General features: G+C 29.5%; 101 protein-coding genes and 1 tRNA gene (2 of these 102 only partly in view). 41 read left to right on the top strand and 61 right to left on the bottom strand.

Translation table 11 applies throughout. The features are described 5' to 3' along the window. Together ACZ5SO_RS14835 and ACZ5SO_RS14830 are read right to left on the bottom strand one after the other, a co-directional pair. Positions 1 to 2,333: the 5' portion of a hypothetical protein gene (locus ACZ5SO_RS14835; RefSeq protein ID WP_464625670.1), read on the bottom strand. 1,129 nt of this gene lie to the left of the window's left edge; only the first 2,333 of its 3,462 coding nucleotides appear in the window; its start codon is at positions 2,331 to 2,333; the stop codon falls past the left edge of the window. A 75-nt stretch (positions 2,334 to 2,408) separates the two neighbouring features. Further along, positions 2,409 to 3,566: an MFS transporter gene (locus ACZ5SO_RS14830; protein ID WP_464625668.1), complete on the bottom strand. Its 1,158-nt coding sequence runs from the start codon at positions 3,564 to 3,566 to the stop codon at positions 2,409 to 2,411. Between the two features lie 192 nt (positions 3,567 to 3,758). Here ACZ5SO_RS14830 and udk point away from each other — a divergent pair, with 192 nt between their 5' ends. After that, a complete protein-coding gene (gene udk, locus ACZ5SO_RS14825) occupies positions 3,759 to 4,385 on the top strand; it encodes a uridine kinase (RefSeq protein ID WP_464625666.1) in 627 nt (208 codons plus the stop codon). A 48-nt stretch (positions 4,386 to 4,433) separates the two neighbouring features. Here udk and ACZ5SO_RS14820 read toward each other — a convergent pair whose 3' ends face one another. The 3 genes from ACZ5SO_RS14820 to argH all read right to left on the bottom strand — a co-directional run bounded on the left by ACZ5SO_RS14820 (position 4,434) and on the right by argH (position 8,506). Beyond that, a complete protein-coding gene (locus ACZ5SO_RS14820) occupies positions 4,434 to 5,627 on the bottom strand; it encodes a pyridoxal phosphate-dependent aminotransferase (RefSeq protein ID WP_464625665.1) in 1,194 nt (397 codons plus the stop codon). Positions 5,628 to 5,783: 156 nt separating this feature from the next. Next, the gene (gene prs / locus ACZ5SO_RS14815) at positions 5,784 to 7,064 is read right to left on the bottom strand and encodes a ribose-phosphate diphosphokinase (RefSeq protein ID WP_464625663.1); all 1,281 of its coding nucleotides are present in this window, start codon (positions 7,062 to 7,064) and stop codon (positions 5,784 to 5,786) included. 71 nt (positions 7,065 to 7,135) lie between these two features. After that, on the bottom strand, positions 7,136 to 8,506 hold the full coding sequence (argH, locus tag ACZ5SO_RS14810) for an argininosuccinate lyase (RefSeq protein WP_464625661.1): 1,371 nt from the start codon (positions 8,504 to 8,506) through the stop codon (positions 7,136 to 7,138). An 83-nt stretch (positions 8,507 to 8,589) separates the two neighbouring features. Between argH and ACZ5SO_RS14805 the strand changes: the two genes are divergently transcribed. After that, complete coding sequence (locus ACZ5SO_RS14805; RefSeq protein WP_464625659.1) at positions 8,590 to 9,561, top strand: hypothetical protein; 972 nt, start codon at positions 8,590 to 8,592, stop codon at positions 9,559 to 9,561. On the opposite strand, the gene ACZ5SO_RS14800 is transcribed toward ACZ5SO_RS14805, so the two are convergent. Beyond that, on the bottom strand, positions 9,558 to 10,541 hold the full coding sequence (locus ACZ5SO_RS14800) for an FAD:protein FMN transferase (RefSeq protein ID WP_464625658.1): 984 nt from the start codon (positions 10,539 to 10,541) through the stop codon (positions 9,558 to 9,560). The genes ACZ5SO_RS14805 and ACZ5SO_RS14800 overlap by 4 nt on opposite strands. Positions 10,542 to 10,852: 311 nt before the next feature. Here ACZ5SO_RS14800 and ACZ5SO_RS14795 point away from each other — a divergent pair, with 311 nt between their 5' ends. Continuing rightward, entirely contained in the window at positions 10,853 to 12,208 is a 1,356-nt protein-coding gene (locus ACZ5SO_RS14795; protein ID WP_464625656.1) for a sensor domain-containing diguanylate cyclase, read from the top strand. Positions 12,209 to 12,267: 59 nt separating this feature from the next. Here the strand turns inward: ACZ5SO_RS14795 and ACZ5SO_RS14790 are convergent, their stop codons facing one another. After that, complete coding sequence (locus tag ACZ5SO_RS14790; protein WP_464625654.1) at positions 12,268 to 12,690, bottom strand: single-stranded DNA-binding protein; 423 nt, start codon at positions 12,688 to 12,690, stop codon at positions 12,268 to 12,270. A gap of 225 nt (positions 12,691 to 12,915) precedes the next feature. Between ACZ5SO_RS14790 and pyrH the strand changes: the two genes are divergently transcribed. Then, positions 12,916 to 13,608, top strand: coding sequence for a UMP kinase (gene pyrH, locus ACZ5SO_RS14785; RefSeq protein WP_464625652.1), 693 nt, complete (start codon positions 12,916 to 12,918; stop codon positions 13,606 to 13,608). A gap of 6 nt (positions 13,609 to 13,614) precedes the next feature. Here the strand turns inward: pyrH and ACZ5SO_RS14780 are convergent, their stop codons facing one another. Together ACZ5SO_RS14780 and ACZ5SO_RS14775 are read right to left on the bottom strand one after the other, a co-directional pair. Beyond that, complete coding sequence (locus ACZ5SO_RS14780; protein WP_464625650.1) at positions 13,615 to 14,106, bottom strand: GNAT family N-acetyltransferase; 492 nt, start codon at positions 14,104 to 14,106, stop codon at positions 13,615 to 13,617. Between the two features lies 1 nt (position 14,107). Next, positions 14,108 to 15,076 carry a radical SAM protein gene (locus tag ACZ5SO_RS14775; protein ID WP_464625648.1) on the bottom strand — a complete coding sequence of 323 codons (969 nt, stop codon included), beginning with the start codon at positions 15,074 to 15,076 and terminating at the stop codon, positions 14,108 to 14,110. 158 nt (positions 15,077 to 15,234) lie between these two features. Between ACZ5SO_RS14775 and ACZ5SO_RS14770 the strand changes: the two genes are divergently transcribed. Continuing rightward, positions 15,235 to 16,674 carry a patatin-like phospholipase family protein gene (locus ACZ5SO_RS14770; RefSeq protein WP_464625646.1) on the top strand — a complete coding sequence of 480 codons (1,440 nt, stop codon included), beginning with the start codon at positions 15,235 to 15,237 and terminating at the stop codon, positions 16,672 to 16,674. Next, positions 16,675 to 17,079 (top strand): hypothetical protein, encoded by a 405-nt coding sequence (locus ACZ5SO_RS14765; RefSeq protein ID WP_464625644.1) that lies wholly within the window; start codon positions 16,675 to 16,677, stop codon positions 17,077 to 17,079. It begins immediately after the preceding gene. Here ACZ5SO_RS14765 and ACZ5SO_RS14760 read toward each other — a convergent pair. Continuing rightward, positions 17,072 to 17,902 (bottom strand): pyridoxamine kinase, encoded by an 831-nt coding sequence (locus ACZ5SO_RS14760; RefSeq protein ID WP_464625642.1) that lies wholly within the window; start codon positions 17,900 to 17,902, stop codon positions 17,072 to 17,074. The two genes, ACZ5SO_RS14765 and ACZ5SO_RS14760, sit on opposite strands and share 8 nt — an antisense overlap. 181 nt (positions 17,903 to 18,083) lie before the next feature. On the opposite strand from ACZ5SO_RS14760, the gene ACZ5SO_RS14755 reads away from it, so the two are divergent. Then, a complete protein-coding gene (locus ACZ5SO_RS14755) occupies positions 18,084 to 19,961 on the top strand; it encodes a phosphoglucomutase (protein WP_464625640.1) in 1,878 nt (625 codons plus the stop codon). Positions 19,962 to 20,328: 367 nt separating this feature from the next. Here the strand turns inward: ACZ5SO_RS14755 and ACZ5SO_RS14750 are convergent, their stop codons facing one another. The 3 genes from ACZ5SO_RS14750 to ACZ5SO_RS14740 form a co-directional block, all read right to left on the bottom strand. Continuing rightward, entirely contained in the window at positions 20,329 to 21,630 is a 1,302-nt protein-coding gene (locus ACZ5SO_RS14750; protein WP_464625638.1) for a hexokinase family protein, read from the bottom strand. A gap of 105 nt (positions 21,631 to 21,735) precedes the next feature. Beyond that, a complete protein-coding gene (locus ACZ5SO_RS14745; protein WP_464625636.1) occupies positions 21,736 to 22,341 on the bottom strand; it encodes a hypothetical protein in 606 nt (201 codons plus the stop codon). Positions 22,342 to 22,352: 11 nt separating this feature from the next. Continuing rightward, positions 22,353 to 23,000 (bottom strand): hypothetical protein, encoded by a 648-nt coding sequence (locus ACZ5SO_RS14740; protein WP_464625634.1) that lies wholly within the window; start codon positions 22,998 to 23,000, stop codon positions 22,353 to 22,355. A gap of 60 nt (positions 23,001 to 23,060) precedes the next feature. On the opposite strand from ACZ5SO_RS14740, the gene sbcB reads away from it, so the two are divergent. The 7 genes from sbcB to ACZ5SO_RS14705 all read left to right on the top strand — a co-directional run bounded on the left by sbcB (position 23,061) and on the right by ACZ5SO_RS14705 (position 30,318). Further along, entirely contained in the window at positions 23,061 to 24,485 is a 1,425-nt protein-coding gene (gene sbcB, locus ACZ5SO_RS14735; RefSeq protein ID WP_464625632.1) for an exodeoxyribonuclease I, read from the top strand. A gap of 17 nt (positions 24,486 to 24,502) precedes the next feature. Beyond that, on the top strand, positions 24,503 to 25,078 hold the full coding sequence (locus ACZ5SO_RS14730; protein WP_464625631.1) for a helix-turn-helix domain-containing protein: 576 nt from the start codon (positions 24,503 to 24,505) through the stop codon (positions 25,076 to 25,078). A gap of 131 nt (positions 25,079 to 25,209) precedes the next feature. Continuing rightward, the gene (prfA, locus tag ACZ5SO_RS14725; protein ID WP_464625629.1) at positions 25,210 to 26,274 is read left to right on the top strand and encodes a peptide chain release factor 1; all 1,065 of its coding nucleotides are present in this window, start codon (positions 25,210 to 25,212) and stop codon (positions 26,272 to 26,274) included. A gap of 6 nt (positions 26,275 to 26,280) precedes the next feature. Then, entirely contained in the window at positions 26,281 to 27,129 is an 849-nt protein-coding gene (gene prmC / locus ACZ5SO_RS14720) for a peptide chain release factor N(5)-glutamine methyltransferase (protein WP_464625628.1), read from the top strand. Then, positions 27,119 to 29,134: a RelA/SpoT family protein gene (locus tag ACZ5SO_RS14715; RefSeq protein ID WP_464625626.1), complete on the top strand. Its 2,016-nt coding sequence runs from the start codon at positions 27,119 to 27,121 to the stop codon at positions 29,132 to 29,134. Before prmC ends, ACZ5SO_RS14715 begins: the two co-directional genes overlap by 11 nt. Positions 29,135 to 29,236: 102 nt before the next feature. Next, the gene (locus tag ACZ5SO_RS14710; RefSeq protein WP_464625625.1) at positions 29,237 to 29,710 is read left to right on the top strand and encodes a hypothetical protein; all 474 of its coding nucleotides are present in this window, start codon (positions 29,237 to 29,239) and stop codon (positions 29,708 to 29,710) included. Between the two features lie 194 nt (positions 29,711 to 29,904). Further along, positions 29,905 to 30,318 (top strand): hypothetical protein, encoded by a 414-nt coding sequence (locus tag ACZ5SO_RS14705; RefSeq protein WP_464625623.1) that lies wholly within the window; start codon positions 29,905 to 29,907, stop codon positions 30,316 to 30,318. 6 nt (positions 30,319 to 30,324) lie between these two features. Here ACZ5SO_RS14705 and ACZ5SO_RS14700 read toward each other — a convergent pair whose 3' ends face one another. Then, the gene (locus ACZ5SO_RS14700) at positions 30,325 to 31,959 is read right to left on the bottom strand and encodes a putative manganese-dependent inorganic diphosphatase (protein WP_464625622.1); all 1,635 of its coding nucleotides are present in this window, start codon (positions 31,957 to 31,959) and stop codon (positions 30,325 to 30,327) included. A gap of 248 nt (positions 31,960 to 32,207) precedes the next feature. Here ACZ5SO_RS14700 and ACZ5SO_RS14695 point away from each other — a divergent pair, with 248 nt between their 5' ends. After that, positions 32,208 to 32,648 (top strand): RpiB/LacA/LacB family sugar-phosphate isomerase, encoded by a 441-nt coding sequence (locus ACZ5SO_RS14695; protein ID WP_464625621.1) that lies wholly within the window; start codon positions 32,208 to 32,210, stop codon positions 32,646 to 32,648. Between the two features lie 198 nt (positions 32,649 to 32,846). Next, positions 32,847 to 34,130 carry an FMN-binding protein gene (locus ACZ5SO_RS14690; protein ID WP_464625619.1) on the top strand — a complete coding sequence of 428 codons (1,284 nt, stop codon included), beginning with the start codon at positions 32,847 to 32,849 and terminating at the stop codon, positions 34,128 to 34,130. Positions 34,131 to 34,156: 26 nt separating this feature from the next. Here ACZ5SO_RS14690 and cdd read toward each other — a convergent pair whose 3' ends face one another. The 3 genes from cdd to ACZ5SO_RS14675 form a co-directional block, all read right to left on the bottom strand. Continuing rightward, positions 34,157 to 35,308, bottom strand: coding sequence for a cytidine deaminase (gene cdd / locus ACZ5SO_RS14685; protein WP_464625618.1), 1,152 nt, complete (start codon positions 35,306 to 35,308; stop codon positions 34,157 to 34,159). A gap of 69 nt (positions 35,309 to 35,377) precedes the next feature. After that, positions 35,378 to 36,778, bottom strand: a complete 1,401-nt coding sequence (locus ACZ5SO_RS14680; protein ID WP_464625616.1) for a dihydroorotase — start codon at positions 36,776 to 36,778, stop codon at positions 35,378 to 35,380. Positions 36,779 to 36,916: 138 nt separating this feature from the next. Beyond that, a complete protein-coding gene (locus ACZ5SO_RS14675; protein ID WP_464625615.1) occupies positions 36,917 to 38,437 on the bottom strand; it encodes a glycine hydroxymethyltransferase in 1,521 nt (506 codons plus the stop codon). Positions 38,438 to 38,715: 278 nt separating this feature from the next. On the opposite strand from ACZ5SO_RS14675, the gene ACZ5SO_RS14670 reads away from it, so the two are divergent. Continuing rightward, positions 38,716 to 40,095 (top strand): sodium-dependent transporter, encoded by a 1,380-nt coding sequence (locus ACZ5SO_RS14670; RefSeq protein ID WP_464625613.1) that lies wholly within the window; start codon positions 38,716 to 38,718, stop codon positions 40,093 to 40,095. Positions 40,096 to 40,294: 199 nt separating this feature from the next. Here the strand turns inward: ACZ5SO_RS14670 and ACZ5SO_RS14665 are convergent, their stop codons facing one another. From ACZ5SO_RS14665 to ACZ5SO_RS14645, 5 genes are all read right to left on the bottom strand, one after another. Continuing rightward, entirely contained in the window at positions 40,295 to 40,648 is a 354-nt protein-coding gene (locus ACZ5SO_RS14665; RefSeq protein ID WP_464625611.1) for an ArsR/SmtB family transcription factor, read from the bottom strand. A 105-nt stretch (positions 40,649 to 40,753) separates the two neighbouring features. Continuing rightward, complete coding sequence (gene mnmA / locus ACZ5SO_RS14660; protein ID WP_464625610.1) at positions 40,754 to 41,818, bottom strand: tRNA 2-thiouridine(34) synthase MnmA; 1,065 nt, start codon at positions 41,816 to 41,818, stop codon at positions 40,754 to 40,756. A 20-nt stretch (positions 41,819 to 41,838) separates the two neighbouring features. Next, entirely contained in the window at positions 41,839 to 42,978 is a 1,140-nt protein-coding gene (locus tag ACZ5SO_RS14655) for a cysteine desulfurase family protein (protein ID WP_464625608.1), read from the bottom strand. Positions 42,979 to 42,989: 11 nt separating this feature from the next. Continuing rightward, positions 42,990 to 43,919, bottom strand: a complete 930-nt coding sequence (gene cysK, locus ACZ5SO_RS14650) for a cysteine synthase A (RefSeq protein WP_464625607.1) — start codon at positions 43,917 to 43,919, stop codon at positions 42,990 to 42,992. A gap of 81 nt (positions 43,920 to 44,000) precedes the next feature. After that, complete coding sequence (locus tag ACZ5SO_RS14645; protein WP_464625605.1) at positions 44,001 to 44,429, bottom strand: RrF2 family transcriptional regulator; 429 nt, start codon at positions 44,427 to 44,429, stop codon at positions 44,001 to 44,003. Positions 44,430 to 44,751: 322 nt separating this feature from the next. Between ACZ5SO_RS14645 and infA the strand changes: the two genes are divergently transcribed. After that, the gene (gene infA, locus ACZ5SO_RS14640; RefSeq protein WP_464625604.1) at positions 44,752 to 44,982 is read left to right on the top strand and encodes a translation initiation factor IF-1; all 231 of its coding nucleotides are present in this window, start codon (positions 44,752 to 44,754) and stop codon (positions 44,980 to 44,982) included. A gap of 72 nt (positions 44,983 to 45,054) precedes the next feature. Here infA and ACZ5SO_RS14635 read toward each other — a convergent pair whose 3' ends face one another. Together ACZ5SO_RS14635 and ACZ5SO_RS14630 are read right to left on the bottom strand one after the other, a co-directional pair. Continuing rightward, a complete protein-coding gene (locus ACZ5SO_RS14635; protein ID WP_464625603.1) occupies positions 45,055 to 46,281 on the bottom strand; it encodes a Smr/MutS family protein in 1,227 nt (408 codons plus the stop codon). Continuing rightward, positions 46,281 to 46,925 (bottom strand): CBS domain-containing protein, encoded by a 645-nt coding sequence (locus tag ACZ5SO_RS14630; protein ID WP_464625601.1) that lies wholly within the window; start codon positions 46,923 to 46,925, stop codon positions 46,281 to 46,283. Before ACZ5SO_RS14630 ends, ACZ5SO_RS14635 begins: the two co-directional genes overlap by 1 nt. Positions 46,926 to 47,111: 186 nt before the next feature. Here ACZ5SO_RS14630 and uxuA point away from each other — a divergent pair, with 186 nt between their 5' ends. Further along, entirely contained in the window at positions 47,112 to 48,179 is a 1,068-nt protein-coding gene (gene uxuA / locus ACZ5SO_RS14625; protein WP_464625600.1) for a mannonate dehydratase, read from the top strand. A 10-nt stretch (positions 48,180 to 48,189) separates the two neighbouring features. Then, the gene (locus tag ACZ5SO_RS14620) at positions 48,190 to 48,891 is read left to right on the top strand and encodes a GntR family transcriptional regulator (RefSeq protein ID WP_464625599.1); all 702 of its coding nucleotides are present in this window, start codon (positions 48,190 to 48,192) and stop codon (positions 48,889 to 48,891) included. A 175-nt stretch (positions 48,892 to 49,066) separates the two neighbouring features. Here ACZ5SO_RS14620 and ACZ5SO_RS14615 read toward each other — a convergent pair whose 3' ends face one another. Further along, entirely contained in the window at positions 49,067 to 50,674 is a 1,608-nt protein-coding gene (locus ACZ5SO_RS14615) for a mannitol dehydrogenase family protein (RefSeq protein ID WP_464625598.1), read from the bottom strand. A 244-nt stretch (positions 50,675 to 50,918) separates the two neighbouring features. Between ACZ5SO_RS14615 and ACZ5SO_RS14610 the strand changes: the two genes are divergently transcribed. The 5 genes from ACZ5SO_RS14610 (at position 50,919) to ACZ5SO_RS14590 (ending at position 58,398) form a co-directional block, all read left to right on the top strand. Next, a complete protein-coding gene (locus ACZ5SO_RS14610; protein ID WP_464625596.1) occupies positions 50,919 to 52,568 on the top strand; it encodes a glycoside hydrolase family 13 protein in 1,650 nt (549 codons plus the stop codon). A gap of 267 nt (positions 52,569 to 52,835) precedes the next feature. Then, positions 52,836 to 53,855, top strand: coding sequence for a LacI family DNA-binding transcriptional regulator (locus tag ACZ5SO_RS14605; RefSeq protein ID WP_464625595.1), 1,020 nt, complete (start codon positions 52,836 to 52,838; stop codon positions 53,853 to 53,855). 70 nt (positions 53,856 to 53,925) lie between these two features. Next, entirely contained in the window at positions 53,926 to 56,091 is a 2,166-nt protein-coding gene (locus tag ACZ5SO_RS14600) for a glycoside hydrolase family 65 protein (RefSeq protein ID WP_464625594.1), read from the top strand. Beyond that, positions 56,078 to 56,722, top strand: a complete 645-nt coding sequence (gene pgmB, locus ACZ5SO_RS14595) for a beta-phosphoglucomutase (protein ID WP_464625593.1) — start codon at positions 56,078 to 56,080, stop codon at positions 56,720 to 56,722. Before ACZ5SO_RS14600 ends, pgmB begins: the two co-directional genes overlap by 14 nt. Positions 56,723 to 57,066: 344 nt before the next feature. Then, entirely contained in the window at positions 57,067 to 58,398 is a 1,332-nt protein-coding gene (locus tag ACZ5SO_RS14590; RefSeq protein WP_464625592.1) for a uracil-xanthine permease family protein, read from the top strand. Between the two features lie 84 nt (positions 58,399 to 58,482). Here the strand turns inward: ACZ5SO_RS14590 and ACZ5SO_RS14585 are convergent, their stop codons facing one another. The 16 genes from ACZ5SO_RS14585 to ACZ5SO_RS14510 form a co-directional block, all read right to left on the bottom strand. Further along, entirely contained in the window at positions 58,483 to 59,280 is a 798-nt protein-coding gene (locus ACZ5SO_RS14585) for a gluconate 5-dehydrogenase (protein ID WP_464625591.1), read from the bottom strand. Between the two features lie 9 nt (positions 59,281 to 59,289). Beyond that, positions 59,290 to 60,132, bottom strand: a complete 843-nt coding sequence (gene kduI / locus ACZ5SO_RS14580; RefSeq protein ID WP_464625590.1) for a 5-dehydro-4-deoxy-D-glucuronate isomerase — start codon at positions 60,130 to 60,132, stop codon at positions 59,290 to 59,292. 18 nt (positions 60,133 to 60,150) lie between these two features. Then, positions 60,151 to 60,825, bottom strand: a complete 675-nt coding sequence (locus tag ACZ5SO_RS14575; RefSeq protein ID WP_464625589.1) for a GntR family transcriptional regulator — start codon at positions 60,823 to 60,825, stop codon at positions 60,151 to 60,153. Positions 60,826 to 60,961: 136 nt separating this feature from the next. After that, positions 60,962 to 62,314: an MATE family efflux transporter gene (locus ACZ5SO_RS14570; protein ID WP_464625587.1), complete on the bottom strand. Its 1,353-nt coding sequence runs from the start codon at positions 62,312 to 62,314 to the stop codon at positions 60,962 to 60,964. 40 nt (positions 62,315 to 62,354) lie between these two features. Beyond that, positions 62,355 to 63,377 carry a LacI family DNA-binding transcriptional regulator gene (locus tag ACZ5SO_RS14565; RefSeq protein ID WP_464625585.1) on the bottom strand — a complete coding sequence of 341 codons (1,023 nt, stop codon included), beginning with the start codon at positions 63,375 to 63,377 and terminating at the stop codon, positions 62,355 to 62,357. Between the two features lie 7 nt (positions 63,378 to 63,384). Beyond that, positions 63,385 to 64,905 carry a sulfatase-like hydrolase/transferase gene (locus tag ACZ5SO_RS14560; RefSeq protein WP_464625583.1) on the bottom strand — a complete coding sequence of 507 codons (1,521 nt, stop codon included), beginning with the start codon at positions 64,903 to 64,905 and terminating at the stop codon, positions 63,385 to 63,387. Positions 64,906 to 64,926: 21 nt separating this feature from the next. Then, positions 64,927 to 65,760: a carbohydrate ABC transporter permease gene (locus ACZ5SO_RS14555; RefSeq protein WP_464625581.1), complete on the bottom strand. Its 834-nt coding sequence runs from the start codon at positions 65,758 to 65,760 to the stop codon at positions 64,927 to 64,929. A 12-nt stretch (positions 65,761 to 65,772) separates the two neighbouring features. Beyond that, positions 65,773 to 66,678 carry a carbohydrate ABC transporter permease gene (locus ACZ5SO_RS14550; RefSeq protein ID WP_464625580.1) on the bottom strand — a complete coding sequence of 302 codons (906 nt, stop codon included), beginning with the start codon at positions 66,676 to 66,678 and terminating at the stop codon, positions 65,773 to 65,775. A gap of 53 nt (positions 66,679 to 66,731) precedes the next feature. Beyond that, on the bottom strand, positions 66,732 to 68,012 hold the full coding sequence (locus ACZ5SO_RS14545) for an ABC transporter substrate-binding protein (RefSeq protein ID WP_464625579.1): 1,281 nt from the start codon (positions 68,010 to 68,012) through the stop codon (positions 66,732 to 66,734). 191 nt (positions 68,013 to 68,203) lie between these two features. Beyond that, positions 68,204 to 69,667: a sulfatase-like hydrolase/transferase gene (locus ACZ5SO_RS14540; RefSeq protein ID WP_464625578.1), complete on the bottom strand. Its 1,464-nt coding sequence runs from the start codon at positions 69,665 to 69,667 to the stop codon at positions 68,204 to 68,206. Positions 69,668 to 69,669: 2 nt separating this feature from the next. Further along, positions 69,670 to 70,416: an ABC transporter ATP-binding protein gene (locus ACZ5SO_RS14535; protein ID WP_464625577.1), complete on the bottom strand. Its 747-nt coding sequence runs from the start codon at positions 70,414 to 70,416 to the stop codon at positions 69,670 to 69,672. Between the two features lie 3 nt (positions 70,417 to 70,419). After that, positions 70,420 to 71,175 (bottom strand): ABC transporter ATP-binding protein, encoded by a 756-nt coding sequence (locus ACZ5SO_RS14530; protein ID WP_464625576.1) that lies wholly within the window; start codon positions 71,173 to 71,175, stop codon positions 70,420 to 70,422. Position 71,176: 1 nt separating this feature from the next. Next, positions 71,177 to 71,965: an ABC transporter permease gene (locus tag ACZ5SO_RS14525; RefSeq protein WP_464625574.1), complete on the bottom strand. Its 789-nt coding sequence runs from the start codon at positions 71,963 to 71,965 to the stop codon at positions 71,177 to 71,179. Beyond that, positions 71,965 to 72,747, bottom strand: a complete 783-nt coding sequence (locus ACZ5SO_RS14520) for an ABC transporter permease (RefSeq protein ID WP_464625573.1) — start codon at positions 72,745 to 72,747, stop codon at positions 71,965 to 71,967. Before ACZ5SO_RS14520 ends, ACZ5SO_RS14525 begins: the two co-directional genes overlap by 1 nt. Before the next feature lie 90 nt (positions 72,748 to 72,837). Continuing rightward, positions 72,838 to 73,902 carry an ABC transporter substrate-binding protein gene (locus ACZ5SO_RS14515; RefSeq protein WP_464625572.1) on the bottom strand — a complete coding sequence of 355 codons (1,065 nt, stop codon included), beginning with the start codon at positions 73,900 to 73,902 and terminating at the stop codon, positions 72,838 to 72,840. Positions 73,903 to 73,954: 52 nt separating this feature from the next. Continuing rightward, complete coding sequence (locus ACZ5SO_RS14510; RefSeq protein ID WP_464625571.1) at positions 73,955 to 74,926, bottom strand: LacI family DNA-binding transcriptional regulator; 972 nt, start codon at positions 74,924 to 74,926, stop codon at positions 73,955 to 73,957. 214 nt (positions 74,927 to 75,140) lie between these two features. On the opposite strand from ACZ5SO_RS14510, the gene ACZ5SO_RS14505 reads away from it, so the two are divergent. After that, positions 75,141 to 75,443 carry a helix-turn-helix domain-containing protein gene (locus tag ACZ5SO_RS14505; RefSeq protein ID WP_464625569.1) on the top strand — a complete coding sequence of 101 codons (303 nt, stop codon included), beginning with the start codon at positions 75,141 to 75,143 and terminating at the stop codon, positions 75,441 to 75,443. Between the two features lie 183 nt (positions 75,444 to 75,626). Beyond that, entirely contained in the window at positions 75,627 to 77,480 is a 1,854-nt protein-coding gene (locus ACZ5SO_RS14500) for an IS1634 family transposase (protein ID WP_464625568.1), read from the top strand. Between the two features lie 227 nt (positions 77,481 to 77,707). On the opposite strand, the gene ACZ5SO_RS14495 is transcribed toward ACZ5SO_RS14500, so the two are convergent. Continuing rightward, the gene (locus ACZ5SO_RS14495) at positions 77,708 to 79,024 is read right to left on the bottom strand and encodes an ISL3 family transposase (protein WP_464624031.1); all 1,317 of its coding nucleotides are present in this window, start codon (positions 79,022 to 79,024) and stop codon (positions 77,708 to 77,710) included. 374 nt (positions 79,025 to 79,398) lie between these two features. Here ACZ5SO_RS14495 and ACZ5SO_RS14490 point away from each other — a divergent pair, with 374 nt between their 5' ends. After that, a complete protein-coding gene (locus tag ACZ5SO_RS14490; RefSeq protein WP_464625567.1) occupies positions 79,399 to 80,157 on the top strand; it encodes an IclR family transcriptional regulator in 759 nt (252 codons plus the stop codon). A 65-nt stretch (positions 80,158 to 80,222) separates the two neighbouring features. Here the strand turns inward: ACZ5SO_RS14490 and ACZ5SO_RS14485 are convergent, their stop codons facing one another. Next, on the bottom strand, positions 80,223 to 81,260 hold the full coding sequence (locus ACZ5SO_RS14485) for a PfkB family carbohydrate kinase (RefSeq protein WP_464625565.1): 1,038 nt from the start codon (positions 81,258 to 81,260) through the stop codon (positions 80,223 to 80,225). A 124-nt stretch (positions 81,261 to 81,384) separates the two neighbouring features. Here ACZ5SO_RS14485 and eda point away from each other — a divergent pair, with 124 nt between their 5' ends. Beyond that, a complete protein-coding gene (gene eda / locus ACZ5SO_RS14480; protein ID WP_464625563.1) occupies positions 81,385 to 82,341 on the top strand; it encodes a bifunctional 4-hydroxy-2-oxoglutarate aldolase/2-dehydro-3-deoxy-phosphogluconate aldolase in 957 nt (318 codons plus the stop codon). A gap of 153 nt (positions 82,342 to 82,494) precedes the next feature. On the opposite strand, the gene ACZ5SO_RS14475 is transcribed toward eda, so the two are convergent. The 7 genes from ACZ5SO_RS14475 to ACZ5SO_RS14445 all read right to left on the bottom strand — a co-directional run bounded on the left by ACZ5SO_RS14475 (position 82,495) and on the right by ACZ5SO_RS14445 (position 88,810). Further along, positions 82,495 to 83,226, bottom strand: coding sequence for an ABC transporter ATP-binding protein (locus ACZ5SO_RS14475; protein WP_464625562.1), 732 nt, complete (start codon positions 83,224 to 83,226; stop codon positions 82,495 to 82,497). Between the two features lies 1 nt (position 83,227). After that, the gene (locus tag ACZ5SO_RS14470) at positions 83,228 to 84,004 is read right to left on the bottom strand and encodes an ABC transporter ATP-binding protein (RefSeq protein WP_464625560.1); all 777 of its coding nucleotides are present in this window, start codon (positions 84,002 to 84,004) and stop codon (positions 83,228 to 83,230) included. Continuing rightward, a complete protein-coding gene (locus ACZ5SO_RS14465; RefSeq protein ID WP_464625558.1) occupies positions 84,004 to 84,924 on the bottom strand; it encodes a branched-chain amino acid ABC transporter permease in 921 nt (306 codons plus the stop codon). Before ACZ5SO_RS14465 ends, ACZ5SO_RS14470 begins: the two co-directional genes overlap by 1 nt. Then, positions 84,924 to 85,844, bottom strand: coding sequence for a branched-chain amino acid ABC transporter permease (locus ACZ5SO_RS14460; RefSeq protein WP_464625557.1), 921 nt, complete (start codon positions 85,842 to 85,844; stop codon positions 84,924 to 84,926). The genes ACZ5SO_RS14465 and ACZ5SO_RS14460 overlap by 1 nt, the downstream gene beginning before the upstream one ends. A gap of 97 nt (positions 85,845 to 85,941) precedes the next feature. Next, a complete protein-coding gene (locus ACZ5SO_RS14455; RefSeq protein ID WP_464625556.1) occupies positions 85,942 to 87,105 on the bottom strand; it encodes an ABC transporter substrate-binding protein in 1,164 nt (387 codons plus the stop codon). A gap of 326 nt (positions 87,106 to 87,431) precedes the next feature. Continuing rightward, a complete protein-coding gene (locus ACZ5SO_RS14450) occupies positions 87,432 to 88,202 on the bottom strand; it encodes an ABC transporter permease (RefSeq protein ID WP_464625554.1) in 771 nt (256 codons plus the stop codon). After that, positions 88,199 to 88,810 carry an ABC transporter ATP-binding protein gene (locus ACZ5SO_RS14445; protein ID WP_464625552.1) on the bottom strand — a complete coding sequence of 204 codons (612 nt, stop codon included), beginning with the start codon at positions 88,808 to 88,810 and terminating at the stop codon, positions 88,199 to 88,201. Before ACZ5SO_RS14445 ends, ACZ5SO_RS14450 begins: the two co-directional genes overlap by 4 nt. A gap of 107 nt (positions 88,811 to 88,917) precedes the next feature. Between ACZ5SO_RS14445 and ACZ5SO_RS14440 the strand changes: the two genes are divergently transcribed. Beyond that, entirely contained in the window at positions 88,918 to 89,226 is a 309-nt protein-coding gene (locus ACZ5SO_RS14440; RefSeq protein WP_464625551.1) for a PadR family transcriptional regulator, read from the top strand. A gap of 24 nt (positions 89,227 to 89,250) precedes the next feature. On the opposite strand, the gene ACZ5SO_RS14435 is transcribed toward ACZ5SO_RS14440, so the two are convergent. Then, positions 89,251 to 90,825, bottom strand: a complete 1,575-nt coding sequence (locus tag ACZ5SO_RS14435; protein ID WP_464625549.1) for a sulfatase-like hydrolase/transferase — start codon at positions 90,823 to 90,825, stop codon at positions 89,251 to 89,253. A 160-nt stretch (positions 90,826 to 90,985) separates the two neighbouring features. Beyond that, a complete protein-coding gene (locus ACZ5SO_RS14430; protein ID WP_464625547.1) occupies positions 90,986 to 91,663 on the bottom strand; it encodes a Crp/Fnr family transcriptional regulator in 678 nt (225 codons plus the stop codon). Positions 91,664 to 91,901: 238 nt separating this feature from the next. Between ACZ5SO_RS14430 and ACZ5SO_RS14425 the strand changes: the two genes are divergently transcribed. The 5 genes from ACZ5SO_RS14425 (at position 91,902) to ACZ5SO_RS14405 (ending at position 97,660) form a co-directional block, all read left to right on the top strand. Next, entirely contained in the window at positions 91,902 to 92,918 is a 1,017-nt protein-coding gene (locus ACZ5SO_RS14425; RefSeq protein WP_464625545.1) for a tripartite tricarboxylate transporter substrate-binding protein, read from the top strand. 17 nt (positions 92,919 to 92,935) lie between these two features. Beyond that, the gene (locus ACZ5SO_RS14420; RefSeq protein WP_464625544.1) at positions 92,936 to 93,370 is read left to right on the top strand and encodes a tripartite tricarboxylate transporter TctB family protein; all 435 of its coding nucleotides are present in this window, start codon (positions 92,936 to 92,938) and stop codon (positions 93,368 to 93,370) included. 22 nt (positions 93,371 to 93,392) lie between these two features. After that, positions 93,393 to 94,892 carry a tripartite tricarboxylate transporter permease gene (locus tag ACZ5SO_RS14415; RefSeq protein WP_464625542.1) on the top strand — a complete coding sequence of 500 codons (1,500 nt, stop codon included), beginning with the start codon at positions 93,393 to 93,395 and terminating at the stop codon, positions 94,890 to 94,892. Positions 94,893 to 95,170: 278 nt separating this feature from the next. Next, positions 95,171 to 96,658, top strand: a complete 1,488-nt coding sequence (locus ACZ5SO_RS14410; RefSeq protein ID WP_464625540.1) for a sulfatase-like hydrolase/transferase — start codon at positions 95,171 to 95,173, stop codon at positions 96,656 to 96,658. 171 nt (positions 96,659 to 96,829) lie between these two features. Beyond that, positions 96,830 to 97,660, top strand: coding sequence for a Cof-type HAD-IIB family hydrolase (locus tag ACZ5SO_RS14405; RefSeq protein ID WP_464625539.1), 831 nt, complete (start codon positions 96,830 to 96,832; stop codon positions 97,658 to 97,660). Between the two features lie 403 nt (positions 97,661 to 98,063). Here ACZ5SO_RS14405 and ACZ5SO_RS14400 read toward each other — a convergent pair whose 3' ends face one another. Beyond that, entirely contained in the window at positions 98,064 to 99,503 is a 1,440-nt protein-coding gene (locus tag ACZ5SO_RS14400; protein ID WP_464625538.1) for an NAD(P)H-dependent flavin oxidoreductase, read from the bottom strand. A 207-nt stretch (positions 99,504 to 99,710) separates the two neighbouring features. Then, the gene (locus ACZ5SO_RS14395; RefSeq protein ID WP_464625537.1) at positions 99,711 to 100,688 is read right to left on the bottom strand and encodes a hypothetical protein; all 978 of its coding nucleotides are present in this window, start codon (positions 100,686 to 100,688) and stop codon (positions 99,711 to 99,713) included. A gap of 1,410 nt (positions 100,689 to 102,098) precedes the next feature. Here ACZ5SO_RS14395 and ACZ5SO_RS14390 point away from each other — a divergent pair. The 6 genes from ACZ5SO_RS14390 (at position 102,099) to ACZ5SO_RS14365 (ending at position 108,597) form a co-directional block, all read left to right on the top strand. Beyond that, a tRNA-Arg gene (locus ACZ5SO_RS14390) sits at positions 102,099 to 102,172 on the top strand. A 188-nt stretch (positions 102,173 to 102,360) separates the two neighbouring features. After that, positions 102,361 to 103,128, top strand: coding sequence for a tryptophan-rich sensory protein (locus ACZ5SO_RS14385; protein WP_464625535.1), 768 nt, complete (start codon positions 102,361 to 102,363; stop codon positions 103,126 to 103,128). A gap of 57 nt (positions 103,129 to 103,185) precedes the next feature. After that, entirely contained in the window at positions 103,186 to 104,160 is a 975-nt protein-coding gene (locus ACZ5SO_RS14380) for a Rieske 2Fe-2S domain-containing protein (protein ID WP_464625534.1), read from the top strand. Between the two features lie 202 nt (positions 104,161 to 104,362). Beyond that, positions 104,363 to 106,549 (top strand): catalase/peroxidase HPI, encoded by a 2,187-nt coding sequence (gene katG, locus ACZ5SO_RS14375; protein ID WP_464625533.1) that lies wholly within the window; start codon positions 104,363 to 104,365, stop codon positions 106,547 to 106,549. Between the two features lie 85 nt (positions 106,550 to 106,634). Further along, positions 106,635 to 107,894, top strand: a complete 1,260-nt coding sequence (uvsE, locus tag ACZ5SO_RS14370) for a UV DNA damage repair endonuclease UvsE (protein WP_464625532.1) — start codon at positions 106,635 to 106,637, stop codon at positions 107,892 to 107,894. Between the two features lie 10 nt (positions 107,895 to 107,904). Then, positions 107,905 to 108,597, top strand: a complete 693-nt coding sequence (locus ACZ5SO_RS14365) for an alpha/beta hydrolase (RefSeq protein ID WP_464625531.1) — start codon at positions 107,905 to 107,907, stop codon at positions 108,595 to 108,597. 3 nt (positions 108,598 to 108,600) lie between these two features. Here the strand turns inward: ACZ5SO_RS14365 and ACZ5SO_RS14360 are convergent, their stop codons facing one another. From ACZ5SO_RS14360 to ACZ5SO_RS14330, 7 genes are all read right to left on the bottom strand, one after another. Continuing rightward, complete coding sequence (locus tag ACZ5SO_RS14360; RefSeq protein ID WP_464625529.1) at positions 108,601 to 109,230, bottom strand: D-sedoheptulose-7-phosphate isomerase; 630 nt, start codon at positions 109,228 to 109,230, stop codon at positions 108,601 to 108,603. Between the two features lies 1 nt (position 109,231). Then, entirely contained in the window at positions 109,232 to 110,134 is a 903-nt protein-coding gene (locus ACZ5SO_RS14355; RefSeq protein ID WP_464625527.1) for an ROK family protein, read from the bottom strand. A gap of 88 nt (positions 110,135 to 110,222) precedes the next feature. Continuing rightward, on the bottom strand, positions 110,223 to 111,128 hold the full coding sequence (locus ACZ5SO_RS14350) for a substrate-binding domain-containing protein (RefSeq protein WP_464625526.1): 906 nt from the start codon (positions 111,126 to 111,128) through the stop codon (positions 110,223 to 110,225). A 33-nt stretch (positions 111,129 to 111,161) separates the two neighbouring features. Beyond that, the gene (locus ACZ5SO_RS14345) at positions 111,162 to 112,169 is read right to left on the bottom strand and encodes an ABC transporter permease (RefSeq protein ID WP_464625525.1); all 1,008 of its coding nucleotides are present in this window, start codon (positions 112,167 to 112,169) and stop codon (positions 111,162 to 111,164) included. 15 nt (positions 112,170 to 112,184) lie between these two features. Continuing rightward, complete coding sequence (locus tag ACZ5SO_RS14340) at positions 112,185 to 113,693, bottom strand: sugar ABC transporter ATP-binding protein (RefSeq protein WP_464625524.1); 1,509 nt, start codon at positions 113,691 to 113,693, stop codon at positions 112,185 to 112,187. A gap of 100 nt (positions 113,694 to 113,793) precedes the next feature. Further along, positions 113,794 to 115,254 (bottom strand): ATP-binding cassette domain-containing protein, encoded by a 1,461-nt coding sequence (locus ACZ5SO_RS14335; protein WP_464625522.1) that lies wholly within the window; start codon positions 115,252 to 115,254, stop codon positions 113,794 to 113,796. Then, on the bottom strand, positions 115,254 to 115,343 hold the final stretch of the coding sequence (locus ACZ5SO_RS14330; RefSeq protein WP_464625521.1) for a sensor histidine kinase. It continues 948 nt past the right edge of the window; only the last 90 of its 1,038 coding nucleotides appear in the window; its start codon lies off the right edge, out of view; it ends in the stop codon at positions 115,254 to 115,256. The genes ACZ5SO_RS14335 and ACZ5SO_RS14330 overlap by 1 nt, the downstream gene beginning before the upstream one ends.

Genomic DNA, 115,343 nt, shown 5'->3' with positions numbered 1-115,343 from the left:
TCATCTTTTCCAAGAGGATCTTTACCCTTAGCTACATTATTTAGTAAATCAAAAAAGGAAAAGCTACTACTGCTTTCTGCTTTTTCTTGAGCTTTTTTCTCAGCTTCCTCTTCTTCTCTAGCAATTTCATCCATTAAATCATCTTCATCAAAGTCATCATCAATTTCTTTTGTTTCAAGGGTAGAATCTACATTAGTTAATTCAACAATATCATCTAAATTAACTTCATCTATTTCACTATTTTCTTTAACTTCACCTGAATATTTTTTATTTGAAAAAGTGTCTTCAAGAGAATCTGTTACTAGATTATAGTCATTAGGATCTTCATCTATATCAATTTTAGGATTTCTTTGACTAGTACTGTTTTCAATTTCAGCTTCCTCTTTAGCTATTTCATCCATTAAATCATCTTCATCAAAGTCATCATCAATTTCTTTTGTTTCAAGGGTGGAATCTACATTAGTTAATTCAACAATATCATCTGTATTCTCATCTTCTATGTCATTATTCTCTTCAATGTCACTTGAATATGTTTTATCTGAAAAAGTAGCTTCAAGAGAATCTTCTACATTTTCATAAGAGGTAATATCTTCATTTTGAACAAAGTTTTTATCCTCTTCTAAAAGTTCATCTTCATCAAAATCAAAGATGGATTCTTCTATGTTTTCAATTTCATCTTCCTCTTTAGCTATTTCATCCATTAGATCATCTTCATCAAAATCGAAATTATCGCTATGTATTTCAATATTAGAATCTTTAATCAAGTTAATCTCATCAGTTTCATCCATTAAATCATCTTCATCAAAGGTTTTTTCAATATTATTAAATTGTAATTCAAAATTTTTTGGAGTTTTTACCTCAGTTCTATCATTATGGTGTTCATCTTTTTCATTAATAGAATCTAGTTTGAAAATCAATTTCTTAAAATCTATAATTTTAGCAAAATCATTCATAAGAGTTACAACATATGATAATTTGACTTTATAAACATTATTAATTTCTTCTATACTCTCACTTCTATTATCTTCAACAACAACTATAATTGGATCGCTAATTTCATCAAAATATTTTGTACAATCTCTATTAGCTATAATAGCTTTATTTAAGGCTTCTATATCTTTAATTGGATTAACAGGAATCACATAACCATGAGCTGAAGGAACTTGCATATACACTTTTTGATTATCTTTCTCAAAAAAAGTTGTAAAGGTTGTATCTTTATACTTAAAATTTAAAGTATAAGCTAATTTACTAAATACCCCTGCAAAAATAGAGAAAGGTAACATAGCTCTTTTTCTCTTTTCATTTTCTTCCCAATAGTCTTTATATGATGGATTAGCTCTTAATATAACTTTTTTTATTGCATGATATGCTTTGTCACTAGCAAACATGCCATCAAAAATATAGGATTTATTATTTATTTTTACAAATAAGGAATCATCCACTCCTGCACTTTCTTTTAACCAACAATAATCTTCTACTTTAACACTACCTGCTTCTATGGAGAGAAGGTCTATATCTTTTTGAGATAGTTTTGTTAATTTCTTTGCATCAAATAAATCAAAGCCTTCACTTTTCCCTCTTATATTGTCAAACCAATCTTGCCAGTTTTCTTCTTTTAGTATTAATTTCAATAAATCTTTATTTTCGAGTGTATAACCCTTTTCTCTATATTCTTTAATCTTACTCTCTGTTTTATTAGAAAATAGCTCAACATCTTCATTTAATAGATCCATTGCTTTATATCCATTATATGTTAGGGCTTTAACGGCTTCTAATAAACCATCTAAATCTGTATCAAATGTATTTGATATCTCAGGAGCAAATGGTAATAATAAACATTTTAATTCAAGTATTTTATCATTTAAGTTCTCTAAGCTAGTTGGTAATGGTTTGATATAATTGTGGAATATAGACTGCATTTGAGTGCGATATGAAGGATCTAAAGCTTTTTGTAATACTAAATTATCTAAGTATTTTATAGTATGAATTTCTAATTGTGCATATAATTTCTTTAACTTGTTTCTATCAAAAGTTGAGATGTCTTGGTTAGATGAAAACTCATTAGGATTAGAAGCAACCCATTTAATAAGGAACCTCATTAATCCAAATACACTGCTTTGTAAATCTAATCGTGTTTTATTTTTTTTAATTATTTCATCTACATAAATTGCAATAACTTTTAGTGTAATTAATGGATCATAGTTTTCAATATTTTTTAAAATTGAATAAATATCTGATTCAATTAAGCGTGTTGCATCTTTTAAATTTTTTTCAATTTTATCTTTTGCTATATTAACTTTTTCTAAATCCCATCTACCATTATTGCTCATATTTATCTATACTCCTGCTTCAAACAAATTATAACATTTTTTTTATTCAATACAACTATCTAAAAGTAATTTACATTACATATTAAGAACTAGTTCTTCATTTAAAGTTTTATGAAATATAATACCTATTAGAACCGCAAATAAGCTAAGTAAACCGTATGTAATAAATAAAGTATTAAATCCATAATTAGAAACTATTACCCCGCCAACAGAAGATCCTATAACTGTGGGTAATCCTGTTGCTAAAGCATAATATAAACTAATTCCAACTCCCCTCTTATCGATCCTAACATGTTGGTTTATAAATTTTATTGAAGCAACATGAAAAGCCCCATAACATAAACAATGAAGGGATTGAGCAATTAAGAGGAATTTAACTCCTGGAAAAAAAGCATAAATGAATAATCTTACAAATACTGCAAATATTCCTAATAATAATAGATTTACAGATTTAATTTTATGATTTTGTAAAAGATAGCCACTATATATCATCACAAAAAATTCAGTAATTGCAGCAACTAAATTTAATGTAGTTAAATCTGTGTAGCCAACAACTTGAATTGAATAAAGAGATATAAAGGAAAAAATACCTGCCATTGAAATACGGCTTAATCCCATTATTATAAGACCAATAATTAAACCTTTATTATACCATTGGTTGTCTTCTTTTTTATTTGACTTTGGTAATGGTATTTCAATCTTTTCTTCTCTTGGAACGAAAAACATTAGAATGACAGATATAAAACTAATTACAAGTAACCAAAATCCTATACTCTTATTTGAATCTACAACAGGTTTTTTCATTAAAGATAGAAGTGCAGATATTACTACATATCCTAAAGTCCCAGCACTTCTTATTTTAGTATATTTGGAACTATCCCCTTGAATTGACATGTTTACTATTGAATCTAGTAAGGGAGCAATAGATCTGAAAAAGAATCCTGTTAATATTAATAAAAGAAAAACTATTAAAAGTGAATTTACAAAAGCTAAAGCATAAAAGAATAAACTACTAGCTATTAATGAAAAAATAGTCAGTGGTTTATACCATCCCTTTTTCGTTGCTAAATAACCAACTACCAAAGGCCCTAATATCCCGATACCTTCAAAACAAGCTTGAAAAATGCCTACAGCTTTAAATCCATAACCTAAATTACTAAGTACAACTTGAAGGTATGGATTTATTATTACAAAGGTTGAATTAACAAAGAAAAATGCAAGATAGTAAATCATAAATGCATTGTATGCATAAGTCAAAATTTTAACAACAATTATTATTTTATTTTTGTTAAATTATTTTATATTCTTTGCTCTCAGATTAATTTATTACTTCTTATCTAAATTATAATTCTTATCTTTATATTTACTTTTGAATCTGATAGAGTTATTCTTAATAAAACAACTTACCTTAATAAGGATTAATTAATGGACGTTAAAATTATAGGGATTACTGGAGGTTCTGGCTCTGGTAAATCTACAATTGTAAGAAAAATAAGTGAAGTTTGTTCAGATTTCGTTTTTATCCCTCAAGATAATTATTATAAAAGTGCGACTTTTATAAATAACGAAAATATTACAGCTTTTAATTTTGATCATCCGGATGCTTTCGATATGGATTTATTATATACTCATTTGGCAAAACTTAAAAAAGGTGAACCTATCGAAATGCCAGAATATGATTTTGTTCATCATCAAAGAAAAGAAGAGACTCTTACCGTTCAACCTAAAAGTTTAGTAATTATCGAAGGCTTAATGGTTCTATACGATAAAGCTATTCGTGATTTGTTAGACCTAAAACTTTATGTTGATACTCCAGACGATATTAGATTCATCAGAAGACTTAAAAGAGATATCGCAGAAAGAGGCAGAACAGCTGAAAGTGTTATAAACCAATACTTAGAAGTAGTTAGACCTGGTTTTTATAATTTCATAGCACCTACTATGAAATATGCTGATTTAATTATTCCTGAAGGTGGGCATAATGAAATTGCACTATCTGTTTTAATTCCTTTTATCCATTCTTTAACTACTGAAGATGATAAATTCTTTTAATTTAAAAAAGCTGTTACCTATTAAATAACAGCTTTTTTATTTATTAATTTAAAGATATTTTTCTTTATAAGCTTTTAAACCTTTATCTAAACAGATTAAAGCTCTCTCTAAATCATTAGTGTTTAAAACATATGCAATTCGAGCTTGCTTCTTACCAATTACTGGGGTTACGTAAAAATCCTCAGCAGGAGCTATCATAACTGTCTCGTTCTCATAACTAAATTCATCAAGCATAAAAATAGCAAATTTCTCAGCATCATCAACTGGAAGTTGAGCTACCAAATAAAAAGCACCTTTTGGTTTTGAGTAAACCACACCATCAATTTTAGCTAAACCATCACTTAAAAAATCTCTTCTCTTTTTATACTCTTCTTTTACATCTTTAAGATAGGTTGGTGAAGTTTTTAAAGCTGCTATTGCTGCAACTTGTTCTATATCTGGAGGACAAAGTCTAGCTTGTGATAATTTTAATATATTAGCTTTAAACTCTTCATTCTTTGTAACAACAGCTCCAATTCTTGAACCACACATACTAAATCTCTTAGAAAATGAATCAATACATACGATTCTATCTTCATAGCCTTTATATGATAAAACGCTAGAAAAATCATCTTCATAACAAAACTCTCTGTAAACCTCATCAACTATTAAAAATATATCATGTTTTTTACAAAGTTCTAAAATAGATATCATCTCTTCACTTGTGTAAATATGTCCAGTTGGATTATTAGGTGAACAAAGTAAAATTGCTCCAGTTTTTCTAGTTATTCTTTTCTCAAATTCCTCAATTGGAGGAAGAGAAAAAGCATCTTCTATCCTACTAGTAATCGGAACAAGATCAACCATTGCTGTTCTTGCAAAGCTTGTTACATTCGTGTAGTACGGTTCTGGGATAATTATTTCATCATATGGATCACATAAAGTCATAAAAGCAAATTGTAAAGCTTCAGATCCTCCGGTAGTGATTAGAACATCCTCTACATTTATATCAACCCCTATATTCTTATAATATTCAACTAGGCTCTCTCTAAGTTCATAAAGGCCTTCACTTGGTCCATATGGAATATTTGGCTTTGAATAATTTCTAACTGCATCTAAAGCTTCTTTAGGTGTTTTAATATCAGGTTGCCCTATATTTAGATGATGAACTTTTATCCCTTTTTTTGTGGCCGCAACAGCATATGGAGATAATCTTCTAATTGGTGAACATTGAAATCCGGATATTCTGTGGGACATTTGCATAAAGGGCTCCTTAATAATTCTTAGTTTTATATTAATTTATTTAGTTTTGGTGTATGAAATATATAATAAAATACTACAAAACTCAATAATTAAATTATTTTCATATCAAAAAAGACCCAAAGTTTTAATTTGGGTCTTTAAATAAAGTAAAATAAATTACTTGTCTTTTCTAACACCCTTTTCACTAAAGGCGCCAGAGGCTTGTTGTGAATCGATTAATTTCTGTATGAATTTTCTATTATCCAATAATGGGCTAATAGATCTACCGTGGTGTAAGCGGCTTATAGTTCGAGCAAATAATTCAGTTATATCGGCTTGTACGAACCAAGGTTTATCTAATAAATCATGTCCATGTGTAACAGAATTTGTTCCAATGATTCTATAGAAGACACCTTCTTTATAAGCTTTATCGAAATTCTCTATACCACCACCATTGAAAAAAGGAAGAGAGATCATACAAATTATTTGTTTTGCACCTTTCTTCATTAATTCTCTCATAGCAGTAATCATTGTTCCACCAGTAGCAATCATATCATCAGCCATGAGAACAGTCTTACCTTCAACATCACCTAATAAATTAATGTTTTTAATATTAGTGTGATTTGCATCTGTACTTACTATAGAATAATCTCTTTCTTTATATAAAACAGCTAACGGCCTATGGAGAGATTGGGCGTAGAACTTGTTTCTAGAAATAGCTCCTGTATCAGGGGATACAACTACGATATCAGGATCACTTAAATCGATTAATCTACTTAAAGCAATCAAAGTTTGGTAAGAACCATGTAAATTCTCAAGATGAGTTTTCATAAAACTATTTTCGATTTCTCTTGAGTGTATGTCTAATGTTATAATTCTTTCAACATCTAACATATCACAGATGTGAGAAAATAAACTTGCAGTTAAGGCTTCACGACTATTTTTTTTATGTTGTCTTGAATAAGGAAAAGTAGGTAGGACTAATGTAATAGATTCAGCACCAGCTAATTTTATAGCATGTATAGTTGTTAATAAAAACATTATGTGATCATTAACACTAAGTCTGATGGGTTCACTAGTACCATTTACCTTAATCAATTCCATATTAGAGACGTCATAAATAAAAAAGACTCTAAGACCTCTTACAGGATCGAGAATTTCAGCCTTCTCTTCTCCATTAGCAAATCTAGTATAGTTCGCTCTAATTGTGAAATCCGGACACTGAAATTGTGTTGGACACTTCCTTCTAGGAATTTTCTTACTATTCATGTCATCTATTAAGGTGACCATCTGTAAGATCTGTTCCTCACTCATATCATGTCGCTTAGCAAGTGCACCAGATAATTTATCATATCGCTCTTTGTATAATCTGCGCAAATGCTTTACGACCTTGCTTGTAAAATATTCACTACCCGGGCCAGCAATAACACCGAGTTTGTGGGGTTTAATGATGCTCATAACTTTAGAATACTATAATTAGTAAGTATTTTTCAATTCCAAATAAGAATAATTTGTCATATTATTTTTACTTATATATTTACTACTTCAATTTCCCTATCACAAAGAGCTTTATAAGCTTTTTTGTACTTATTTAATAATTTTTCATTTGTCTCAAGCAATAGTTTTACTTCATTAAAATTTTCTTGCAAACATAAATTATTAGTTGTTCCAATACTGCTTCTATTTTTTATAGTTTCATATGGATCATATTTTTTAACATCGTCTAAATTTAGGCCGACTGATTTATAGGTATCTCTGAAGTTTTCACCTCTTTTTACTCTCTCTAATACTTCATCAGTTGCATATAAATCACTTACACATGCCTTAACAAGAGCATCCTCATGAACTTCAACTTTATCTATCATTTTTCCAATAATAGCAACTAATGACCAAGTAGCCTTACTTCCAACTAATAAAGGTTCTTTTGTATCTTGGAAATCTCTATTATATCCTGAAGGTAATGATCTAATAATTGACTTTACTCTAAAGGAAGTACTACTTACTACAGCAGATCTACTTCTAGCTAGTTCTAGGCCATCAGGATTTTTTTTCTGTGGCATAATTGAACTTCCTGTACAAAGTTGTTTTGGAAGAGAAAAATAACCAAATTCAGGCAAAGTGAATAAAATTAAATCTTGAGCTAATTTACTGCAAGTTAGAGCTACATAATCGCACAAATCTAATAGCATAGCTTCAAATTTACCTCTACTATTATTTGCATATAAAACATTTTTCTGAACTTTTGCAAAACCCATTTGTTTAGCAGTAAACTCTCTATCTAAATCTAAAGGAACTCCATATGAAGCGGCAGAGCCTAGTGGAGATTGATCTAAAATTGAAATAAAATCATTAATTCTCTTTGCTTGGTCTAAAAATTCTTCTGCAAATGATGAGGCCCAAAGTCCTACTGAAGATGGCATGGCAATTTGCATATGAGTTCTTCCTGGCATAGGAATATCTTTATATTTTTCACTAAAGTTAAGTAAAGCCTTAGCTAATTTGGCACTTTCACTTGAAAGTTTAACACTAAATTCTCTCATCCAAAGCCTTAAAGCAGTTTGTACTTGATCATTTCTACTTCTGCCAGTATGTATTTTCTTACCAACTTCTCCATAAGTCTCTGTTAAATAACTCTCAATTGCAGTATGACAATCTTCATTTTCTTTTGTAATTTTAAAGTTGTCATTTTCTTTTAACTCTATAATTTCTCTCAAGCCTTTTTCTAAAGTCTTAAGTTCTTCATCATCTAATATGTTAATTTTATTTAAACCTCTAGCATGTGCTATTGAAGCGAGGGTATCACTAATTACTAAATCTTGATCTAATAAATAATCATTAGAAACGGTGAAATCTTCCATCAATGAATCTAAAGAGTATTCTTTTTGCCACAATTTTGCCATAATTAATCCTTTATTTTTTTTCTTTGAGTTTAAAGAGTTTTCTTTTTTGGGGCAATATATATTTTTTCTTAATATATAAATATATGAAAAAAAAATTAAAGTTTCTATTTCTTTTTACTATTTCATTATGGACTTGTATCTCTTGTGAATCAAGGCTAATCAATACTTTTAATCTAATTGGAGAAATTGATAGTACCCCTCCAAAACTTGAATATATTGAAAGCAATACCCCTTACTCTGTCGAAATAGTATTTGATGAAATTTTAAACGATAAATCTACAGTTGAATTAATCTTTAATAATGAACAGGTTTCAAATTATAGTGTTAGAAAAAATGTTATAACTTACTATCTTAAAGATCCTTTAACTCCTGGGGTAAAAAATACTATTGAAATTAAAGTTGAAGATTTAAATGGAAATTCTACTTTGGTTAATTCCTTTGTTTATACAAAAAACAATGAAATGGCTAATGTTTTAATAAGTGAAGTATCAACTAAAGGAACTAGTAAAAAATGCGACAAGGTCGAATTAGTAGTAACTAAAAGTGGTTCTTTAGCTGGAATAGTTATAGCTGATGGATTTAATGATAATTATTCAGATAGATGTATCTTGCCTGATGTTTATGCTTATGAAGGAGAATTTATCGTTATTTCTTTTCAAAATGTCGAAACAGATTGTTATATAAGTGAAAATAAAGCTGGCTTAAGTTCTAATAATGGATGTGTCCTTGTTTTAAATTCCCCATCTTATAATAGTGAGGTCATGGATTGTTTAATATATTCAAACCAAAAAAGCGAAAATAGTGAAGGTTTTGCTAATGAAAATACTTTAAAAACTGCAAAAAAATTAGCAAATCTCGGAATGTGGGAAAACACTTACCCACTTTCAAATGCCGCAGTTGACTCTTCATTTGAAACTTCAACTAGAACAATAAATAGAAGATTCAAAGATAATCTATATTTCATTGATACTAACACTAATGAAGATTTTTATATTACAGTCACAGGTGGTGATAGTTTTGGAAAAATGAATAATGAAGAAGAATATAATACTTAATTATCTATTAACTTAAATTCTATATTAAAACCATCAGATGTAACTATTGATCCATCTTCTAAAAGTAATAATGCATTATATCCTTCATAATTTTTCATAAACTCTATAGCTTGAGAGGAGCCTAAAAGAAAACAAGTTGTAGATAAACTATCACAAATTAGAGAACTCTCTCCAATTATTGTTGAACTTATAATATCACTTTCACAAGGATATAAAGTTTCTGGATCTAATATATGATGATATTTAACACCATCTTGATAAAAAAAACGCTCATAAGTCCCAGAGGTTACTATTGATGAATCTTTAACTTTAACTACACTATAAATATTATCTACATCATCTGGGTCTTGTAATCCTATACTCCAAGGTGTATTTTTATCCTTTTCTCCTATTACTAATACATTACCACCTAAATTGATAATTGCTTTATCTATGTTTTCACTCTCAAGATATGATTTAAGTTTATCAGCTGCATAACCTTTTCCTAATGCACCAAAATCCACTTCCATATCGTTTGGAATTTCTATACTTAAATCAGCTTCATTTAATTTTATTTGATTATAATCAATATTAACATTTGTCAATTCTTCTTCACTTGGAACTCTTGGATTATCTCCCCCTATATCCCATAAACTTATTACTTCCCCCATTGCAATATTAAACTTTCCATTACTTTGTTTTGCTAAAGATATAGCAAATTTAAATAAATCAAATACTTCTTGATTTACTTGAACATATTTATCTCTATTTAGAATACTGATATAACTATCACTTCTAGTTCTACTAAGCTCTTTTTCAACATCACTTAGGATTTGAAAACAATTATTGTAAATTTGTGAAGAGACATCACTCTCTAATTGAATCGAACAAACAGTACCTAACGCTATTTGTGTTTGAGTCTCTAAAGATTTTTCTTTACTACAACTTGTAAAAATTAATAAAGGAACTAAGAAATATAAAATTTTGATTTTTTTTAACACTGACATATACTTATCAAGGTAATAAATATTGCAAATCAAACTGTATTTTGACATTAGAAAAATAAAATATTTATTACTATTCATCTCCTATTATTATAAGCAATTTATAATTTAATATTAAAAATAATATAATAATTATCTCAAAAAAATAACAATTTTCCAAAAAAATATAATTAAAATACATAAAAAAATGAAAAAAATTTGATATTTTTCTTCAAAATGGGATGTTTTTAACCATTGTTATTGCTAAATGATATTTAAATGCATATATTGAATTATAGAGATATATATTATCTTATAAGGATTACCAGATGAGAATAACAAAAAAAGTATTCAAAGATTTAGCGATTTTTATGATAGGATTTGGATTGGTGATTGGAATAATATTCCCATTTTTTGTAATTGCAACAGGTGTTCCTAAAAATTATATCATGACTCCACTTTTCATTTTCCTTTGTATATTTGCAGGAATTATTGTTGGGACTATAAATATATTGCTAGCTAAAAATATTGTAGGAAAAAGATTAAATTTACTAGCTAGTAAAATGACATACGTAAAAGATAAACTACAAACTCAAATGTCCTCTGCTGAACTAGCTGAAAATTGTGAAAAAAATTGTATTATAAAAGTTGATTCAGAAGATGTGATAGGTCAAAGTGCCCAAGCTTTCAATGATTTAGTACATACACTATCTAGTTCTATGAAAAATGAGCAAGCTATTAAAGAATTTAATGAAATGCTTTCAAGTCAACTTGAGATTAAACAATTAGCTCAAAAAGCTTTAGATCAAATTAATAGCTTTATGGGATCTCAAGCTGGAGCTATTTTATATGAACAAGGTGGAGAACTTTTTATTGCTTCATCTATGAATATTAAAAATAGTGATAAGCTAGTTAATAATGATGCTATTTGGACAGCTATGAAATTAAAAACTGGCCAAAAATTTCAATTAAATAAAGAAATAAAAATTGATGCACCACTTGTTGATTTCTATCCAGTTGAAACAATTATTGAACCATTATTATATAAAAATTTACCAATAGGGGTTCTAATAATTTCATCATCCTCTAAATTTGATAAAGAAAAAGAATATGCTTTTGAAATGTTTTTACGAGGGCTTGCTCTTTCATTTAGAAATGCAATTACATATGAACAACTACAAAAACTTGCAGCAAATGATCCTCTGACAAGTTTATATAATAGAAGATTTGGTATGGTTAGATTGACAGAAGAGTTCTCAAGAGCTATAAGAAATAATCTTCCAATTGGCATAATCATGTTTGATATAGATCATTTTAAAGTAGTTAATGATACTTATGGACATACAGTTGGTGATAGAGTTTTAGTCAATGTTTCAAAAATATCTAGAATGGCAATACGTGAAGGAGATTTTCTTATCAGATATGGTGGAGAAGAATTCCTTGTTATATTGCCAGGGGCATCTAAAGAAGACACCCATTTTGTAGCCGAAAGAGTAAGGCACATGGTAGAAGATAGCTCTATTAAACATGGCGATCAACAAATTAAAATTACAATTAGTGCCGGATATTCTTCATATCCAGAAAACGATGTTCCAGATGAAAATAGATTAGTAACTATAGCTGATAAAGCTCTCTACACAGCTAAAGAATCTGGAAGAAATAAAGTTGTAGCTTTTAATGACTAAAAATCATTAAATATTACTAAATTACTAATGCATCAAGTTCTACCTTGATGCATTACTTTTTAAAAAGGCTCAACCATACTAATTCCAAGAGAAGTATTAATATCTCCAGAATTTAACTCATCTGCATTAATCGAGGCTTTTTTACCCTCACTTTTGAATTCTACACTATCTGCTTTAATATAAATTTTTGATTTTTTAACTTTATCTTTACTCTCCCATCTATTCTGCTTTAATCTACCTTTAACACGAATTTTACTACCTTTACTTAAATATTGATTACAAGCTTTAGCTGCCCCATTCCATACCTCGATATCAAAATAGCCAACTTCCTGAACATAGGAGTCATCTTTACCTTTATAAGAAGAATTGACCGCAATTGTTAAAGTACTTACGCAACTATTATTGTTAAAATCTCTAAATACAGGATCTTTAGTTAATCTACCTTCAATAATAATAAAATTTAAATCATCGAATACACTCATATTTCCATCCTTTATAACTAAACTTTAATATCTATTATTAGATTTTATTATTATTTGCTTTAAATTTTTATTTTATTTTGTATCTCGATTAACCTCAAATTAAATACTCATTTAAAAAAGAAGAAAAATATAAATCTTTTTTAACTTTACTCTTTTATTTTTTACTGTAGTTGTTTATAAAATGAGAGGATGTTAATATAAGAACAGATTAAGGAGATATATTAAATGAGTAATTTAGCTGTATTATCACTTGGAGGCTCAATAATTGCGCCAGATAAAGTAGATATTGATTTTTTAAGTAAATTTAACAAAGCCATTAGAGAATATTTAAATGAAGATAAAAACAACAAATTAATACTAGTTTGTGGTGGAGGTGCTCCAGCTAGAGTCTACCAAGATGCCTATAGACAAATAGCCTTAGACAAAGACAGTAATATACAAGATTGGATTGGAATTAAAGCAACTCACCTAAATGCTCAATTAGTATATTCAATATTTAATGATTTGTGCTCTGATGAAGTAATTACAGATCCAACTTCAGATATTAAATTCACAAACCAAGTTTTAGTTGCAGCAGGCTGGAAACCTGGATTTTCAACAGATACAGATGCTGTCTTCTTAGCTAAGAGATTTCATGGCAAGTTAATAGTTAATCTTTCAAATATTGCAAAAGTATATACAGCAGATCCCAAAATAGACAAAAATGCTAAGCCTTTAGATTCAATCACCTGGGATGATTTTAGAAAAATGGTTGGCAATGAATGGATTCCTGGTAAAAACTGTCCATTCGATCCAATTGCTAGCAAAGGCGCACAAGAAGATCAAATGAAAGTAATTTGTGCAGATGGTAGAAATATCGAAAATACCATGAATATTTTAAGAGGAAAAGAGTTTTACGGAACTACGATAGGTGAATAAATTTCACTATAGAATTAGTTCATATGAAAGTGCTAAAGTATGATCAGTGTAATTTTGATCCACTAATCCTACTCTTTTAAAACCACAACTTTCAATTAAAGATTGCATATTAAGATTCTTAACATGGGTGTCAATTCTAACATTTGCACCCTGTTTTATTGCTTCATCTATAGCTAGATTTAACAACTTTCTTCCAAGTCCAGACCTTTTAGATATGACGCGGTGAACAGAAAAATATTTGCCAGGTGTCCAAAAGTCATACTCCTCATAAAGAGGATCTTTCCCTTTTACTAAAGCCATCATGCCAACTATTTCATCCTGTTCTAAAACCACGATTAATTGATTATTATCAACATCTTCTTTAAGTATATCTGCAGTAGGATAGCCCATGCTCCATTGAGGATTATTTCTTTTCAACATTAATTGATTAGCAAAATATGCTAAGTCCAAACATTCATCAATATCAACATAAGTTGCTTTTCTAAAAATATAATCCATCTTAACTCCTGCTATTTTTTAAATCTATATAATATTCTAAAGGGTCACAAAAACTATCTGGGAAGGGTTTATCTAATTTAAAGTCAGGAATCCATTCAATATTATCTTCAATCTCTTGAACAAAGCCATTTTCAATATTTAAAAAATCTAAATAATCTAATAGAAGAGTATATTCTTTCTTCGTTATTTTATTAAATGTTTTATAATTTTTTGGATCTATAAATTGGACCATCAGAGATAAATAACAACTATCTTTTAAATATCTAGCATAATAATCAAGGACTTCTAAAGTAGCGTTAATTTGATTTGGAAAAACTAAATGTCTAACTAATAACCCTTTTGGAGTTGTTTTTTCATCAACCAATTCAAATTTAGGATGCCTAGATATTAAAAAATTAAAAACATTTTTAACTCTTAAAGCATATAAAGCTCTGCCACAAAAATCTGTTGCTACCTTTTCACTCAATGTCTTTAAATCAATTAAATATAAATCAATGAGGTCATCAATTAATTTCAAAGCCTCAACATCTTCATAACCACTAGAGTTATAAACAATGGGAAGAGTTAAACCGTTTTCTCTAGCTTTTTGTATGGCTAAAACAATTGAGGGTATAAAATGAGTTGGTGTAACTAAATTAATATTATTTGCACCCATTTTTTCAAGTTCTATCATCATAAAGCTTAATTCATCTATGCTGACAGGAATACCGACATTCCCATCTCTAGTAGTTTTTCCACCACTGATTTGATAATTTTGACAATATTGACAGTGTAGAGGACAGCCTGAGAAAAAAATCATACCAGATCCATTTTCTCCTGTAACAGGAGGCTCTTCTCCTCTGTGCAAACCACTAAAAGCAACGCGAACAACATCACTTTCATCGCAGATGCCTAATTGATTATTTGTTCTATCTACACCACAATGATTGGGACACAACTTACAATTTTTATAATTACTATAAATATTCATTATCAACCCTTTAATTAACCACATTAGAATTTATATAATAATTTTCAAAATTTTTATATATTTTAAGTATAAAATATTATTAATTATATTATAATACTGTCAATTTTATCTAATATGATTATTATATATAATATATATGTGAGATAAATGGAGATATAATGCTTTTACCTAGCAAAAAAAATAAAGAAAAAAAAGAACACATTGAAGAGAGATATATTTTATGTATAGATGGTGGAGGCATGAGAGGAATCATACCTGCAGTTGTTATTTCCAAACTAGCTACAGAATTAAAAGATATGAATGAAAACAAACCTTTTTATTCATTTTTTGATTTAATCTCAGGAACCTCAACTGGGGGCTTAATAGCACTTGGACTAACCACATCTCCAATGATATCAAACTTAATAAAAGAAGAGGGAGAAGATCAATTAATTACATATGAGACAAAGCCCTTATCATTTTTAGAAAGATTAAGAGGAAAAAAAGAAGAAGTTCCTAAAGATCCAAAAATAATTACAAGAGGAAGCGATTGCTCTTCTTTTATAGATTTTTACAGAATTGATGGGAAATCTATTTTTCACTCAGAAACAAGATTTTTAGGACAACTACTTAAAGATAAATATGATCCTAAATACATTGAAGGCTTTTTATCGAGAACATTTAAAGATGCTAAAATGAGCCAATGTTTAGTTCCCACAATGGTTGTCTCCTACGATACAGCACAAGGAATTCCCTTCAATTTTAAAAGTTGGGATGATAAAAATTTTACTGTAAAAGAAGCGGCTAGAGCTACAAGTGCAGCACCAACTTATTTTCCTCCAGCTATCATATACGATAAAAATGAAAACAAAAAAAGATATCTAATTGATGGTGGTATTTACGCAAATAATCCAGTTTTAGTAGCATATAGTGAAGCAAGAAAATTATATCCAAATTGTAAAAAATTCCATATATTATCACTTTCCACTGCAAGCAATGAATACTCTATGGAAGATATAGATATTAGTGGAGGATTAATGGGGTGGATTGACCCTTCAAAAGGTGCACCAATTCAAAAAATTGCATCGACAAGCCAAATGCAACTTGCTTCTTTAGTTGCAAACAATATAAGCGATGTTGATTATACTAGAATACATTACACACTAAAAGGTGATTCATTTAAATTAGATGATACATCAAGCTATGCAATAAATACATTAATAGATAGTGGAGAACAACTATATCGACAAGAAAAAGATAAATTAATAGCCTTCTTGAAAAAAATGAAAAATAGAGAAGATTTTTCTCAAGTCTTAGATATTAGTAAATTAGAGATAGAAGAGGAAATAAAGAAAACAGTTTCTCCTATAGAAATTGAGGAACAGAAAGAAAAAATAGAAGATATAATTTTAATTGAAGAAGAAAAAAAAGAAACTACACAAACTCCTAAAAGGAAATCTTTTTTCTCTAAAAAGAATGTCGAAGTTCCACCTCTAAAAATTAAAAGTGAAGAACTAACTTCTATTCTTGATGATAAAGAAGTAACAAAGACACCACAAAAAGAAAAATATCAAGAAGTATTAGATAAATACGGATTTAGTGATGAGGATTTAAAATAGATGCACCCTAAACAAATTGCCTTAGAAGACAAGTTACATAAGATGTGTATAGAAGTAGACAACCATTTAGAAGATAAATTTGGGACTATGTTTCCTCTTCATCCTAATAGGATGAAAAGAGGAAAAACCGCTAGTGCAAATTATGATGGACTTTTTTCTACTGGAGTCCAATTTTCAAGTGGTTATGGATCAAAACTGGGAAGAGGATATCTCCTTGATATTGATATAAGCACTCTTACTTGGGTAAAAAAAGAGGACAGACTCTTAATTGAAGAAGAGGCTATTTCTTTTCTAAAAACACTGCTTCCAATTTATTTTCCCGATCGAAAATTAGAAATCAAAAGAGATGGAAATTTAATTAAAATAGTTGGTGATTTTTCTCTTGGGAGTAAAGATATTAATTAAAAGTTTCTAAATATGGAATAATTGAAGTAATTGAGATGCCATGACGTCTACTATATCCTAAAGCCTTAGTATTAACTAATGCCTTTGAACAGAGAGTAGAGCAAATATCACAAGCCCTCTCAAATTGATAACCTTTAAGCAAAAGTCCAGTTAAAACACTAGCAAATAGGTCCCCAGTGCCAGGATAAGATTGTGATATTTTTTTATTATGTTGATAATGGATTGTATTATTAAAATAAGAGACTGTTGTTACAGTCGATGGGTCTTTTGTTAATAAACTTGTAATCACAATCTTTTTAGGCCCCATCTTCTCTAAACGACTAAGCATGCTCTCAACTTCAGTTTCATTATATGTTTCTTTAGGAACTTCACCTAATAATAAAGCAGCTTCAGTAGCATTTGGACAAATTACATCAGCTAGAGAAATCAAAGATTTCATCTCTTCTATTAATTTAGAGTCGATAGAAGTATAGGGATGAAGATTATCACCTAAAACAGGATCAATTATAATTAAAGGATTGTTCTTTTTTTGGGAAGCAATAACCCTTTCAACAATTTTTACTTGGTCATAACTTGCTAAAAACCCACTATATATACTATCGCAACCAATTGATTCTTTATCCCATACATCTAAAATTTTTTCTAATTCTTTTGTTAAATTTTTCATATAAAAACCCTCAAATCCATCAGATTGTGAGGATAATAAAGCTGTAGGCAAAGGTAATACTTCTACCCCTAAACATTCTAATGAAGGGATTACTACAGTTAAAGAACTTTTTGCATAACAGCAAAGGTCGTGAATAGCAATACAGTTTTTAATCATAAAATAAGATTATCAAAGAGTAGATTCAACTACAAGTAATTTTTTAAAAGTTTGCACAAAAAGACAATATTGTTTTCTATTTAGACATTTATATTGAGGTAGAAAGTATTTTAAGATATTTTTTTGTACTATAATATATTATAATAAATATAATATTTAAAAACCAACTTTAGGAGCTATTATGATTTTTAAAGATATAGTAAGTAATTTATTTATAGCTGATTCATCAGTTAATCCATTTGACGATGGTATAGTTGATAGTAAAACTCTCCAAAACAATTTATCATCTTTCATTCTATCTGCATCAGGATGGAGAAAGATTTTTGCTATTAGTAAAGATGAAGAAGATGACACTGAAGAAATTAGTTTAAATGACAAATATTTTGCTGCTTTAATTGCCCTATCTTTTGCTAAATATCTAAATTGTATAACAGATGAAGATATAAAAAACTGCAATATAGTAGATAATAAAAGAAACAAAAAAATAACAATTGCAATCGATGCTCGTCCTACAGGACCTCAAATTCTAGATATTATCAATAGAATTTTTTTAGCTTTAAATATAGATGTTGTTAATTTATATATAGCTGCTGCTCCTGAAATTATGGCTCTGTCAGCTGTAGATAAAACCATTGATGCTTTTTTATATATTTCAGCTTCACACAATCCTATTGGACATAATGGAATTAAATTTGGAAAAGAGGGAGGTGTTCTTAACAAAGAAGAATCTCAAACTCTATCAAGCTATTTCATAGATTTTGTGAAAGATGACAAAGCAATTGAATATGTAAAATATTTAATTGATAATTTAGATAAAAAGAAACTTGAAGACAATCTAAAAAAGATCGAAGAAAACAAAAAATATAGTTTAAATTCTTACAAACAATTTGCCCTATTAACTGCTAGTAAAAACACGAGTATTGAAGACTATTTAATAGATATCAAACAAAAAATTGCTAAAAAAAATATTGGAATTGTAGCAGAGTTAAACGGTAGTGCTAGAACTCTGACAATAGATAAAACCTTTTTTAATGAATTAGGTGTTAAATTCTATAGTGTAAATGATAAACCTAGGGAAGTTGTACATGCCATAGTTCCAGAAGGTGAAAACCTTGAGATGTGTAGAGAAATCCTAGAAAAGAAACATAAAGAAGATAGTGATTTTGTTTTAGGATACGTACCAGACAACGATGGAGATAGAGGTAACTTAGTATATATTAAAGAGAGCACTAAAAAAGCAGAAATCTTAAAAGCTCAAGAAGTCTTTGCACTAGTTGTAATGGCAGAATTAAGTGCCATCAGATGTACAAATCCAAATCAAAAAATGGCAATTAGCGTAAATGGACCAACATCAATGAGAATCGATGATATATGTAAAGCCTTAGATGTTGAAGTATTTAGAGCTGAAGTTGGTGAAGCTAATGTTGTTCAAAAAGCCCAAGAATTACGTGATAAAGGCTATATTGTTAGGATATTAGGTGAAGGCTCTAATGGTGGAAATATTACTTATCCAGCAAAAGTTAGAGATCCATTGAATACCTTATTAAGTATAATAAACATACTAAGTGATGAGAAAATCTTTGATTATTATAGAGAAAAGACTAATTATAAAGATAGCAAATTGACAATTGAAAATTTAATAAATAGCTTACCAGCATATATAACCACAGATGCTTTTTCACAAGAAGCTAAGTTACAAATATCAAGTGATCATGGTACTTTAAAAAATAATTATGAAAAGGAATTCTTATCCTTCTACAATGCAAACTATGAATTGCTCCAATCTAAATATTCAATTTATAGATATGAAGTAGTGCAAATGGAAGGAACAAAATGCTATTTCGGTCTAGGAGAAGAAAATAGAACTTATCCATATCGTGGTGGCTATAAAATTATTTTTAAAGATAAAGATAAAAATAATATAGCTTTCATATGGATGAGAGGGTCTGGAACAGAAGCAGTCTTTAGAATTTTAGTAGATACTAAATCAAATAACCCAAATTTATATTCATATCTTTTAGATTTACATACAACTCTTCTAAAAAAAGCAGATAAATAAGATTTTATGTACTTCCTCTTTATTTGGAGGAAGTATTTTTTTTAAGTATAATTATTTATTCCTAATTTAATATTCCCAAATCGGAATAATATTTTTAAAAGCTAAAAAACTACTATACATATGTACAATTATTAAATGTAAAGTACTTTCTAAACGAAACCAAGTGAAATAGACTACATTTGACAGTTAAATTTAGGTTTTTACTAAGTTTAAAAAAAATATAGGGGAAAAAGTGGAAAATAGCTAAAAAGAGGCTATTTAGCACAAAAATCTAAGCAAATCTGTACTTGTCTATAGAAACATAGAAAAAAAGACTTAATAAAATGAATTATTAAGCCTTTTTTATTAAAATATAAGAGAAATTAAATTAATTTACTGCGAGAGCAGCTATAGCAGCACCAATTACAGGTGAATTATCAATTCTAACAAAATCTACATAACGATTATGTTTTTCTTGTAAAAATTGTTGTAAATAATATTTAGTATATTTTTCTAAATATTCTGTTTTATAAAAAGTAGTTCCATCTGCATTAATACAAACAGGATGTAATGGATTTTTACCGTACTCAGTTTTTAAAACTGCTGAAGCTAAATTAGCTGCGGTCATTTTCCCAGCTCTTTTAATTATAGCTTCTAAGATATACCACAAATTAACAGCATCTCTATCATTATCTTGAACGCATCTCACTAGTTTATAATCTAAATTAAAAGGCATTTCTAGATAATGACTCATTTCTGTTGTATTCACATCTCCAACTTCTAAAAATTTTTCTTTAAAAGAAGAAGACAACACATTTTCTTCGATTGCTTTATGTAGAACTAAAGAACTCATTGGGCCTAAGTAGGCTCCACTTATTTTCTTTTCAAAATGATAAGTTTTAGGATCTTTTGTTTGTGATATAAATAAATCATCTATTTTACTATTAAGTTTATCGTAACTACCAGATTCGACATTAACAACCATATATTCTAAATTAGTATTTTCTAATTTTTTTATTTTTGAAGTATTTTCAAGATATGCAGTGTTTGTACCTGTTCCTAAAATAAAACCAACATACCCATCATAGTTTAAATTACCTTGGGCTCTACCAGCTAAAAGAGTTGTAACAGTGTCATTTACTACAGCGATTTTTTTATTGTTAACAGAATATCCTCTAGACTCTAATTCTTTTAATAGAGATTTACCAACCTTTTTGCCAACAACTTCTGGAGCCTTAATTTCTTTAGAGAAAACAATAGGAACGCCATCGTTATCTTCAGTTATTGTTGCAGCATAGCTAAAACAAAAGCCTATTCTATCACTTTTATCTATAATATGTTCAACTTGATCAGCAAAAACTGAGAAAAATTCTTTAGCACTAACCTCTTTATCAATTCCTGGCATAGATACTTTCTTAAAATCAGAAATTACAGGTTTCAAATCATCATCAAAAGTGACTAAGCAAGTCCTTAAATTAGTACCACCAGCATCTATTACAATTACACTTTGTCCAGGAACAATAGGAGCTCCTTCGCCAATGTAGGTTGGAATCATAGGTAAAGAACTATCATTGTCTTTTTCTAAACCTTTTTCCATTTCATTTAAAAAATCATCAACCATATTATCAAGAGAAATGGAATCTGCATTTAAACCCCATCTATCTAGAAAAGCTTTTACCTCTTTATTCAATTAAATGCCTCCGAGAAAATACTATATTTTAAACTATCATAAAAGATTATTTTATTTTATTCTACTAGATTTTATACTATTAAAATAATCTAATCAAAAATATAATTAAAAAGAATAAACATCATACTCATCGCCATTTACCGTAACTTGTAAAGGAACAATACCTAAGGTATTATTTGTTTCTTCTAAAATAAAAACACCCTTTATATTTATTTTCTCAGAAAAAAGTGACCCAGTAATGCTAATATCAGTTACAAGCCCCATTCTAGGATAAATACCTTGTACAAGATTCGATACGATTTGAGCAAGTGAATAATCATCTTTAAACGCAATAGCTATTGCACCAATTACATTAGCCTCACCCAATTGCCAATCATGGTCAAGGAGAACATCTCTAACATAAGGAGCAAGAGGCTCTTTTAAATGATCAATCATCGTATTGGAATCGATTTCAATTGCAGGAAAATAAGGAAGTAAAGAACTCATATCACAGTTATTAAAAACAATAGCATCAGATGAATCACTATTTTTAGGTGTTCTTAAAAGCAAGGAAGGATTTTCAGGTTGGATATTTGAAATAAAATAATCAGAAGCTACAAAAACAGCATCTTTAACACAATCGATGGCAAGTTCAATCTCTTGTTCGCTCAATGCTGCAAACAATGGAGAGATAGATACTAATAGCAAAATTAATTGCACCATCTTCTTCATATATTTAATCCTTAAATATCATTTTTCATAGTCAAAAGAAGTGGGGCTTTTTCAAAAAAAGATAAATCATAATTCTCATTGTTAATTATTAATCTTAAAGGAACTACTTCAGGAACTCCATATGAATCTGCACTAACAATCAAAGTTCCCTTAATATTTAAATCTTCACTAAAAAGAGAACCTTCAACATAAAAATTAAAACTAATACCGACCTTCGGGAATATCCCGGCACTTGCATTAGAAATAAGTTGCTGAAATGTTAACCCTTTAGGAAAAACAAAAGCCGCTGCTCCAGTTACTATAGCTTCACCTTTTTTCCAATTATTAATAGTTAATCTTTCTTTTACAAAAGGATCTATGGTAGGAATTAAAGAACTGAAAAAATTTGTATTTTCTAAATCAACACTGAAATAAGGTAAAAATTCATTTAAGTCTGCATCATTAATTAGTAAAGCATCAGGCAAAGAAGTCTCTGGGGAGGTTCTAATCGCAAAAGAATCAAAATTTCTACGGTTAAAAGATATAAAATTTGCTGCAGAAACATAGCTTAAATCAGTAATCGCTACAAAGGCATTAGAGACATCCTTTTCACTTGGAGTAGCAGCAAAAAAAGCTTGCATAAAAACTAATATAAATAAAATAGTCAAAATACGCTTCATTTACACCTCTCCACATTAAAGATACTTTTGCACTTAATAGAAATATGATAATATTATACCATGAATATAAAAAAAGAGAAACCATCAATCTTGTGGTATGATTTAGAAACTTTTGGATTAGATAGCCATTTTGATAGAATCGCACAATTTGCCGCCATCAGGACTGATTTAGAGCTAAACCAAATAGGAAAAGAAATATTATTATATTGTAAACTTTCTCAAGATTATTTACCCGATCCCTTATCTTGCTTAATTACTGGAATTACTCCATATACTGTCAATGAAAAAGGTATTAATGAGGCTGAATTCATTAAAAAAATTCGTGATGAGTTTACTGTTCCAAATACAGTAGTAACTGGATACAATTCAATTAATTTTGATGACGAATTTATTAGGAATGCATTATATAGAAACCTATATGACCCTTATGAAAGAGAGTATAAAAATGGCTGTTCAAGATGGGACATTATTAATCTTGTAAGGGCTGCTTATGATTTGAGGCCAGAGGGAATTGTTTGGCCACCTAATAAGGAAAATGGTAATCCTTCTTTTAAACTTACTGATATCACTAGTGCTAATAAAATTGAACAAATTGGAGCACACGATGCTTTAGTTGATGTTAAGGCTACTATAGAAGTTGCGAAACTTATAAAAAAACACCAACCTAAATTATATCAATGGAGTTTTGATCATAGAAAGAAACAATTAATGAAAAATTTATTGAAAGCTCCATTTGGCGAGCCTGTACTACACACTCATCCTAAATACACCTCTAAATATGGTTGTACATCTTTAGTTATGCCAATAACATTTGATATAGTTAATTCAAACAATGTAATTTGTTTTAATTTAAAAGAAGATGTTACCCCATTAATAGAAGCTGATGAAAACAATATTTTATTCACACAAGGTCTAATCAATATTGCCTATAACAAATGTCCTTTTGTAAGTCCTTTAGCAATACTTAATCCTTCTTTAGAAAAAAAATTAAACATAGATAAACAAGAAGTATTATTAAGAGCTAAAATACTTAAAAGCCATCCTGAGATAATAATGAAAATTAGAAAAGCCTTAAGTAATCAAGAAATAAAACAAATCGAAGATTCTGATTTTCAAATATATAGTGGATTCTTTTCAGATGAAGATAGAAAGCGTTTCAACATTATTCAAAATGCATCTGCTAAAGAAAAACTTCAATTAAGCAAAGCTTTACAATTTGATGATCCTAGAGCATCTGATTTAGTTTATAGATATGTCTTGAGAAACTATCTTGAATATCAAAGCGATAGAGAAAAAGAAGAGTGGAAATCATTTTGCTCACATAGAATAGTAAGTCCTCCAGGAAACATTATGGTAAACCTAGATTTTTACAATCGGAAGATAAAAGAAAAACTTAACCTAGAAGATACTAGTGAAAATGAAAAAAAGATATTACTAGAACTTCAAGAGTATGGACAAGAACTAACTAATGTATTATTTAATTAATCTAGAGGAAATAAAATATGGAAACACCCCCACCAATTGGAAAAAACATACAAAAATTCAGACAATCAAAACATTTAACTCTTAATATTTTAAGCGAAAGAAGTGGTGTGTCAAAAGCAATGTTAAGCCAAATAGAGAGCGATAAAGTAAATCCTACAATTGCTACAGTTTGGAAAATCGCTCGTGGACTGAATATTGATATACAAGATATTTTAGATGTTAATCCTCAACCTAAAAGAGATTTTATTAAAAACCCAACTTCCGGATCAGGCCACGTTATTGAAACAACTGAAAATGGAGTTACAATTAGAATTCTTTCCCCTTTAACAATGGTTGAAGACTTAGAAATGTATTTAATCAATTTTGAACCTCACACACAACTGCCAAGCGAACCTCATTTTGCAGGAACACAAGAATTTTTAACAGTAATAAAAGGAAGTGTAAGAGTAAAAGCTGGGAAAAATGAATGTATTCTAAAAAAAGGTGATTTTTTAATGTATCACTGTGATATAGAGCATACAATAAGTTGTGAAACTAATTCACCAGCAACAATTCACCTTGTGGTAAGATACACTCCAGATAAACACAGATAGCTATTTATTTATTTTCTCTTAAGTACTCACATACATAAAACATGTATGATAATCCTTCATGTATTCAAGACTATTCAAAACGAATAAAATCAATTATATTTAATAATAAATCCTATGGAGATAATAAATAAATGATAGAAAAACTACCATCTTACGAAAAACAATTAAAAGAAATAGACGATAAATTAAGTAGCCCAGAAACAATGAGCGATATGAACCTATATAAAAAGCTAATGGTTGATAGAGCACATATTGCCCCAATTGTTGAAGAAATGCAAAAATTAAAAGATTTATCACAACAAATTGAAGATGCAGAAGAGATGCTAAAAGAAGAAGATGATGCTGAAATGATAGCTATGGCTAAGGAAGAATTAGCTGAACTTAAGAAAGCAGCTCAAAAATCAGAAAAACAGTGTAAAATGCTCTTAATCCCACCAGATCCACTAGCTGGTAAAAATATAATTATGGAAATTAGAGCTGGGACAGGTGGTGATGAGGCTGCTCTATTCTGTGCTGACTTATTTAAAATGTATTCTCACTACGCAGAAAAAGTTGGTTGGAAAATCGAAATAATGAACACAAACGAAACAGGCTTAGGGGGCTATAAAGAAATAGTTTTTTCAATAAGTGGAAAAGACGTTTATGGCTCTCTTAGATGGGAAAGTGGTGTTCACCGTGTTCAAAGAGTTCCTACAACTGAAAGTGGGGGAAGAGTTCACACTTCAGCTGTTACTGTTGCTGTTTTACCAGAAGCAGAAGAAACTGATATAGAAATTAAGCAAGAAGATTTGAAAATTGATGTAATGAGAGCTGGTGGACCCGGGGGACAATGTGTTAATACAACAGATAGTGCAGTTAGATTGACTCACCTTCCAACAGGTTTAGTTGTAATTTGTCAAGATGAAAAATCACAACTTAAGAATAAGAATAAGGCATTAAGAGTTCTTCGTTCGAGACTATATGATTTAGAAGAAGAAAAGAAACAAAAAGAGCGTTCAGAAGCAAGAAAGAGTCAAGTTGGTAGTGGAGATAGATCTGAAAGAATTAGAACTTACAACTTCCCACAAAACAGACTAACTGATCACAGACTAAATCTTACTCTTTATAAACTAGAAATCATTTTAAGTGGAGATCTTGATGAAGTCATTGAAGCTCTTAAAATTGAAGCTGGCGAAAAAGCAATGCAGGAAGCATAATTATAGATGAAAAAGACTGTTCAAACTTTACTAACTGAAGCAATTAATAAATTAAGGAGTATCACTGATACTCCTTCTTTAGACGCATCATTGCTTTTTGAAGCAGCTACTAAACTTAATAAAGTAAAACAAATAACATATAACAATCTTGAAATTGATAAACAAGAACAAGAACTTTTCCACCAATTGCTTCAAAGACGTTTAAATTTTGAGCCAATTGCTTATATAATAGGGAAAAAAGAATTTTACGGTAGAGATTTTAAAGTAAATAAGAACACACTTATACCAAGGCCAGATACAGAAACAATTGTTGAAAGTGTAATTGATTATGTAAAAACCTTACAATTTAAACCTTCAATATTAGACTTGTGTACCGGTTCTGGTTGTATAGGTATTACATTAGCAATTGAACTAGATAGTGATAACATAACACTAAGTGATTTAAGTAAAGAGGCATTAGAGGTTGCAAAATTAAATGCAAGAACACTTTGTAATAAAACAATTGATATAATTGAGAGTAATCTTTTAATAAACTGTAAAAAATATGATATAATTGTAAGCAATCCACCATATTTAACAAAACAATGGTGTGAAGAAGTTAGTAAGGAAGTAAAAAAAGAACCTTTATTAGCACTAGAAGGTTATGGAGATGATGGTTTAGATATAATTAGAAAGATAATAAAACAGTCTAAAGATCATTTAACAGGTAACAATAGTGCAATCTTTTTTGAATGCGACAGTAGACAATGTAAGACTGTAAAAACACTCTTAGAAAAGAGCGGATTTAATAATATTGAAATAATAAAAGATTTAGCAAATCAAGACAGAATAGTTAAGGGGATATATGAGCAATAGAATAATTCAAAGATTCTTATTAAAAATTAAGAAGTATCCACAAGCCCAACAAGATAAAATAATTGATGCGGTTAACTTTTCTAAGGCAAAACATGAAGGTCAAAAAAGAAAAAGCGGCGAACCATATATAATCCATCCTCTAGCAGTAGCTGACATATTGGTCCAGCTTGATATGGATGGTGATACAATCTGTGCAGGGCTATTACATGATACTTTAGAAGATACAACAGCTAGCTATGATGAGTTGAAGACTCGATTTGGTGAAGCTGTTGCTGATTTAGTAGATGGTGTAACTAAAATTGAAGTATTAAAAACAGATAACAAATCAGTGCAAGAAGCTGAAACTATTAGAAAAATGTTCTTTGCTATGAGTAAAGATGCAAGAGTTATAATTATTAAACTTGCAGACAAACTACATAATATGAGGACAGTCCGCTTTTTAACACCAGAGAGAGCAAAGGAATTTGCAACAGAAACTTTAGATATATACGCACCACTTGCAGATAGATTAGGTATCTCATGGGTAAAAGAAGAATTAGAAGATTTATCTCTAGAAACTATAAATAAAGAGACATTTGATTATATTCAAGGTTATTTATTAAGTAAAAAAGGTGAACAAGCCGCTTATCTAAAAAGAATAGAAAAAATAATTTATCAAGCTTGTGCACAAGACGGTCTTGGAAATATTATTGTAACAAGTAGAGCAAAACACGCATATTCAGTATATCTTAAAATGAAAAAAAGAAAGAAAGATATAGAAGAAATATTTGACCTACTTGGTGTTAGAATCTTATGCGATACAATTACTGAATGTTACACACTTCTTGGTTTAGTTCATAGAATTTGGCCACCTATAGAAGGAAGATTTAAAGACTATATAGCTATGCCTAAAGCTAATAACTATCAAAGTCTACACACAACAGTTATGGCCCTTGATGGTAAATTACTTGAAATACAAATAAGAACTAAGGCTATACATCAAACAGCAGAATATGGAATTGCAGCCCACTGGAAGTATAAAGTAGATAGTGGATCTCAAGATAATGTTAATATGGATGATGCTCAATTTAATAAGATTTTAAATACCTTAGAAAAATGGTCTAATGAAATCGATCAAAATGAATCATTTATGGAAGATATTAAAGAGGAATTATTAAAAAACACAATTTGTGTTTTCACTCCTCAAGGTCATATAGTTGAACTTCCGAAAAATTCAACCGCACTTGATTTCGCATATAGAATCCACACTGAAGTCGGAAATCATACAGCTGGAGCTAAAGCTGATGGCTCAATTATCTCGTTAAATCAAGTTTTAAAACATACACAAGTTATAGAAATATTAACTAATCCAAACGCTCATCCTCACCTTTCTTGGTTGCGCTTAGCTCAAACTCAAAGTGCTAGAAAAAAAATAAGAACTTGGTTAAATAAAAATGATAATATTGTTATTGATAAAAATATAATAGCAACTCCAAAACCTATTCAAACAGAAAGCCCTACACAAAAAGAAAAAGAAACTGAAACTGGAGAAATCATAAGAAATGTAACTGATGAAAGTCGACTTACATTTAGAGTCGGAGATGAAACCAATCTAATGATTTCTTTGGCAAACTGTTGCAATCCTCAAAGAGGCGATGAAATAGTTGGTTACATTAGCCGGGGAAGAGGAATAATCGTCCATAAGAAAAATTGTCCAAATCTGAAAAACATGAAAGAAATTGAAGAGAGAAGTGTAGAAGTAGCGTGGGAAACAAATTCACCTAAACCAACTAGAAAATTTAGAGTAACTAGCAAGAGAACATATGATTTATTTAGTGAAATAGAAGGAGCTATTAGAAAATATCATGGTCATCTAATTGGAGGCAGACTCTATGATGATGATATGGACAATTCACGCTTAATTGGGACTTTCACAATTGAAGTTGATAAAGAAGCTGATTTCAAAAAAGTTGTAAAAGCTCTTAAAACATTGCCCTCAATTAACACTGTGAGCTCAGTACTTTAATTAGTATTGAGATTTCTAGATTATTTTAAATCTTGAAGTTTACAATTTCTTTGTTGTTAATACACCATTTTTACACTATGATGGAAATAAAGGGGGCTTTAAATGAAAAAGATTATATTTTTATTTATAGCTTTTTCCTGTGTATTAACTAATATTTATGCCTCATCAATTGATATAACCGTATTAGAAACTTTTTCACCAACTAATATATCTTATATACTTTTTGAAAACAACAATCTTAAACAACATACATCTTCTTCAAAAAGTAATACCTTAAATGAAAATGGAATTACTAATTCTTTTTCTATCAAAGCCTTTTGTAATTTAAATTCTGATAAATCTATCATCGTTAATATAATCCCTGGTTCTTTTAAAGCTATAGAAAACACACAAGGTATATCTAGAACAACTAAAATAACCCCTGAGGTGATATATACTCATAAAGAATGTATTTTAAAAGCAGGATTAAATGAAAATACTTCAGTTTTGGACTTTTATTTAAAATGGAACGGAGACAAAGAAATCCCAAGCGGAGAATATGAGAGTAATGTACTTATTCTATACTCCATAAAATAATAAAAAGAGAAAAATCATAAGCTTACGTTATAAAAAATAACATATAATTTGTCAATTTTTTCTCTTGAAATAAATATAAAATTAATTCAAACTCATAAAAAACAATTAATGTGTATTTATTTGTTTTATAATAAAATTTTTAGGAATTTATACTGTAATTTATTTAATTTCTGCTATAATAGAAAACCGTAAATATGAAAAACATAATAAAAGCTTTTATAATAACTGGAATAATTATAACTTCATTTGCAAGCTGTCAATCAGCAACAAATTTATCAACTTATTCGATTAATAAAAATATTAGTATTGATGCTAAAATCGCATCAATAGATGCTTATGGGAATATTACATTAAATATTTTAACTAAAGATTTATTAGAAGCAAATTTTAATTATGAAAACAAGCTACTTTTAAAATTTTCTAACGGATATTTAATTGAAAGTAGTCTAACTCCTTCTAACAATAATATAGACGAAGGAGAATGTTATATTAGAACAGTTAATACAGAAACTCCTGTAACAGTTGGAATTAAAGCTCAAAACCTTGCTGAAGTTGGGACCTTAAATATTGGAGACTTAGTTCAAATATATCAACTAAGCCCCAAATAAAAATTTCTATTCATCTAAAACACGAATAACTTCTGGAAGGAGTTGTTTTTTTCGTGATAATACACCAGGTAAAAAGAAAGTATAATCTGCTTTTTTCTCGTAAATAAACTTATATTCCACAGTATCTAGTCCAGTAGTTAATAGAACACTATTTTGTTTAACTACATTAGTTATTAAAAATAAAGCCCAATCTAAACCGTGTGACCTTTTTACTTCTTGAAGTGTTTTTAAATATATATCTTTATAATCATCAAGATCTTTCAAAGTAGTTACTTCACATTGTCCTATACCAAACTTGAGGCCACGTTCTTTATAAATTTTAAAATCACCTTCAATAACATCGCGAGGAATTTGTTTTGCAATAGAAATACCACTTGCAAACATTTCTTCACCAAATGCTTTAATATCAGATATTCCTGCAGCGTCACATAATAATTTAGCTATGCGGATATCCTCACTGGTAGTAGTAGGACTTTTTAAAATGACTGTGTCACTAACTAGTCCTGATAAAAGAATTTCAGCTATTTCTTTTGTAATTTTAACGCCGTATCTTTCATATAATTGAGCAACTAAAGTGCAAGTTGAACCTAATGGTGCACTATAAATGAATATAGGGGTAGCTGTTTTTGAAGCTCCAAATCTATGATGATCAATAATACCAATTATATCGGCTTCCTCAATACCTGGCATACCTTGTTCACTTTCATTATGATCAACCATAACAATTTTAGTTTTTGGCTTTTCAATAAAGCATCTTCTTGTAACAAAACCCTTAAACTTATCGTCTTCAAAAACTGGTAATCCTCTGAAATGACTATTAATTAAAGTATTCTTACCTTCAGCAAATAAAGTGGAAGGAGATAAAATAGGCGTATTAGTTTCTAATAAATCTTCTACTGGAGTACATAATCTTAATAATCTCAATGTTTCATTTGTATGACAATCACTTAAAAAAAGTGTTCCTTCATAATTTGAGAAATCGACTAATCGTTTAATTTTATCGCTCATTTTTGTTAAAATAATTAAAGGTACTTGTCTATAAATAGCCTCTAACAAAGGTTCTAATCGATCACCAACAACTAGCAAAGGTAATTTATCATCCTCAATTTTATCAAATATTTCTTTAAATTGAGAAAAACTCATAGCAGCAACCATTATTTGTAATCTTAGTGAATTTATTTTCCCTCTTTTCAAAAAAGTCCCTTTAAGGACTTGAGATAACTTATCAATATTGATGTTGTAAAAAGGTTTTTGAGAACTTGCATCTCTCAAAAAATATTTGTTAACATCATCAATACTTAATAGTCCCAAAAATTCCCCATTTTTAGTAACAGGGACTACTGAAATATCATTTTCACTAAAAATATTCATCAAATCATATACTGGTTCTTTACAATCTATAGTTATTTTAGGTTTTACATAGACACTTGATACCCTCGTTCTTACATCTTTAACAAAAGTAGGAGGGTTGATATTTAATCTTTTAAAAACTTGTTTTGTACTTTCATTTAAATTTCCACATCGAGTGGCAATATATTCTTTATCTTTATTTATTTCATTTTCTAATTTAGCATAAGCCCATGCACTACAAATGCTATCCATATCTGGATTTCTGTGCCCACAAACTAGTATCTGTTCCATGAAAACTCCTTTTTTTTTAATAATAACTCAACAACTATCAAATAACAAGAAAGATATTAAGTTAACCCTTTAATAAATAAAAATCAAATTAACATATTTTAATAAATAAAAATAGCTTAGATTTATTTCCCGACAATTATAAAATAATAATCTATAAAGTGGGATAAATTAAATAATTAAGACAATCCTAATATTGAAATATTCCCAAAATTGACAAGCTTTGATATATTGTTTCTAGGAGAAAGAAAATGAAAATTATATTAGCAAATGATCATGGTGCTGTCGAATTATCTAAAAAAATAAAAGACCATCTAGAAAAAGAAGGACATACCGTCAATCATTTAGGAGTTTATGAAGAAAAATCAGTTGATTATCCAGATATGGCTGCTTTAGGTTGCAAAGAATACCTTAAAGGTGGTTATGATTTCGGAATTTTATGTTGTGGAACTGGAATTGGAATTTCTATCAGTGCAAACAAAATTTCAGGAATACGTTGTGCATTACCTCAAAATATTTTTGCTGCTAAAATGGCAAAACAGCACAACAACGCTAACTTTATTGCCTTTGGTGGCAGAATTGATTACCCTGAAGATCCTCTATCAATGATAGATGCTTATATTAATGAAGACTTTGCAGGAGGCAGACACGAAAGAAGAGTCTCTAAAATGATGGGATTAGAAGAAAATTAAAAATTATTTGAACAATTCAAAATAATAATTTACCTTTTGTATAGTTAAATTAACATTATCATTAATTAATAATATTAAGGTAATATTCTCAATTAGTTTCTATACCTAGTATAGGAACTAATTTACTTCTATTATTTATGTATTTAATATATGAAAAATATTTTTAAATCGTAGATACTTAATTTTTATGGAGGGTAAATGAAATTTATTATTGCTTTAATCATTTGTACTACAATAAGTACTTTATTAAATACACAGATAAAAAGACACCCTCAAATAATTTATTTACTAGTCTTAATAATTACATCTCTTTTTTATTTACCTTTACTTTCTTTTCAAACAATTAAACCCGTAGCCTATATTTCTCAATATTTTACTAATGGTTATCTTTCATTAGCTTTTTTCACAATTGTAATGTTCATTGGAACCATTAATTCAAATCATAAACTTATAAAAAAATTACTCCTAATAAGAACTCAATTATCTATAATTGGAACAATTCTTCTTTTACCTCATTTAATTTTACTATTTAAAATTTGCTACCATGATTTAATAAAGATTCGCTTCTCTATCCCATTTATTTCTTCTTTACTATCGCTTTCTTTAGTAATTTTACTTTCTATTTTATTCATAACTTCTTTTACTAAAATTAAAAGAAAAATTAAGGATATCAGTTGGAAAAAAATCCAAAAACTCTCATATTTATTTTATCTTTTATTATATATTCATCTAGTTATAGTAAATATTCCTCGCCTGAAATTTGGATTTGAGGGCTCAGCTCTAAATATAATAATTTATTCTTTCATTTTTTATGTTTACTTAATTTTAAAATTAAAACAAAAAATTAAAAATTCTAAAACTTATTTCGCTTTAATTACTATGAGTATACCAATTACTCTTTTGATTTCACTCTTTTTACTTTCTCAAATTTATTTTTCTCCACCAATACAAAAACAAGAAGAAAGGCCTTTAGCTTTTATCCCACCACCCGATATTGAGAAAAATATACAAGAGAGCGATGATATTATTAAAGAAAATAATGAATCTTTATCAAAAAAAGAATTAATTAATATATTGAATGAAAAGAATCAAAACACAAGTGATAAATTTATAATTTTAGGAGAAAATCCACCTATAGCAGAGCTCCCTTCCATTCCAAGCACTATTGATGTTAAAGAAGAACTTATAGAGAAAAATCAAAATGAAAAATATAAAGATGGGATTTACACAACTAAAGCTATGGGCCATGATGGGGATATTATTATAAAAACAGTTTTATCCAATGATCAAATCACAAATATAATAATCAAATATACGCTAGATGATGATAGACATTTTGAACAAGCATTTTACACTATCAAAGAGGAAATTATATCCAAACAAACAAGTCAAGTAGACTCAATCGCTGGTGCTACAAAATCCTCTGAAGGAATAATTAATGCTGTTAAAAAAGCGTTAGAGCTAGCAAGTATAAAAAAATAGATGCTAGACATTCTAGCACCTTCTTTTTATTTAAAAACAAATGGTTTTGGCAATAAATCTTTAAATTTATATACTTGATGAACCCCTTTTCTCTTATCTTGAGCATACTCTTCATCCACTAAATGAATTTCAGTATTCTCATTACAAAATTCACTTAATACCTGTAAACAAAGAGCGCAAGGTGGAGCTGGAGGATTATCCTTTGTAACAACAACAACCATTTTAATTCCTGTTGGGCCTTCTTTAGAAAGTAGATTCATAATAGCACCTCTTTCTGCACATATTGTTGCTCCAAAGCTCGCATTTTCAACATTACACCCTTGATAAATATTATTACTTGATGCACTAACAACACTCGCTCCAACATTATAATGAGAATATGGAGTATATGCATTTTTTCTAGCTTTATATGCCATCTTAACAGCATTCTCTAATAATACTTGGTAAGAAAAGGGATAATCTCTTTCAAAGCATTTTACTGCCCCATATTGAACTCTATCATCTCTTGTGCATTCGTTTAAAAATGAAATAAAATCTTCTTTTGATTCAAACTTATCAATTTGAGTAAAATCATTAAAAACAAGCATTGCACCAGCTTCTTCTAACTCCTTACGAGGATGAGTAGTAGCTAAAGCTACAACATTACATTTTGCTTCACGAGCTGCTTTTATCCCAAGAAAACTATCTTCAAAAACTAAACAATTTTCAAAAGGAACTTTTAGATGTAATGCTGCATATTGATAAATATCGCCATTAGGTTTATTTCTAACGACATTATCACCAGTTACAACTAAATCAAAATAGTCTTCTCCCAGATTTAGTGCTTGTAAATTCTTTAATACTTTTCTTTTTTTTGCACTTGAAACAACAGCTATTTTAAAACCTGCTTTTTTTGCGTTTGCTAAAAAGTTTAAAGCCCCATTAATTACAGGAATTTCACTCTCATAATATTTTTCATAAATTTTATCATATGTTGATTGAAAGTCGACTTTTTTTCCAAATAAATTGGCAACTCCATCTACAAAAATCCGGTCACCACCCCCCATAAAAGGGATTAAGTCTTCTTCTTTTGGATTCATTCCTAATTCATTAAAGACTTCTATTGAAATTTTACTAATAACCTTCTCTGAATCAACTAAGACCCCATCAAAATCAAATAATATTGCTTTAATATCCATTTTTGCCTCTTTAGATAGTATTAGCCAAGGTCGTAAATAACCTTGGCTAAGTCTATATAGTTTTAAACTCTAATTCCAAAACGTTTTTTGTTGATGGACCTTTTTTTGTTTTACAAATAGTCCATCACCAGGTATACCTAAATAAACATTTTCACTCATAATCAAACGTCCTCTTAGATAAGTAGCCTTAACTTTACCAGTTACTTCAAAACCATCATAAGCAGAATATTTAGCTGCAGTGTGAACATTATCATTTGTAATTGTCCAAGATTCATCAGGATCAAATAATACTATATCAGCATCTGCACCAGGTCGTAAATTCCCTTTTTGTGGATATAATCCAAAAGATTTAGCTGGTCCTGTTGATAATAGATTTACAACTTGAGATAAGCCAAAAGCACCATGATTAAAAGCAAAAGTATTTAAAAGAACTAACAACTCTTCTGTTCCTGGAATTCCTGGGAAAATAGATCTACAGTCAGTACTTTCTAACTTTTGATCATATGTAAAAGTACAATGATCTGTTGCTACTACTTGAATTTCTCCATGAATTAAGGCTTCCTGTAATGCAAGATTATCTTCTTCATCTCTTAAAGGAGGAGTCATTACATATAAAGGCCCTTTTTCTCCTTCTAATTTACTTCTATTTAGGAATAAATAATGAGGAGTTGTTTCAACTAATACATCTAATCCTTTATCTCTATATTTTCTAATTACTTCCAATCCTTTTTTAGAAGATAAATGAACAACATATAAGCCCATTTGAAGCTCATGTGCAATTTTAGCCACAGTTTCTATGCCTTTTGCTTCAACTTCACTAGGCCTTAAGTCAGCATGATCTTTTGGAAGATATGTTCCTTTCCACTCATCACTGATTTTGGTTACTAAAGAATCATCCTCACAATGAACACAAACCATCATATCTAACTCTTTACAGTTTTGAAATAAAGTTTTCAGTTCATCAGGATTATCAATTAAATATCCAACATTTTTGTAAGTGGTAAATATTTTTATAGTACTAATTCCAGCTTTCTTTAACTCTTTTAGTTCTTTTTCAACTCCAGGTCTATATGCATAAACACCTTGATGCAAAGAATAATCTATAGCCATACCTTTTTTCATTTCATTTATTCTAGCCTTAGCACAAGCTTTTAAATTACCTTTTTTATCATCATCTGCAAAATCTACAACTGTTGTTACACCTCCAAAAGCTGCTAATTTACTGCCTTCAATAAATGAATCAGCAGTTACTGTTCCTCTACTAACCAAATGGTAATGTGTATGAGCATCTATAAGCCCTGGAAGAACACATAATCCATCTGCTTGAACAATTTCTGTTCCAGGAGGAAGACTATCTTCACTAATCTTATTCGCAATTCGAACAATCTTAGGTCCATCTACTAAAATATCTGCATGTCTAGTCCATTCAGTATCAACTAATAGACCACCTTGAATTAATAATGTACTCATAGCTATATAATACTACTGTTTTTATTCTTTTTAAAGCAAAAAACACCTTTATAAAATAAAATCTTTTTTCCCTGTTATTTATGAAAAATAAGGTTATTGCTTAAACAACAACCTTATTTTTATAACAATTTTTAACAATTATTTAGTTATTGGGAAATGTTTTTGTAAAAAATCTAAATCTAGACTTGGGTATAACACAAACTTATCTAACAAAGCTTTAACTCTATTTTTCATTTCAACTCTAACTTCTTCTTTACATATAGCTTTAGCCTTTGAAGGTTTACCCGCATTTTTACCTTTCTTTAAAATTGTTGGAGCTGAATTTTTTAATACAGTAGTTATAATATCTGCAATTTCTTCCATTTCAGCTTCCCCCATATTTAAACTAGTTACAGCTGGAGTTCCAATTCTAAGTCCACTTGTATACCAAGGTCCATTAGGATCAAATGGAAGCGCATTTCTATTTAAAGTAATACCTGCAGTTCTTAAAACATGTTCTGCTTGTTTACCGTTTAAATTAAAATTAGTGACATCTAAGAGCATTAAGTGGTTATCAGTACCTCCTGTAGCAACATTGACACCGCGATTAATAAAAGCCTTTGCTAAGGCAGCTGAATTTTTAACAATCTTTGCTGCATAATCTTTATATGAAGCATCTAAAGCTTCAGTAAAAGCAATAGCTTTTGCGGCCATTACATGAGGAAGAGGACCACCAATAACTAAAGGACAACCTTTATCAACGGCTTCAGCAAATTCTTCTTTACATAAAACCATACCACCTCTTGGACCTCTGAGTGTCTTATGTGTAGTCGTTGTTACAACATCAGCCCAAGGAATAGGATTATATTCATCAACAAAAACTTTACCAGCTACAAGGCCTGCAAAGTGAGCCATATCAACCATAAATACTGCCCCATTATCATGAGCAATTTCACTTAATTTTTTAAAATTAATTTTTCTTGGATAAGCACTATATCCTGCTAAGAAGATTAATGGTTTAATTTCTTTAACCATTTTTTCTAGTTCATCATAGTCTAATAAACCAGTTTCTTTATTTACAGTATAACTATAAGCATCAAACATTTGTGCAGAAACATTTTGTCGATAACCATGAGTCAAATGACCTCCACTATAATAGTCCATACCTAATAGACGTTGATTACCAACAGCTTTTCTAACTTTATTCCAGTCTTCTCTGCTTAATTGAGAGGGGTTAGTAATACCGATATCTTCTAGCAAAGGAACTTGTACCTTATGGTTCAAGATTGCCCAATAAGCACATAAGTTAGCATCTGCCCCACTGTGAGGTTGAACATAAGCGTGATCACAACCAAAAAGTTCACAGGCTTTCTCACAAGCTTCTGCTTCAATAGCATCAACATTATCACAACCTGCGTAAAATCTATGATAAGGAAATCCCTCACTATATTTATCAGTTAATAAATTCCCCATAGCCAATTGCACGGCTTCACTTGAAAAGTTCTCACTTGCAATCAATTTCAAATTAGATCTTTGATCTGCTAACTCATTTACAATATAAGCAGCAACAGATGGAGAAACTTCATTCACGGTTTCTAAGGATGCTACATAAGCAACCATCTTAGCATCCAAATTTTTACCCAAATTATCCTTTAGATATGCATCTAATATTTTGGCCATTTTGACCCCCCAATTTAAATTATACTCTTATTTTCTTTTCAATAGAAAAAAGTGTCAACATGTTCAAATAAAGAAAATATAATAATACTCTTAAAAGCTAATATTTTTTCAAAATCTTATATTGATTTCTTGTTAGTTGCATATTATTATAACTAGAATATTTTTTCTTTAATTGCATTATATCGCAGTATTTACCTATATTGCTTAAATTTATGGAAAATTTTTTAGGTATAAAGAAATTAAAAAAATTAAACTAATTAAATTGAGGAGTTTTAATTATGGAAAAAGAGAGAGAATCTCTGAAAAGTAGATTAGGGTTTATCCTACTATCTGCAGGTTGTGCTATTGGGCTTGGAAATGTCTGGAGATTCCCGGCTATCACTGGTAAATATGGCGGTGGTGCTTTTGTTCTTATATATTTATTATTTTTAATCATTTTAGGTGCCCCTATAATGGTTATGGAATTTGCAATTGGTAGAGCTAGTAAGAAAAATATTGGTGGAGCTCTAAAAGTTTTAGAGCCTAAGGGCACTAAATGGCATTACTATGGCCACATTGCTATAGCAGGCAATTATGTACTAATGATGTTCTATACAACTATAACAGGTTGGTTATTATCATATATGTTTAACAGTGCAAAAGGTTCCTTTGCAACTCTAAACACTGATCAAGTTGGAACTTTTTTCTCTAATATGCTATTAGACCCTATCTCTCAAATTCTATGGATGATTTTAGCTGTTTTAATCGCTTTATTTATTGTAGGTAGAGGTTTAGAAAATAGTGTTGAAAAAATTACAAAAATAATGATGACAGCCTTAATTGGATTAATGATTATTTTAGCTATACACTCAATTACTTTAGAAGGTGGTACATCTGGATTAAAATTCTATTTAGCTCCAAATTTTTCTAATTTAACTAAATACGGGATTGGAGATACAATCTTTGCTGCAATGGGACAGGCATTTTTTACTCTAAGTTTAGGAATTGGTTCTATGGCTGTCTTTGGTTCCTATATTGATAAAAAATATACATTAACTGGAGAAAGTTTAAGAGTAATTGGATTAGATACCTTTGTAGCTATCGTAAGCGGATTAATTATCTTCCCAGCTTGTTTTGCCTTTGGAATCGATCCTGGAGTTGGACCTGGCTTATTATTTGTAACGCTTCCAAACATTTTTAATCAAATGCCAGCTGGAAGATTATGGGGTACTTTATTCTTTGTATTCATGAGTTTTGCTGCACTATCTACTTTAATTGCTGTTTTTGAAAATATTATTTCTTACTGGATTGATGTTTGGAAAGTCGATAGAAAAAAAGCTTCACTTATTAACATAATTGCAGTTGTTATATTATCAATTCCTTGTATCCTTGGCTTTAATCTTTGGTCTGGTTTCCAACCCTTTGGAGAAGGAACAGGCATTTTAGATCTAGAAGACTTCTTTGTAAGTACAACACTTCTACCTCTAGGATCTATGATTTTCTTAATATTTTGTTGTAATAACCGTTACGGTTGGGGATTTAAAAACTTTGTAAAAGAAGCAGACCAAGGTAAAGGAATAAAATTCCCTAAATGGTCAAAAATTTATGTAAGTTATATATTACCAATTATTGTTTTAATAATTTTTATCCAAGGATACATTTCTACCTTCGGAAAATAAATTAAATCTTCAAATCTAAATAACCTCAATGGGAAGCCCCATAGAGGTTATTTTTTTATACATTATATTCAAATTGATTTATTAAATTTTTATCAAAAAGTAACAAAGTAGCATTCAACTAAAACTAATAAAATTATTTCAAATAGAGTAAGTAGAATTTAATCTCATTCTATTTTTTCTTTCACTTATAATTATTTTTTTAGGTTGTAAAATCTTTTGCAGTTTTACAACTAAATCCACTATTTTGCAGCTTCTTATATTTTAATTTATCATTTATGTAGATTTGATTATCTCTAAAATTATTTTTTAAATAATCTATTAAGGCTTCATTATTTTTTACAAAATCAGAATTTATCTTATAATAAGTCCATTGAGCATCTTTAAAAGATGTAACTATCTTCTCAGTTTTCAACTTACCTAAATGTCTCGAAACATTTGTTTGAGTTAAACCTAAAATCGATTCAATTTCACATACGCATAATTCAGTATCAAATAATAAATTAATAATTCTTAACCTATTCTCTTCTCCTAAAGCTTTAAATAAAGTATCCATTGTCTTATCCTATTTGTATATTACTATATCCCAATACAATCATATACAATCAGATAAAAAATATCTAGTTTTTACTTAGATATTTTTTTAATCAATATTCTTTATTTAAATTATTTGCCCACCGCCAACAACTACATCTCCATTATAAAAAACAGCAGCTTGACCTGGAGCAATAGCATCTTGTCCATGATCTAAAATAACATGAACGCTATTAGATGAAGTAGAAAATAAAGTAGCTTGTTGTTCTACTTGTCTATATCGTGTTTTAACTGTGATTCTCATCTTTTCAGGAGGAGTTTCTAAATAAGTATAAGTTACATTTTTTACATCAAACTCTTTTCTTATTAACTCATTCTTCTTACACAATACAATTCTATTATTTATTGCATCTACTTTATAAACATACAAAGGCTCACTATAGCTAACACCTAAGCCTCTTCTTTGCCCTATAGTATAATGAATTATTCCTTTATGCTCACCAAGTTTATTACCCTTTAAATCAACGAAATCACCTTTCGGATATATTTTATCTCTATATTCTTCTATGAATTGTGAATACTTTTTATTTGCAACAAAACATATATCTTGACTATCATGTTTTTTAGCATTGATAAAATTATTAGCTTCAGCTATTTTTCTAACTTCACTTTTATCTAAAGGCCCTAGAGGAAAACTTATATGTGATAATTGATCTTGGTTTAAATCATACAAAAAATAGCTTTGATCTTTTAATGGATCCTTACCTTTTTTTAAATAAAAAATCCCATCTATCTCTTCAATTATAGCATAATGACCAGTAACAACTTTATCAAAACCTAGAATTCTAGCTTTTTTATATAAATGTTCAAACTTCAAATATCTATTACAATCTATACAAGGATTAGGGGTTAAACCATTCTCATATGAATTAACAAATCTTTCAATTACTTCATCTTGAAATTTATCTTTAAAATTAAATACATGGTAATCGATACCTAATTTAACACATACACTTCTAGCATCTTCAATATCAGATAAAGCACAGCAACTTTTAGTGTTAACGGAGCAAGTAGAATCGTCTTCATACAATTTCATAGTTGCACCACTACAATGATAACCTTGTTCTTTCATTAACAAGGCGGCTACACTACTATCTACTCCACCACTCATTGCAATCATCATTTTATCCATTTTTACTTGCTCCCATATCTTTAGTTAAAGCTTCTCAATTGCTCTACAGCTTCTTTAATTTCTAAATACATTAATTGAATATCACTTTCACTATTATTTCTACTCAAAGAAATTCTAATTGAATTATTAGCTTGTTCTTTACTTAATTTCATAGCCAATAAAACTGGACTAGGTTCAATTGATCCAGAACTGCAAGCGGAACCTGTGGAAACACAAATTCCTTTATTATCCAAAAGTAAAAGCAATGTTTCAGCATCAACACCATCAAATCGAATGTTAATAATACTAGAAAGTCGTTTATCTTTACTTCCATTGAGATGAGAATTTTCTATTGTAAGTAAGTTTCTCTCTAACTTATCTCTAAGCGCTCTTATTTTTGACTCATTAGATATTAAATTAGTAGAAACAACCTTTAAAGCTGTTTCCATTCCCACAATACTTGCTATATTTTCTGTTCCACCTCGTTTACCCCTTTCCTGAGCACCGCCATAAATTACAGGTTTTAAGGGTATTTTTTTAGAACAATACAATACACCTATTCCTTTAGGACCATGAAATTTATGTGCTGAAAAAGAAATCATATCCAAATTACTTTTTTTTATATCAACAGTTAGATGAGGTATGGCTTGAACACAGTCACTGTGAAATATTATATTTTTTTCTCGACAAATACAGCCAATCTCATCAATTGGCTGTAAAGTCCCAATTTCGTTATTCGCATACATTATACTTACGAAAAAGGTTTCATCATTAATTAGGGTTTTTATATTATGAGGGTCAATAAGGCCTTCAGAATTAACATCAACAAAATCAATTCTAAAACCAACTTCACTCAAACTTTCTAGAACATTTCGAACGGAGGGATGTTCGATTGTACTAGAAATTATATGATGTTTATTATGAGCTTTACCCCAAGAAGCAGCACTAAGTATTGCTTGCGTAATACTTTCACTACCACCTGAAGTAAATGTTATCTCTGTCGGTAAACAATTGATTATACTAGCTATAGTTTCTCGAGCTTTAACTAAGGCTTCTTTAGCCTTTCTTCCAAAAAAATGTGGGCTAGAAGAATTTCCCCAGTTATCACTTAAATATACAAGCATCGAGTCTAATGCTGTTTTATCTATTTTTGTTGTTGCTGCGTTATCAGCGTAAATCATTGTTCTTAAAATTAATCTTCAAACAATGCAGTTGAAAGATATCTTTCACCTGTATCTGGTAATACGACAACAATATTTTTATCTTTATTTTCTTCTTTGCTAGCTAGTTCAATAGCAGCAGTAAGGGCAGCACCAGAAGAAATTCCTACCAAAACACCTTCGGCTTTGGCTAATGCACCTGAAGAAGCAAAAGCATCACTATCATCAACAACTATGACTGAGTCAATAGCTGAGGTGTCTAAGTTCGTAGGTATAAAGCCAGCGCCTATTCCTTGAATCTTATGAGGACCTTTTACTCCCTTACTTATCACAGGCGAACCTGTAGGTTCAACTGCAACTACTTGGATGTCATTATTTTTTTCCTTGAGGGCTTTTGCTGTGCCACTTAAAGTACCACCTGTACCAACGCCTGCAACAAAGAAATCTATTTTACCATCTGTATCATCCCATATTTCATTAGCTGTGTAGTTATAATGAGCTAAAGGATTATTTGGATTATCAAACTGTCTTGGAACAAAGCTATTTTCGATTTCTTTAGCTAACTCATCTGCTTTAGCCATTGCACCCTTCATTCCTAACTTTCCATCTGTTAATACAATTTCAGTACCATATGCTTTCATCAACTTCTGTCTTTCAACACTCATTGTTGAAGGCATAACCATTATTGCTCTATAACCATTGATTGCAGCCATCATTGATAAACTAATACCAATATTACCACTTGTTCCTTCAATAACTACGGAGCCTTCTTTTAAAAGACCTTCTTTTTTTGCTGCTTCAAACATCTCACGAGCAGCTCTGTCTTTAACAGAACCTGATGGATTGAAATATTCTAATTTCGCAATAATATTACCATGAAGGTTCATTTTTTCTTTTAATCTTCTTAACTCTAAAAGAGGTGTATTACCTACTAATTTATCTATTCCACTAGCAATTTTCATTATATCTCCTGTTGGAATTAATAATTCCTATCAATCTTATATGATATTTATACCATTTAATTCCTATTAAGTCAATAGGGATTAAACTTTTCCTTTATATTTACCAATCACTACATCATAAAGTGAAACGCCATCTAAATAATCATTAATCACTTTATCTAAGGATGCCCAAATAGGTTGCGTCAAGCAATCAGCAGATCGGCTACAATGGAAGTCATTTTTACAGCTTACACAATCTACTAATGTTAAACCTCCTTCGGTTAATCTTAAGATTTCCCCAACTGTATAATTTGCGGGGTCTCTAGTTAATCTATATCCACCATTAACACCTCTAAGGCTTTTCACAAAACCTGCTCTATTTAATATTCCAATAATTGCTTCTAAATATTTAAGGGATATCTCTTGTCTCTCGGAAATAGCTTTTAAAGAAATAAATTTATCTTCACTTGCATTTTGGGCTAAATCTACCATTACTCTTAAAGCATATCTACCTTTTGTCGAAATCATCATTTTATTATATCTCCAATTCTTATTTTTATTCTAATACCCTATAATACCATAGGTTTAATAGGATTTTAACCCTATACCCAAATATTAGTAAATACTTAGGGAATATGATAATAAATAAAGAATAAAAAAACTAAATTATGATTATAATCTAGTTAATTGCTTATTATATAAAATTTAATATTAACTCATTATCCCTTATAATATTGAAATTAATTAATAAAAAGTTTATATTTTATCTTGTAGGCAAAATTAAAGCTTATTTATTTATAAGCTTAATGATATATATTTACAAAAAACTGAAAAGTTTCTGAATATAACGAAAATGGAGGGCTATGTGGCCAAAGAAGAAGCAATTGAAGTAGAAGGACTTGTAAAAGAAGCTCTACCAAACACTATGTTCCGTGTAGAATTACAGAACAAACACGTTATCTTAGCACATCTATCTGGAAAGATGCGAAAACACTATATCAGGATTGTACCAGGTGATACAGTTAGAGTTGCTCTATCCCCATACGATTTAACAAAGGGTCGTATAATTTATAGAGAAAGATAACAAAAAAGGCACTACAAATTAGTGCCATTTTTTTTACTGTTTTTGACAAGAAGAATTTCTTATTGCTTTTTTTTAATAATAAATTTTCTTATCTGTTGTAGATTTAAAGATTACCCAAATAACGCCAGAGCCACCATCTACTGCCTTAGGATGGTAAGCTTCTCTAACTATATTTGAAAAACGAATCTCTTCCAATGCTATATCTCTTAATATTGCTTTCCCATTTTCACTATGAAGACCTTTACCTGTGATAATACTGACCTTTTTCAAACCTTTATTTCTAGAACTCACTAAAAATTCACTAACTTTTAATGCAGCAATATCGCTAGTTAATCCATGGAGATCTAATTCAGCTTCAGGTTTCATCGATCTTAAATAAGAAATTGAAATACCTTTGCATTCCTTTTTCTCTTTCTTTTCTTTTAGCTGTTTAGCTTTTTTTAAGGCCTCTTCTTCATTATGCTTAGTTTCCCAAATTCCATAAATATCACTAAAATCCCATTTATGTTTTTTAGATTTGGAAGGGGGTGCTACATCATTTCTATTATTGCTAAAACTATTAGAAGATTTTTTTATCTCATTATCTTCTTTTTTATGAGATAAAGGTTTTTCTTTTATTACTTCTTTTTTAGAAATATTAGTTAATCCTTTATTAGCACTCCAAGCAACATTTTTATCTTCCTTTTTCAGAGGAGGATTGCTTTCAGTTTTTTTACTAACATCATCTTTCTCAACTAAAACAGCATTATCTTTAACCACTAAATCATTAGAAATTTTATTGTTAGAAACATTAACTGATTTTATTTTTACAGTTTTTACGCTTGATTTATTTTCTAAAGGTCCTTTTTCAAATTGTTCTAACAATTGTCCAAAATCTTTAGTAGGCTTATATTTGCTAACTTTTCTATTTTCATTAACTTTAGCTTTTTTAGAATGTTTTGGCCTAATACCTTGGCTAATTTCCCATTCTTCAAATATCTTTGCAAAGTCTTCTTTTTCTTCTTCAGTTTTAACTATTGTTTTACCTTTTTTAGACTCTACAATTCCACCTTTTTCCCACTGCTCAAAAATTTCAGCAAAAGATACACCTTTATCCAGCTCTTCAACAATTTTCTCTTTCTGAGTATAGCTCTTAGGTTTAACATTTTTTGTTGTAGATTTTATTTTAGCAGTTACATTTTCTCTCTTAATATCTTTAAACGGATTATATGTGTCTCCATCCTCAGTCAAGACAGAAACGCGACTGTTTCCAGCCGCATTATGCCGATTGTGAGAACCTTTCTTTCTCTTCTTGGCCATTAGACCTCCTGTATATCTAGGATTTGGGAAACGAAAGGTTTTATTATTTCAATTACTTTAGTCATTGAAGCGCCTTGTACTTTCATAGTACAAATTGCATTTGTCGGATCGGTTCCCATAAATGTCCCAAATGTGATGATATCAATACCATTTTTTTCTAATGCTGTTGTAATATGAGCAATAGTTCCTGGTTGATCTTCAACAAGGTAAGAAACCCTAACTCCAAAATGCCTGGCACCAAACAATTCAAGCAATATTTTAAACATATCTGATTTTGTAATTATACCAATTAATTTACCTGCTTCTAAAACTGGAAGACAAGATAAATCTTGATCTACCATAAGTCTTGCAGCTTCTTCAACAGTAGTATTTTTTTCTATAGTTACAACATTTTTATTCATTAATTTTCCAACAGTTAAACGACTTAACAAATAAGCCATCTCATGTATTGAGAGCGAACTAGCTGGTGAAGGAGATGCATAAAGGATATCCTTTTCAGTAATTAGCCCAACTAATTTTTTATCTTTATCTAACACAGGTAGTCGATGAACTTTTTCCTGTTTCATTAATGCTGTAGCATCAGCTAAAGACATTTCTGGATTACATGTTATTGGGTGTCTTGTCATTCTGCGTTCAATTATCATTAGGTTTTCTCCTTGATAAATCTATTTTAACCTATAGTTTGAATTTTTTCTACAAAAAAGATTAAATTTTCTTTTCCAACTAACAAAAATTAAAGCTTCATGATACAAAATGAAATACTATGACTTTACAACTAATATATTAGTATGTTAGAATATATTTATATTATAGAGAGGAGCAATATAGTTATGGAAATGACTCTAAGATGGTACGGTTCAAAATTTGACACTGTAACCTTAAAACAAATCAAACAAATTCCTGGTGTAACAGGAGTAATCTCAATGTTATATGATGTTCCAGCTGGTGAAGTTTGGAGTTATGAAGCAATAGCTGAATTAAAAAAAGAAATTGAAGATGCAGGTTTAAATTTATCTGGTATTGAATCAGTAAACATCCACGATTCAATTAAAATAGGAAATTCAGATAGAGATAAATATATAGAAAATTATATTAAAACTTTAGAAAATCTTGGAAAACAAGATATCAAATTAGTTTGTTATAATTTCATGCCAGTTTTTGACTGGACTAGAACTGATTTAGCTAAAATGAGAGATGATGGTTCAACTGTTTTAGCTTATGATCAAAAAATAATCGATAATATTAACCCTCAAGAATTCTTTGACAACACAAATAATTCATCCCAAGGCTTTGCTATGCCTGGTTGGGAACCTGAAAGATTAGCTCATGTTCAAGAACTTTTTGAAGCATATAAAGATGTTGATGAAGAAAAACTTTTCAACAACCTTATTTACTTTTTAAAAGCTATCGAACCCACTTGCGAGAAATATGGTATAAAAATGGCAATCCATCCAGATGATCCAGCTTGGCCTGTTTTTGGCTTACCTAGAATTATTACTTCTAAAGAAAAAATCTTGAAAGTTATGAAAGCTATTGATAAACCATTTAATGGTCTAACTTTCTGTGCAGGATCTTTTGGCACAAACCCACAAAACGATTTACCTGGAATAATTAGAGCACTTCCAGGAAGAATTCACTTTGCACACGTTAGAAATCTACATCACTATGAACCTGGCGTGTTTGAAGAAGCTGCACATTTATCATCAGATGGCTCATTTGACCTTTATGAAATTGTAAAAGCATTATATGATATTAACTTCGAGGGCCCAATTAGACCAGACCATGGTAGAATGATTTGGGATGAAAAAGCTATGCCTGGTTACGGTTTATATGATAGAGCACTTGGTGCAACATATATAAATGGACTAATTGAAGCTATTAGAAAAAGCAATAAATAAGGACTTTTAAATGGTAAGAAATCTTCGTAGTACTGCAAGTGATGAAATATTTAATTTATTAAGAAAGGAAATTCTTTCATTAGAATTTCTCCCTGGCCAAGAATTGAAAATAAACACTCTATGTGACCAACTTCAAATTAGTAGGTCTCCAATAAGAGATGCATTGATGAAACTTTCAACAGATGGTCTTGTAGATATATTTCCACAACGTGGTACTCGAGTTTCTTTAATTGATTTGCACCTTGTAGAAGAAGAAAAATTTCTTCGAAGTAGTTTAGAAGAAAAAGCTTTAATTCAAGCCATTTCAGCAATAGATGATGAAACAATCAAAAAATATGAAAGAGCTGTACAAAATCAAGAACAATTAAAAAACAATATTGATTTATACGACTTTTTTAACTTAGATGTCTCATTTCATAAAATTACTTTTGATTTAATAAATAAAAATGAATGTTGGAATCTGATAAGTAATAGATGTGTTAACTATGACAGAGTTCGTTTTTTATCTTTCAAAAAAAATAAGGATGAAGAAACTCTTATTCAGCAACATTATAAAATTATTGAAGCTTTAAAAAGTAAAGATCTATTAAACGTAGAAGATGTTATAAAAACACATTTAAGTAAAATTGATTCAGAGCTTGAGTCCCTTTTTAAAGAATTCCCAGCATTTTTTAAATCTGAAACTAAGCAAAGAAAATTATCTTTAACTTAGCAATTAAATAGCCCGGTTTTTATTTACAAAAACTGAGCTATTTTTTTTAGCAATAAATTAATAATTCTTAATCAAATACAATATTAAAAAAAATAACTCGGATTAAAGTTAATTTTAAACCCGAGTTATTTTTATATAATTAATTGCATCTTTAGTTTTTAAAAGTTATTCATACCTAGCTTAAGTATTTAATTAAAGTACTTCTAATTGCTCCCTTACCTGCAACTAACTCGGCAAAATATGATAAAACTAGAGAACTAATTCCAACTTCATATAAATTAACACCAAAGATTTTATCATTTTCTAATAAAGGTTTTAACTTTTCATCAAAAGGTCCTTTATCTCCTAATTTTATATCAGCTACATAAGCAGTTACTACACTAAGTAAAGGATCGGGTGATGGCTCAAATTTTTCACCATTATCATCAATTCCCATTAAATATCTTAACCAACCTGCATAAACTAAAGGAATAAATTTTAATGATTTAACATCTAAATTATCACTATTTATATAAGCCTTAATAGTTTCACCAAATCTGATAGATAATTTTTGACTAGTATCACAAGCAATACGTTGAGGAGTATCAGGCATAAAAGGATTAGGGAATCTAACATTTAAAACTTCATCAATGAAAGCTTTAGGTTCAATTATCTCTGGATCAACAACAACCTTCATTCCTTCTTCATATCCAATAATTTCAACAAGTTTTTTCAATTGAGGATCTTTCATTTCTTCAGAAATTAACTTGTGAGATAATAAACAACCAAATACAGCTAAAGTTGTGTGAAGAGGGTTTAAACAAGTACAAACTTTCATCTTTTCAACTTTATTTACAGTATCGACAGATGTAAAGAATACTCCACTCTTCTCTAAAGCTATTCTCCCATTTGGGAAATCATCTTCAATAACAAGATATTGAGGTTTTTCAGCATTTACAAAAGGTGCAATCCAAGTATTTTTATCAGTTACAATAATATCTGTATCTTCAAAATTATCTTTTTTCAACATCTCAACAACAGATGCATCAGGTCTAGGAGTGATTTTATCAATCATTGATAGAGGAAAAGAAATTTTAGTATCTAAATATGTTAAAAAGTCTTTTTCTATAAAATTATTATCTACCCATTTTTGAGCAATGGTTTTAACTGCATTTTCTAATTTTTCACCATTATGGGAGCAATTATCCATACTAACTAAAGCCAAAGGCCATTGAATAGTTTTATACCTATGATAAACTAGGGCAGTAAGCTTTGATAAAAATAATTTAGACTTGTTTAATCCGTTTTCAAAATCTTCTAAAGCAACCTTGAAATAATTATCATTTGAATCAACTAAAGAATAACCTTTTTCAGTAATAGTAAAAGATGCCATTTGCAAAGATTTTGCAGCAAAAATATTTTGTAAAGCTTGCCAATCTTCACTATAGCTATAATCACATTTAAAAGAAGCAGCTATGCTATCTATTACTTTTTTATCAATTGTGCCATCAGAATTCAAAGTTACTAATAAATTTAAGTTATCATGAGGAGCATAGATTTTATCAATTATTTCAAAATCAAACCCTTCTGAAACTATTAATCCAGTGTCTTCTATATCATTCTCTAACAAATTTTGCATCAATGCTGCAGGAAATCCTCTAAATATATTCCCAGCCCCAAAATGAATCCATTTTGGATTCTCTAAGGTGTTTTTTACCATTTTATCCCTATCATAAGTAGATATTTGATAACCCTTATCAATCCATTGTTTTCTATTTTTCATTTCAGATAAATTTAATTTCATACTTCCTCCAAATTAAATCAATACAAATATTCTAACATTCTAATATATTAGTTGTAAAGCTAAAACCTAGAATAAACTTAAAATTTTTCTTAAATTATATGGTAAAAATAAAAAAACAAAATTAAATTATTAGATTTATGATTTAAATATTTTTTTATCTTTTGTTATTTGAAATTTATGTTAAAATACACTCTTAGAATATTAAGATAAAACATCTTCTACATAGACAAAGGAGAAAACATATATGAAAGATTGGGTTAAAGACGCCGTTGTTTATCAAATCTATCCTAAAAGTTTCCAAGATTCAAATGGTGATGGCATTGGAGATTTAAAAGGTATCATTAATCGATTAGATTATTTAGAATATTTAGGAATAAATGTTATCTGGCTATGCCCTATTTATAAATCAGGGGGAGTCGATGGCGGTTATGATATCGCTAATTACAAAGAAATCGAAGAACAATTTGGAACCCTTGATGACTTTGATGAGTTGTTAGATAAAGCCCACAAAAAGAAAATCAAAGTAATTATGGATTTAGTAGTAAACCATACATCAGATAAACATCCATATTTCATTGAATCTAGATCAAACAAAACAAATAGCAAAAAAGATTGGTACATTTGGAGAGATGCAAAAGATGATGGCTCAGCTCCATCTGAAATTGAAAGTGTATTCTCTGGAAGTGCTTGGGAGTTTGATGAAAACAGACAACAATATTACTTACATCTTTTTGCAAAAGGTCAACCAGATTTAAATTGGAAAAATGATGAAGTTAGAAAAGATATCTACTCAATGATTAGTTGGTGGATGGATAAAAATATAGATGGTTTTAGAATGGATGTAATATCTGTTATTTCCAAAGATGAAAAACTCCTTGAAAATGGCGGCTCTTTTGAAAATTTTGCTAATGGGCCTCAAATGAATACATATCTAAAAGAACTAAACAAAAAAGTTCTATCGAAATATAATGTAATGACTGTTGGAGAAGCCCCTGGGATTTCAATTGAAGAAGCCAAAAACATGGTTAATGAAGATGAAAATGAACTAGATATGATTTTCAACTTTGATCATATTGGCTTAGAAGAAAATGAATATGGCAAATGGAATACTCTACGTTTTAAAATGAAAGATTTTAGAGCAGTTCTTGCTAAATGGCAATATGGTCTTGAAGATAAAGGATGGAATAGTTTATTCATGGGAAACCATGATCAACCAAGAGCTGTATCTAGATTTGGTGACGATTCAACCCCTCTATTTTGGGAAAAAAGTGCTAAAATGCTTGCAACATCAATTTATCTATTGAAAGGAACTCCTTATATATTCCAAGGTGAAGAAATTGGTATGACCAACGTTTTTTTAAAGTCTATAGATGAATGCAAAGATATTGAATCTATTAATGCTTATGACGATTTTGTAAATAAAAAGAAAATTTATACTGCTAATCAAATGATGCAAGTTATAAGAGCTAAAGGAAGAGATAATGCTAGAACTCCATTTCAGTGGAATGATAAAGAAAATGCAGGATTTACAGATGGAACACCTTGGATAAAATTAAATCCAAATTATAAACAAATTAATGTCGAACAACAAAAAAAAGATAATAACTCTATTCTTCAATATTATAGAAAATTAATTAATTTGAGAAAAACTAATGAGATTTTTAGAGATGGTAAGTTTTCTCTTTTACTTGAAAATAATGATGATATATTCGCCTATTCTAGAATTCTAGATAACAAGAAAGCTATTATAGTTTGTAACTATAGTAATAAAGAAATATCACTCCCTGCTTCTCTGTTAGAAGAAATAAAATCCTTAAAAATTGAACTTTCAAATTATGATGATAATTTAGATAATACTTTAAAAGCCTATGAGTCTAGAGTATATCTTTTCTAAATTCTCCTAAATTATTATTTCTACTATCTTTCCCTTCTTAAAAAGAAGGGATTTTTTTTCTCCTTAACTGAAAACTTAACCTTGTATGAGCATAAGGTTGCACGAATAATTATTAAAAAACTTCTCTATTTTTATATTAACAATTTTACAATTAGAAATAATTTCATACTATATAAGAAAATCTTATATTACTTGACGAAAACCAAACTCATGATATAATGAATATATAATATTGAGCAAACGGTTGCACAAAAAAGAGGAAACAAAATGCCAATAACTATTAAAGATATTGCTCAAATAACAGGATACAATGTATCAACTGTATCGCGAGCTTTAAATGGCAATACTAGAATTTCTAAACAAACTAGAGATAAAATTAAAGCAGTAGCGGATGATTTGAATTTCGAGAAAAACAACAATGCAACATCTTTATCCACGTCTAAAACAGGGAATATAGCACTTATATATCAAAGTTCTCTAAATATTGATGGATCAAAAGCATATATAGATAATTTATTTTTAACAATTCGTCATGAATTAAATAAGCAAAATTTAGATCCTATAATTTGTGAAGCCTTTAATTTTAAAGATAACTCTAGCAATTCAATTAGGTTAATAAAACAAAGGAAAATAGATGGTTTATTGTATCTTCACAACTCTATAAGTCGCGATGAATTTATCTATGCAAAAAAAATGAACGTACCAATAGTAAATATTCATTTTAAACCCAATTTTTATGATGATAGTGATTATTTTATTACTGATAATAAATATGGAGGATACTTAGCTGGTGAGTATTTACACTCTAAAGGTTGTAAAAAAATACTAATAGTTGCTTGTGATTCAAACGTAGGAAATGAACATAAAAATAGATCAAAAGGATGCAAGGAGGCTTTAAGTAAACATGGAATTAATATACCAGAGACAAATATTCTAACAATCGATACAACCTTTGATAGTGGTTATCAACTAGCATTAGAAAACTATAATTTCATTAAGCAATTTGATGGAATTTTTGCTCAAGCCGACATAGTTGCAGCCGGCTTAATTGCCGGGTTAAAAACAAAAGACATCAATGTTCCAAAGGATATAAAAATAATTGGCTATGATGATTGTTCTTTTAGCACTTTATTCAAACCCTACATTACAACAATTCATCAACCTAAAGAAGAGATTACTAAAAAATCAATAACTAGATTAATTTCATTATTAAAAGATCCAAATAAACAAACTCCTATTATTCATGAAAAAATAAAACCATCTCTAGTTATTAGAGACTCAACATAAAAAAGAAAAGTTTCTATTTAGTATAAAAAACTAATATGACTGATAAATTAAATTATTAAAAGAGGCAAAAATGAACAAATTAACTATTGAAAGAAATACATTTCCATTGACAAATAAAGAAAAATTATTTTATGAGACTCTTTTTCATGTCGCAAACGGATATATTGGCACAAGAGGATCAATTGAAGAGATGCCAATCCATCCTGGCACTTATATCAATGGTGTTTATGAAATAATTAAAGTCGAACAAGCAGAACCTCTTTATGGTTTAACAAACAAAAAAGACACAATAGTTAATATTGCGAATATTCAAGGTTTAGAAATTTATCTTGATAGGGAAAAAATAAATTTTGAAAACTGTAAAGTTGTAAATTTTAAAGAGACATTAGACATGGAAGGTGGAAAACTTTATAGAGAAACAACTTATTTGACACCTGACGATATAGAAATAAATATAAAAACTGAAAGATTAGCTAGTTTTGTTAGAAAAAACTTATTTTATTTTTTTTACAAAATCTCATCTAATACAGATAAAACTTTAACAGTTAAAAGTTTTGTCACAAATAAAGTATCAAATTATGTAAAGGAAAACGATCCTAGGGCAAATCATAAATTATTATCACCTGTTATTCCTTTAGAAAGTGACAAAAAAACTTTAAAATCTAAAATTAAAGAAAGTAAAATAGAATTAAAAGTCGAAACAAGATTTTTATCTAACTCGAAGAAAGAGCTTACAAATGATTTAAATACTATCACTTGTGAATTTGAAGATAAAAAAGAAATAATATTCGAAAAATATGTTCAAATTTCAGATAGTTTAAGAAATTGTAAAACTGATGAATACAATTTTAACCTTTCAAAAGAAGCCTTAGAGGAAGAGCAAAAAGATTATCTAACTAAATTCTGGTCTATCTCTAGAATTAAAATTGGCAACGATCAAAAATTAGAAAAAGCTTTGAATTATAATTTATTTCAACTAGAACAATCTAAATCCCAAGATTTATATGGACACTTAGGAGCAAAAGGTTTAAGTGGAGAAGGATACGAAGGTCACTATTTTTGGGATACAGAAATGTACTGCCAACCTTTTTTCACATTAACAAATCCATTAGAGAGCAAACAACTGTTAATGTATCGATATAATACACTAAAAAAAGCCCAAGAAAATGCTAGAAGATTAGGTCATAAAAAAGGAGCTCTATTTCCTTGGAGAACCATCTCAGGAAGTGAGTGTTCTGCATTCTTCCCTGCAGGAACTGCTCAGTACCATATAAATAGTGCTATCGCTTATGCAATTATACTTTATTACCAATTTACAAATGATAAAGAATTTATGATGAACTATGGACTCGAATTGCTTCTTGAAATATGTAGATTATTTTATGATTTAGGCAATTTTAACAATGAGAGATACGAAATACATGAGGTTACAGGGCCCGATGAATATACTTGTTTAGTAAGCAATAATTATTACACCAATGTCTCAGTAAAATATGATTTTGAGAATTTAGTGAAAATTGCAAATGAACTAAATTATAAAATTGATGAAGAGGAAATTAAAAATTATAAACTAGCTAGTGAAAAAATGTATCTGCCTAAAGACAATAACTTAAAGATTTGTCTTCAAGATGATACCTTCATAAACAAACCAATATGGGATATTGAAAATACAAGTCAAGATGATTTTCCACTCTTACTTCATCACCATCCCTTAGAATTATATAGATATCAAATATGCAAACAACCAGATGTGGTCCTAGCTAACTATTTATATCCTCAATATGAAAATGGTACCTATATTAAAAATAGTTATTATTATTATAAAAAAATAACAACTCATGATTCATCACTGTCTTCAACTATTTTCTCAATAGCAGCTTCTAGATTAAATCTAAGTGAAGAAGCTTTAGAATTTTTTGGAGATTCAGCATATCTTGATTTAGATAATTTAAAGAAAAATACTGAAGATGGGATTCATACTGCTAACATGGGAGGTTGCTATCTAGCTATAATTTTTGGATTTGCTGGCTTAGAAATAAAAAACAATTTTCTATCAATCAACCCTAAAATTCCAAATAAATGGTCTTACTTATCTTTTTCAGTAATTTACCAAGGAACAAAATTAGCCTTCAACATAAACAAAGATAAAATTGTCGTAACTAGCACTAATGATATCGAAATTTATGTAAATTCAAAAAAATATGAAATAAGGGAGAATGAAGATGCAACAATCTAAAGCAATCATTTTTGATCTCGATGGCGTAATTTGTCACACTGATCAATTCCATTATCAAGCATGGAAAAGAATCAGTGAAGAAAGAAATATGCATTTTGACAAACAGTTAAACGAACAATTAAAAGGAGTATCTAGAGAAGAGAGCTACAGAATCATTTTAAAAGAAAATAATAAAATAGAATCTCAAGAAAGCATAGAAAAAGCTATCTATAAAAAAAATATTTATTATAGAGAATTATTAGATAAAATGAATGAATCTTATGTTTCAAAAGAGGTTTTAAATACTTTAAAATCTATAAAAGAAAAGGGATATTTAATAGCAATTGGATCATCGAGTAAAAACGCAAAATTCATTTTAGATAAAATAAATTTATTAAACTCTTTCGATGCAATTAGTGATGGAACTGACATAACACATTCAAAGCCACATCCTGAAGTATTTATAAAAGCTGCAAATAAGCTCAATGTTGATCCACAATTTTGCTATGTCGTTGAAGATGCTTACAGTGGTGTAGAAGCTGGTTTGGCTGCTAAAATGAAAGTTTTCGCTTATAACCAACACCAAACAATTTTTAATAACAAAGATGTAACAAAAATATATAAAATATCTGATATACTTAAATATATTTAATTAATATTTTACAATTAATGTAAATTTAACTAAATTTATATATGGGCTTATCTTTTCCTCCTATAAAATTTCTCGATTAATATGAAAGGACAAAAAATATAAGATAACTTTGTCCTTTCTTTTTATCTCTATTAATTATACTAATACTTTTTATACTATACATAAGTATAGATTAAAATACCATATTTTTGATTATATCGATAATATTTTACCAATTTATTATAAAAATATTTTTTTTCCTTGTCTGTTGCATGAAGTTGCAATAATATAAATTTTTGAAAGTTTGTTGCACTTTGTTGTAACAGGAGAAATTTATATATATATTAATTTAGGAGAAATTTTGAATGAAAAGCTCAAATTCTAACGCATCAATTGAGAATATCTATCAATTAGATGGTAAAGTACCACTTGGGAAAGCTATCCCTTTTGGACTTCAACATGTACTCGCAATGTTTGTAGCAAACATCGTCCCAATCATTATTGTAGCTAGTAGCGGTAAATTAGACCAAGCAACAACAACAGCTTTATTACAAAACTGTATGTTTATAGCAGGGATTGGAACATTAATCCAATTATTCCCAATTTGGAAAGTCGGATCTGGACTACCTGTAGTTATGGGAGTTAGCTTTACATTCGTAGCAATCTTAAGTTATATTGCAGCAACTTATGGATATCCAGTTGTAGTTGGAGCAATAATTATTGGTGGTTTATTAGAAGGATCTTTAGGTCTTTTAGCCAAGTATTGGAAGCGTTTTATTTCACCTGTTGTTTCAGCTTGTGTAGTTATTTCTATTGGATTTTCACTATTACCTGTTGGCGCTAGAAGTTTTGGTGGTGGTTATGTGGCTGACTTTGGTTCTGCTCAAAACATGCTTCTTGGAACTGTAACTTTAGTTTCACTATTATTATTCACAATCTTTGCAAAAGGCTATTTAAAACAATTAGCTATTTTATTTGGTTTAATTGTCGGTTATATTTTAGCTCTGTTTATGGGAAAAGTAGATTTTTCAGCATTCCAAAATATTGCTTTTATAGACATTCCAAAATTTTTACCAGTAAAACCAGAATTCAACCTTGGTGCTATAATTTCAGTTGCACTTGTATTCTTAGTATCGGCTACTGAAACAATTGGTGATACAACTGCATGTTGTGTTATGGGAGTTGGAAGAGAACCATCAGAGAAAGAAATCTCAGGTTCATTAGCATGTGATGGTTTTGCATCTTCTGTTTCAGGTCTATTTAGTTGTTTACCTATAACATCTTTCTCACAAAATGTTGGAATTATTGCTATGACTAAAGTTGTTAACAGATTCACAATAGCAACTGGGGGAATTGCTTTAATTTTAGCTGGTCTTTTCCCACCAATTGGAGCATTCTTTAACACCCTACCTGAATCTGTATTAGGTGGTTGTACTATCTTAATGTTTGGCCAAATTGTAATCTCTGGTATTAGAATGCTAGATAAAGCTGGTTTAAATCAAAGAAATAGTTTAATTGCTGCTTTTGCGATTGCTATTGGTTTAGGCTTCCCTTCATTTACAGAACTATTTACCATATTCCCAACATTAGTTGCAGAGCAATTATCTAATAACTGTGTAGCTATTGTATTTATTATTTCATTATTTCTTGATTTAGTTCTTCCTAAAAATATGGAAGTTGTTAAAGAAAAGAATTAATAATTCTCATTAGTGATAAATTAAAAATAGCTTATGAATATGTTTTTACTCATAAGCTATTTTATATTTAAACTTTAAAAAATTTTACTTAGGTTGTTTACCAATATAAGCTAATATTCCACCATCTACATATAGAATATGTCCATTCACAAAATCTGATGCTTCACTTGCTAAAAATACAGCAGGTCCCATTAAATCTTCTGGAGTACCCCATCTTGCAGCAGGTGTTTTAGAAATAATGAAAGAATCAAAAGGATGTCTTGAACCATCAGCTTGTTTTTCTCTTAAAGGAGCCGTTTGCGGTGTTGCTATATAACCGGGACCAATTCCATTACATTGAATGTTATATTCGCCAAATTCACTACAAATATTTCTAGTTAACATTTTTAGTCCACCTTTAGCAGCGGCATAAGCAGATACAGTTTCACGACCTAATTCACTCATCATTGAACAAATGTTAATAATCTTACCATGACCTCTTTCTTTCATTGAAGGTAAAACTGCTTTTGCTACAATGAATGGTCCAATCAAGTCAACATCAACAACTCTTTTAAAGTCTTCTACTTTCATATCTAACATACTTTCACGTTTAATAATTCCAGCATTATTAACTAAGATATCAATAGGACCTAAATCATTATTAATTTTTTTAACACAGTCTTTTACTGCAACTTCATCTGTTACATCACAGACATAGCCTTTTGCATCAATACCAAGCTCTTTATAAGCTTTTAATCCTTTATTAACTGATTCTTGATTAGAAGTATTAAATGCAATTTTTGCTCCTTGCATAGCATAAGCTTTAGCAATAGCAAATCCAATTCCATAAGAAGCACCTGTTACCCAGGCCACTTTACCTTCTAAAGAAAAATTAACACTCATTTGTTTCTCCTATCTCAAATCTTCTGTCTTAATCCAATCTTGATCACTATAAGTTCGATTTTCACCAGCCATAGACCAAATAAAGGTATAATTAGTAGTACCACAACCTGAATGTATAGACCAACTTGGATTGATAACAGCTTCATCGCTATGTACAAGAATATGACGAGTTTGATTAGGTTCACCCATAATATGGAATACAGTTTGATTTTCTGGAATATCAAAATAGAAATAAACTTCCATCCTTCTCTCATGAGTATGTGCTGGCATTGTATTCCAAACAGACCCTTCTTCTAAATGTGTTAATCCCATTGAAAGTTGACAAGTGTCTAAGACATCAGGATGAATATATTGGTTGATTGTTCTTTCATTACTTTCAGCTAATGAACCTAAATGAAGATGTTTTGCATCTTCTAAAGTAATTAATTTAGCCGGGAAAGCTCTATGAGCAGGTGTAGAATTCATATAGAATTTAGCTGGATTTTGACTAGCTTCACTTGATAATAATACTTCTTTTGTTCCCATAGGGAGATATAATGCATCAAAATGTTTTAATACATATTCTTTACCATCTACTTTTACAAAGCCATCTCCACCAATGTTAATAATACCTAGTTCTCTTCTTTCTAAGAAAAAATTCACTCCAAAATCACTCATTGCATCGATATTTTTATCTAAAGCAATTTCCTTAGTTGTAGGCATAGCACCTAATGTTACAATTCTATCAACATGAGAATATGTTGAAGTTACATCATTTTCTATAAAAATGTTTTTAATTAAGAACTCTTTTCTTAGTTGCTCAGTAGTCATAGTTTTAAAGGGTTCTTTTCCAGTTGAATAACGAATATCCATACCATCCTCCTATTTATCTTACTTGATAAAATAAGATGAATACTCTCTTTCCATCATTCTAGAGAGTCGTCTTATTCCACCATTTAAGTGCTTATTAATTAATTTAATAATTTCCTTCTTATTTTTTGCTTCTATTGCTTCCAACATTTGTCTATGCTCTAACAATATTTCTGAGCAAGAACTTTTACTCACAATATCTAATTTTTTAAAACGAGTGTAATCAATACTTAAGTCTTGTAATAAACGCCATAAATATTCTTTATCACATCTATCGAACCAAATCTTGTGAAATTTCGCATCATCACAATAGAATTTAGTGATTGAAAAATCTTCTAAATCTAAGCTTAATTCTTGTTTTTTTAAAGCATAAAAACAATTTGCTATTGAAAATTTATCATATATATCTATGTATTCTAAGAGAACCTTTTCCTCTATTGCAATTCTCATAAATATTAATTGCTTAACTATTTTATGATTAATTAATGGAGCTCTCGACCCTTTATATCTTATTGTTTCTAACAACCCAGCATCTGCTAAGCGATGAAAAGCTGTTCTCACTGGTGTTCTCGAAGCAGAAAATCTCTTACAAATATCTGCCTCTATAATTGATTCTCCTGGCTTTATTTTTAAGCTCAATATTTCTTCTTTTAATGTCTCAAAAATTAAAGTTGCACTATCGATAAATTCGCTCATAACACCTCTCACTCTGTATACATAATAAAAATTTGTATACAAATTCAATGATTGAATACTAATTGACAAACTAGTATTTGTCAACTTTTATTAATTAAAATTTTAAATTGAGAAAAGATAAAATTAGCAGTATTAATTAAATAACCTTTTTACTTAACCAAACATTTCCATTTAGTCTTAATAAATAACAAGAAGATCTACAAACCCAGTCTATTATCATTGCAAGCCAAATTCCAAGTAAGCCATAAGTAAGTATTTGTGTTAGGATATATGCTCCAGTAATTCTAAATACAATCAAACTTATTAAAGAACAAACTAAGGTATACTTTACATCTCCTGCTGAGCGTAAAATATTTGGAGTTGCAAAAGCAAAAGTCCACAAAAGAGCTGTCATGATTAAAACGATAAAACTTATAGACGAAGCTAAAGCTGTTGCTTCTGCTGATAGATTATATAATAAAATGACAGGGTTTCTAATTAAAATTAAAAGAAACGCTACTATTGAAATTGACCCTACAGAAAAACTTACTAACATTTTAGCATAATGTTTAGCTTGATCTTTTTCTCCGGCTCCTAAACATTGTCCAATAATTGTAGTTGACGCTAATGATATAGCAACACCTGGTAAATTTGCAAAAGTACAAAGATTTCCAACTACTACATTTGCAGCTATTGAAGCAACTCCTAAACTAGCAACCATGCTTTGAACAGCAATTTTTCCAAATTGAAACACACTGTTTTCTAAACCATTTGGAAGACTGATTGCGAATATCTTTTTCATCAAATACCAATTAAATTTAACTTTAAAGATTTTTGTAATCCTCAGTTTTGTCTTCAATTTAGTAAGGAAGAATATAATGAGAAGTCCAGAAACTATTCTAGAAACTAGAGTTGCAATCCCTGCACCTTTTACTCCCATATCTAAACCAAAAATTAATATAGCATTTAATAATACATTTAAGAAATTCATTAGTATTGAAACTTGTAGAGAAATTTTACTATTCCCAACTGACCTAAATAAAGCTGATCCTGAAGAAAATAGACATAAAAAAGGGATTGATACAAAAACATAATCAAAATATATTAAACTATTATCTAAAACTAATTGGTCTAAATGTCCAAATATTATAGAAATAACGCTTTTCTTAATCGGTAGAAAAATAGCAGCCATTAATAGTCCAAAAATAAAAGATATGTAAATTAATTGTTTAGCTGCACCTCTAGCATTTTTTAATTCACCTCGACCTAAATATTGACTTGTTACAACCGCTCCACCAGTAGCAAAAGCTGTTACTAAAAAGAAAAACAAACCATAAATTGTGTCGATTAGTGAAACCCCGCTAATAGCAGCTTCACCACAAGAGGCAACCATGATTGAATCAACTATTCCAACAAGGATAGAAAAAAATTGTTCACCTAAAAGGGGAAGTATTAATTTAAATAAATATTTGTTAGAAAACCTTAATTCCTTTTTTTCAAAATCTACCATGTATATAAAATATTAGCCTTTATTTTAAGTATTAACAAGACTAAAGACTATCACGTTTAATTAACTTAGTTTCAAGAGAAACGTTTAAATGAGGATTCTCAACTTTTTTAAACATTTGATCTAAGATTTCTATAATAGCTTTCCCAATAGCCTCTCTATCTATGTCTAAAGTTGTTACTTGCGGGGTAGTATATCTAGATATTCTTGCGTTATTTACACCAATTACTGAACAATCAATAGGAATTTTATAACCAATATTAATTAACTTATACATAGTATGTATAGCAACAGAATCTGTACGCCCAAATACTCCATCTATTTTAAAACCAGAGTCTAATATTTCATCAATAGCTTTAAATAAATCTATTTCATTATTACAAAAATTAATAATCTTGTAATTTACCCCTTCAATATAGTTATTAGATTGTAATTCATCTATAAACCCTTTATACCTAAAATCATCTTTTGGACTTTTATTAAACGAGAGACTTTTAAAACTATCTACAAAAAGAATATGTTTTCTCCCTTTATCAATAAGAGTTCTACAGCACAATCTTGATCCCTCATATAGTCCTGTATTTATTAATCCAAAATTTCCCTTTAATTTATCGTATTTCCTCATTTCTAAAATTACTATAGGAATATTTGTGTTGATAAGATCTTGAATATATTTCTGTTTAAAAGTACCAGAGGCTATTAAGATAGCATCAAAGTATCTTTGATATATCTGATTTACAAAGCTATCACTATTTCTACTTTCACAAAGGGATATAAAATAGTTATTATCAAAAGCCCAATTATCCATTTGCTTCATTATTCTACTAAAGTGTTCACTTTGTAAATCATCAACTATAAAAAGAATATGGTTACTTTGTTTACCTTTAAGAGCTCTAGCCATAGCATTTGGTCTATATCCAAGCTCATTTAAGGCTTTCAACACTCTCTTTCTTTTTTCTGAGTCAACATATCTATTATTATTAATAACATAAGAAACAATTGTTGGGGAAACATTAGCTCTTTGTGCCACATCTTTCCTTGTTACTCTCTTGATATTTGTACTCATTTAAAACCTACTTAACAACCTTTTTTATTTTATATCTAATATTCTCTGTAATCTCAAGTCCAGTATCATAATCTAGCTGTTTTATCTCACCTTTAGATGATGGTCTTTGCCTTGTATAGCCATCACAATCCCAACTTGGTTTTTCATCATTCCAATACCTACATTTCCATTGATAACCTCTATATGGATCTCTTGTATCATTCATCCAATCTAGAATTCTTTTATGTAAAAACGCTCTATCTTCACAATATTCTTGATTTTCAATTTCATTTAACATTTCATATGGATCTTTTTCAGTATCATATAATTCATCAGTATTGTCCAATAAATGAATAGCAAGTTTTCTATTATCGCTAATCGCAGCTCTCATAAATTGTATTCCACCGAATCCATCATGATCTATTTCATATCTATGGAATTCACAAAATACAGTATCTCTTAATATATTTTCCTCTGGATTCTCTATGATTGGTCTCATACTCTTCCCTTGTAATACCAAAGGACAATCTATATCATAATAATCAAGCAAAGTAGGAACTAAATCAATATGAGAAGTCACATGATTATATTCTACATTAGATGGAGACTTTAAATAAGCTCCGCCCTTTATTATTAAAGGAACATGTGAAATTTCTTCATAAACAGAAGCACCTTTTAAACTTAGAGAATGGGCACCTAAGGCTTCGCCATGATCACTTGTAAAAATTATCATTGCATTTGGAAGAAGTTCTTTTACTTTATTTAAAACCCTACCAATCTCATAATCTGCAAAACTATTACAACCTAAAAATAGTTGAGGTTTTAATTCTAGTGCATCTTTATCTTCATAAAGAGTATCACCAGCCCATAGTTTTTGGTATAGTGGTTTATTTTCTAAATTATCATAGTAATTAGGCGTTTTTGGGAAATTATAATCTTTATACATTGAAGCATATGGCTCTGGACAAAGATAAGGTTGATGCGGTTCATCATAACTAACACACAAAAACATATCATCAGCACGGTGTTTTTCTATGTAATCAATTGCACGATTACTAACTCTATGTGCAAAAGTAAACTCTTCATCAATACCGCCGTTTACTAAAGATGTTGATTCTTTACGGCTTAAAACTTTTTCTTCATCGCTTAATTCATTTATATAACACCTCATATCATACCAATAATCTTCATCATAACCCTCAGGGCATATTCCATTACCAAAATAATCACCACCATCTAAATGCCATTTGCCTATAAATGCTGATTTAATATTATTTGGTTGCAAATATTCACCTATGGTTTTAACTCCTTGTGTTAATGCTACAGTGTTAGTTATTCCTCCATTTGAATGAGGATATAAACCAGTAAAAATTGCACTTCTAGCAGGACCACAAACAGGTTGAGTTGTATAGTTTTTATTAAATTTTACACCTTCACGAGCAAGATTATCCAAATTAGGAGTTATCATATTTTTATTACCATAACAGCCAAGCATATCCCACCTTGTTGTGTCAGTCATAATAAAAACAACTTGCCTCTTTTCTTTCATATATTTCTCCAATTATATTTTTTATCCTTTTACAGCACCTGCAACTAAACCTTTAACCATATATTTTTGGAAAAAGAAAAATACCAAAACCATAGGTAAAGTTCCAATTACTGAGATACTATTAATTAAAGACCAATCATAAGATAATTCACCTAAATACCTTAGACTTATACCTACTGATAAAGTTCTTAAATTATCACTTTGAATTAAAGTTGCAGCATGTAAATAATCATCCCATGTCATTAAAAATGCATATATTCCAACGGCTAAAATTCCTGGAGCAACTAAAGGAGTTAATAATTTAAATAGGATTGTATTTCTAGAAGCTCCATCAACTGTTGCTGCCTCTTCTATCTCTTTAGGTATATTTACAAAAAAACTTGATAAGAGAAGGCAACAAAAAGGAACTTGAGCTGCTACGATAGCTAAGATTAGACCACTTCTTGTATTAATAATACCTAATTTAGACATCATAGAATAAAGAGAAATCATCCTAGATATTATAGGAAACATTTGTGAAGATAATAAAATTGCGACAAATATTTTAGACCACCGTGTTGTAAATCTTGCAATAGAATATCCCGCAAATATAGCTACTATACAAGTTAATATTGCACTTAAAAATGACACTAAAAAGTTATTAAAATAGTAAACAAAAAATTCATTATTTTTAGTAAATAAATTTATAAAAGCATCTAATACTACATTTTTAGGAAAAAATGACGGTGGATATAGATATGCTTCCATATTAGTTTTAAAGGAAGTTATTAACATCCAATAAATTGGGAATAATAAAAATAGCATTATTAACGATAATACAACTATTTTTATAGTTGTTGATATTTTGATTTTCATAATTCTTCCTTCCTAACTCATATCCTGAACTTTAAAACTCTTTTGATAAATTGAGATAATAACTATCATCATTAACATCCAAATAGTAGTTACAGCAGCGCCTGAACCCAAATTCATTGAAACAAAGGCTTCTCTATAACTTAAAATAGCAAAATTAGTGGTTGATCCATTCGGACCACCTCCTGTCATTGTCCAAAACAGTGGAAATTGTTTAAAATTCTCAATAATTGACATAGACATTGCTATTTTTATTACAGGAGCTAAATAAGGAAGAACTATTGATATAAATCTCCTAACTGCACCAGCCCCATCAATTGTAGCTGCTTCTAATGTAGAATTTGGGACATTTTGTAATCCTGCTAATAATAATAATGTGGTTAAGGGAATTTGTTTCCATAAAGCTGCAATTGCAATTCCACCAAGAGCTGTATTTGGATTATTTAAAATAGCTAAATCTGTAATTTGACCTCTACTAATTATAGAAATAAAATATTTTACAAAACCATATTGTGGTTGAAAAAGCCACATCCAAATTAAACCGGAAATTACTGTAGGAACTACCCAAGGTGTCATCATAACTGATCTAAAAAATCTAGCACCTTTGAAATCTTTGTTTAATACAATAGCTAAAGCCATTCCTATAATAAATTGAAATAGAATTACAACTAAAACAAACCAAAGGGTATGATAAGCTGCTTCTGGAATTTGGTTTGCTTCAAATAACTTAGTATAATTTCTAAAATTATTGAAAGTACCAGGTTGTCCACTTATTATATTTTTAACTCCATATTTTTGGAAACTCATAATAAGAGATTGTATAATTGGGACTATTATAAAAATTACAGTAAGGATAGTTGCTGGAATGGTTAAAACAAAAGAATAACTATTCTCTGATAACATTTGATTATGTTTTTTCATTGTCTCTCCAAAGATGGGCTCTAAGATTATTTCTTAAAGCCCAATTTCTGTTTCTATTCACTTAATTTAGATTGAACTCTATTCTTAAAGTCTTTAATAGCCATTGAAACATCTTCATTTCCAACTGTAACAGCTTGAGCTAAAGTACATAATTCTAAATTAATATCTTTTAATTGAGGAATAAAAGGTTGAGCTTTAACATTGCTAGCTGAATTAGCAGCACCCTTTAGTACAGGATTATTATTAATACTATCTAAGTTTGCCATACTTTTTAAAGCTGGATAAGCAGGTGTTAAATTAGCTAAATAATCAGAGAGAACATCTGATGAAATTACATATTGAACAAATTTACTTAATGCTTCTTTTCTTTGACCTCCATTATCTACTAAAATAAAACAATGAGATTGTAATAAAGATTGACCAGATCCATTACCACCTTTTAATGGAGCAGCACTTGCTGTAAAGTTTTCAGCCTCAGGATTAATTGTTCTAACACCATTAAAGCCCCAACTTTGATCATAATACATAGCTAATTGACCCAAAGCAAATAAGTTTCTTAAATCTTTTAATTTTGCATTTTGAGGGTTATAGCCTAAATCATCTAGAGTTTTTAACATGGTAATTGCTTCAGTAAAACCTTCGTTATCTACTGAAAGAGCGCCATTATCATCTAATACTGTTCCTCCAAAGTTAAAAATCATTGCATTTACGCTACTTCCTGAAACTGGTACTGATGCAGTTGTTTGGCCAAAAGCATAAACTTTATTACCATTTGAATCTTTTAGTGCTGATAATTTTTTTGCCATCATCAACATTTCATCATAAGTTTTAGGTGGAGTATTAGGATTTAATCCAGCTTCTTCAAATAAACTTTTATTGTAATATAATACATATGGGGAAATATAAAGAGGGACACCATAAGCTTTTCCATTTATTTCAAAAGCTTTTAAAACATCACTGTAAAAATCTTCTATAAAAGAATTTGGTAATATGTCTGTGATTGGAGCAGCTAATCCAGCATCTTCAAAACCAGGTATCCAATCAATTTCACCAAATATACAATCAACTTTGTCTCCGCCACCAGCCATGTTGATAACTTGATTCATGATTTCCCCATATGGAGCACTGACCCATTGGATATCAATATTTGGATTTGCACTTTCGAAATTTTTCTCAACATCATTCCAAAATTGCTCATATCCACTCTCAAGTACTGCATAGTTAGCAACTTTCAATACAACCTTATCAGAGTCACTACCTTCCTTTTGACCTGATGCAAACACTGTTAATGTAGAACTTAATACAATCAACAAAATACTTAATAATTTTTTCATTAATAAGCCTCCTTTATTTTTTATACATACGTGTGTACATATTTTTAAAAAAAATATACATACGTGTGTACATCGTTAATAGTTTAAACCAAAAATAAAATCTGTCAAGAAATATTTTAACTCAAGAACATAAATATACTCCCTACATATATAATACATGGGAGTATAAATCATACGAACCAAAAACTTTATTAAATATTATCTTCTAAAATTATCCCTGGCCCATAAGGAGCAAAGGCTACAGCTATATAAGGACAAATACAAGCATCATTAGTTTGTTTAGCAAATGTCCATAATTTTTTAAATAACTCCTTAATCACTGATTTTGGCGCGCTGTTTATAATATTATGCATTTCTAGCGGATCATTTTCTAAATCATATAGTTCATCATAATCAAAAGTATTAAATACTAATTTCCATTTTTTATTAAATACTGATCTTTGAATACCATAAACTTCATTACCATTTGTTTGAGTAAATAATTCAGTTCTCCAATCTTTAGGTGCCTTATTATTTTTTATTATAGGAACTAAACTTCTACCTGTAGTTTCTAGTTTATTTTGATTTCCTGTCAATTCTAAAATTGTAGGAGCAAAATCAGTTATAGATATTAAATCATTATTATCAACTCTCTTATTAATTTCAGCTCCACCTAATATAACACCAATACTATAAGCTTCTCTAAAACAAGGTAAGCCTTTTGCCCATAATCCATGAGATGCAACATAATCTCCATGATCTGTTAAGAACAATACATAAGTATCTTTTAATAAATCTTTATCTTCTAAAGTTTTTAAAATTTTACCAAAGAGATAATCTTCATAACTTACAAAAGCGTAATATCTTCTAATTGATTCTATGTGTTCTTCTTTGGTTAATTTAAAACAATCTTTAGTTCTTCTATATAGTGTTGGTTTATCTTTCATATCATCATCAAAATTATCTGGTAAAGTAATTTCAACATCTTTATAAAGATCTAAAAACTTCTTCGGTGGACAATAAGGATCATGAGGTCCTGTAGTTCCTATATACATAAAAAAAGGCTCATCACTGTTATATTTTTCTAAAACTTCACATGCTTTAGTTGTAGAAATATTATCCCCAAATGGATCATTATCTATTCCAAATTGATAATATTTAGGATATCCATGTCTAACTATTTCACCAAAATCTTTTGAGTTATCCAATTTAATATTATCCCTATTATTATAGACTTGATTCCAATCATTACAACGCGGTTTATTTTCTGGTTTAAATCTTCCATAGTTAGAAACATACTCATATAAAACATGATCAAATCCTCTATCGTTTGGTCCTTCATATGCACTAACATGCCATTTTCCTGCAAAATAAGTTTTATATCCATCTTCTTTTAATATTTCAGGAAATAATTTAACTCCATCAAATAATGTTCTTGAAAGAGCATTATCTACTTCAACATTGTTCCAAATGTTATGTTGAGATGGATATAATCCTGAAAAAAAACCTGCTCTAGAGGGACAACAATGGGGAGAAGTTGTATAACAATTATTAAACTTAATCGATTTCTCCATAAATTTATCCAAATTGGGAGTTTTGGCCTTAGAATTTGGTTTTAAAGTCTCACTATTCTGTTGGTCTGTCATAAAAACCAATACATTCTTTTTCTTAGCCATTTTTACCACCACCTTATTAATTCAGTAACTTCATTTCGTATCTTTACAAAATCTAAAGATGCTACATCTCTAGGACGCTCTAAATCACAATCTACAAACTGTTTAATTTTAGTCGGTTTATTTGTTAATACCATTATTCTTTCACCTAGATAAACGGCTTCTTCAACATTGTGAGTTATAAAAATTATTGTTGTTTTTGTTTTTTTCCAAAGTTTAATGAGCTCATCTTCTAATTTGAATCTTAAATCCAAATCTAATTGGCCATAAGGTTCATCCATAAGTAAAAGTTCTGGATATGTAGCAAAAGCTCTTGCAATAACAGTTCTTTGCAACATAGAGATCGATAATTGTTTCGGATAGTAGTCTCTATAATCTGTGAGTCCTACCAATTCCAACATTTCTTCTGTTCTCTCTTTTATTAAACTTTCTTTTTCTTTTTTTATCTCAAGACCACAACGAATATTTTGCTCAACAGTTAACCATTCAAAGGCAGAATTCTCTTGTAAAATATAACTTATATTATTTTTCTTACAGTTAATTGCTTTCCCATCAACTAAGATTTCTCCAGAAGTAGTTTCGTAAATTTTGGTTAAGCAATTTAAAAAAGTGGTTTTTCCACAACCCGTAGGCCCAACGATACATAAGAATTCGCCTTTCATTACATTAAAACTAATATCATCAAGAACTAATAAATCTCCAAAACTTTTGGATAAATGTCTAGCTTCAACTTTAACTTCTCTATTTTTCATTTACTACCTCTTTCTATTAACCATAGAGCTTATTTCTTTTCTAAGTCTTAAGAATTCACTATCAGTCCTATCTCTAGGATGAGTTAAATCTATTTTAACAACTTCTTTTACTGTAGATGGACAGTCAGACATAACTACAATTCTGTCAGCTAAATATAAGGCTTCTTCTATATTATTAGTAATAAAAACTACAGTTCTTTTTTCTGTATTACAGATTCTAATAACTTCATCTTGCATTAAATATCTGGTTTGTGCATCGAGAGCTCCAAAAGGCTCATCCATAAGCATAACATCTGGTTTTGTACAATAAGCCCGTGCTATTCCAACTCTTTGCTTCATACCACCTGAAAGTTTTACGGGATATGAATTTTCAAACCCTTTTAACCCAACTAATTCAAGATATTTCATAGCTTCTTTGTGATATTCTTCTTTGCTAAAACCTCTAATTTTCATGCTATATTCAACATTTTTTAATGCTGTTAACCAAGGGAATAATTGTATATTTTGAAAGACAACTGCTCTATCAGGGCCAGCTTTTTCGACTAGTTGATCTTTTATATAGACTTCACCAGAAGTTTGTTTTTCTAAGCCAGCTATAATATTTAAAAGTGTTGTTTTACCGCATTGCCCAGGACCAAATACAACAATGAATTCATTTTCTTCTACTTCAAAACTTACATCTGATAAAACTACATTATCTTTATTATTTTCATTAGAAAATGTCTTGTTAATATTATTAATTTTCAATATAGAACTCATTTTATTTCCCTCTAATATTCCAAGCACATAACTTAGATTCTAACCATCTCATAACCAAAGCTAAAAACAATCCAACAAGACCAATAACAATAATTCCTGCAAAAACTTGAGTCATATTCATAGATGTCTGTCCCATCAAAATAAGCCAACCAACGCCTTTACTACTTCTAACCATTTCAGCTGCAATTACCGTTGCCCAGGCTGCACCTAAGGCTACTTGTAAGCCATTAAAAATTTGGGGAACGGCACAAGGTAATACTATGTGAAAAAATAATTGATTTTCTTTTGTACCTAGCATTCTTGCAACATCAAGATATGAATGATCTACATCTTTAACACCATCAATTACATTAGTCATAATAATTAACATTGTAGAAATAAAAATTATAAAATATTTACTATTTTCGCCAATTCCAAACCATAAAATAGCAAGAGGAATCCAAGCAATTGAAGGAATTGAACGAAGTACAGAATACATAGGTTTAATTAAAGCAGAACCTAATTTTGACCAACCGCAAAAGAACCCTAAAATTATACCTACGATACTAGCTAAAATATACCCTGTCATTACTCTAGTCATTGACCAATATAAATGCCCAAATAGTGTAGTTTTTCCTACATTTGAGAAAACTGATATTCCAATAAATTTAATAACATCAATTGGATTTGGTAAAAGGTTCTTCATATGTTCAAGTTGAGATGCGAAATACCAAAGAACAAAAACTAAAAATATGCTTAAAAAACCCCAAAAGAATTTTCTAAGACTTTCATTTCTTATTTTTAAAACCATTAATTTCTTCCCTTTACAAATATATGTTCAACTTTTTCAAGAAGATATGTTAAAAATGCTCCAATTAAACCAATAGTTAACATTCCAACTATAACTAAATCTGCACGACCAAAATTCCTAGCAACTTGAATCATATATCCAAGCCCCGATTGTGCTGCTAATAATTCAGCTGCTATGATACCAAGCCAAGCCATTCCTAAAGAAACTTTTAAACCAGTAAATATATAAGGTAATGCAGAGGGTAATGCTACCCGTTTTAAAATTTCAAAGTGACTTGCTCCAAATATTTGGGCAACCCAGATTTTAACCTCATCTGTTTGTTTTATTCCTGAATAAACATTTACAACAGTACCAACAAACACATTTACAAAAATAATTGCAGCCTTTGCTTTTAAATCTATTCCAAGCCAAACTGTAATAACAGGTATCCAAGCTAAACCAGGTATACATCTTAAAAAATCAAAAACGGGTCTAACTAAATAATCTATTGGTCTATACCATGCCATAAATATTCCAGTTGGTAACCCTATAACTACTCCAACAATATAACCAGTAATTACAACAGTTAAAGATGAAACAATATGAACTAATAAAGTATTACCATCAGGAGATTTTGAAGTCAATTTTGAAATAAATGTTTCTAAGATTACATTAGGACCTGGAAGCATTCCATTTCGAAATACTTGAAATACTTCTGATAATAAATACCAAACAGTAATAACTACAACTATATTAATAAACGCTATCATTTTGTATTTATTGTCAGATAATCGATTTTTCATTTTCACTCCTACTTTTTACTATTGAATATTAAATAATCAACTAACTTTTATATAAAACCTAGAGGGTCTTCCCCCCCTAGGTCATGTTCTTTATTTTGCTAAAGCATCTCTAACAACATCTTTTTTGATATTGGTATTCATAGCTTCAATAACGCTCTTGTCCATGCTTCCATTATCTACATAAAATTGAATTAAGCCTTTCATCCATTTTCCAACATCTCCTTTTAAAGCAGTTGAAGAATCGGTATATTCATTAAAATCACATTCTTGTCGAACTCCAGCATCATCAAAATCAGTTCTACCACTGTTTGTATAGAATTTTTTTACCATTTCAAATTCATAGTCTTCATCTGCATTTAACTTATCACAAGCCTCATACCAAGCTTTCATGAAATTGACTGTTGTTTCGTAATGATTATTATAAAAATCTTCGCTCACAAGCATAGCATCTTGTTGTGATTTATCTTGTTGTGCTAAACCACCAACTCTAACATAACCTTGATCAACTAATTTCATTGCTGCAGAAGGGGAGCCTAAACAAGCTAAATCACCATTTCCAGCTACAAAAGCTGTATAGATTTGAGAAGTTTCCATATGAATGAAATTAACATCTTCCATTCCTAAACCAAACTTAGATAAATAATCTAAACCCATGTAATGAGAAATATTACCTACTGTTCCTAACATAGTTTTGCCTTCAATTGTACTTTTATCTCCAATTACATCGGGATAGTCTACTAAAGTATTTCCAGCTTTTACAATGTCACTGTCTGGTCTTGCTAAAATCCAAGCACCATCCATAGTTGTTTCGATATCTGCAATTAACATTGCATTATATCGAGGTATTGCAACCATACCTCCAGCCCCAATAGGTCCGATATCCCATTCTCCAGCACCTAGAGCTTCAGCCATTGGACCACCTGAAGGGAAATCAATAATCTCTAAATCAAAATTATACTTTTCACCTAAATTTTCATCTTGAATTACTTGAAGTGGAACACTCAAATAATATGCCATAGCCCCAACTCTAATTAAAGGTCTACCATTTTTTCCAACCGCATCTTCTTTTTCACTTTGTCCCTGTGCGAATAATGAAAAACTCATTAAACAAACAACCAAAAAAGTTACAATTAATCTCATTGGACTTTTTTTCATACTACCTCCATTTTAAATATTTACACGAGTAAATATTAATATAAAAAAATTTTTATTTATCTGACGACCTGCGTACAATTAACTTTGGTGTTATTTTTTTGTGATCTCTCTTTTCCCCATTAATTTTATCTAAAAGCATATTAACTGCAAAATCACCTATAGCATCACTGTCTATATCTACAGTAGTAATCTGAGGATTAGAATATTGCGAAATATTAGTATTATCAAATCCTACAACTTTCACTTCTTCTGGAACCTTTAAACCTCTGTCAATTACAGCTCTAATACAACCTAAGGCTACAGCATCATTTGTACAAACAAATGCTGACGGAAAATCTTCTTTCCTTTTATAAGTATTATATATTGTATCGTGAGCTTCTTTTGTTGCAGATATTTTTTCTATAATTGAAAAAGATCTGGTCTTCATTGCATTTATAAAAGCAGTAGCCTTTGCATCTAAATTATTAAGAGTAGAACTAGAAATATAATGAATTGAAGAACACCCATTTTCTGTCAAATGCGTTACAATTTCTTTCATAATTGTCGAAAAATCCACTTTAATCAAAGAAACTCTTTCATCTAAATCATTCCAATCTAAGTCTCTTAAAAGAACAACAGGAACCTTAGCTTTTGCTATTTTATTTATTTGTTTTACATCCATTTTATTATTTGATGCAAAAACACCACTTACCTGATAACTTAATATTTTATTTATATATTTTTCATCATTAACAACAGAGGAGAATAAAATAGTATAGCCCAATTTAGCAGCTGATTTAGTTGCTCTATAAACTAATTGTGAATAAAAAGGGTTTCTTATATCATTACACAAAAATAACAATTGTTTTGTATCTTTGATTTTTAAACTTCTTGCAATTTGGTTTGGCACATATTGTAATTCATCAATAGCCTTTTGTATTTTCTCCCCAGTTTTTTCACTAACATAACCATTCTTATTTACATAATAAGAAACAGTTGCGGGGGAAACACCAGCTAATTTTGCAACGTCTTTTCTTGAAGCCAAACCTAATTCTCTCCTTTTTTGTTAGGTAAATGCTAACATTGGTATTTACTCGTGTCAAGTTTTTTTTTAATTTTTTTATTTTTTGCTATAGCAAGTTATACATAATAGTTGGAATATAATTAACATATTATAAAAATTAATATTTTCAGTAAGGCTTTGTACATGATTGTTAAAATGATATATAATAAAATAAAACATAAATTGAGAGAGAAAAATGGAAAATAAGAATCAATTAAGTGCTGTAAATAGGACTATCTTAATTTTAGAAACACTATCTAATATTAACAAAATCAACCTTGAACAATTAGCTAAGAAAACAAAATTGCCTAAGCCAACCTTACTAAGATTTTTGAATTCTTTAATTTCATTAGGATATGTTTATAAAGATCAAAATGACTTATATGGTTTGACACTTAAAATGTTTAGCATTGGATCAAATAGTTTATCACATATCCGTTTAATTGATATTGCTGCACCTTTTGCAGATGAGCTTTGTAATCCGGAGTTTGACAGTTAGGAAATTAATAATTTACAAGTAACAAACAATATAAGTAACGTAAAATGGGAAGTTAACGAAAGAGCTTCTATTTTTTTATACTTTTTTACTTACATTTTATTGTGAACGTCGTGAACGTTGACAAGTTTTAAAGCATATAGTACAATGTAAAGTGTAATAAATTAATATTTGAGAGGCTTTTTTATGTATGTAAGTATTCTTCCTGAGAAAAAGACTGGTAAACATATAATGATTGTTAGAGAATCTTATAGAGAAAATGGTAAGGTTAAGCAAAGAATAATTAAAAAATTAGGTTATGCTGAAGATTATGCTCACTTATATGATGATCCAATTGCTCATTTTAAAGAAGAATATAGATTAAAGTCTCAACAACTAAAAGAAAAGAAGAAAAAAACATCGATAGAAATCTCTGTATTTGAAGAACTTGAAACCTTAGATAAGGAAGATATTGCTACTAATAGGAAAAGCTTAGGAGCTGCAGCACTATCTGTTATTTATCATCAATTAGAATTAGATAAATTTATTAATAATCGAAATAGAAGTAATAACTCTCAATACAACGCTAATGCAATACTTAAGCTTTTAGTCTATTCAAGAATCCTTTTCCCAGGATCTAAATTATCAGCTTACAATAATAAGGGTAAATTCTTTGAAAAAATGGATTTTTCATCTCAACATATATATAGATTTATGGATAATTTAGTATCTTGGAAAGATGATTTATTTGTTCATTTAAATAAGAAAATTATTGAAAAATATAATAGAGATACAACATTATTATTCTATGATGTAACAAATTATTACTTTGAAGTAAATGATAATGATGAATTTAGACGAAAAGGTGTCTCAAAAGAACATAGACCTAATCCAATAGTCCAAATGGGATTATTTATGGATGACCAAGGCATACCTCTAAATTACCAATTATTCCCAGGAAATACTAATGACTGTAAAACTTTAATACCTATGATGGGAGAGACTAGATTAAACCTTGATCTCAGAAATATCATCATTGTTGGTGATAAAGGTATGATGAGTGGTGAAAACATTAGTAGAATTAGAGCCCAAAGAAATGGATATGTAATTAGTGCTTCTATTAGAGGAGCTTCTAGTGATTTCCAAAAGTTTGTATTGGACCAAAAAGACTATAAATATGTTGAGATACCTGTTGCTCAACGATATGAAAGTAAAAACTCGATTCTTAGAGATAATGGAGAAACTCAAATATTAAAGCTAAAAGACATTCTAACTGATAGAGAAATTAATGTTCCTGATATAAGACATGAAACAACAACTAAAATAAGAATAAAAGAAAGACAAATCTTTTTTTATAGTGAAAAATATGCTAGGAAAGCAAAAAAAGATAGACAGTCAGCTTTAGAAAAAGCAAAGACTCTTGTAAGAAACAATCAAAAACTAAATAAGTCTTTTGGAAGCTACAAATATATTAAAGAATGTTATATCAAAGATGATGGTGAACTTGTTCCACCTAAAAATGTAGAACTATTATTTGATGAAGAAAAATTAAAGAAAGAAGAAGCTTTAGATGGATATTATGTAATATTTACAAATGTAGTTGGACTAGAAGAGGATGAAAAGCCATTTAAAGGTAAAAGCAAATTCACAAAAGAAGGTTTATTTAAATTAAATAAAAAAGTATCAGGCTATGATATTATAAAAATGTATAGAGGCCTTTGGGAGATAGAAGAAACCTTTAGGATAACAAAAAGCAATCTTGAAGTTAGACCAGTTTATCACTATAAAGAACCAAGAATTGATTGTCATTTCTTAATATGCTTTATTGCTCTAACTATTGTTAGAATATTAGAAAAAAATGTAGGTGAAGAATTCACGACAGAAGAAATCATAGAAAGTTTAAGAAAAGCGAATGGATCTAAATTAGAAAATAATTTCTATATATTTGATTATTATAATAAAGTATTAGAAAGAATAGATGAAACTCTAGGAACAACATTTAATAGGAAATATTTAACAATCGGAGAGATAAAGAAAATAATAGCTAAAACAAAAAAGTAAAACTGAAAGTACTACAAAAAAATGTTTTAGAATAAATTTATAATTATTTACACGTAAAGGAATTATTTGGCAAATATGTAAAAAACGGTGCTAAACAAAGATATTAAGAAAAAAAGTAAAAAAATTGTTAAAAAAATCCAAAAATTACAAAAAAAAACGGGTCTTCTAACCTATATGTGGGTTAGAGCCTAATTAATTTTCTCTTTAAGTCCCTTTGTTAACATAATTTATCTGTTCGCTAAAGGGATTTTTATGTTGCTACAAACCAAAAGTACAGAATTAAGTAAATTATTTATGTTTCTAAATCCGTAAGCTCTTCTAATACAGAGTTTTATTTTGTTATTTAAAGCCTCAGTTTTTGCATTACTAATTTTGTATGTTCTAGTTGCCATAATAGCATCATAGTGTCGTTTTATTTTCCTTCCTAAAGCTACAAAACTTTGTATTCTACATCTTCTAGCCCAAGATAACCATGAATCTAAATGTTCTTTAACTTCATCCATATCATCAAGCTTGAATATAAATCTAAGCTCTTCTTTTAGCCTATATGCTCTATATAATTGATTATCATTAAGCTTTATCATTTCCAATTTTTCTCTCTGATTTTTTGTTAAGTTTTCAGGGTTCTTGCGTAAGGCAAATTTAGAATTTTTTATAATCTTTGATTCATCTATTGGTTTCTCATCTCCTTTCTTAGGTCGTCCTCTACCTCGTTTCTTCATTTCCCCTTCTTTCTGTTCAAGTATTACTTTTGCTCTTTGGGAGGCAGCTTTTCTTACATCATCTAAAGCAACTTGTGCCCATCCAATTGCATGAAAAGGATCAATACAACGCTCTGCATTAGGAATATATTTATCTAGACAAGCCTTTATCCATCTAGCTCCATCACCACTAACAGTCTTAATAGAGGCTCTCTGTTTTGGACTTAAATATTCAAAGAATTTAGATAAAGTTTTTTGATTATGTCCTTCCTCTGCCCATATAACTGTACTATCATCGTTATTTACAACTGTTGTAATATAATTATGTCCTTTTTTATAGCTAGTTTCATCAATTCCAATATTAACTAAATTGTTAAACCTATCTTCATATTTAGGAGCTACATCTATTAATACTCTATTAATAATATCACCAACAGTATTCCAAGAAACACCCATAAACTCTGATAATGTTTTCTTGCTTAAATTAAAAGCTAACCAGGCTACTTGATTTTCAAAATCTTTAGTAAATCTAGAGTTATGCCTAGCCCAAGGAACTGCTGCAGTTATAACACCATGTTCTGAACAAGTTACTCTATTAGTATTAGCTAGGACATATACAGGAATGTTTCCAACATCAAGAGATCTCCATTTTCGAGGAGCTTCTTTTTTGTCGTATCCAGGTAATTTTTTTCCACATATTGGGCATCTGTTTTGCTCTCTTTTATATGGTTCTACATGAATATAAAGCTCTTTAATATTTTTAGAATTAGTAATTAATTCCCAACTTTTAACTTTTACATTATTGACACCGATTAGTTCTTTTAATAAGCTCTTGATTGTCATTGGTTATCGTCCTTTGTGTGTTGTTGTAAATTTACAATAGACGATAACTGATGACTTTTTCAATAAATTCCTTAAAAAAACTAATATCTGTATTCTTTATTCCTTTCTTTTTCAATTCTCAATTATAAAATTTACCCACACTTAGTGATGAAGCCTCAAAAAAACTACAACTTTTTGTAAATGAATACCTCTTATAAGTTCTTTTAGAGTAAAGAATTATATGAAATTTTTTCTTTTTTTGCTGTCAAAGACAGGTTATACATAATAGTTGGAATATAATTAACATATTATAAAAATTAATATTTTCAGTAAGGCTTTGTACATGATTGTTAAAATGATATATAATAAAATAAAACATAAATTGAGAGAGAAAAATGGAAAATAAGAATCAATTAAGTGCTGTAAATAGGACTATCTTAATTTTAGAAACACTATCTAATATTAACAAAATCAACCTTGAACAATTAGCTAAGAAAACAAAATTGCCTAAGCCAACCTTACTAAGATTTTTGAATTCTTTAATTTCATTAGGATATGTTTATAAAGATCAAAATGACTTATATGGTTTGACACTTAAAATGTTTAGCATTGGATCAAATAGTTTATCACATATCCGTTTAATTGATATTGCTGCACCTTTTGCAGATGAGCTTTGTAATCATTTTAAAGAAACTGTTCACATGGGTATACTTGATGAAGATCATGCAGTGTATGTCCTAAAAAGAGAGTCTTCATACACTATAAGAATGTATTCAAGGGTAGGAAAAAGAATCCCTCTATATTGTACTGCCATTGGTAAAAATCTTTTAAGTGATTTGAATGAAACTGATATTAAAAATTATATTAATAGTACTGAATTTATTCCTTTCACTAAGCAAACATTAACTAAGGAACAACTATCAAACCAACTAGTTCAGATAAAAGAACAAGGTTGGGCTGAAGATAATCAGGAACATGAAGATGGAATTATATGTATTGGTGCAAGTATTAGAGATTATAGCAAACAAGTTGTAGCGGCACTAAGTGTTTCTTGGCCAATTTTTAGATTTAGGGATGAAAAGAAAAATGAAGTAATTGAAAAAATAGTTTCTACTTGTGATAAAATTTCTGCACTGTTAGGATATGAAAAATAAAAAACTCCATACCATTTTATACTAACAATAAAAAATGGTATGGAGAAAACAAATAACAAAATGACTTAACGTTGAACTCTACCAGATCCATCACCTTTGCATAAAGCTTCAACTTCACTTTTTCTACTTAAATTAAAATCGCCATTAATTGAATGTTTTAAGCAAGAAGCTGCTACTGCAAAATTTAATGCATATTCTTCATCATCACTGTACTCACTTAAACCATAAATAATGCCTGCTGAGAAGGAATCTCCTCCTCCAACTCTATCAATAATATCTGTAATTTCATATTGCTTAGAAAGATAGAAGCCTGTTGAACCTAACAATGCTGCAGACCAACCATTTCTATCAGCACTCTTACTTTCTCTCAAAGTTATTGCAACTTTTTCAACATTTGGGAATTGAGCTTTAACTTTTTCTGCTAATGAACGGTAAACATTTTTATCTAGTTTTCCAGATGTAACATCACTGTCTGCTTCAATACCAAGACATTTTTGAATGTCTTCTTCATTTGCAATTATAACATCAGCATAAGGAACAAGGCCTCTCATAACTTCTGGTGCTGTTTTACCATATTTCCATAATTTCTTTCTAAAGTTTAAATCTATAGACACTGTAAGACCATTTTCTTTTGCACATTTCATTGCTTCTAATGCACAATCTGCAGCATTTTGACTTAATGCAGGAGTAATACCTGTGATATGAAACCAAGCTGCATCTTTAAAGATTTCTTTGAAATTGAAATCACTAGGTTTTGCTAGTGCAATTGAGCTATTAGCTCTATCATATACTACTGAGGAAGGTCTTTGGTTCGCTCCAGTTTCTAAGAAATAAATACCAACTCTTCCATCTTCTGTTAATACGATGTCGGATGTATCTACATCATATTTTTTTAATTCTCTGCTTGCAGCTTCTCCTACAGCATTATTAGGTAAAGCTGTTACAAATTTAGCATCTTTGCCTAGAATTGATAAGGAAACAGCTACATTAGCTTCTCCACCACCGAAAGTTGCTTCTAATCTCTTAGTCTGAAATAGTCTCTCATGTTCTTCACTTCTTAATCTCAACATGATTTCACCAAAGGTTACAAATTTATTGCCCATAACTTCCTCCCAAAATGTTTAATTTTATTAAACTTTACACTTGATAAACTTAATATTAAGGGTTATTATTTAAATTGTCAAGATTTTTGGAACATTGTTCCATTTTTAAAATAAGGAGATAATAATGACCGAAGAATTAAAAAGAAAACTTCATAATATTGGTATTGTTCCAGTTGTAAAATTAGATGATGCAAATAAAGCTGTAGGCCTTGCTAAAGCTTTACTTGATGGTGGAATAAATTGTGCAGAAGTTACTTTTAGAACAGAAGCCGCAGAACAAAGTATCAAAAACATTACAGCAAAATTCCCTCAAATGTTTGTAGGTGCTGGTACTGTAACTAGTGTAGAGCTTGCAAAAAAAGCAGTTAGTGCTGGGGCTAAGTTCATCGTTTCTCCGGGATTTAATGAAGCTACAGTTGATTGGTGTATTGAAAATGATGTACCAATTATTCCTGGCGTTTGTACTCCTAGTGATATTGAAAAAGGCTTAGCTAGAGGCTTTGATGTATTAAAATTCTTCCCAGCTGAAGCTTCAGGTGGAATTAATATGTTGAAAAACTTTGGTGGACCTTTCCCTAATTTAATGTTTATGCCAACTGGTGGAATCAATCTCTCTAATCTTCAATCATATGCTAGAGCAAAAAATGTTCTTGCAGCTGGTGGATCATGGATGGTAAAAGCAGACTTGATCGAAAAAGAAGATTGGACAACTATTACTGAAATGTGTAAAGCAGCAATGTTAGAATTACAAGGATTTGAATTCGCACATGTTGGAATTGAAGATGATAAGGATTCTGAAAAAACTATTGAAGCTCTTTGTGCATTTGGTTTTGATTTAAAAAGAGGAAATTCAAGTTCTTTCGTATCTGATAAAATAGAAGTTGTTCCTACTCTATTCAGTGGTAAAAAAGGCCATATCGGATTTAGATGTAACGATATTGAACGTGCTATTGAATACTTGAAGGACAAAGGATTCACTCCTAAAGAAAGTTCTTTTATTTACAACGACAGCAATCAATTAAAAGTATGTTACTTTAATGAAGAGGTTTCTGGTTTTGCTCTTCATTTAATAAGAAAATAATAAGGCTCTCTAAAAAATTATTAATAACATAGCGTAATTTTTTTAATTGATACTCTAGGACTAAACTGATTATTTTCAGTTTAGTCCTTTTTTTAGACATAAAAAAATCGCTCAACTTAATGAACGATCTTTTTTTATTTACTAAAGTGTACTTTACATACCTAAATAAGCACTCTGAACACTATCATTGTTCAATAGATCTGTAGAAGAACCAGAAAGGACTATTCTTCCATTCTCCATAACATAACCTTCTGTAGAAGCTTTAAGCGCCATTTTAGCATTTTGTTCAACTAAGAAAACTGTAACCTTCTCACTTTTGTTGATATATGCAATTTTATCAAAAATATCTTGAATGATTAAAGGAGCTAAACCTAACCCAGGTTCATCTAGGAGAAGCAATCTAGGAGAACTCATTAATGCTCTAGCAATTGCCATCATCTGTTGTTCACCACCGGAGAGAGATCTTGTCTTTTGTTTTCTTCTTGCACCAAGAATAGGGAAGAAATCATACATTTCTTCTTTTTTCTTTCTAATTATTTCATCATCTCTAACCATGAAGGCACCCATATCTAGGTTTTCTTCAACACTCATATCAGCAAAAACTCTTCTGCCTTCTGGAACTAAAGCTATACCTTGTTTAGCAATTTTTTCTGTAGGTAAGCTATGAGATGAAGACTCTGAAGCTATAATATTACCTTCATAACTAATAGAACCACTAACTAAAGGTTCAAGTCCAACTATAGCTTTTAATAGAGTACTTTTACCTGCTCCATTTGCTCCAATCAAACTTACAATATCACCTTCATTTACATGCATTGAAACTTGTTTTAAGGCTTTGATTGAACCATAAGAAACACTAATATCATCAATACTTAATAGAGCCATCTTATTCCTCCTTACCTAAATAAGCTTCAATAACTAATGGATTGTTTTTAATCTCATGTGGAGTACCTTGAGCTATTTTTTGTCCATAGTTTAAAACTGTAATATTATCACAGATACTCATAACTAATTTCATATCGTGTTCAATTAAAACAACAGTAACTCCAGTATCACGAATCTTTCTAATTGTATCCATAAGATGAGATGTTTCTTGAGGGTTCATACCAGCTGCAGGTTCATCAAGGAATAAAATTTTCGGATTTGAAGCTAAAGCCCTAGCTATTTCTAACTCACGTTGACGCCCATATGGTAAGTTTTTTGCATCTTCATTTGCAAAATCACTCATATCGAAGAAGTTCAACCATTTATGAGCATTCTCCAACATAATCTCTTCTTCATTTTCCATAAAGAAATAAGATTTTAACATATTAGCAAATCTTCCTTTATGAGGACTTTCTCCAGTCATAAAGTGTCTTCCAATCATTACATTTTCGATTACAGACATATCTTTAAAAAGTCTAATATTTTGAAATGTTCTAGCAATTCCTAGTCTAGCAATTTTATGACTTGGAAGCCCTGTTATGTCTTTTGAATTAAAAAAAACTTTTCCAGCAGTTGGAACATCCAAGCCAGTCATGTTGTTAAACAGTGTTGTTTTACCAGCACCATTTGGGCCAATCAAACCTGTAATTAAACCTTCTTGAGCAGAAAAATCTACTTCATTGACAGCTAAAACACCTCCATAAGCACGGGTTAGCTTTTCAGTTTGCAATAATTTCATTATTTAGCCCCCTTTGCTTTTGGTTTATTCTTTTTCTGACCAACTCTATAACTTCTACTACCAATTATGCCTTGTGGACGCCATATCATCATAACTACCAAAATCAAACCAAATAAGATTTGTTTAAACTGAGGAGGAATAATACTAGACAATCCCGTTAATTGTGGGAAATAACTAATTAATTGAATAATGAAGGCTCCTAAAATAACTGCAGCAAAGTTACCCATACCACCTAGAACAACTATACATAATACCATAATTGATACCATAAATGTATATGAGTTAGGAGTAACAGATAAAGCAAATACTGATTGGAAGGATCCTGCTATACCAGCAACTGAAGCTCCAATAGCAAATGCCCATACTTTATATTTTGTAACATTTATACCCATCGATGCAGCTGCTATCTCATCATCTCTAATAGCTTGAAGTGCTCTACCCATTCTAGATCGTCCTAATCTTTCAAAGAGGTAATATGCAATAATAACCATTACAACAACTAATACTAAAAATCCCCATTTTTTATAAGGACTAACTGTAAATGAAAAAAATGTTGCCATTGGAATTCTTTGAATTCCCATAGGGCCACCGGTTAAGCTGTCCCAGTTATTCAAAACGTTTCTAACAATTTCACCAAAACCTAAGGTTGCTATAGCTAAATAGTCGCCTTTTAATCTTAAGGTAGGCAAGCCAATTAACACACCAAACAATGCTGCTAAAATAGCTGAAACTGGAAGAGTTGCCCAAAAAGACCAACCAGCAGTTGTTGTTAAAATTGCAGTAGCATAAGAACCAATTGCAAAAAACCCTGCTTGGCAAAGACTTAACATTCCGGTATAGCCAGTTATTAAATTTTGACCGATCGCCATTAAAGCGTATATAGCACTATATATAATAATAAGTAAGAAAAAATTAACCATTATACTTTCTCCCTTACTACTTTACCAAGTAAACCTTGAGGTCTAACAAGTAAAACTATGATTAAAACAGCGAAAGAAATTGTATCTTTCATTGCTTGTGGAATACCAAATACAGCAACACCGAATGTTTCTAATAAACCAAGTGTTATACCGCCAAGCATTGCTCCACCAATATTACCAATACCACCTACAACAGCAGCGACAAAAGCCTTAAGGCCTAACATCATTCCCATTGAAGGATATGCTTTAAAATCTAAAGCAATTAACATACCACCAGCAGCAGCTAAAGCTGAACCAATAGCGAATGTTAAACTAATTACAACGTTAACATTAATACCCATAAGTTTAGCAGTGTCTTGGTCTAAACTCGTAGCTCTCATAGCTTTTCCCATCCTTGATTTATCGACGAAAAACTTCAAAGCTACCATCATAAGCAAAGATACTACCAATACTAAAACCTGGTGTGGAGTTATAACAACACCAGCGATTTCAAATGGAGTATTATCAAAAGGGTAATTTAATTTTCTACTTTGAGTACCCCATGCCCATGCAGCACTATTAGAGAGTACAAAAGACACACCAATAGCTGACAATAGAGGGGCTAATCTTGATGCTTTTCTTAAAGGTTTATAAGCAACTCTTTCTATTACAACTCCTAATGCAGCTGTAATTACCATTGAAATTATCATTGCTAGAAAAAATGCTATAAAAGTCCAAGTACCTAAAGGCGCATCGCCTCTTAAAGCATCAAATGCAAATAATCCTATATAAGCACCAACCATAAGAACATCACCATGGGCAAAGTTGATAAACTTAAGTATCCCATATACCATGGTATAACCTAAGGCTATTAAGGCGTAAACGCCTCCTAAGGTTAGCCCATTAACAAAATGTTGGAAAAATTCTGAAAGTGATCCCACTCTGGGTCTCCTTTATATTATCTTTATTATTTTTCTTAATTTTTTAAACTCAAAGCCGGCTTATAAAGCCGGCTAAGGGTTTTATAAGTAGTAATATCTATTCTACTTTTTCTAATTTACCATTTACAACTGTAAAAGCACCTAAGTATTCAGGAGTAGTGCCATTAACTTTGTAAACACCTTGATATGCAATTAAGTCACCATTATCAGCGAAGTTGATTACACCACCAACACCTTCATAGTCTTTAGTTGCTGCAATTTGATCTCTAACTTCTTGTCTAGTAACTTTACCATCAGCAGCAGCAGCTTTAATAGCATTAAGGATAATATTTGTACCATCATAAGCATTAATAGCAAATGAATCTGGTTCAATTCCATAAGCATCAGAGTAATCTTTAACAAAATCATTAAATGCTTCACTTGCTTCAACCTTTGCTGGACCTACATAAACAACACCATCGGTAAATTTACCAGCTAGGTTATAAATTTCAGGATTTGAGAATCCATCACATGATACAAAAGGAGCCTCAACGTTTAATTGTGCAGCTTGTTCAAGAATTTGTGCCATTTCAACTGTGTAGTTTGGAATATAAATAGCATCAGGTTGTGTAGCTTTAATTTTAGTTAATTGAGTCTTAAAGTCTTTATCACCAACTAAACAAGTTTCAGCAGCAACAACTTCCCCACCCAAAGATTCAAATGTTGCACTCATACTTTCATATAGACCTTGAGAATAATCGTTCTTTGCATATAATACAGCTATTCTTCTGTGACCTAATACTTCATAGAAATAATGACCAGCTACTTCACCTTGTAAACCATCTGATACAACAGTTCTAAATACCATATCACCTGTATTAGTAATATCAGCATGTGTTGCTGAAGGGGTAATTAGAGGTATACCTTCATTTTGACATCTTGCAGCTACTGAGAAAGTAGGACCTGTAAATACTGGACCAACTAAAGCTAAAATTTTATCTGTACTAGATAACTTTTCAATACCGGCAGATGCTTTTTCAATTGAACCTTCTGAATCTTCTGTAATTAAAGTTACAGGAGTTCCATTTATTCCACCAGCTTCGTTAAATTGGTTTACTGCTAATACAGCACTATTATTAGTTAAGATACCATAGTTAGCATTATCTCCAGTCATTGGACCAATAAATCCAACATTATAAGCTTCTTCTTTGTCACCTTGAGCAAAAATGAAAGTAGGTGCAATTGCTAGAATTGCTAAAACAGTTAATAAACTTTTTTTCATTGTTCTTTATACTAAGATTAATCTTAGTTTTCCTCCTAAGCGGTTTTAATAATTTTTAATAATTATTATTAAATTATATATACAATAAACTGCATAAACATTCAACTTATTTTCAATAAAATACTTAAAAAACTCTTTAAATACGTAAAAAAAGAGATTTAAAAGAATCAAATTATACATATGTCAAGAATTTTGTATATAATACTTTTCATAAAATTAAATATGCATATTCTCAATTTATATGCATATTTTACTTAATTTTTACATTATAATAAGTATTTTTTTATCTATTTGAGTATATACATTTCAAATCAAATTTATATAATTTAACAACACATTTGTCCTCTATTATTAAAAATATATTTGTGACTAATATAGATTGAGCTCAAAATATTGATATATCTAGTTACATAAATTGCTATCATAATTGCTATTTGATACATAATTGCTTCTAAAGGAACACTTCCACCAAGGATCTGACCCGTCATCATACCAGGGAGAGAAACTAACCCAATGGTTGCCATAGAAGACACAGTTGGCTTAATAGAAGCTGTTAGGGCATTTTTAACATAAGGTTTAATAGATTGAACTAATGTAGCACCTAAAGCTAAATCATAGTTTATTACATTTTTATTTTCTTCAATATCTTTAAAGAAAGAATTCAAACCAACAATATCTCCACTAAGGACATTTCCTAAAAGCATTCCTCCAATCGTGATTATATATCTAGCATCAAAGATATTATCTAAATTAATTACCATCCTATTAAAAAACAAAACCATAAATAAATTTGGGATAGCCATTGATAAAAAAATTGGCAAATACAATTTCTTCTTCTTAAGTTGTGTAGAATTAGTAATGGAGATTGATGCAACTAACATCATTATTAGAATATAGGCAACATTTAATATTTGGTTATTCAAATCAAAAATATATTGAAGATAAACTCCAACTAGACTTAATTGAACAATCATTCTAAAAACTGAAATAAGAATTTTCTTGTTCATCCGTATACTTAAGAGATAATTAATATATAAAGTTGGAATAATTAATAAAATTAAATAAAAAATGCCTAAATAACTAATTTCATCGCTCATATAATTACCTTCATAAATTTATCACTCTCTTGCCAAGTAGAATCATGACTAATTGAAATCACACCTTCATCACATTCACTAAAATACGTTACTACTTTACTTTTTAAATCAACATCTAAAGCCGATGTTATTTCATCTAATAAAAACATTGGTCTTTTTAGCATTATAGCAATGATTATCGCCAAGCGTTGTCTCTCCCCACCTGATAATTTTTGCATATCTTTTTCTAATAGTGCTAAATCAAAATCAAAATATTTACAAAGGTCAAAATCTAAAGTTCCTTTTAAATTATTAGAATTAAATTTAGATATTTCTTGTAAATAATGTTTTACAATCATTTTCCTAAGAGATACATCTTGATCTACATAAGCAAAATTTTTTCTAACCTCTGAAAAATTCGATTCATCTATAATCTTCTCATCTATAAGGTATTGGCCACTATTAAAAACTTCAAAACCCAAAAGTATTTTTAAAAGGGTAGATTTACCCTTACCAGAATTACCAACTACTAATATCTTATCTTTTGATCCAATTTTAAGTGAAAAGTTTTTCAATATTTGTTTATTATAAAACGAAAGGTTTACATTTCTTAATTCTAAAGTGTCCATTGTTCCCTTCTCTTTTTATTTGACATATTTCAATAAAACAGTTAATATAAAAATCCAATATCGGTTTTCGATATAACAACAATTATGGTAACATTGGAGATATGATAATGCAAGACCCAATTAGGAAAATATTTTTAGCTTTTATTGAAATACACATATTACACCATGCTAAAAAAGATAAAATTTATGGATCTTGGATGATAGAAGAATTAAAACATCATGGATATGATATTAGTGCTGGCACTTTATATCCCATATTCCACAAAATGGAAAAAACTGGACTAATAAAAAGTAAAAAACAGATTCATGATGGAAAAATTAGAAAATATTACACTATCACAATAGCTGGAGAAAATACTTTAAATAAAGCTCTTATCAAAATTAAAGAACTAAGTAATGAAATAAATGAAACTTAAAATTAAGTAAGTTTTACAAAAAAATTACATAGTATCATAATCCAAATGAAAAGAACCTTTAAAAGGCTTTTTCCCATTACTTCTTAGACCTACTTCACAAAATTGACCATTACCATTAACACCAAGAGATAGGCCATCCACCCCTTGGTTAGTATATTTTGCAAACCAGGCAGTTAATTGCTTTTCAAGTTCAATAATCACATCCTTATATTTATCATTGTTATGTAAATTAGTTATTTCATTTGGATCATTTTGTAAATCATATAATTCATGCGGACCATATGGATATCGATGAATAAATTTAAACTTATTATTTCTAATCATTCTATTTGGACCATATTCATCAAATACAACTAAAACTTCATTACTACAATTATCATTTGAATCAAAAAGATTTGCAAAACTACTCCCTGGATATGTTGAATCCAAATTATAATCGATTTTACACCAATCTAAAATTGTTGGGAAAAAATCATAATGACTGTACATATTATTATTTACAACACCGTTTATCTTAGAATTTTTTTTATAAATTAAAGTAGGAACTTTAATACTTGAGTCATAAAAATTCATTGGAAAAGTTCCATTTCCTTTACCCCAAATACCATGTTGACCCAAATTCATTCCATTATCAGAGGTGAAAATAATTATTGTATTTTCTAAAATATTTAAACTTTCTAATTCATCCATTAATTTCCCAATATTGTTATCCATAGATGTGATTGCACTAAAATAACCTTGTAACATGTATTTACGTTTCACTGGATTATCAAAACCTGGGTGTCTCTTATCAACTTGCCAAGGATGAATTCCTTCATCTTTAACACTATCAAAATTACAATCATTATAAGAATTCCAAACTTGTTCTTGTTGATCTTCTTTAATCCAAGGAGAATGAGGAGCTGTATAGTTTATATTTATACAAAAAGGAGAATTTTTATTTACGCAATTTTTAATAAAATCAATACTTTCATCCGTAATAATATCTGTAATATATTCATCCTCGACCTCTAATTTACCCTTGCGATAAAAATCAGGAAGATGATATATACATCCACCTTTACCAATCACAGACCAATAAGAAAAACCTTTCTGCGGAGTGGCACTATCTCCTAAATGCCATTTGCCAACTATTCCACACGCATAGCCATTATCATTTAGAATTTCAGTATAAGAGAGACTATCTTTTAAATACTGAATTGGTTCATCTGTTTCGTGCTTTACAAAATTGTATTGTGAGATATTTTTATAAGGAACTTTTTCATCATTATCTATGTTATGATAATTCTCTTCTGCATTACTGCCAAGAGAAGCAATATATCTTTTTCTACTTACTTCTATATGTTCATAATCCTGTTTTTTAACACAACCATTTCCAATCCAATCATGCACGCCATGTTGAGAAGGCATTTTACCTGTTAATATAGAAGCCCTAGCTGGTGAGCATACAGGAGAAGTACAATAAAAATTATTAAATAAAATTCCCTCGCGTGCTAATTTGTCCAAATTTGGAGTCTTAACTTCTTTATTACCATAAGCTCCCATAGCCCATTGACCATGATCATCGGAAAGAATAAATACAATATTAGTTTTTTCCATTTTTTCCCCTAGTTTTTCCTATTGATTTAATAATACTAAATAAAAAAGCTCTTTAAAAAGCAATGAAATATTAATTATCTATATACATAATTTTTATTACTCAATCTTTATATGCTGAATTTTAAATAGATAAATAATATAATAAAATGCCATATGGCATTTATTGATTTATATTTTTTATCATTCGATTGTATTGAAGTTGATTAATAGTAATTTTTCTTTTGACAATTGAAATGTTTCCTTCTTTCTTTAATTTTGAAATACCTCTCTCCAAACTTCTTAAACTAGTACCAATACAATCAGCTAATTCTTGTCTTGATTTATTTATAATAACTAAAGCCTTTTCATTTTTTTCAAATTGCGTACACAAATACTTTTCTAACAAATACTGTTTAGAATAATAACCTTTTGAGCCTAATTCCTTAGAATTATTATAATTTCTTTTCGCTAAACTTTTTAATAAAAAAAGAGAAAACTTATGATCTAATTCAAGCCATTTTAAAAAATCATTTTTACGAATTAATATGAACTCACTATCTTTAAGAGCGGTTATTGTAACAGAAGCTATATTTTTACCAGCCAAAACAGTTTGCTCTCCTATAAATGATATTTTATTATTTCGCTGAATTTCAAAAAGACAGCCATCCTTAAAAATATTTGAAATTTGAACTTCACCATTAAATAATACATATATATAACTGAGAGGATCGCCTTTGTAAAAAATGACAGTGTTTGCTTTATATTTTTTATAAAACATTCTATTCATAATGCTCAATGGAATATTTTCCATGAGTTCATTTAACTGAGGATTACTTTCTATTATTTCTTCGATTGTCATATTTTATCCTTATATTAGTTAAATATTATCATTAAGAAGTAAGATTTTAAAGTTTATTTTTTCTAATGTTTATCAAAACATTTTCTTTTATTCTAACTTTAAGTTTAAATACTTATTTAAATATAATTTTTTAAAAATCTTAACATTTATGCCAAATGGCATTTTATACTATTAATAATCAAAATATACTTTACGAAAATGTGAATACAATAACTCATATATTCTTTGGAGGGAAATTATGAAAATGAAAAAAACTGTATTATTTATTAGCTTGGTAATTCTCATTACATCTTTGGTGACAGGCTGTTCTAAAAACAATTCGATAAAGAATGAAGGAGCTGTTGAAACGTCTACTAATTTAGAAGATAAACTAGACTATCCAAAATCAACTTTAAAAATAATTGTTCCATATGCAGGTGGGGGAGCTGCTGATATCAAGTGTAGAATCATCGCCAAATATCTAAAAGAAGAAATTAATAAAGATGTAATTGTTGAAAATGTTGTAGGAGCAGGAGGTGTCATTGGGATGACTAATTATTTAAATGAAGATCCTAATACTGATTCTATAATTTATACAAATAGTTCTCTTTTATCCTTTACACCAAAAGCCCAAAAGGTTGCTTATACAAAAGATGATTTTACTCCCATAATCAGTTGTGACTCTATTGTATTTGGAATGTATACGGCACCTAAAAACACTGATATTTATTCTATGGAAGATTTAGTAGAATATGCAAAAAATAATAAAATTTTATTCGGAAGTCCTGGTAAGGGTAAACCAATATATGAAACTCAAAAACAATTATTTGAAGCACTAGGAAGTGATTATAATACTATTACATATGAAAATGGGTCAAAAGGTATATTAAACCTATTGAGTGGTAGCACTAATGTTTTAGTTACTAGTACAAGTTCAGCAAAAGATTACATAAAAAATGGTGATTTAGTAAATATTGCTATGATGAGTGAACAGGACTTTGTAGATCCCTTAGGAAATGAAATACATAGTATCTATGATTACGGTTATAAACTTAATAATGACATGCTTGGAATTTTTGCAATAAGAAAAGGCACTGATCAAGAAATTATAGATTTATTATATGACTCGATTAAAAATGTTTTAGAAAATGAAGAATACAGAAAGGAGATAACTGCAATTCAAGACATTATATGGGATATAAGAGATTCTGAGGATATTTTAGCTTTCTTAAATGAATATGAAAATAATTTAGGAAATATTACTTCAATTAAATAAAAAATGGAGAGACTATTTTGAAAATCAAAATAAGACAAAATTTATTATCCGGAATATTATTTATGATTTTTTCAGCTGTGATTTGGTTTATGATACCAAATCACATAGCTGTAGATGAAGAAGGGTTAAATGCACAATTTTTCCCCAAAATAGTTGTAGCAATGATATTTATTTTATCGTCAATCTTGAGTATTACATCACTATTAAAAAAAGAAGACACCATAATGATTTTAGAAGTAAATAATGAATTGAAAATTCTAGCATTTGCTTTAACTATGGTAGCATACATTTTTTTATTAACTAAAATCGGGTTTATTATCTCATCGATTATTTTTACAACTTCTTCATTGTTATTTTTAAATGGGAAAAAAAGATATTTGTTAATAATGAGTATATTTATATTCATTATTTATATCTCATTTAGATTCATTTTATATATTCAGTTACCTTAGTGTAGATTTATTAGGAGCACAAATGAATATTAGTAATGTATTGATTGCAGTATTTTCGCCACAAAACTTATTGTTAATGAACATTGGTTTATTGATTGGTATTATTTTTGGTGCAATTCCAGGATTAACAGGAAACTTAGGTATCATTGTTAGTTTACCTTTAACTTTTTCACTAAGTCCTATTATTGCAATGACTTTTTTATTAGGAATTGCCTGGGGAGGAAGCTTTGGAGGTTCAATTACTGCTATATTAGTGGGAACACCAGGAACAGGTGGAGCTGCAGCTACGGTACTAGATGGGTACCCTTTAGCTAAAAAAGGCCATGCTAAAAAAGCGATTCAGATGGCTTTAACAGCTTCTTGTATTGGCGGTTTAATTAGTGCAATTTCTTTAATCTTATTTTCACCATTAATTGCTAAAGTAGCACTTCTTTTTGGACCCCCAGAATACTTTATGCTAGCAGTATTTGGCATATCAATTATCGGTGCGGTTAGCGGTAAAAGCATACTAAAAGGGATAATTATTGGTTGTTTTGGTTTTTTATTAGGTATGGTTGGGCTTGATAATATAACTGGAATTATGAGATTTACTTTTGATTCTATGTATTTATTCAATGGTTTTGAGTTTATTAGCATCTTGTTAGGAGTATTTGCCTTAAGTCAAGTTTTAATTCAAGTATATGATTATTACCATGATAAAGATGATGATAGCAAATTAGAAAATCAATCATTACAAAAAGATGACAACTTATCACTAAATGAATTAAAACAATCAGCTAAGACAATATTCAAATCATCTCTAATCGGTTCTGGAATTGGGGCTATACCAGCTGCTGGTCCTGTAATTGCAACTTTTATGGCATATAACGAAGCAAAAACAAAAAGTAAAAATCCAGAAAATTTTGGAAAAGGTGAATTAGAAGGAATAGCTGCTCCTGAAGCTGCTAATAATGCTGTAACTGGAGCCGCACTAATACCCATGCTTACCCTTGGAATTCCTGGAAGTGGTATTGCAGCAACTTTAATGGGAGCATTGGCCATTCAAGGAATGAGTCCCGGTCCAATGTTATTTAAAGATTATGGATTTGAAGTATATGTAATTATGGCATCATTAATATTTATAAATATATTTATGTATATTCAAGGTAGAGCTTTTAGTAAATATTTCGCTCTAGTTACAAAAGTCCCTACAAAAATAATTACCATTTCGTTGATGATACTTTGTACAGCTGGTGCTTTTTCACTACGTAAAGCTACTTTTGATTTATATGTCCTAGTTTTTGCAGGAATTATAATGTTTTATTTAATAAGACTTGGATTTCCTTCAGTACCAATAGTATTAGGTTTATTACTAGGAAAACTAGCAGAGGATAATTTAAGGAGTTCACTTGTAATGTCAGAGGGATCTTGGAGTATCTTCATAAAAAGACCTATTAGCGTTTTCTTCATTATTTTAACTATAATTATGCTTTTGGGCGTTATAAAACAAAATAAAAAAGGTAAAACAAATGTAAGAAGATAAACTATTTACTCAATTCAAATGATTTTAATTTAGTAGTGAAATTGATACAGTTTGAACTTATTCACTTCACTTTTATTTCAAACAAAAAAGCTAGGGTGCCATAAAATCCATGCAATTTATTTCATAAAACAATGTCTAAAATACTTATTTGAATTGATTACCATCCATCGAAATAAACTAATAACGTTTATTTATAAAACAATAAAGATAACACATTTTAAAATAAGAAACATTAAGCACATAAAATTTTATAAAACAACATATATAGGAAAAAAATAATGAACAAAACACCGAATATTATTTATATAATGAATGATCATCAAGCATATTATAGACATTCTATGCGATCAGGAGAAAAACCTAAAACACCGAACTTTGATAAATTGTCTAATGAAGGTATTAAATTTGAAAATGCATATTGTGCTACTCCATTATGTGGCCCTGTGAGAAGATCTATTTTAAGTGGATTATATGCTCACACGCATAAACAACACTATAATGATTCAAATAGTCCATATAATGAAGAAAGCTATTTAAGAATTTTAGCAAGAAATGGTTATAGAAATTACTATTATGGTAAATGGCATGCAGGTCCTAGTACTCCAATGCATGAACACAATTGCGAAGGCTTCAGTTGTGAAGGATATGGGAATCCATATATAACTAAAGAATATAATGATTATTTAAAAGAGATGGGCCTTCCAAAAGCAAAACATTTAATTGAAAAAGATTTTTCAACTTTATCACACAGAAAAAGCAATTACTTCAAAAAAATGAAGGAAGGACAAGAATATAGTTGCGAAGATTTTTGGTGCGGAGAACATGCTGTTGGAAAAACTCTCACACCAAAAGAGACGCATGAAGCTTTCTTCCTCGCACATTTAGCTAATAAAAAATTAGAAGAGTTAGCTAAAACAAAGACATCACAACCTTGGCATTTGAGGTTAGATTTTTGGGGACCACATGAACCATTTTTCCCAACACAAGAATTTATAGATATGTATAATCCTTCTAAAATAAAAGAATATGAAAATTTTACTGATAACTTACAAAATAAGGCAGATGTTCATTGTGTTGATGAAAATAATTATATTTCAAAAAATGGGAAATTAATAATACCTAATCCACTTAGTTGGAGTGAATGGCAACAAATACTTTCAAGAGTATATGCTCATATTACTATGGTAGATTATGCAGGAGGTTTGGTTTTAAAAAAAATAAAAGAATTAGGTCTTGATGAGAATACTCTAATAATCTGGACGACAGATCACGGTGATGCTGTTGCAAGTCATGGAGGTCACTTTGATAAATGTTCATACATGTCTCAAGAAGTAATGAGAATTCCAATGGCAATTAAATGGAATAAAGTTATAAAGCCAAACCAAGTCAATAATGACTTAGTCAGTAATTTAGATATTCCTGAAACTATTTTAGATGCTGCAGGCCTTCAATTTAACCAAAAAGTGCACGGAAGAAGTTTATTAGATTTATTCAATCCTAAAGCAAAACCATGGAGAAAGGGTTTAATGTGTGAAACAAATGGACATGGATATATAGAACGGATTGCTGGAAGAATGTATGTATTTGAAAATTGGAAATATGTTTGGTTTGATGGACAAAAAGAAGAATTATATGATTTGGACAAAGATCCATATGAGTTAGATAATTTAATTTCAGATCCTTCCTATGAAAAAATAAAGTTAAAATTAAAAAACTTGCTCAAACAAGTTCAAAAAGAAACAAATGATCCAGTAATTATAGATTAATAAATTATATAGGAGTTAGCAACAAGCTAACTCCTTATCTTTTTTCAAACCATATCTTCTTTAAATAACACACCTTTATAACTCATCAAGTTTTAAAATAGAATACTAGAAATTTAATTAGATCCATGATACAAAAAAGACAACAACGATAAATAAAGGTATAATTTAAAAATGAGCGAAATTAAACTAATCTGCACAGATATTGATGGAACGTTATTAAATTCTGAAAAAAGAATTAATAAACAAGACAAAATAATGTTACAAAGAGCTTGGAAAGAAAAAAACATTCCAATTGCCTTAGTATCGGGTAGGTTTAAAGGAGGATTAACCTTCCTAGCTGAAGAATTAGAAATCCCTTGTATTTATTCTTGTTTTAATGGGGCCTATGTTGAGTGGGAAGGCAAAGTGATTCAAGACACTAAAATTGATATAAACGATCTTAGAAAAGTAATCCCAGTTATAGAAGCAACAAATTCAACTCCTCAAATTTTTGATTTATATGATTATTATTTCGATAATGACAATCCTTGGTATAAACACCAATATTCAGTATGTGGGTTCGATGGTATAATTGGCAATCTTAAAACTCAGTTAGATAAATGGGAAAAAGAAAATTATGCCCCTTATAAAATGTTGGCTAAAAACGATAATCCAGAGCAACTTGCTAAAACAAAACAAGCTTTAATTGATCTAAATCTAAAATCACTGACCATTGTTCAATCTGCTGATTTTATCGTTGAAATAATACCCTCATCTGCAAATAAAGCAAATACAATTAAATTATTAGCTGATTATTTTAACATCGAAACTGATCAAGTAATGGCTTTTGGTGATTATGATAATGACAAAGAAATGTTAATGTGTTCCGGCTTATCTGTTGCAATGGGTAATGCTACTGATGAAATAAAAAAAATTTCAAAATATACAACAGATACAAATGATAACAATGGTATAGCAAAAGCTATTAATAAATTCATATTTAATAATGAGTATAAAATTTAACCAAATAAAACTTTTTAAACATCGTCTTTAATAACTTTTATCATGGAAAATTATCTACTCTCTATTTTACACTGTTTTGTAGATAACCTTCTTTAAAAAATGTTTAATTGAATTTTGATAATAGTATCTTAAATGAATCAAAATAAAAATTTATTTTTATTTCCTTTAATTCACTTTTTATTCAATAATTTAGGAATGAGTATCAGTTGTTACTAAATAGCCACATCAAGTTAAGTAAAATAACTTTGACTATTTAATAACAATACTGAGATACAATAAACTTAAAAACTCAAAATTAAGTCACACCCATTTTGTAATTTATAATCAAATATCTAAAATATGACTAAATTAAATTTTAATATTTAGTCATATTCTCTAACCATGATACGCTTTATATTAAAAATTAAAGTACCACTTTCCAAGCCTTTAATAATTTTTCTTCTAATAAAATCTGTACATTCAATGTACTATTTTTAGCTATCTTATATTGTTTTCTAAGATTAGCAATTAATTCATCGTTATAACTTACTAGAGCCTTTTCATAAGCTTTTTTACAAGCTTTTTCGATTTTTATTTTACTCTCATATTTATCATATAATTTTTTTACACTTTCCATCATAGAATTAACTTTTCTAATAATTTCAATATTTTGAAATTTAATATACTCAGTTTTAAGTGAAGAGACTAAAGAATGAACAGAAACTATTTCTTTAATCTTATAAGCATTGGCACCTGCAAATACAAAACCTTTATCTAATTCACCCTTACGAGCATTGTTTAAAGCTATCGAAATACAATAATTAGCATCATTTGCTTTACAAGTTGAAAGACATTTCCATGTACAAGAAAAATTATGTTTTACCCCATCTTCACTTTTTTTTATAAAATCATTTCTAATTGCTCTACCTAACATTCCAACAGGACTTTTAATAAAACCAATATCATCTTTTGTGCAATTAACATAAGCTAATTTAAATCTTTCATCAGCATCACATTCATCAGTTGCTACAAATCTTGTTGCCATTTGTACACCAGAGGCTCCACTATTTATTACTTTATAAATATCCTTTCCCGAATAAACTCCACCTCCTGCTATAAGAGGAATATCCCTATTATATTCTTTTTTATATAGACCTAAGGTTTCATTAATTGATTTAATTAAATGCTTCAATTGATAATCTTTATTATTAACTTGATTTCTTTCGAAACCTAAATGACCTCCGGCTAAAGGACCTTCTACTACAACAGCATCTGGAATATCATTATAAATTTTACCCCACATTTTAAAAATCAAATTAGTAGCTCTAGCAGAACTTACAATAGGAACGATTGCAATATTTTTTTCTCTCAATCTTTTTACAGGAATATCCTTAATGGGCAAACCTGCCCCCATAAAAACTATATCAACAGCTTCTTCGATAGCAACATCGAGCATCTTTTTAAAATTATTAATAGCTACCATGATATTAACACCAATGATACCTTTTGTTTTTTCTCTAGCAACTCTGATTTCTTTTCTAAAAGCCCTTACACTAGCATTATCACCATCTTGATAATATTTAGTATCTAATAGACCAATTCCATTGGCTGCTATAACTCCAACCCCACCTTCATTTGCTACAGCACTAGCTAATGAGGAAAGAGATATCCCAACTCCCATACCACCCTGCACGATGGGAAGGGATGCTATATGAGATCCAATTTTTAAGGATGGTAGTTTTTTATTATTTATATTACTAAACTCTAATTGTTTAATAATATCCTTTACTGGAACACTCTTTTCAACAACTTTAGTAAACTGTTTCAATGAGCTAACCATACTATCTAAATTAAAAGTTTTCATTTTAACTCCATTATTACACTCTTTTTCGTTTTTATGTGTATTATATTTATATAATACTATTTTTACATTTTTTAATAAAGTGTCAATAATAAAATAAATAAAAAATTTCCTAATAAGTAATCACAAAAAGAAGAGCCATAATAAATTACGGCTCCCCTCTTAAATCTTATCTTATTAATTTAATATATATTTTATAAAACAATTAATTTAGAATGATTTGTAAACTTCAACGTTAAATTCTACAATTTGGTCACTACTTAATGTAGTATCAACAAATGGATATACAAAGAAGTCATCACTTAAGTATTTCTTAACACCTAATCTTGCCCAGTTTGACAATGATGAAGTTGTAAAATTATAGTCACCTTCGTAGTAAGCTATAACTGAAGTAGTATCATCTAAGTCATAATATAGTTGTGGTACGATAGCTAAAACACTTTCACTATCATCGTTGATATTGTCATAATAAAGATCTAAATAAGTTGAAGCAGCATCAGCTGAATAAGCTAGAACAGCACCTAATTCAAAATCATCAACATCAGTTACTGTAACTTTACCATCAACAGCGAAGTCAAGGCCTAAGCTACCTGTGATTGTTCCTGCAATTTGAACATCACCATCTTCGATATAACCAATAGCTTCTAAACCTGTTAAACCTTCTTCAGCAGTAAAATCATAATTAACAGCAAGACCATAACCAGCAACAGAAGCATCAATTGGTAATTGAGTAAATGGAGTTAATACTAAAGATCCAGTATCATCAGATAATACTGTTAAACTTGCTGAAGCATTGAAAGTTTCTGTATCACCTAATACATCTCCAGCGTTATACCAGTTTTCATATCCGAAATCAATTTCAGACCAACCAGCTTGTAATGTTAATAAATCATCAGAATAAGAAATAGAAGCTTCATCTGCAGTAACAGATAACTCACCATCTGAATCAATAGAAAGATCTAAATCTAATGTAAAATCTGTTGAGTCAGTAGAATCTTCTAAAACAACATTTGTAGTAGCATAAGAATCTGAAGTATCACTAGAATAAGTTCCACTTGATTCAGATACAGCATTAGTGTAATAAAGATAAGAACTACCGCTAATTTGAGGATCTGCACTCAAAGCGAACAACGCAAATACAGAAACACCTACTAAAGTCGACATTTTTTTTAAATTAAAGTTTGTCATTTTTCTCTCCTAAAAAGAAAATTTTTAACTCATATTACCACATACTTTTTGCTTTTCAACAAAGCTCACACAAATGACACATTAGTACACATATCTCTACAAACAAATACATATAAAAACACATAACTCCTTACTTTTTTTAAACTTACGAAAAATTTTTAAATTCATTCGATTTAAGTAACAAAAATCATTGTTTTGTTGACACTAAGGAATCTAATAAATATACAAAATTTAGATAAACTGTGTATTTCCAAAAAATCTAATTTATATAATTCCATACAATTTATTAAAATAAAGAAGAAAACATTAAATTTACTAGACAAACACTTATTTTTATAAAAAAGGCTCATTGTATTTTATAGAACTATCATATTTCTTCATATTTAGATGCGCTAATTACAGGTATTATGACTTTAACAAGTTTAGAAATAATAGATTGCTTGACAATTAAATTTCAAAAAAATATCATTGCTTTAAGAATTATTTACATATAGATCTCCACTAATAGTTTAGGGATTATTATATAATGATAGTTTTATCTTTTATCTATTAGTTATAAAATTTACTTTAATCTCCAATATTTTCAAAGGTTATGAGTAAAATAGGTTGTCAATTACCTATACAACAATAAATTATTTACGACATTAAAAAATATTTATTGTGTTGTATAAATTATTAATTATTTTCTTTCTTAAGTGAATTTTGAATCATTTATGTAGAATACCCATAATTTTGATAATGCTTTATTATTTTCTTGAATTTAATTCAATCTACTATAAAACTTCTAAAGGATAAATTATTTTATTTAATTGAATGATCTTTTAGTTTTTTAACCTTCTCTTTGATTTGCTAAATACAGACCAAACTTTATAGAACCTAATTTGTGTATTTCTCTCAAAAGCTATAACCCTTGTTTTTAAATATTTATTCTTTCCATGATTATAATCAATTAAATCTTTACTATGAAAATGAGCATGCTCTAATGCAGAAAGTCTATCTTATTATGTTCTAGTTGTATATTTTTCGGATTAATATATTATTGGATAAAATCCATTGTAATTCTAACTCTAGTGAAGTTTGTACAAAAAATATATTATTCATTTCGCTAAAAACAGGTTATCAATTGCTTTGTTTTTTAAAATAAATCACACAAATCTAAATTTTCATTTGTTTGGAGAAAATATATGATACTAATTGGGAAAAAGTTATCCCAAATGAGTTTATTTGGAGTATAAATAAATGTAAAATAAATCGACAGAATTCTAATTACACTTTACCTTTTTAATTAACTTCACTGTGGTTGAAATTCTTGCTTTTATCTTGATTGACACTTACTATACAATATGATAATTTTACGCATAAACATAAGTAACATCAATTTGAAGAAATTGAATGTTAAACTAGTAATTCGCCCTGTTAGCTCAGCTGGATAGAGCACTTCCCTCCTAAGGAAGGGGTCGGACGTTCGAATCGTCTACGGGGCATTTTATTTTTCTTTCTCTGATATTTTCATGAAATTGAATCTCAAAATTAAACATTAATATTTATAAAACCTTCGATTTAATAATAAACTACAAAACTATTTAAAAATACAATATTTATATTTAGCAAATAATAATTAATAGAAATTTAATATGTGTGTTATAATATTAAAAAAAACGGAGGCAAATTAATGAAAAACACTATTAAAGTTTTTGTAGTTTTAACTTATATATTAATGATTGTTGTTAACATCTTAGCCAATACTCTTCCATTAAATGGAGTTGATACAGGAGTAATCTCAGACTCTTATCCAAACTTATTTGCTCCAGCTGGTATTACCTTTGCTATTTGGGGAATAATATATTTACTTCTAGGTCTATTTACTTTTTATCAGTTAGGATTGATAAACAAAAACGATGAAATAAGTAATGAACTAATGAATAAAGTTGGATTATTATTTTCACTATCTTCCTTAGCTAACAGTATTTGGATTTTCACTTGGCATTATCAAATAATTTGGTTATCTATAATTTTTATGATACTAATTCTATTGTCTTTAATAAAAATTGTTAGTGCAATTAGAGAAGAGAAATTAAGTACTAAAGAAAAATTCTTTGTTAAATTACCTTTTAGTATTTATTTTGGTTGGATTACTGTTGCAACAATAGCTAATGCAACAACATTACTAGTTAGTTTAGGTTGGAAGGGTTTTGGTATTTCTGAATCTACCTGGACAATACTTATCCTTATTGTGGGAGCCATCATTGGTATAATCACTCTACTAAGAAATAGAGATTATTTTTATGGTTTGGTTTTCGTTTGGGCTTATTTTGGAATAATTATTAAACACACTACTGTTTTCAATAACATGTACCCATCTATTGTTGTAACGGCCATAGTTTTAATTGCTTTAATTCTAGCTGCAGACATTTATGCCTTTATAAAAAGAGAATATTAATAACAAAACAATAGGCTCCTTATTTTATTAGCCTAATTTGAGCTTGGAGATTTAGCCATGATTAGAAATCAATGGTACGCAGTTTTAGATTCTAAAGAAGTTCCTAAAAAAGGTTTAATTAGCTTTAAAAGGCTTGGTGAGAAACTTGTTTTTTGGAGAGATGAAAATAATGAGATAGCTTGTATTTTCGATAGATGTTGCCATAGAGGAGCATCTATTAGTTCTGGCAAATTAGTAAATAATCACCCTCAATGCCCTTTCCATGGTTTTCAATATGATAAAACCGGAAAAGTTGTTGTTATCCCTGCTAATGGAAAAAATGAAAAAGTGCCAGAAAGATATAAAGTAAACTCATATATTGCAAAAGAAAAATATGGATTCATTTGGATCTTTTGGGGAGATGAAAAAGAAAACCTTCCACCAATCCCATTTTTTGAAGATTTAAAACAAAACTTTTACTACTCTCAAATACATGATCATTGGCCAATGCACTATACTATGTGTATTGAAAATCAAATGGATGTAGTTCATGTTCCTTTCGTCCACCATAATACAATTGGAAGAGGTGGTAAAACTTTAGTTTTTGGCCCAAAAACAAAATGGGAGGATAACCAACTCACTTGGTATGTAAAAAACCTTGTTGACGATGGAAAAACTAAGATTAAAAGTGCTAAAGAAATGGATGATGTAAAAGATTTATTTTCTTTACAAATTATCATGCCAAATATTTGGCACAATATTATAGCTGAAAAGGTTAGAGTTTTTGCAGCTTTTGCTCCAATAGATGATGAAAACACTATGATATATCTTAGATTTTACCAAGCTTTTATGAAAACTTGGGGCCTTAGACATATTATCGGATTTTTCGGGAAAATATATAGCAAGATAATTTTAAACCAAGATAAAAAAGTCGTTATTACACAATTGCCCAAACAAAGCTCAGCAAGGATGGATGAGAAATTAATTCCAGGAGATAGACCTATCATAGAATTTAGAAAAAGATATGAGAAATTAAGTCAAGAAAACAATTAATATTTAACCTTCTCCTATAATTCACACAAATAGAATTATTTTACTTTTGGTCATATTTATATGATATAATAAAGAATGTAAATTCATAGTATTAATTATAAAGATTAACCACATCTTAGTTTTCCTTCTAACATTAATACTATGCTTATAAGTCATAAATCTTTCTTATAAGTCGCTTTATTAACTAATAGGAGGAATTTCTATGAGTGGTAGTAGATGTCCTGTAACAGGACTTAGTTCTAATCCCCAAACAAAGGGAACAAGTAATAAAGATTGGTGGCCTAACCAATTGAATTTAAAAATTCTCCATCAAAATTCATCACTAATTAATCCTTTAGGGGATAATTTTGATTATGCTAAAGAATTCAATAAACTCGATCTAAAAAAGGTTAAAGAAGATTTATTTGAATTAATGACAGCTTCCCAAGACTGGTGGCCAGCTGATTGGGGAAATTACGGACCTTTATTTATAAGAATGGCTTGGCATAGTGCCGGAACTTATAGAACTAGTGATGGTCGAGGTGGAGCTAACACAGGTAATCAAAGATTTGCCCCATTAAATAGTTGGCCAGATAATGTTAATCTAGATAAGGCAAGAAGATTGTTATGGCCAATCAAACAAAAATATGGTAGGGCTCTATCTTGGGCTGATTTAATGATACTCGCAGGTAATTGTGCTCTAGAATCTATGGGATGTAAATTATTAGGCTTTGCTGGTGGAAGAATTGATATTTGGGAACCTGAAGATGAAGTTTATTGGGGTGCAGAAAAAGAATGGCTTGAAAAAGGTAGAACTACTAAGGAAAAAGAATTAGAGAATCCTCTTGCTGCAGTACAAATGGGACTAATTTATGTAAATCCTGAAGGGCCTAACGGAGAACCTATACCTACTGAATCAGCTAGAGATATTCGTGTAACATTTGCTAGAATGGCTATGAATGATGAAGAAACAGTAGCCTTAATTGCAGGTGGACATACCTTTGGCAAATGTCATGGAGCAGGAGATGCTAGTTTAGTTGGTCCTGAACCTGAAGCTGCTCCTATTGAACAATTAGGTCTAGGTTGGAAAAGTAGCTATAAAAGTGGAAAAGGAATAGACACAATCAGTAGTGGAATAGAAGGTGCTTGGAAACCTAACCCAACTAAATGGGATAATGGATATTTCAAAGTAATGTTTAAATATGAATGGGAACTTCTAAAAAGCCCAGCTGGTGCTTATCTATGGTTAGCAAAAGATGTTGATGAAGAAGATATGGTAGTAGATGCCCATGATAAAAATATTAAACATAGACCAATGATGACTACAGCTGATTTAGCTTTAAAATTTGACCCAATTTATGAAAAGATAGCCAAAAGATATTATGCAAATCCTGATGAATTTGCTACAGCATTTGCTTCTGCTTGGTTTAAATTAACTCATAGAGATATGGGACCTATTACTAGATATTTAGGATCTGAAGTTCCAAAAGAAACTTTTATTTGGCAAGATCCCGTTCCAAAAAGAGATTATAAAATTATCGATTCAAAAGATATTGATAAATTAAAAGATTTAATCTTAGCAACTAATTTAACAGTATCTCAATTAGTTTCTACTGCTTGGGCATCAGCATCAACGTTTAGAGGTTCTGATTTCAGAGGTGGAGCTAATGGTGGGAGAATAAGATTAAAACCACAAATTGATTGGCAGGTAAATGAACCTGATAAACTAAAAACAATATTAAAAATTTTAACAAAGGTTCAAACAGATTTTAACTCAACTTGTGAAAAAGATAAAAAAGTCTCATTAGCTGATATTATTGTTCTTGGAGGTTGTGTTGGTATTGAAAAAGCAGCTCTTAAAGCGGGGTCTAAAATTAGTGTTCCATTTAAACCAGGAAGAACAGATGCCCTACAAGAACAAACCGATATTGAATCCTTTTCTGTTTTAGAACCTATTGCCGATGGTTTTAGAAATTACCAAAAAAGTGATTTCTCTATTTCAAGTGAAGAATTACTAATTGATAAAGCTCAACTATTAACTTTAACAGCACCTGAAATGACTGTGCTTTTTGGAGGTTTGAGGGTATTAGATATTAATTATAAACAATCTAAAAAAGGAGTTTTTACAAATAATCCAGGCACTTTAACTAATGATTATTTTAAAAATTTACTAGATATGTCTATAATGTGGCAACCAACTTCAAAAGAGAAAAATGAGTTTGTTGGAATTGATAGAAAAGCGTCTAAACAAGTTTTTACTGCCTCTCGTGTCGATTTAGTTTTTGGGTCTAACTCTCAACTTAGAGCTCAAGCTGAAGTTTACGCATGTAATGATGCTAAGGAGAAATTCCTAGAAGATTTTGTAAAAGCTTGGACTAAGGTTATGAATTTGGATAGGTTCGATTCATAATATTTTTAAATATAAAATTTAATGCTAGTAATATAAAGACAATATTGCTAGCATTTTTCTCTACAACGTTTATTAAGAGGTATTTATGTCAATTGGTTATGCATGTATTAACATAGGGAGAAGTGATACTAAATTATCTACTATCCGTGTTAAAAATTACAGTACTGAAAAAATGTATCAAATAATTGATCAAAATCTAAAGGCTTTAGAAGAAGTTGTAAAATATAATATAGAAAATGATATTCATCTATTTAGGATTAGCTCTGACATAATGCCTCTAGCTTCACACCCAATTAACACCTTTCCTTGGTGGCAAATATTTAAAAAAAGACTTATCGAAATTGGGAATCTAATTAAAAGCAATAATATACGAGTATCTATGCATCCAGGTCAATATACTATAATTAATTCTATCAACGAGGTAGTTGTACAAAAATCAATTGAAGATATTAAATATCATTGTATGTTTTTAGATTCACTTCAAGTTAACTACTCTAGCAAAATTGTCTTACACATAGGCGGAGTCTATTCAGATAAAACAACTTCAATGGAAAGATTTATATCAAATTTCAATAAGTTAGATGATAATTTAAAAAATAGAATTATAATTGAAAACGATGATAAATCATACAATATTCAAGATGTTTTATATATTTCTTCTAAAATTCATGCACCTGTTGTATTTGATAATCTTCACCATAAATTAAACCCTCCAGAAAAATGTAATAAAACAGAATTTGAACTGATAGAAGAATGTAATAAAACTTGGTCAAAAACAGATGGAAAACAAAAAATCCACTATTCACAAACTGCTACTAATTATAGAAATGGGGCCCATTCGAAGACTATAAAAGCTGAAGAGTTTTTATCTTTTTATAATAATCTTATAAATAAAGAAATAGATATTATGTTAGAAGTAAAAGATAAAAATCTCTCTGCCATAAAATGTAATCTACTCATCTCAAAACCTTTAAAAATTCAATTAGTAGAAAAAGAATGGGCTAGATATAAATACTATGTTTTAAGTTGTTCTGCTACTCTATATAATCAAATCAGACAACTGTTAAAAGATAAAAACAAAATTGATTTAATTGAATTTTATAAAATTATAGAAAAAGCAATAGCCTTAAATCTAGATAAGAAAGGTCAAATTAATACTGCTCAACATGTTTGGGGCTATTTTAAAAAGAATGCAACAGAAAAAGAGAAACAAAAATTTTTAAAATTATTAGATACATATATAAAAAGTGATAAATCAAGCAATGCCCTAAAAAATTACTTATACAAATTATCTTTAAAATATTGTGTTGAATATTTACTTAATTCACTATATTTTTACATTTAGTGGAGTATTAATGAAAAAAAAGCAAATATATAAAATTATTTTAGTTTTCTTTTTTATCATAATAGGAATCTTTTTTATCTATACATCAAATTATTTAAAGGCAAATACCACAGATATTAATAAAATTTATTCTTCTAATCCTAATATAGATGAAATTGATAATTTTACAGTTATCTATCCAAATAAAAGTAATGATAAAAATATTGGCTTAATATTCTACCCTGGAGGTAAAGTTGAAGATAAGGCTTACCTTCCACTTTTAAATCAAATTTCGCAAACTGGTGTAACTTGTTTCTTAGTAAAAATGCCTTTTAACTTAGCTGTTTTTAATATAGATGCTGCAGATAAAATAATTGAAAGATACCCTTCAATAAACAATTGGTTTCTCTCAGGTCACTCTCTTGGTGGAGCTATGGCTAGTAGTTATGCTGCGGATAACTATAAAAAACTAGAAGGCTTAATCCTTCTAGCATCTTATCCTTTAAATGAAGCTCCAATTAGCACTATTTGCATCTTTGGATCTCTTGATACTGTTTTAGATGTATCAAAACTAGATGGTGCTACTAAAATCGAAATTGAGGGTGCTAATCATGCAAATTTTGGAAATTATGGCTCTCAAAAAGGAGATACTGTTGCAACTATCTCTAGAGAAAAACAACAACAGATTACAGTTGAAGCCATAAGAAATTTTATTTTTAAATAAGATCTACCAAAGAGAATCTTCTATCATCAAACAAAGAGAGTGATATATTGGAAGATGTAACTCCTGAACTTTGTAAGTCTCAGTTTCAGGGACTTTTATTACAACATCACAATATTTATCAACTGCCCCTTCTCTTTTCCCTGTGAGCCCAATTACTTTTAAATTTTTAGCCTTAGCTACAATACTAGCTAAAACCACGTTTTTGGATGAACCAGAAGAAGATATGCAAATTAAGACATCCCCCTCATTTCCATATCCTACCACTTGCTGAGCAAAAATTAATGAAGCATCTACATCATTACTAAAAGCAGTATTTAGGGCACTATGTTGTGATAAATTAATTGCAGCTACAGCATCTTGCAATTTTTCATTTAAAAGAGGAGCTTCTTCATTAGATATTTGTGATATTTGTTTTTGCAATTCATCATTAATTGGTCTTTTTTTTACAAAAGATTTCATTAATTCGCCAACTATATGATCACTATCAGCACTACTGCCACCATTTCCACAAACTAAAATTTTATGATGAGACTTTCCGCAATCATTCAAAATTAAGTAACTTTGTAATATTTGTTGATAACAGCTTTTAAGCTGTGGATATCTACTAATTAACTCTTCTAAATATTTTTCCATACTATTTTAACCCTCTTTGAGCTACGGTAACAGATGCAACATCCCCAAGATTTTCCATTAATAAAGACGGTTTTATTTTACACAACCCTTTATTTATATCGAGAATTTCATCATCTAATATTTTTAGCATTGTTTTATCGATTATCTCTTGACTTCTTGAATAAATACTTCCAATTACAATGCAATCTAAGGCTAATAAATCTATTAAAATAGCTAAGGTTAAACCTAATTTTTCACTACTTCTTCTAACTGTTTCAATAGCTAATTTATCGCCATCCTTTTCTGCACGATCAAAAATTTCTTTAGTAGTTAATTTTTGATTTGTCAATTTTTCATGTAATAAAGAAATACCTTCACCGCAACAGTAACTTTCAACAGATCCATACTTGCCATAGCATAAAGGACCATCTTTATCAATTCTTATATGCCCTATTTCTCCAGCTTGATCATTAGATCCTTTATATAATTTCCCCGATAAAATAAGACCAGCTCCCATACCAGTACCAAATGTTAAAAATGCAAAGTTTTTACTGCCTCTTCCATTGCCATAATAATATTCTGCTAAGGCACAAGCATTTGCATCATTCTCTAAAAAGGTTGGAATGTGAAAAACATCTTCAAGTCGTTTTTTAATATTTATTCCATGCCAAGTCTGTAAATGGGTAGGACTTATAAAAACACCCTTTTCACTATCTAATGGTCCACCAGCACTTATGCCTATGGCCATTATATCTACATCAAAATCTATTTTAATCTTGTTTATTGCATCAATAATTAATTGAAAGTTATCTTCAAATTCTATTTTTGTTGGAAATTTAATCTTATGTAAAATTTCACACTTATCATTAGAGAGAACTACTGATATTTTTGTTCCACCAATATCTAAGCCAATATAATGCTTCATTAACTACCCTCAAATTTTAATAAATTATTTTAAAATTAATTATAAATACAATAATAAATGAGGCACCAATTAAGGTGCCTCTAGTTAATTAGTTTTTACCAATTACAGATACACCAGTATCTACATATTTTTGCTCAATAGTTTTACCATTAAGAACATCAATTGCTGTCTTAATACCTTCATATCCCATTACATCAGGATTTTGAGCCATTGTGCAAAGTAAATAACCTTTGTCAATTAAAGATAGAATCATATCTGATTTATCAAATCCAACACCAACAACAGAATTTCCTGCTTCTTGGATTGCATTACCTACACCAACTGTTGATCCTTCGTTTGCACCAAATAGACCTACAACACCTTGTGTTATAAAGTTAGCACTCATATCTTTAGCAATAGCAGCATCACCATTACAATATTGAGTTTCTAAAATATTATAAGCTGTACCTTCGAATGCTTTTCTAAATCCTGCTTCACGAGCTACAGTTGAAGCTGTTGCAGCATTAACATTAATGATACCGATAGAACCTGAAGTAACGCCTCTTGCTTTCAATTCATTAATCATTTGTTGTCCTGCAGTTGTACCAGCAGCTTCATTATCTGTTGCTAAAATTTGTTCACCAGGATAGTCAGCAGCACTATCAACATATATTATTTTTACGCCAGCTGAAGTTGCTTCTTTTAAAGCAGCAGTAACAGCATCAGGTCCGTTAGCAGCTAATAGGATAACATCAGCTCCACCTGCTACGGCATTGTTAATTGATTCAATTTGTTTATTATCATCTTTAACATCTGGAGCTAACCATTTGTAGTCAATTCCACCAAATTCAGCTACAGCTTTTTCACAACCTGCATTAACGTTTTGCCAGTGTTGATCCATTTGATCCATAGTAATTAAGTAAACCTTCTTATTTGAGGATTCACTTTGACCTTGTGCGAATAGGCCAACAACGACGAAAAGTGAAAGTGTAACGATTAATAATGCTTTTTTCATTATTTTCTCCTTTTTTAAATAGCAATTTGCTTTTTATTTTTTTAATATTTTCCAACTCTTTCCCTTATTGCTTCTAACAATAACGTCAAGAAGTACTGAAACCACAACTATAATTCCAATAACAATATTTCTAATTGCTATTGGAGCTCCAGCAAACTGGAGACCATTTTGAAGAACACCCCAAATTGATGCACCAACAACTGTGCCAAATAAGAGACCTTGTCCACCTAAAGTTGAAACACCACCGATAACTGATGCTGCAACAGCATATAATTCATAAGAAGTTCCTGCATCCATTGTTCCCATACCACTTGTTGCTGTAGTAATCAAACCAACTACACAACAAACAAAAGCTGAAACTAAGTAGGCTTTGATAGTTGTTGAGACAACAGAAACACCAGACAATCTAGCAGCTTCAATATTAGAACCAACTGCATATATGTGACGACCAGTTCTAGTTCGTGTTAATACAAAATTAAAAATTAACCAAAGTCCTAATGCTATCCAAATTGTGTTATATAAGCCTAAACTTTTTCCATAATAGAAGAAGTTTCTAAAGCCTTCAGCAGCTTCACCAATTGAATCAGTGTTATAGTTATTATTTGCTATTTGGGCAATCCCTCTTGCAATTGTCATTGTTCCAAGAGTTGCAATAAAAGATGGTAATTTACACCAAGCAACTAAGAATCCATTTACAAGACCAACCATCAAAGCACAGATTATTGTGATAATTACAGCAGCTAGGGGATTAACACCTCTAGTCATCAAAGTTGCACTAATCATACAACTCATACCGACAACACTTCCAATACTCAAGTCAATTTGACCAATTAATAATACGTAGGATTGACCTATACCAATTAATAAAATAGGAGCAATTTGTCTTAGCAAATTAGATACATTTCTTGATGAAAAGAACATCGGATTCATTAACCCAAAAACTATACATAGGATGATTAATCCAATAGTAACTGTTAATACTTGTCCCATTCCCCTTATTGCCATTAATCTTTTATAAGGGCTTTCCAATTTCTGATTCATTTTTTCACGTCCTTTCTAGTCAATCTTATTTTCAAATTTTGTAGCTAATTGTAATATTTCTTCTTGATTTGTTTTTTCAGTAGCTAAAGATCCAGTGACTCTACCATCACACATAACTACAATTCTATCTGAAACACCTAAAATTTCTGGCATCTCACTAGAAACAAATACAACAGCGATACCATTTTGCTTTAAAGTGTTCATAATGTTGTAGATTTCAACTTTAGCTGCAACATCGATTCCCCTTGTAGGTTCATCAAAAATTACAACCTTACTGTTTCTAGCTAACCATTTAGCTACTACAACTTTTTGCTGGTTTCCACCTGAAAGGCTTGCTGCATTTACCTCAGAAGTAGGTAATTTTATTTTTAAATTCACTATAGCTTTTTCAACTATTTCTTTTTCTTTTTTTCTATTTACAACACCCGTCTTATTACATAATTCATCTAAATTAGCTAAAGCAATATTTTCTCTAACAGATAATTTTGTACAAAGACCATCTTTTTTTCTATCTTCAGGTGCTAAAACAATCCCATGCTTAATAGCATCCATAGGACATTTAATATCTACTTTCTCACCTTGAACAATTATCTCACCACTGTCTTTATGATCTACTCCAAAAATAGCCCTTGTGGTTTCTGTTCTACCGGCACCCATTAAACCAGCAATACCTAAAATTTCACCTTCATAAGCATCAAAACTAACGTCTCTAACCATTCTTCCAGCGTTTAAATTTTTAACAGTAAAAATTTTCTTACCACGTTTAGTCTTCACTCTTGGAAATTGTTCTGTTATCTCACGACCAACCATATGAGAAATAATTTTGGAAAGAGGTAATTGATCAAAAGCTCCTTCAGTAATATATTTTCCGTCTCTCATGATTGTAACGTAATCTACAATATGTTGAAGTTCTTCTAATCTATGTGAAATATATACAATTCCGCAACCACTAGCTTTAACTTCTCTTATAATTCTAAACAAATCTTCTATTTCTTTCGTTGTCAAAGCACTAGTTGGTTCATCCATTATTAGAACTTTAGCATTAGATTCAAGAGCTTTCGCTATTTCAACCATTTGTTGTTGGCCAACACCAAGATTACCAACAATAGCTGTAGGATTAATATCAATCTTTAACCTTTGCAAAACTGCATCTGCTCTTTTAATCATTTCTTTATCTTTTAGTAAACCTTTGCTATGGATTTCCTTACCTAAAAAAATATTTTCAGCTACAGTTAAATGCGAGCACATATTCAACTCTTGGTGTATAATTGCAACTCCTAAATCTTGTGCACTTTTTGGAGTTAGATTGCCTTTTATCTCTTCACCAAATATCTTTAATTCACCCTCATCTCTAGTATAAACTCCAGAGAGTATTTTCATTAGTGTAGATTTACCGGCACCATTTTCTCCTAAGAGAGCCATTACTTGTCCACTTTTTAGATGAAATGATACCTTATCAAGGGCTTTTACCCCTGGAAAAGTCTTAGTAATATCCTTCATTTCAACAATATATTCATTACTCATAGGTTAATAACTCCTTCAACCATAGTAATGTTCTCATGGAAAATTTGAGTTGCAAAGGGTTATAAATTCATGAAAAGGTGTGATATTTTTATGATTTCAATTAATTTTTAGGTAAAGACCCATGTAAATGTGAAAGTGAGGAAAATTCACTCCTATTGTAAGAGTTAATAATCTTACCATCAGTTGCTAATAGTAATCTATCTGCAACTTGTAAGGTGTCAGATAAAGATAAAGCTAAAATTAAAAGGGATATTCCCTTTTGTTTTAACTTATCAAAATACTCTATATTCTTTAATCTTTGATACATATCTAAAAAGGAAAAAGGTTGCACTAAAACTAAAACTAACGGTTTTTGGAAAATTATTTTTTGATGCATTACTAAAAATAAATCAGATTCACTTAGATTTAATAAGTCTTTTTCATATACTATATCCCCTAGCTCTTTTTCTAAAGATTTTGCTAAAGAATTTTCTATTTTATGATTTAGCCATAAATTTTTTAATTTATGATCAGCACAAAACAATATATTATCCATTACAGATAAGGTAAAAAATAAATTTGATTTCAATGTTTTTTTATCTGCAAAAGCAAGATTTCTATCATTCTTTTCTAAAGGAATTCCTCCAATTAAAATTTCTCCAGAATCAACTACATCTTCACATCTAAATAGTTTAGATAAAGACTCTATTACTGAATTATCACTATCTAAAATAACAACAGTCTCGCCTCTCTTTAATCTAAAATTTAAATTATTCAAACCTTCAAAACATATATTATTAAGTGATAAAACTATATCGCTGGTATCATCTTTTTTATATAGAGCCTTCCTCTCATCTGTTGCTAAACTTTGTTCAAAAACATAACTATAGTGAATCATAACTTCATCACTCATCTCATTAGGCAATAGATTTTTAATCATATGCCCTTCTTTCATAAGATAGCATCTATCGCTAACTAAAAAAGCTTCTTGATGATGATTACATATATACAAAAAGGACATTCCTTTATCACTTAACTTTCTAATTAATTTGTGAAGTAATAATATATCTTTTTCATGAATGAAGCTTGAAATATCTTTTAAAACAACAAGCTTAGAACCTGTTATTTGGGTTTTAACTAATTCTAAAGCTACTTTTTCATAACTTGTTAAGTCATCAACATACATTTCAGCTTTTATATTCAAACCAACTTGCTTTAATAAACGCTCGGTTTGTCCGATTAACATCTTTTTGCTTATAACATGTTGGGAAAACCCTTTTCTAATAATAAAAAGATTTTCATAAACTTTTAAAGATTCTATTAAATTACTCTCTTTATCTATTATAGTAACATTATTTCGTTTTGGAGATGGATCTAGATAATCATTTACAATCTTTCCTTCATATGAAACATACCCATAATGCAAAGGTAAACCTTCACTAATTAATTGTAACAATTCTTCAACACCAAGAATATTAATTGGAATTAAACCAACAATTTCCCCTTTTGAAATATATAAATTAACATCATCTAAAAATGGAGGATAAAATACTTTTTCTAAACATAATATTTCAGTTTTCACTATTGCTCCTCTGCACTTTTATATTCACTTGGAAGACTTATAGTTACATCTGTTCCTAAATTCTCACAACTTGTTACATCAAGTCCATA

This window comes from Pleomorphochaeta naphthae, from assembly GCF_055396005.1.
Note: the sequence above shows the minus strand (reverse complement) of the source record. Positions and strands in the feature narration are given on the sequence as shown.

Coding starts and splice junctions, on each gene's coding strand:
- ACZ5SO_RS14525 (WP_464625574.1), bottom strand. CDS start 71,965: ATGGTTTTAAAAATAAGAAATGAAAGTCTTAGAAAATTCTTTTGGGGT.
- ACZ5SO_RS14555 (WP_464625581.1), bottom strand. CDS start 65,760: ATGAAAATCAAAATATCAACAACTATAAAAATAGTTGTATTATCGTTA.
- ACZ5SO_RS14355 (WP_464625527.1), bottom strand. CDS start 110,134: ATGAAGCATTATATTGGCTTAGATATTGGTGGAACAAAAATATCAGTA.
- ACZ5SO_RS14780 (WP_464625650.1), bottom strand. CDS start 14,106: ATGGATTATATTTTTAGAAAAGCAACTTATGTTGATATTGATGAATGT.
- ACZ5SO_RS14665 (WP_464625611.1), bottom strand. CDS start 40,648: ATGGATACTTTATTTAAAGCTTTAGGAGAAGAGAATAGGTTAAGAATT.
- ACZ5SO_RS14340 (WP_464625524.1), bottom strand. CDS start 113,693: ATGAGTAATGAATATATTGTTGAAATGAAGGATATTACTAAGACTTTT.
- ACZ5SO_RS14745 (WP_464625636.1), bottom strand. CDS start 22,341: ATGAAGAAGATGGTGCAATTAATTTTGCTATTAGTATCTATCTCTCCA.
- ACZ5SO_RS14535 (WP_464625577.1), bottom strand. CDS start 70,416: ATGAAAAATAGAGAAGTTAAAGTTGAAGCTAGACATTTATCCAAAAGT.
- ACZ5SO_RS14570 (WP_464625587.1), bottom strand. CDS start 62,314: ATGGTAGATTTTGAAAAAAAGGAATTAAGGTTTTCTAACAAATATTTA.
- ACZ5SO_RS14630 (WP_464625601.1), bottom strand. CDS start 46,925: ATGATAATTGAACGCAGAATGACAAGACACCCAATAACATGTAATCCA.
- ACZ5SO_RS14600 (WP_464625594.1), top strand. CDS start 53,926: ATGAACAAATTAACTATTGAAAGAAATACATTTCCATTGACAAATAAA.
- pgmB (WP_464625593.1), top strand. CDS start 56,078: ATGCAACAATCTAAAGCAATCATTTTTGATCTCGATGGCGTAATTTGT.
- ACZ5SO_RS14505 (WP_464625569.1), top strand. CDS start 75,141: ATGGAAAATAAGAATCAATTAAGTGCTGTAAATAGGACTATCTTAATT.
- ACZ5SO_RS14695 (WP_464625621.1), top strand. CDS start 32,208: ATGAAAATTATATTAGCAAATGATCATGGTGCTGTCGAATTATCTAAA.
- cysK (WP_464625607.1), bottom strand. CDS start 43,919: ATGAAAATTGCTAGTGGAATAGATAAATTAGTAGGTAATACACCTCTT.
- ACZ5SO_RS14830 (WP_464625668.1), bottom strand. CDS start 3,566: ATGATTTACTATCTTGCATTTTTCTTTGTTAATTCAACCTTTGTAATA.
- ACZ5SO_RS14690 (WP_464625619.1), top strand. CDS start 32,847: ATGAAATTTATTATTGCTTTAATCATTTGTACTACAATAAGTACTTTA.
- argH (WP_464625661.1), bottom strand. CDS start 8,506: ATGGCAAAATTGTGGCAAAAAGAATACTCTTTAGATTCATTGATGGAA.
- ACZ5SO_RS14380 (WP_464625534.1), top strand. CDS start 103,186: ATGATTAGAAATCAATGGTACGCAGTTTTAGATTCTAAAGAAGTTCCT.
- eda (WP_464625563.1), top strand. CDS start 81,385: ATGACCGAAGAATTAAAAAGAAAACTTCATAATATTGGTATTGTTCCA.
- ACZ5SO_RS14405 (WP_464625539.1), top strand. CDS start 96,830: ATGAGCGAAATTAAACTAATCTGCACAGATATTGATGGAACGTTATTA.
- ACZ5SO_RS14610 (WP_464625596.1), top strand. CDS start 50,919: ATGAAAGATTGGGTTAAAGACGCCGTTGTTTATCAAATCTATCCTAAA.
- ACZ5SO_RS14765 (WP_464625644.1), top strand. CDS start 16,675: ATGCACCCTAAACAAATTGCCTTAGAAGACAAGTTACATAAGATGTGT.
- ACZ5SO_RS14395 (WP_464625537.1), bottom strand. CDS start 100,688: ATGACAAACTTTAATTTAAAAAAAATGTCGACTTTAGTAGGTGTTTCT.
- ACZ5SO_RS14360 (WP_464625529.1), bottom strand. CDS start 109,230: ATGGAAAAATATTTAGAAGAGTTAATTAGTAGATATCCACAGCTTAAA.
- ACZ5SO_RS14730 (WP_464625631.1), top strand. CDS start 24,503: ATGGAAACACCCCCACCAATTGGAAAAAACATACAAAAATTCAGACAA.
- ACZ5SO_RS14740 (WP_464625634.1), bottom strand. CDS start 23,000: ATGAAGCGTATTTTGACTATTTTATTTATATTAGTTTTTATGCAAGCT.
- ACZ5SO_RS14465 (WP_464625558.1), bottom strand. CDS start 84,924: ATGGTTAATTTTTTCTTACTTATTATTATATATAGTGCTATATACGCT.
- ACZ5SO_RS14445 (WP_464625552.1), bottom strand. CDS start 88,810: ATGGACACTTTAGAATTAAGAAATGTAAACCTTTCGTTTTATAATAAA.
- ACZ5SO_RS14790 (WP_464625654.1), bottom strand. CDS start 12,690: ATGAGTGTATTCGATGATTTAAATTTTATTATTATTGAAGGTAGATTA.
- ACZ5SO_RS14490 (WP_464625567.1), top strand. CDS start 79,399: ATGGAAAATAAGAATCAATTAAGTGCTGTAAATAGGACTATCTTAATT.
- sbcB (WP_464625632.1), top strand. CDS start 23,061: ATGAATATAAAAAAAGAGAAACCATCAATCTTGTGGTATGATTTAGAA.
- ACZ5SO_RS14615 (WP_464625598.1), bottom strand. CDS start 50,674: ATGAAATTAAATTTATCTGAAATGAAAAATAGAAAACAATGGATTGAT.
- ACZ5SO_RS14550 (WP_464625580.1), bottom strand. CDS start 66,678: ATGAAAAAACATAATCAAATGTTATCAGAGAATAGTTATTCTTTTGTT.
- ACZ5SO_RS14770 (WP_464625646.1), top strand. CDS start 15,235: ATGCTTTTACCTAGCAAAAAAAATAAAGAAAAAAAAGAACACATTGAA.
- prfA (WP_464625629.1), top strand. CDS start 25,210: ATGATAGAAAAACTACCATCTTACGAAAAACAATTAAAAGAAATAGAC.
- ACZ5SO_RS14475 (WP_464625562.1), bottom strand. CDS start 83,226: ATGGCTCTATTAAGTATTGATGATATTAGTGTTTCTTATGGTTCAATC.
- uxuA (WP_464625600.1), top strand. CDS start 47,112: ATGGAAATGACTCTAAGATGGTACGGTTCAAAATTTGACACTGTAACC.
- ACZ5SO_RS14775 (WP_464625648.1), bottom strand. CDS start 15,076: ATGAATATTTATAGTAATTATAAAAATTGTAAGTTGTGTCCCAATCAT.
- ACZ5SO_RS14760 (WP_464625642.1), bottom strand. CDS start 17,902: ATGATTAAAAACTGTATTGCTATTCACGACCTTTGCTGTTATGCAAAA.
- udk (WP_464625666.1), top strand. CDS start 3,759: ATGGACGTTAAAATTATAGGGATTACTGGAGGTTCTGGCTCTGGTAAA.
- ACZ5SO_RS14400 (WP_464625538.1), bottom strand. CDS start 99,503: ATGAAAACTTTTAATTTAGATAGTATGGTTAGCTCATTGAAACAGTTT.
- ACZ5SO_RS14450 (WP_464625554.1), bottom strand. CDS start 88,202: ATGAGCGATGAAATTAGTTATTTAGGCATTTTTTATTTAATTTTATTA.
- ACZ5SO_RS14795 (WP_464625656.1), top strand. CDS start 10,853: ATGAGAATAACAAAAAAAGTATTCAAAGATTTAGCGATTTTTATGATA.
- ACZ5SO_RS14385 (WP_464625535.1), top strand. CDS start 102,361: ATGAAAAACACTATTAAAGTTTTTGTAGTTTTAACTTATATATTAATG.
- ACZ5SO_RS14485 (WP_464625565.1), bottom strand. CDS start 81,260: ATGGGCAATAAATTTGTAACCTTTGGTGAAATCATGTTGAGATTAAGA.
- ACZ5SO_RS14415 (WP_464625542.1), top strand. CDS start 93,393: ATGAATATTAGTAATGTATTGATTGCAGTATTTTCGCCACAAAACTTA.
- ACZ5SO_RS14440 (WP_464625551.1), top strand. CDS start 88,918: ATGCAAGACCCAATTAGGAAAATATTTTTAGCTTTTATTGAAATACAC.
- ACZ5SO_RS14565 (WP_464625585.1), bottom strand. CDS start 63,377: ATGAGTACAAATATCAAGAGAGTAACAAGGAAAGATGTGGCACAAAGA.
- ACZ5SO_RS14635 (WP_464625603.1), bottom strand. CDS start 46,281: ATGGCCAAGAAGAGAAAGAAAGGTTCTCACAATCGGCATAATGCGGCT.
- ACZ5SO_RS14585 (WP_464625591.1), bottom strand. CDS start 59,280: ATGAGTGTTAATTTTTCTTTAGAAGGTAAAGTGGCCTGGGTAACAGGT.
- infA (WP_464625604.1), top strand. CDS start 44,752: ATGGAGGGCTATGTGGCCAAAGAAGAAGCAATTGAAGTAGAAGGACTT.
- ACZ5SO_RS14590 (WP_464625592.1), top strand. CDS start 57,067: ATGAAAAGCTCAAATTCTAACGCATCAATTGAGAATATCTATCAATTA.
- ACZ5SO_RS14520 (WP_464625573.1), bottom strand. CDS start 72,747: ATGAAAAATCGATTATCTGACAATAAATACAAAATGATAGCGTTTATT.
- ACZ5SO_RS14700 (WP_464625622.1), bottom strand. CDS start 31,959: ATGGAACAGATACTAGTTTGTGGGCACAGAAATCCAGATATGGATAGC.
- mnmA (WP_464625610.1), bottom strand. CDS start 41,818: ATGGATAAAATGATGATTGCAATGAGTGGTGGAGTAGATAGTAGTGTA.
- kduI (WP_464625590.1), bottom strand. CDS start 60,132: ATGGATATTCGTTATTCAACTGGAAAAGAACCCTTTAAAACTATGACT.
- ACZ5SO_RS14605 (WP_464625595.1), top strand. CDS start 52,836: ATGCCAATAACTATTAAAGATATTGCTCAAATAACAGGATACAATGTA.
- ACZ5SO_RS14430 (WP_464625547.1), bottom strand. CDS start 91,663: ATGACAATCGAAGAAATAATAGAAAGTAATCCTCAGTTAAATGAACTC.
- ACZ5SO_RS14680 (WP_464625616.1), bottom strand. CDS start 36,778: ATGAGTACATTATTAATTCAAGGTGGTCTATTAGTTGATACTGAATGG.
- ACZ5SO_RS14675 (WP_464625615.1), bottom strand. CDS start 38,437: ATGGCCAAAATATTAGATGCATATCTAAAGGATAATTTGGGTAAAAAT.
- ACZ5SO_RS14455 (WP_464625556.1), bottom strand. CDS start 87,105: ATGAAAAAAAGTTTATTAACTGTTTTAGCAATTCTAGCAATTGCACCT.
- ACZ5SO_RS14655 (WP_464625608.1), bottom strand. CDS start 42,978: ATGATTTACGCTGATAACGCAGCAACAACAAAAATAGATAAAACAGCA.
- ACZ5SO_RS14345 (WP_464625525.1), bottom strand. CDS start 112,169: ATGAATCAGAAATTGGAAAGCCCTTATAAAAGATTAATGGCAATAAGG.
- ACZ5SO_RS14820 (WP_464625665.1), bottom strand. CDS start 5,627: ATGCAAATGTCCCACAGAATATCCGGATTTCAATGTTCACCAATTAGA.
- ACZ5SO_RS14620 (WP_464625599.1), top strand. CDS start 48,190: ATGGTAAGAAATCTTCGTAGTACTGCAAGTGATGAAATATTTAATTTA.
- katG (WP_464625533.1), top strand. CDS start 104,363: ATGAGTGGTAGTAGATGTCCTGTAACAGGACTTAGTTCTAATCCCCAA.
- pyrH (WP_464625652.1), top strand. CDS start 12,916: ATGAGTAATTTAGCTGTATTATCACTTGGAGGCTCAATAATTGCGCCA.
- ACZ5SO_RS14540 (WP_464625578.1), bottom strand. CDS start 69,667: ATGGCTAAGAAAAAGAATGTATTGGTTTTTATGACAGACCAACAGAAT.
- ACZ5SO_RS14805 (WP_464625659.1), top strand. CDS start 8,590: ATGAAAAAAAAATTAAAGTTTCTATTTCTTTTTACTATTTCATTATGG.
- ACZ5SO_RS14560 (WP_464625583.1), bottom strand. CDS start 64,905: ATGAAAGAAAAGAGGCAAGTTGTTTTTATTATGACTGACACAACAAGG.
- cdd (WP_464625618.1), bottom strand. CDS start 35,308: ATGGATATTAAAGCAATATTATTTGATTTTGATGGGGTCTTAGTTGAT.
- ACZ5SO_RS14670 (WP_464625613.1), top strand. CDS start 38,716: ATGGAAAAAGAGAGAGAATCTCTGAAAAGTAGATTAGGGTTTATCCTA.
- ACZ5SO_RS14350 (WP_464625526.1), bottom strand. CDS start 111,128: ATGAAAAAAGCATTATTAATCGTTACACTTTCACTTTTCGTCGTTGTT.
- ACZ5SO_RS14545 (WP_464625579.1), bottom strand. CDS start 68,012: ATGAAAAAATTATTAAGTATTTTGTTGATTGTATTAAGTTCTACATTA.
- ACZ5SO_RS14710 (WP_464625625.1), top strand. CDS start 29,237: ATGAAAAAGATTATATTTTTATTTATAGCTTTTTCCTGTGTATTAACT.
- ACZ5SO_RS14410 (WP_464625540.1), top strand. CDS start 95,171: ATGAACAAAACACCGAATATTATTTATATAATGAATGATCATCAAGCA.
- ACZ5SO_RS14575 (WP_464625589.1), bottom strand. CDS start 60,825: ATGAGCGAATTTATCGATAGTGCAACTTTAATTTTTGAGACATTAAAA.
- ACZ5SO_RS14755 (WP_464625640.1), top strand. CDS start 18,084: ATGATTTTTAAAGATATAGTAAGTAATTTATTTATAGCTGATTCATCA.
- ACZ5SO_RS14515 (WP_464625572.1), bottom strand. CDS start 73,902: ATGAAAAAAAGTCCAATGAGATTAATTGTAACTTTTTTGGTTGTTTGT.
- ACZ5SO_RS14500 (WP_464625568.1), top strand. CDS start 75,627: ATGTATGTAAGTATTCTTCCTGAGAAAAAGACTGGTAAACATATAATG.
- ACZ5SO_RS14365 (WP_464625531.1), top strand. CDS start 107,905: ATGAAAAAAAAGCAAATATATAAAATTATTTTAGTTTTCTTTTTTATC.
- ACZ5SO_RS14645 (WP_464625605.1), bottom strand. CDS start 44,429: ATGATGATTTCGACAAAAGGTAGATATGCTTTAAGAGTAATGGTAGAT.
- uvsE (WP_464625532.1), top strand. CDS start 106,635: ATGTCAATTGGTTATGCATGTATTAACATAGGGAGAAGTGATACTAAA.
- ACZ5SO_RS14715 (WP_464625626.1), top strand. CDS start 27,119: ATGAGCAATAGAATAATTCAAAGATTCTTATTAAAAATTAAGAAGTAT.
- prs (WP_464625663.1), bottom strand. CDS start 7,064: ATGAGCATCATTAAACCCCACAAACTCGGTGTTATTGCTGGCCCGGGT.
- prmC (WP_464625628.1), top strand. CDS start 26,281: ATGAAAAAGACTGTTCAAACTTTACTAACTGAAGCAATTAATAAATTA.
- ACZ5SO_RS14435 (WP_464625549.1), bottom strand. CDS start 90,825: ATGGAAAAAACTAATATTGTATTTATTCTTTCCGATGATCATGGTCAA.
- ACZ5SO_RS14495 (WP_464624031.1), bottom strand. CDS start 79,024: ATGACAATCAAGAGCTTATTAAAAGAACTAATCGGTGTCAATAATGTA.
- ACZ5SO_RS14705 (WP_464625623.1), top strand. CDS start 29,905: ATGAAAAACATAATAAAAGCTTTTATAATAACTGGAATAATTATAACT.
- ACZ5SO_RS14470 (WP_464625560.1), bottom strand. CDS start 84,004: ATGAAATTATTGCAAACTGAAAAGCTAACCCGTGCTTATGGAGGTGTT.
- ACZ5SO_RS14425 (WP_464625545.1), top strand. CDS start 91,902: ATGAAAATGAAAAAAACTGTATTATTTATTAGCTTGGTAATTCTCATT.
- ACZ5SO_RS14530 (WP_464625576.1), bottom strand. CDS start 71,175: ATGAGTTCTATATTGAAAATTAATAATATTAACAAGACATTTTCTAAT.